The organism is Shewanella sp. SG44-2 (genome assembly GCF_014164215.1).
In the GTDB taxonomy this organism is placed as follows: domain Bacteria; phylum Pseudomonadota; class Gammaproteobacteria; order Enterobacterales; family Shewanellaceae; genus Shewanella; species Shewanella frigidimarina.
On the sequence record NZ_JACJEU010000004.1, the window covers coordinates 1 to 115,343 of the forward strand.

Annotated in this window: 87 protein-coding genes and 1 pseudogene (1 of these 88 running past the window's edge); 57 read left to right on the forward strand and 31 right to left on the reverse strand. The window is 41.7% G+C overall.

The window, feature by feature from the left end:
* From H5181_RS04020 to H5181_RS04115, 20 genes and pseudogenes are all read left to right on the forward strand, one after another.
* Nucleotides 1–302, forward strand: a pseudogene (locus H5181_RS04020) (hypothetical protein); the annotation flags it as partial.
* A 109-nt stretch (nucleotides 303–411) separates the two neighbouring features.
* Nucleotides 412–1,017: a prepilin-type N-terminal cleavage/methylation domain-containing protein gene (locus tag H5181_RS04025; RefSeq protein ID WP_182750281.1), complete on the forward strand. Its 606-nt coding sequence runs from the start codon at nucleotides 412–414 to the stop codon at nucleotides 1,015–1,017.
* Between the two features lie 65 nt (nucleotides 1,018–1,082).
* On the forward strand, nucleotides 1,083–1,586 hold the full coding sequence (locus tag H5181_RS04030; protein WP_182750282.1) for a type II secretion system protein: 504 nt from the start codon (nucleotides 1,083–1,085) through the stop codon (nucleotides 1,584–1,586).
* 284 nt (nucleotides 1,587–1,870) lie between these two features.
* Nucleotides 1,871–2,353 carry a type II secretion system protein gene (locus tag H5181_RS04035; RefSeq protein ID WP_182750413.1) on the forward strand — a complete coding sequence of 161 codons (483 nt, stop codon included), beginning with the start codon at nucleotides 1,871–1,873 and terminating at the stop codon, nucleotides 2,351–2,353.
* Nucleotides 2,343–2,876: a prepilin-type N-terminal cleavage/methylation domain-containing protein gene (locus H5181_RS04040; protein ID WP_182750283.1), complete on the forward strand. Its 534-nt coding sequence runs from the start codon at nucleotides 2,343–2,345 to the stop codon at nucleotides 2,874–2,876. Before H5181_RS04035 ends, H5181_RS04040 begins: the two co-directional genes overlap by 11 nt.
* Nucleotides 2,876–3,703 carry a PilW family protein gene (locus H5181_RS04045; protein WP_182750284.1) on the forward strand — a complete coding sequence of 276 codons (828 nt, stop codon included), beginning with the start codon at nucleotides 2,876–2,878 and terminating at the stop codon, nucleotides 3,701–3,703. Before H5181_RS04040 ends, H5181_RS04045 begins: the two co-directional genes overlap by 1 nt.
* Nucleotides 3,693–4,148 carry an MSHA biogenesis protein MshP gene (locus H5181_RS04050; RefSeq protein WP_182750285.1) on the forward strand — a complete coding sequence of 152 codons (456 nt, stop codon included), beginning with the start codon at nucleotides 3,693–3,695 and terminating at the stop codon, nucleotides 4,146–4,148. The genes H5181_RS04045 and H5181_RS04050 overlap by 11 nt, the downstream gene beginning before the upstream one ends.
* Nucleotides 4,138–8,469 carry a DUF6701 domain-containing protein gene (locus tag H5181_RS04055; protein WP_182750286.1) on the forward strand — a complete coding sequence of 1,444 codons (4,332 nt, stop codon included), beginning with the start codon at nucleotides 4,138–4,140 and terminating at the stop codon, nucleotides 8,467–8,469. Before H5181_RS04050 ends, H5181_RS04055 begins: the two co-directional genes overlap by 11 nt.
* Before the next feature lie 192 nt (nucleotides 8,470–8,661).
* Nucleotides 8,662–9,711: a rod shape-determining protein gene (locus H5181_RS04060; RefSeq protein WP_011639153.1), complete on the forward strand. Its 1,050-nt coding sequence runs from the start codon at nucleotides 8,662–8,664 to the stop codon at nucleotides 9,709–9,711.
* Nucleotides 9,712–9,774: 63 nt separating this feature from the next.
* Nucleotides 9,775–10,731 carry a rod shape-determining protein MreC gene (gene mreC, locus H5181_RS04065; RefSeq protein ID WP_182750287.1) on the forward strand — a complete coding sequence of 319 codons (957 nt, stop codon included), beginning with the start codon at nucleotides 9,775–9,777 and terminating at the stop codon, nucleotides 10,729–10,731.
* The gene (gene mreD, locus H5181_RS04070; RefSeq protein ID WP_011639151.1) at nucleotides 10,728–11,219 is read left to right on the forward strand and encodes a rod shape-determining protein MreD; all 492 of its coding nucleotides are present in this window, start codon (nucleotides 10,728–10,730) and stop codon (nucleotides 11,217–11,219) included. The genes mreC and mreD overlap by 4 nt, the downstream gene beginning before the upstream one ends.
* 57 nt (nucleotides 11,220–11,276) lie before the next feature.
* The gene (locus H5181_RS04075) at nucleotides 11,277–11,864 is read left to right on the forward strand and encodes a nucleoside triphosphate pyrophosphatase (protein ID WP_182750288.1); all 588 of its coding nucleotides are present in this window, start codon (nucleotides 11,277–11,279) and stop codon (nucleotides 11,862–11,864) included.
* Between the two features lie 81 nt (nucleotides 11,865–11,945).
* Nucleotides 11,946–13,436, forward strand: coding sequence for a ribonuclease G (rng, locus tag H5181_RS04080; RefSeq protein ID WP_182750289.1), 1,491 nt, complete (start codon nucleotides 11,946–11,948; stop codon nucleotides 13,434–13,436).
* On the forward strand, nucleotides 13,436–17,716 hold the full coding sequence (locus tag H5181_RS04085) for a YhdP family protein (protein ID WP_182750290.1): 4,281 nt from the start codon (nucleotides 13,436–13,438) through the stop codon (nucleotides 17,714–17,716). The genes rng and H5181_RS04085 overlap by 1 nt, the downstream gene beginning before the upstream one ends.
* Nucleotides 17,640–18,470 carry a carbon-nitrogen hydrolase family protein gene (locus H5181_RS04090; protein WP_182750291.1) on the forward strand — a complete coding sequence of 277 codons (831 nt, stop codon included), beginning with the start codon at nucleotides 17,640–17,642 and terminating at the stop codon, nucleotides 18,468–18,470. The genes H5181_RS04085 and H5181_RS04090 overlap by 77 nt, the downstream gene beginning before the upstream one ends.
* A gap of 95 nt (nucleotides 18,471–18,565) precedes the next feature.
* Nucleotides 18,566–20,014 carry a metalloprotease TldD gene (tldD, locus tag H5181_RS04095; RefSeq protein WP_059747763.1) on the forward strand — a complete coding sequence of 483 codons (1,449 nt, stop codon included), beginning with the start codon at nucleotides 18,566–18,568 and terminating at the stop codon, nucleotides 20,012–20,014.
* Between the two features lie 183 nt (nucleotides 20,015–20,197).
* Nucleotides 20,198–21,631, forward strand: coding sequence for a TolC family protein (locus H5181_RS04100; protein ID WP_259396937.1), 1,434 nt, complete (start codon nucleotides 20,198–20,200; stop codon nucleotides 21,629–21,631).
* A complete protein-coding gene (locus H5181_RS04105) occupies nucleotides 21,621–22,610 on the forward strand; it encodes an HlyD family secretion protein (protein ID WP_182750292.1) in 990 nt (329 codons plus the stop codon). Before H5181_RS04100 ends, H5181_RS04105 begins: the two co-directional genes overlap by 11 nt.
* Before the next feature lie 12 nt (nucleotides 22,611–22,622).
* A complete protein-coding gene (locus tag H5181_RS04110) occupies nucleotides 22,623–23,795 on the forward strand; it encodes an ABC transporter permease (protein ID WP_182750293.1) in 1,173 nt (390 codons plus the stop codon).
* Complete coding sequence (locus tag H5181_RS04115) at nucleotides 23,792–24,937, forward strand: ABC transporter permease (protein ID WP_182750294.1); 1,146 nt, start codon at nucleotides 23,792–23,794, stop codon at nucleotides 24,935–24,937. Before H5181_RS04110 ends, H5181_RS04115 begins: the two co-directional genes overlap by 4 nt.
* A 178-nt stretch (nucleotides 24,938–25,115) precedes the next feature.
* On the opposite strand, the gene H5181_RS04120 is transcribed toward H5181_RS04115, so the two are convergent.
* From H5181_RS04120 to yjgA, 5 genes are all read right to left on the reverse strand, one after another.
* Entirely contained in the window at nucleotides 25,116–25,628 is a 513-nt protein-coding gene (locus H5181_RS04120; protein WP_102036056.1) for a hypothetical protein, read from the reverse strand.
* Between the two features lie 394 nt (nucleotides 25,629–26,022).
* Nucleotides 26,023–26,913: a LysR family transcriptional regulator gene (locus tag H5181_RS04125; protein ID WP_207893031.1), complete on the reverse strand. Its 891-nt coding sequence runs from the start codon at nucleotides 26,911–26,913 to the stop codon at nucleotides 26,023–26,025.
* 336 nt (nucleotides 26,914–27,249) lie between these two features.
* Nucleotides 27,250–27,651 (reverse strand): hypothetical protein, encoded by a 402-nt coding sequence (locus H5181_RS04130; RefSeq protein WP_011639139.1) that lies wholly within the window; start codon nucleotides 27,649–27,651, stop codon nucleotides 27,250–27,252.
* 309 nt (nucleotides 27,652–27,960) lie between these two features.
* Nucleotides 27,961–30,441: an Ig-like domain-containing protein gene (locus tag H5181_RS04135; protein ID WP_182750295.1), complete on the reverse strand. Its 2,481-nt coding sequence runs from the start codon at nucleotides 30,439–30,441 to the stop codon at nucleotides 27,961–27,963.
* Nucleotides 30,442–30,488: 47 nt separating this feature from the next.
* The gene (gene yjgA, locus H5181_RS04140) at nucleotides 30,489–31,022 is read right to left on the reverse strand and encodes a ribosome biogenesis factor YjgA (protein ID WP_011639137.1); all 534 of its coding nucleotides are present in this window, start codon (nucleotides 31,020–31,022) and stop codon (nucleotides 30,489–30,491) included.
* A gap of 159 nt (nucleotides 31,023–31,181) precedes the next feature.
* On the opposite strand from yjgA, the gene pmbA reads away from it, so the two are divergent.
* Entirely contained in the window at nucleotides 31,182–32,561 is a 1,380-nt protein-coding gene (gene pmbA / locus H5181_RS04145) for a metalloprotease PmbA (RefSeq protein ID WP_182750296.1), read from the forward strand.
* Between the two features lie 197 nt (nucleotides 32,562–32,758).
* A complete protein-coding gene (locus H5181_RS04150; RefSeq protein WP_182750297.1) occupies nucleotides 32,759–34,126 on the forward strand; it encodes a hypothetical protein in 1,368 nt (455 codons plus the stop codon).
* Nucleotides 34,127–34,544: 418 nt separating this feature from the next.
* Here H5181_RS04150 and H5181_RS04155 read toward each other — a convergent pair whose 3' ends face one another.
* The 9 genes from H5181_RS04155 to H5181_RS04195 all read right to left on the reverse strand — a co-directional run bounded on the left by H5181_RS04155 (nucleotide 34,545) and on the right by H5181_RS04195 (nucleotide 49,175).
* Nucleotides 34,545–36,374, reverse strand: a complete 1,830-nt coding sequence (locus tag H5181_RS04155) for a S8 family serine peptidase (protein ID WP_182750298.1) — start codon at nucleotides 36,372–36,374, stop codon at nucleotides 34,545–34,547.
* An 80-nt stretch (nucleotides 36,375–36,454) separates the two neighbouring features.
* Nucleotides 36,455–38,386, reverse strand: a complete 1,932-nt coding sequence (locus H5181_RS04160; protein WP_220491652.1) for a hypothetical protein — start codon at nucleotides 38,384–38,386, stop codon at nucleotides 36,455–36,457.
* 56 nt (nucleotides 38,387–38,442) lie between these two features.
* Nucleotides 38,443–39,438, reverse strand: a complete 996-nt coding sequence (locus H5181_RS04165) for a hypothetical protein (protein WP_182750300.1) — start codon at nucleotides 39,436–39,438, stop codon at nucleotides 38,443–38,445.
* Between the two features lie 78 nt (nucleotides 39,439–39,516).
* Nucleotides 39,517–40,632, reverse strand: a complete 1,116-nt coding sequence (locus H5181_RS04170) for a hypothetical protein (protein ID WP_182750301.1) — start codon at nucleotides 40,630–40,632, stop codon at nucleotides 39,517–39,519.
* Between the two features lie 243 nt (nucleotides 40,633–40,875).
* Nucleotides 40,876–42,570, reverse strand: a complete 1,695-nt coding sequence (locus H5181_RS04175) for a hypothetical protein (RefSeq protein WP_182750302.1) — start codon at nucleotides 42,568–42,570, stop codon at nucleotides 40,876–40,878.
* A 533-nt stretch (nucleotides 42,571–43,103) separates the two neighbouring features.
* Nucleotides 43,104–46,064 carry a serine/threonine-protein kinase gene (locus tag H5181_RS04180; RefSeq protein ID WP_182750303.1) on the reverse strand — a complete coding sequence of 987 codons (2,961 nt, stop codon included), beginning with the start codon at nucleotides 46,062–46,064 and terminating at the stop codon, nucleotides 43,104–43,106.
* Nucleotides 46,065–46,190: 126 nt separating this feature from the next.
* Complete coding sequence (locus H5181_RS04185) at nucleotides 46,191–46,514, reverse strand: hypothetical protein (protein WP_182750304.1); 324 nt, start codon at nucleotides 46,512–46,514, stop codon at nucleotides 46,191–46,193.
* Entirely contained in the window at nucleotides 46,511–47,095 is a 585-nt protein-coding gene (locus H5181_RS04190; protein ID WP_182750305.1) for an ECF-type sigma factor, read from the reverse strand. The genes H5181_RS04185 and H5181_RS04190 overlap by 4 nt, the downstream gene beginning before the upstream one ends.
* A gap of 532 nt (nucleotides 47,096–47,627) precedes the next feature.
* On the reverse strand, nucleotides 47,628–49,175 hold the full coding sequence (locus tag H5181_RS04195; protein WP_310734264.1) for a methyl-accepting chemotaxis protein: 1,548 nt from the start codon (nucleotides 49,173–49,175) through the stop codon (nucleotides 47,628–47,630).
* A 470-nt stretch (nucleotides 49,176–49,645) separates the two neighbouring features.
* On the opposite strand from H5181_RS04195, the gene exeM reads away from it, so the two are divergent.
* Nucleotides 49,646–52,258 (forward strand): extracellular exonuclease ExeM, encoded by a 2,613-nt coding sequence (gene exeM / locus H5181_RS04200; RefSeq protein ID WP_182750306.1) that lies wholly within the window; start codon nucleotides 49,646–49,648, stop codon nucleotides 52,256–52,258.
* Nucleotides 52,259–52,379: 121 nt separating this feature from the next.
* Here the strand turns inward: exeM and H5181_RS04205 are convergent, their stop codons facing one another.
* Entirely contained in the window at nucleotides 52,380–54,524 is a 2,145-nt protein-coding gene (locus H5181_RS04205; protein WP_259396938.1) for a TonB-dependent siderophore receptor, read from the reverse strand.
* A 373-nt stretch (nucleotides 54,525–54,897) separates the two neighbouring features.
* Nucleotides 54,898–56,001 (reverse strand): phosphoribosylaminoimidazolesuccinocarboxamide synthase, encoded by a 1,104-nt coding sequence (locus H5181_RS04210; protein WP_182750308.1) that lies wholly within the window; start codon nucleotides 55,999–56,001, stop codon nucleotides 54,898–54,900.
* A gap of 208 nt (nucleotides 56,002–56,209) precedes the next feature.
* Between H5181_RS04210 and H5181_RS04215 the strand changes: the two genes are divergently transcribed.
* The gene (locus tag H5181_RS04215) at nucleotides 56,210–57,178 is read left to right on the forward strand and encodes a DMT family transporter (RefSeq protein WP_182750309.1); all 969 of its coding nucleotides are present in this window, start codon (nucleotides 56,210–56,212) and stop codon (nucleotides 57,176–57,178) included.
* An 85-nt stretch (nucleotides 57,179–57,263) separates the two neighbouring features.
* Here the strand turns inward: H5181_RS04215 and H5181_RS04220 are convergent, their stop codons facing one another.
* The 4 genes from H5181_RS04220 to uvrA all read right to left on the reverse strand — a co-directional run bounded on the left by H5181_RS04220 (nucleotide 57,264) and on the right by uvrA (nucleotide 63,627).
* Complete coding sequence (locus H5181_RS04220) at nucleotides 57,264–57,425, reverse strand: hypothetical protein (protein WP_165870987.1); 162 nt, start codon at nucleotides 57,423–57,425, stop codon at nucleotides 57,264–57,266.
* 183 nt (nucleotides 57,426–57,608) lie between these two features.
* Nucleotides 57,609–59,489, reverse strand: coding sequence for a DEAD/DEAH box helicase (locus H5181_RS04225; protein WP_182750310.1), 1,881 nt, complete (start codon nucleotides 59,487–59,489; stop codon nucleotides 57,609–57,611).
* Between the two features lie 254 nt (nucleotides 59,490–59,743).
* Nucleotides 59,744–60,715, reverse strand: coding sequence for a M20/M25/M40 family metallo-hydrolase (locus tag H5181_RS04230; RefSeq protein ID WP_182750311.1), 972 nt, complete (start codon nucleotides 60,713–60,715; stop codon nucleotides 59,744–59,746).
* A gap of 50 nt (nucleotides 60,716–60,765) precedes the next feature.
* Nucleotides 60,766–63,627 (reverse strand): excinuclease ABC subunit UvrA, encoded by a 2,862-nt coding sequence (gene uvrA, locus H5181_RS04235; protein ID WP_182750312.1) that lies wholly within the window; start codon nucleotides 63,625–63,627, stop codon nucleotides 60,766–60,768.
* A 244-nt stretch (nucleotides 63,628–63,871) separates the two neighbouring features.
* Between uvrA and H5181_RS04240 the strand changes: the two genes are divergently transcribed.
* Nucleotides 63,872–65,239 carry an MFS transporter gene (locus tag H5181_RS04240; RefSeq protein ID WP_011639126.1) on the forward strand — a complete coding sequence of 456 codons (1,368 nt, stop codon included), beginning with the start codon at nucleotides 63,872–63,874 and terminating at the stop codon, nucleotides 65,237–65,239.
* A 65-nt stretch (nucleotides 65,240–65,304) separates the two neighbouring features.
* A complete protein-coding gene (locus H5181_RS04245; protein ID WP_011639125.1) occupies nucleotides 65,305–66,033 on the forward strand; it encodes a single-stranded DNA-binding protein in 729 nt (242 codons plus the stop codon).
* Nucleotides 66,034–66,203: 170 nt separating this feature from the next.
* Here the strand turns inward: H5181_RS04245 and H5181_RS04250 are convergent, their stop codons facing one another.
* Entirely contained in the window at nucleotides 66,204–66,950 is a 747-nt protein-coding gene (locus H5181_RS04250) for a phosphatase (RefSeq protein ID WP_182750313.1), read from the reverse strand.
* 330 nt (nucleotides 66,951–67,280) lie between these two features.
* On the opposite strand from H5181_RS04250, the gene H5181_RS04255 reads away from it, so the two are divergent.
* From H5181_RS04255 to H5181_RS04295, 9 genes are all read left to right on the forward strand, one after another.
* Nucleotides 67,281–67,499, forward strand: coding sequence for a DUF6500 family protein (locus H5181_RS04255; RefSeq protein WP_011639123.1), 219 nt, complete (start codon nucleotides 67,281–67,283; stop codon nucleotides 67,497–67,499).
* A gap of 275 nt (nucleotides 67,500–67,774) precedes the next feature.
* The gene (locus tag H5181_RS04260) at nucleotides 67,775–68,572 is read left to right on the forward strand and encodes a VacJ family lipoprotein (protein ID WP_182750314.1); all 798 of its coding nucleotides are present in this window, start codon (nucleotides 67,775–67,777) and stop codon (nucleotides 68,570–68,572) included.
* Between the two features lie 3 nt (nucleotides 68,573–68,575).
* On the forward strand, nucleotides 68,576–68,977 hold the full coding sequence (locus H5181_RS04265) for an ATP-binding protein (RefSeq protein WP_102036555.1): 402 nt from the start codon (nucleotides 68,576–68,578) through the stop codon (nucleotides 68,975–68,977).
* 6 nt (nucleotides 68,978–68,983) lie between these two features.
* Nucleotides 68,984–69,313 (forward strand): STAS domain-containing protein, encoded by a 330-nt coding sequence (locus H5181_RS04270; protein ID WP_011639120.1) that lies wholly within the window; start codon nucleotides 68,984–68,986, stop codon nucleotides 69,311–69,313.
* Nucleotides 69,306–70,103: an ABC transporter ATP-binding protein gene (locus tag H5181_RS04275; RefSeq protein ID WP_182750315.1), complete on the forward strand. Its 798-nt coding sequence runs from the start codon at nucleotides 69,306–69,308 to the stop codon at nucleotides 70,101–70,103. Before H5181_RS04270 ends, H5181_RS04275 begins: the two co-directional genes overlap by 8 nt.
* The gene (locus H5181_RS04280) at nucleotides 70,103–70,897 is read left to right on the forward strand and encodes an ABC transporter permease (RefSeq protein ID WP_011639118.1); all 795 of its coding nucleotides are present in this window, start codon (nucleotides 70,103–70,105) and stop codon (nucleotides 70,895–70,897) included. Before H5181_RS04275 ends, H5181_RS04280 begins: the two co-directional genes overlap by 1 nt.
* 12 nt (nucleotides 70,898–70,909) lie before the next feature.
* A complete protein-coding gene (gene mlaD, locus H5181_RS04285) occupies nucleotides 70,910–71,359 on the forward strand; it encodes an outer membrane lipid asymmetry maintenance protein MlaD (RefSeq protein WP_102036554.1) in 450 nt (149 codons plus the stop codon).
* Nucleotides 71,359–71,934, forward strand: a complete 576-nt coding sequence (locus H5181_RS04290; RefSeq protein ID WP_011639116.1) for a phospholipid-binding protein MlaC — start codon at nucleotides 71,359–71,361, stop codon at nucleotides 71,932–71,934. Before mlaD ends, H5181_RS04290 begins: the two co-directional genes overlap by 1 nt.
* A 9-nt stretch (nucleotides 71,935–71,943) precedes the next feature.
* Nucleotides 71,944–73,101 (forward strand): PP2C family protein-serine/threonine phosphatase, encoded by a 1,158-nt coding sequence (locus H5181_RS04295; RefSeq protein ID WP_059747785.1) that lies wholly within the window; start codon nucleotides 71,944–71,946, stop codon nucleotides 73,099–73,101.
* Nucleotides 73,102–73,246: 145 nt separating this feature from the next.
* Here H5181_RS04295 and hmpA read toward each other — a convergent pair whose 3' ends face one another.
* Nucleotides 73,247–74,428 (reverse strand): NO-inducible flavohemoprotein, encoded by a 1,182-nt coding sequence (hmpA, locus tag H5181_RS04300; RefSeq protein ID WP_182750316.1) that lies wholly within the window; start codon nucleotides 74,426–74,428, stop codon nucleotides 73,247–73,249.
* 186 nt (nucleotides 74,429–74,614) lie between these two features.
* Here hmpA and norR point away from each other — a divergent pair, with 186 nt between their 5' ends.
* Both norR and H5181_RS04310 read left to right on the forward strand, forming a co-directional pair.
* Nucleotides 74,615–76,195: a nitric oxide reductase transcriptional regulator NorR gene (norR, locus tag H5181_RS04305; protein WP_182750317.1), complete on the forward strand. Its 1,581-nt coding sequence runs from the start codon at nucleotides 74,615–74,617 to the stop codon at nucleotides 76,193–76,195.
* 137 nt (nucleotides 76,196–76,332) lie between these two features.
* Nucleotides 76,333–77,082: a DUF1499 domain-containing protein gene (locus tag H5181_RS04310; protein WP_259396939.1), complete on the forward strand. Its 750-nt coding sequence runs from the start codon at nucleotides 76,333–76,335 to the stop codon at nucleotides 77,080–77,082.
* A 196-nt stretch (nucleotides 77,083–77,278) separates the two neighbouring features.
* On the opposite strand, the gene H5181_RS04315 is transcribed toward H5181_RS04310, so the two are convergent.
* Together H5181_RS04315 and H5181_RS04320 are read right to left on the reverse strand one after the other, a co-directional pair.
* Nucleotides 77,279–79,009, reverse strand: coding sequence for a tannase/feruloyl esterase family alpha/beta hydrolase (locus H5181_RS04315; RefSeq protein WP_182750319.1), 1,731 nt, complete (start codon nucleotides 79,007–79,009; stop codon nucleotides 77,279–77,281).
* Nucleotides 79,010–79,356: 347 nt separating this feature from the next.
* On the reverse strand, nucleotides 79,357–80,082 hold the full coding sequence (locus tag H5181_RS04320; RefSeq protein ID WP_011639110.1) for a FadR/GntR family transcriptional regulator: 726 nt from the start codon (nucleotides 80,080–80,082) through the stop codon (nucleotides 79,357–79,359).
* 475 nt (nucleotides 80,083–80,557) lie between these two features.
* Here H5181_RS04320 and H5181_RS04325 point away from each other — a divergent pair, with 475 nt between their 5' ends.
* From H5181_RS04325 to H5181_RS04335, 3 genes are all read left to right on the forward strand, one after another.
* Nucleotides 80,558–82,237, forward strand: a complete 1,680-nt coding sequence (locus H5181_RS04325) for an FAD-binding protein (RefSeq protein ID WP_182750320.1) — start codon at nucleotides 80,558–80,560, stop codon at nucleotides 82,235–82,237.
* A 67-nt stretch (nucleotides 82,238–82,304) separates the two neighbouring features.
* Nucleotides 82,305–82,661 carry a cytochrome c3 family protein gene (locus H5181_RS04330; protein WP_011639108.1) on the forward strand — a complete coding sequence of 119 codons (357 nt, stop codon included), beginning with the start codon at nucleotides 82,305–82,307 and terminating at the stop codon, nucleotides 82,659–82,661.
* Nucleotides 82,662–82,726: 65 nt separating this feature from the next.
* Entirely contained in the window at nucleotides 82,727–83,980 is a 1,254-nt protein-coding gene (locus H5181_RS04335) for an OprD family outer membrane porin (RefSeq protein ID WP_182750321.1), read from the forward strand.
* A 202-nt stretch (nucleotides 83,981–84,182) separates the two neighbouring features.
* Here H5181_RS04335 and H5181_RS04340 read toward each other — a convergent pair whose 3' ends face one another.
* Nucleotides 84,183–84,590 carry a VOC family protein gene (locus tag H5181_RS04340; protein ID WP_182750322.1) on the reverse strand — a complete coding sequence of 136 codons (408 nt, stop codon included), beginning with the start codon at nucleotides 84,588–84,590 and terminating at the stop codon, nucleotides 84,183–84,185.
* A 403-nt stretch (nucleotides 84,591–84,993) separates the two neighbouring features.
* Nucleotides 84,994–86,784, reverse strand: a complete 1,791-nt coding sequence (locus H5181_RS04345) for a flavocytochrome c (protein ID WP_182750323.1) — start codon at nucleotides 86,782–86,784, stop codon at nucleotides 84,994–84,996.
* Between the two features lie 405 nt (nucleotides 86,785–87,189).
* Between H5181_RS04345 and H5181_RS04350 the strand changes: the two genes are divergently transcribed.
* A complete protein-coding gene (locus H5181_RS04350) occupies nucleotides 87,190–89,157 on the forward strand; it encodes an ATP-binding protein (RefSeq protein WP_182750324.1) in 1,968 nt (655 codons plus the stop codon).
* Nucleotides 89,158–89,160: 3 nt separating this feature from the next.
* Complete coding sequence (locus tag H5181_RS04355) at nucleotides 89,161–90,585, forward strand: sigma-54 dependent transcriptional regulator (protein ID WP_182750325.1); 1,425 nt, start codon at nucleotides 89,161–89,163, stop codon at nucleotides 90,583–90,585.
* A 147-nt stretch (nucleotides 90,586–90,732) separates the two neighbouring features.
* Here H5181_RS04355 and H5181_RS04360 read toward each other — a convergent pair whose 3' ends face one another.
* Nucleotides 90,733–91,527 carry a Crp/Fnr family transcriptional regulator gene (locus H5181_RS04360; RefSeq protein ID WP_182750326.1) on the reverse strand — a complete coding sequence of 265 codons (795 nt, stop codon included), beginning with the start codon at nucleotides 91,525–91,527 and terminating at the stop codon, nucleotides 90,733–90,735.
* Between the two features lie 501 nt (nucleotides 91,528–92,028).
* Between H5181_RS04360 and H5181_RS04365 the strand changes: the two genes are divergently transcribed.
* The 13 genes from H5181_RS04365 (at nucleotide 92,029) to dauA (ending at nucleotide 110,677) form a co-directional block, all read left to right on the forward strand.
* The gene (locus tag H5181_RS04365; RefSeq protein ID WP_182750416.1) at nucleotides 92,029–92,922 is read left to right on the forward strand and encodes a DmsE family decaheme c-type cytochrome; all 894 of its coding nucleotides are present in this window, start codon (nucleotides 92,029–92,031) and stop codon (nucleotides 92,920–92,922) included.
* Nucleotides 92,923–92,936: 14 nt separating this feature from the next.
* On the forward strand, nucleotides 92,937–94,946 hold the full coding sequence (locus tag H5181_RS04370; RefSeq protein ID WP_182750327.1) for an MtrB/PioB family decaheme-associated outer membrane protein: 2,010 nt from the start codon (nucleotides 92,937–92,939) through the stop codon (nucleotides 94,944–94,946).
* A 33-nt stretch (nucleotides 94,947–94,979) separates the two neighbouring features.
* Nucleotides 94,980–97,496 (forward strand): DMSO/selenate family reductase complex A subunit, encoded by a 2,517-nt coding sequence (locus H5181_RS04375; protein ID WP_182750328.1) that lies wholly within the window; start codon nucleotides 94,980–94,982, stop codon nucleotides 97,494–97,496.
* Between the two features lie 14 nt (nucleotides 97,497–97,510).
* Nucleotides 97,511–98,173 carry a DMSO/selenate family reductase complex B subunit gene (locus H5181_RS04380; protein WP_011639098.1) on the forward strand — a complete coding sequence of 221 codons (663 nt, stop codon included), beginning with the start codon at nucleotides 97,511–97,513 and terminating at the stop codon, nucleotides 98,171–98,173.
* A gap of 57 nt (nucleotides 98,174–98,230) precedes the next feature.
* A complete protein-coding gene (locus H5181_RS04385) occupies nucleotides 98,231–98,890 on the forward strand; it encodes a molecular chaperone (RefSeq protein ID WP_182750329.1) in 660 nt (219 codons plus the stop codon).
* Between the two features lie 17 nt (nucleotides 98,891–98,907).
* Nucleotides 98,908–99,360 (forward strand): hypothetical protein, encoded by a 453-nt coding sequence (locus tag H5181_RS04390; protein ID WP_182750330.1) that lies wholly within the window; start codon nucleotides 98,908–98,910, stop codon nucleotides 99,358–99,360.
* Nucleotides 99,361–99,672: 312 nt separating this feature from the next.
* Complete coding sequence (locus H5181_RS04395; protein WP_182750331.1) at nucleotides 99,673–100,581, forward strand: haloalkane dehalogenase; 909 nt, start codon at nucleotides 99,673–99,675, stop codon at nucleotides 100,579–100,581.
* Nucleotides 100,582–100,856: 275 nt separating this feature from the next.
* Nucleotides 100,857–102,260, forward strand: coding sequence for a TolC family protein (locus H5181_RS04400; protein WP_182750332.1), 1,404 nt, complete (start codon nucleotides 100,857–100,859; stop codon nucleotides 102,258–102,260).
* Nucleotides 102,250–103,470: an efflux RND transporter periplasmic adaptor subunit gene (locus H5181_RS04405; protein ID WP_182750333.1), complete on the forward strand. Its 1,221-nt coding sequence runs from the start codon at nucleotides 102,250–102,252 to the stop codon at nucleotides 103,468–103,470. The genes H5181_RS04400 and H5181_RS04405 overlap by 11 nt, the downstream gene beginning before the upstream one ends.
* Before the next feature lie 2 nt (nucleotides 103,471–103,472).
* Complete coding sequence (locus tag H5181_RS04410; protein ID WP_182750334.1) at nucleotides 103,473–106,634, forward strand: efflux RND transporter permease subunit; 3,162 nt, start codon at nucleotides 103,473–103,475, stop codon at nucleotides 106,632–106,634.
* Between the two features lie 20 nt (nucleotides 106,635–106,654).
* Nucleotides 106,655–107,347, forward strand: coding sequence for a response regulator transcription factor (locus tag H5181_RS04415; RefSeq protein ID WP_011639091.1), 693 nt, complete (start codon nucleotides 106,655–106,657; stop codon nucleotides 107,345–107,347).
* A gap of 58 nt (nucleotides 107,348–107,405) precedes the next feature.
* Nucleotides 107,406–108,662 (forward strand): HAMP domain-containing sensor histidine kinase, encoded by a 1,257-nt coding sequence (locus H5181_RS04420; protein WP_102036365.1) that lies wholly within the window; start codon nucleotides 107,406–107,408, stop codon nucleotides 108,660–108,662.
* A gap of 287 nt (nucleotides 108,663–108,949) precedes the next feature.
* Entirely contained in the window at nucleotides 108,950–110,677 is a 1,728-nt protein-coding gene (gene dauA, locus H5181_RS04425; protein ID WP_182750335.1) for a C4-dicarboxylic acid transporter DauA, read from the forward strand.
* Between the two features lie 168 nt (nucleotides 110,678–110,845).
* Here dauA and H5181_RS04430 read toward each other — a convergent pair whose 3' ends face one another.
* Nucleotides 110,846–111,637: an ABC transporter substrate-binding protein gene (locus H5181_RS04430; RefSeq protein ID WP_165872334.1), complete on the reverse strand. Its 792-nt coding sequence runs from the start codon at nucleotides 111,635–111,637 to the stop codon at nucleotides 110,846–110,848.
* 195 nt (nucleotides 111,638–111,832) lie between these two features.
* Here H5181_RS04430 and H5181_RS04435 point away from each other — a divergent pair, with 195 nt between their 5' ends.
* Both H5181_RS04435 and H5181_RS04440 read left to right on the forward strand, forming a co-directional pair.
* The gene (locus H5181_RS04435) at nucleotides 111,833–112,846 is read left to right on the forward strand and encodes an NAD(P)H-quinone oxidoreductase (protein WP_182750336.1); all 1,014 of its coding nucleotides are present in this window, start codon (nucleotides 111,833–111,835) and stop codon (nucleotides 112,844–112,846) included.
* Between the two features lie 376 nt (nucleotides 112,847–113,222).
* Nucleotides 113,223–113,660, forward strand: a complete 438-nt coding sequence (locus H5181_RS04440) for a hypothetical protein (RefSeq protein ID WP_011639086.1) — start codon at nucleotides 113,223–113,225, stop codon at nucleotides 113,658–113,660.
* Nucleotides 113,661–113,778: 118 nt separating this feature from the next.
* Here H5181_RS04440 and H5181_RS04445 read toward each other — a convergent pair whose 3' ends face one another.
* The 3 genes in view from H5181_RS04445 to galK are tightly spaced (at most 25 nt apart) and all read right to left on the reverse strand, a layout consistent with a single transcriptional unit that may run on beyond the window.
* Entirely contained in the window at nucleotides 113,779–114,192 is a 414-nt protein-coding gene (locus H5181_RS04445) for a DUF2391 family protein (RefSeq protein ID WP_011639085.1), read from the reverse strand.
* On the reverse strand, nucleotides 114,182–115,216 hold the full coding sequence (locus H5181_RS04450; RefSeq protein WP_182750337.1) for an aldose epimerase family protein: 1,035 nt from the start codon (nucleotides 115,214–115,216) through the stop codon (nucleotides 114,182–114,184). Before H5181_RS04450 ends, H5181_RS04445 begins: the two co-directional genes overlap by 11 nt.
* Nucleotides 115,217–115,241: 25 nt before the next feature.
* Nucleotides 115,242–115,343, reverse strand: the 3' end of a protein-coding gene (gene galK, locus H5181_RS04455; RefSeq protein WP_182750338.1) for a galactokinase. Its footprint extends 1,041 nt past the window's final position; the window shows 102 of its 1,143 coding nt (coding positions 1,042–1,143); its start codon lies beyond the right edge, outside the window; its stop codon occupies nucleotides 115,242–115,244.

The following is a 115,343-nucleotide window of genomic DNA, read 5'->3' on the forward strand; positions in this document are numbered from 1 at the left end:
ACAATGCTGTATTACAAGACGCTGCGAGTAAAATAGATGCTATAGATACTGATACCGATTTGGTTGGCACCGATAATTGGATTTCTATGTCTGATCAAGGTTGGCCAACCATTGATACTAATGATGTCCAAGGTTGTGAGCAACTGTGGGGCCATTTATTAGCAACTAATGTTCAAGAGTTAAATATAGCGGTAGATTATCAGTCTGATGAGAACATTTGTCGCTACCATTCAGGTAATGAAGCCAGTTTAAGTTATCAACTACAAACAGGAAGAGTTATTTTTTTGATGAGTGACCGATAAAGTTTGTGCCATTAGTGTTAAATTTTTAATAAGCTGCTAATATTAGTGAAGTTATAGCTGAATCAGTATTATTTCCTGTTGTAGGCGCTATAGATAAGAGTGAGTTATTATGAAATTGAAACAACAAGGTTTTTCATTGATCGAGTTGGTCATTGTTATTGTCATCCTCGGTTTATTAGCCGCTACAGCGATCCCGCGTTTTTTAAATGTAACCGATGATGCTGAAGACGCCAGCGTTGATGGTGTTGCTGGTGGTTTAGCCACAGCAGTGAGCTTTGTACGTGCACAATGGGAAGTTGATGGTCGTCGTAACAACAGCGTTATTTTAGATGGTACTAGCGTATCACTCGATACACGTTTTGGTTTTCCAACCGGCACAACCAATACTGATGTTACCTCAATGACAAACGAAACATGTCAGGAAGTATTTGATTCAGTTTTACAAAATGCTCCAAGAAATGTACTGTTCGATCAAGACGCCCGTAATAATCGTTATACCGTAAGAATGCAAAATGGTGTCGGCGGTTCGTCTACCAGTATTGATGGCCAAACAGTTACAGGTCTAGATTTGTGTGTTTATCATCAAGTAGCTACTTTAGCGCTAAATCAGACTTCGGGTGTCGCAGATCCTGCGCCTGATTTAGACACGGTTGGTGCTAACGGTGTAACATATAATGCAGGTACAGGTCAGGTAGTATCATTTACTAACAACTAATTTGGTTTATCACTGTTTGCAGTGATGTTGGTTTACCCATTTATTTTCTATAGAGGTTATTTAATATGCAAAAACAACAAGGTTTTACATTAATCGAATTAGTGGTTGTGATCATTATTCTTGGTATTTTAGCGGTAACGGCAGCGCCTAAGTTTATTAACTTGCAAGGTGATGCTTATGAATCTACGTTAAGTGGTTTAAAAGCATCCTTGCAAGGTGCAAATACTTTAGTTTATTCAAAAGCCGCCATTGCTGGCGATGAGAAGACTGCAGACACAACTGTTCAAATTGGTTCAAGTACTGCTGACACGGTAAAGATTGCATATGGCTATTTACAAAATGATGCAACATCTTTAGAAGATGCTTTACAAATAGACATTGCGTCAGATTGGACTATTACAGCTGGAGCTAATTTAACAACAGCAACAATAATTTACCAATCACGTTCACCATATGCTGCAGCAGGTACAGGCGCAACAGCAACTGCAGCTGTTGATTGTCATTTAGAGTACACTCCTGCGACATCGACTACGTTACCTAAATATGAATTAAAGACTACTGGTTGTTAATTATTCAAATGAAAAAAAACCTGCATTTTGCAGGTTTTTTTTTGAAATTTCATTATTCAAAGTATTAGTTTGGATGGTAATAAAAGACTTTGTTTAGATATCATTTATTTATAATGTTAGAAATATCTTAGTCATTCTAACGGATGATATTACTTAATAAATAAACAGACAATATTGCCTATTTTTGCCATACTGAATAAGTTCGTATAAGTCACTGACACTGTTATGGTTTAATGAGTATTTTGATGTTGTTAATGTTCATCAAGTGAAATGAGGGCATCGTTATAATCAATCGACAACATAGTATTCAAGCTGGGTTTACCTTAGTTGAATTGGTTACCACTATAATTTTGCTTGGTATTCTTGCCGTGGCGGTGTTGCCGCGTTTGATGTCTGATTCATCTTTTAGTGCCTACAGTTTACGCAGTGAATTTATTAGTGAGTTACGCCACGTCCAGCTTAAAGCCATTCAAAATACCGATCAGTGTTATCAAATTGATGTGACATCAAGCGGTTATACGTTACGCCATTTTAGCGGAAGAGCCGTCAACGTATGTATAAACCAGGTACGTATTGAGCAGCAACAATCCTTCAGTGGCAATGCCCATATAGCCTTAACCAGTAATGCTAGCCAAGCGTTTTCGATTACCTTTGACAGCTTAGGTCGCATGTTATCTCCAGCGTGTTCAGGTCATTGCTTTAATGCTGTAGCAGATGAAACCTTAGCCATTGCGGTTGAGTCTGAGGGGTATATTTATGCGCCGTAACATTCAACTTCATCGTCTATCACAATCTGCTGGTGGTTTTACTTTAATCGAACTTGTCATTGGCATGATGGTGATCGGCATTGCGATAGTGATGCTCACTAGCATGCTATTTCCCCAAGCAGATAGAGCCGCAGCAACTCTACATAGGGTTCGATCTGCTGAGTTAGCCCATTCGGTAATGAATGAGATTTGGGGCAAGCGATATGATCAAAGTACCAATCCTAATGGTGGTGTACCAGCGTGTAATGTGTCTGGTGGTATTACTTGTACTTCAGCGGGTTTACTTGGCCCTGAAGAAACCCGCAATATGTTCAACGACGTTGATGATTATAATGGTTTGGATGAAGACGATAACATGCTCGACTCAAGCCAAGCGTATACCCAAGCTTATCCTCGCTATCAGTTGCAAGTGTCAGTTGAGTATCTTGACGCTGCTACTCAAGGACAGAAATTAATTACCGTAGCAGTAACAACGCCTGCCAATGAAGTGATCACTTACCAAGCGGTAAGGAGTAATTACTAATGTCACTTAGCAACCAAGGTAAATCTGCGGGTTTCACTTTAATTGAAATGGTTACGGTTATTTTAATTTTAGGCATTGTTGTAGTTGGGTTGAGTAGTTTTGTGATTTTTGGCACCCGAATTTTTGTCGAATCGAGTGCTGTGGATCAAGTACTCAGTCAAAGCCGTTTTGGCATTGAACGGATGACACGGGATATTCGACGTGCGGTGCCCAACAGTATGCGAACGTTAGACGCAGTTGATGGTAGTTTTCAATGTTTGGAGTTGTTGCCTATTGCAGCCAGTACGTCTTATATTAATGCACCGTTTGCGCCGCAAGCGGCGCAAAACAATTTAACAGCAATTAAAAGTATTCGTCCAATAGTTAACAATCAGTCAGTGCTGATATATCCACTTACCACAGCAGAAATTTATAACCCTCAAGGGACAACGGCGAAACGATTTATTGTGCAAAGTGTCACTGAATTAGGTGACCAGCTTACCATTACCTTAACCCAAAGTGTCCGCTTTACAGAGGCCTCTGCATTAAAACGCTTATACGTTGCCGACAGTCCATTGAGCTACTGTTTTGTTAACAATGCCAGTAATGTTGAGCTGCGTCTATACCAAAACTATGGTTATAAGGTCAATCAGCCTGCACCCGCTGCGATGGGTAATGGGGTGTTAATGGCTCAAAATGTCGCTAATGTTTTAGCGGTTAATCCCGCGGTGATTCTAACGCCATCTACACTAATGACCAATGCTATAGTGCATTTACAGCCACTATTTAGCGTTAATGGCGAAACATTTCAATATCAACATCAAGTGCAGGTGATGAATGTTCCCTAAGCTGAAATTAACCCAACATTCACAACAAGGTAGCGCACTCATCATTGGGGTGTTTGTGCTAACGGTGATGTTTTTACTTGCCGCGAGTTTAATTCGTATTGTTGGTGATGCTGATGAGTCCGTGAACATGGAAGTGTGGGGCACTCGAGCTTTATTTAGTGCCAATAGTGGTGCAGATGCCGCGCTGGCTGAGTTATTTCCGGTTGATGGCACTGTGGCAACTTGTACTAGTATTAGCTCTACATGGACTCCGCCAAATAACAACGTTGGATTCCATAATTGTAGTGTCACCGTTAGTTGTAACACCGCCAACGTTGGCAGTGTTGTTCAATATCGAATTAATAGTTTAGCAGTATGCGAAACGGGTAACTGTGCAGGAAACTCAAACAGTTCAACGTGTTTACGAGTCAGTCGCCAAGTGGAGGTAGAAGCTCGTGCGCAATAATCTTGGTTTTATTTTATTGGTTTGTTGGCTGTTATTGCCTTGGCAAGTTTTTGCAGCACCTCAATGTGATAGCATATTTACCGACCCACCTTCAGGTGACCATTTTCCTTTTGGATTAGTTTTGCCGTCAGGCATTCTAGTCCCTCCATTATCAGATTTAAGCTGTGATTCAAAGACTTGTAATCGAGATGGTGGAAATCAATTCCAGCCTGGGGACTATGATTATAATAATGGTAATTTTGAAAATAAAGCTGTGATTAAAACCTCGGGGGCAACAGCGCGTTTATATTTTAATAACCTAAATTTGCATAACGCAAATATCAATTTAGATGGAAGCTCGGGAAACCTGATTATTTATGTGGCAGGGTCATTAAATATATCTGGTAACAATAACATCAATGCTATCGTGTATGTGGCAGGCTCTGTTTCTATGTCGGGAAATAGTAAAATTACTGGAGCTCTCGGGGCTGGTGGAGCCTTGATTCTTTCAGGCAATAGTAGCGTTGATTCTCAGTCTATTAATAATGCAAATTTTAATGGTATGTGTGATACGGATGTAGCGGAATTTCATATTCAATATGGTAAATCTACTGTATCTGGCAGCGGCTCAACATATGTAACATTTGACGCAGCATTTCCCACTGCCGTCACACCATTAATTTTCTTAATGCCAACCACCGAAGAAAGTAACAACGATGGTCCTGCATCGGTATTCCTTGGCAGTGTTTCTAATCAAGGTTTTACTTGGTCTAAAAAAGAACCTAGTTCAACCACAAACCGTTATGTGAAATCGACTGAAATGCCTGAAGTACACTGGATAGCCGTCACAGCTGGCACTTATGAACTCCCAGACGACGTAACACTAATTGCAGGTTCAGTTGATTATGATCAGGCTATATTTGGTTCCAGTGCCCCTTATACCTCTGTTACTTTACCTGCTACCCAAGATGTGGTGTTGAATCAGATTCAAACTCAGAATAATGACTGTTGGTTAACGAGTACCTCCGAGTTTACGGGCACAGGAATTCAACTTGCATTAGATGCGTCAGAGGTTTATAGCAATAGTCGATGTCAACCAGATAATTTAAATAACAATTCAATTCAAAATGAAACCATTGGTTATTTATCGTTGAGCACCCCTAGCGGTACAACGGCTAGCGGTACCATGACCTTAAATGGTGTAGAAACCAATTACCACTTTGGTCAAGCGCAAACGTTTACGGATAACGGCACTAAGGATATTACAGATCAATGTGCTGTAACGACCGAATTAAAGGGGTTTACTAATGCTCCTATGTTGGTGGCGGGTAAAAATAGCCGCTTAGGTGGCGATGGCGGCTGGCTTCGTCGTTGTCAGTTGACTAACGACAAAGTGAGTATGGTCGTTGACGAAGATACTTTTAGAGATAACGACCGCAAACATCGTTGGGAGAATTACAGTTTTGTGGCTTTTGAGAAAAAAGTAGACACCTTAGTTTGTTTTCGTGACGAATTTACGCGTTCTGATGTTGGTGATGATTGGGCGCTCAAGGTCTTAGGCTCTTCATTACCGCCCTCAATAAAAGAAGGGCGTCTGCGTTTTACCTCTGCTAGCGGTAATCAAGCGACATCCAGTACTTATCAGCGATTATTCCCTGCTGCGAATAATTTAGTTGAGCTGGAGTTTGACTATTATGCTTGGTCGAGTCTAAGTGGCACAGGGGCTGACGGCATTGCAATTATCTTGTCCGATGCCAGTATTACTCCTCAGCCTGGCAGTTTTGGTGGTGCCTTAGGATATGCCCAGCGTAACAACGGCACTCCCGGTTTTGCTGGTGGTTGGTTAGGTATCGCACTGGATGAGTATGGTAATTTTTCTAGCCCCAATGAAGGTAAAGTGGGTGGACCAGGCTTTAGAAGTCAGGCGGTGGCTATCCGTGGTTCCTCAGGCACAAATTACCAATATCTAACAGGTACTAATGCCAACATTTCCCCCAGAATTGATGTGCGCAATACGGCCAGTGCTCAGCCAAACCATAAATATAAAATCATCATCGATTCGCGAACACCAGGCAAAGCGATGGTGTCTGTGCTGCGTGATACGTTAAATAGAGATAATCCAGCTGACTTCGTGACTTTAATCGCTCCTTTTGATGCATTAAGTTTCTCGGGGCAAGCTCCTGTCCCTAAAGATTTTTACCTATCTATAACTGGCTCTACGGGTGGCTCTAACAATAATCATGAGATGGATAACTTTAAGGTTTGTGCCCTTAAATCCAATCCAGTCGGTCAACAAATTCATCATTTTGAGTTTGACTATACCAGCTCGCCGTTTACCTGTAAGGCCGAAACCATGACGGTCAGAGCCTGTAAAGATGCGGTATGTAATTTGTTTACTGATCCCGTAGAGGCTAATTTGTCGCTTGCTCCTAATTCCAATGGTGCTTGGTATGTCGACGGTAGTAAAACAAATGTAGTGAGGTTTGAAAATGGCAGTGCAACGGTCGCTTTACGCAACAATGTGACTACGCCAACCACTATTGGGGTAACATCTTCCATTCCTTCAACCATAGCAGGCAGTAACACCTTGTGCCGCCGTGGTTCGGGAGGGCTAACTACAGCAAGTTGTACCTTAAGCTTTGCCGAGAGCGGTTTTATTTTTGTTGTGCCAGATAAGCTGGCAAACAAGCCAACTGACAACATTACTATTAGTGCAGTGAAAACCTCAGATATCACTCAACAGTGCGTACCTCTGTTTTCCAAAACCACTAAAAATGTCAATTTTTGGAGCTCTTATATCGACCCCATCAATCCAATTAATGGCCAGTCATTAACAGTAAATAGTACCGTGGTGGGTAAACAGAGTAGTGCAGCAACCACGCTTGCGTTGGCATTTGATGCAGAAGGTAAAGCAGATATTATTGTTAACTATCCAGATGCAGGAAAAATGCAGCTAGATGCAAAGTTTACTGGCACAGGTGATGAACAAGGCTTGGTGATGGTTGGTTCAGATCAGTTTGTGAGCTTTCCGGTAGGTTTATGCGTTACCCCCAAAGATAATGCTGCACAGTGGTCTAAAAATAACGGTATTTATAATCCATATAAAAAAGCAGGCGAGTCATTTGATCTAATTATTCAAGGCAAAGCATGGCAAGTGGATGGTGACACAAATTACTGTGATAATTTAAATACCCCTAATTACGCCCATGAAAAAATTGAGTTAGGCCATCAATTGATTGATCCGCTCGGAGGAGTGTTGGGTGCTGTGGGCTCATCGCGATACAATCATGTTGCGCAAACCACTAACAGTAATACCGTGTCTCAGTCGGTAACCGAAGTTGGTGTGTTTCAGTTTACAGCTAACCCACCACTTGGCTATTTGGGTTCGAATTTTCATGATATTCCACTCGCTGTATCACCTACCATGGGTCGCTTTGTGCCAGACCGATTTGTTGTGAGTAGTTCAAGTGTGTTGCCATCTTGCGGTAACTTTACTTACATGGATCAACCTTTTGGCCTGACGTTGACTTTGAGCGCATTTAATACCGGTACTTATATCACCAAAAATTATCAAGGTGCTTTTGCTAAAGGTACTGCAAACCTTGTGGGTGAAAACATTAACAATGGTGTAGATTTGAGTGGCAGATTAAGCACTCTACCTATTAATGCTGGGTCTTGGGCGTTGGGTGAAGCAAACGTAGGATTATCTTATCAAGCTAATTTTAGTCGTACAGTGTCCCCAAGTGTTGATGGACCATTTAGTCAGTTAGCTATTGGTGTGCAAGCTTTTGATAATGATGGTGACTGGTCGTTTATTGCATCACCAGATATGCGAGCCAACAGCAGTGCTATTTGTGCTGATAATAGTAACTGCAACGCGAAACTGTTGTCGACTCAGGATTTTCGTCATGGCAGAGTGGTGATGGACAATACTTATGGCCCTGAAAATGAAATTTTACGCATGCCAACGTATGCCCAATATTGGAATGGTAGTACTTGGGTAACGAACATTAGTGATAGCTGTACTCAAGTTATCGATCCGCTTGATGGCAGCGAAATATACACACCATTATTAACTTCTGGCCAAACGGTTACCCGCAGTGATGGCAACAGTACCGTGAACATTCCGATGACCAGTGGTCAGCTCCCTTTATTATGGCAAAACACCGGTTCTGCAGCATATCGGGGTCAAGTGACTGCACCGCTACAAGTGGAGGATTGGCTTAAATGGTATTGGGACCAAGCAAGTCCGACTCAACTCTATGATCCAAGAGCAAGTGCGTACTTTGGTCGCTACCGAGGACATGATAAGATCATTTATTGGCGTGAGGTGAATCAATAATCCGAATAAAAAAGCATCTCTTTTACGCTTTTTAGGATTAAATTTGACCGATTAGCATTTTTTTAGATACTTTTATAAAAAAAAACGTCAGATTAGCAATTGTTAACCTGTTCGGTCTTGTAGAATGGGGGTGTCATTGATAAAGTTAGCTGATTTTTCTTCTTCTGATTTCACAGAATACAGGCCTGATACATGTTCAAAAAGCTGCGCGGCATTTTTTCTAACGACCTATCCATCGATTTAGGTACGGCAAACACTCTTATTTATGTTCGCGATGAAGGCATCGTGTTGAACGAACCCTCAGTGGTTGCCATTCGCGGCGAACGCAATAGCAATGGGCCAAAGTCAGTTGCTGCAGTCGGTAGAGAGGCAAAACAAATGCTAGGCAGAACGCCTGGTAATATTCAAGCTATTCGTCCAATGAAAGACGGCGTAATTGCCGATTTTTATGTTACCGAGAAAATGCTTCAGCACTTTATCAAACAAGTGCACAACAACAGTTTCTTCCGTCCTAGTCCTCGTGTACTCGTGTGTGTTCCGGTAGGCGCGACTCAAGTTGAACGCCGAGCTATTCGTGAATCAGCGATGGGCGCGGGTGCTCGTGAGGTTTACCTAATTGAAGAGCCAATGGCTGCGGCGATTGGTGCCGGTTTGCCCGTATCTGAAGCGACCGGTTCTATGGTTGTCGATATTGGTGGTGGTACTACCGAGGTCGCGATTATTTCATTGAATGGCGTGGTGTATTCTTCATCAGTGCGTATCGGTGGAGATAAGTTTGACGATGCTATTATCAATTATGTGCGCCGTAACTACGGTAGTTTAATTGGTGAAGCAACCGCTGAACGTATTAAGCATACTATTGGTACCGCATACCCTGGTGACGAAGTACTTGAAATTGAAGTGCGCGGTCGTAACCTTGCTGAAGGTGTGCCAAGAAGTTTCACCTTAAACAGCAACGAAATCCTAGAAGCATTACAAGAGCCGTTATCTGGCATTGTGAGCGCGGTAATGGTTGCCCTTGAGCAATCACCTCCAGAACTAGCTTCAGATATTTCTGAACGTGGCATGGTATTAACTGGTGGTGGAGCGTTATTACGTGACCTGGACCGTTTATTAATGCAAGAAACGGGTATTCCCGTTATGGTTGCTGACGATCCACTGACTTGTGTTGCTCGTGGTGGTGGTAAAGCCCTTGAAATGATTGATATGCACGGTGGTGATTTGTTCTCTGAAGAGAACTAATTATCAACTGCTGAGCGGCTTTGTTAATGACGTTTTATGGGTTAACAAAGTTGCGAACAATTTATGAAACCAATTTTCGTTCGTGGCGTATCGAGTCAATTTAGATTGACACTGGCAATTATATTGTCGGTGGCATTACTTATGACCAATAATCGCCTAGACCCAATACGCCAATCTTTATCTTCAATATTAAGTCCTCTACAGTATTTAGCCAATGTGCCAGGGGTGATGCTCGACTGGTCGGCCGAGGCATTTGCCACCCGCAATATGCTTGAACTGCAAAACAAAGAATTATTACGCCAACAACTGGTTATGTCAGAACGTTTACAACGTTTTGAGCATGTTCGTCAAGAAAATGAGCGTTTACGCGCATTACTCGGTTCGCCCGTGCACATGGATTCTCGTAAAATGGTGGCTGAGGTCATGGAAGTTGCCAGTGACCCATTTCGTCAATTTGTGGTGTTAAATCATGGTTCGCAAACCGGCATTTATGTTGGTCAACCTGTAGTTGATGCCCAAGGTGTTGTGGGGCAGGTGGTTGAAGTGAGTGAGTTTACCAGTCGAGTATTGATGGTGTCAGATACCACGCATGGTATTCCGGTACGCGTTACCCGTAACGATGTGCGTGCAATAGCGAATGGCATGGGTGATATTGATCAAATTGAACTGCGTCATGTGGCTAAAAGTACTGACATTATAGTGGGTGATTTATTAGTTACTTCAGGCTTGGGTAATCGTTTTCCTGAAGGGTATCCCGTCGCGCGTGTTATCAGTGTGTCGCGTGATGATGGCCAGAGTTATGCCGTGATTTATGCTCAACCTTTGGCTGCGCTAGATCGTATTCGATACGTGTTGCTTATTTGGCCTGATGAAACCAAACCGTTTACGCTGCCTAATGACGTAAAAGAATTAATAAAAGAAGCGGCAGATAAAGCAGCTGCCACTGCAAATTCTTCAGATCCCCAACCTCAACCCGTAGAAACAACCACTACACCAGTAACAAGCGAGGTAAACCAATGAGCGCACATATTGCAAATGGTCGCTTAGTGGTATGGCTGACCTTATTCATCGGGATGATGTTTCAGATTATGCCGTTGCCAAAAATGGTAGAAGCCTGGCGACCTGATTGGCTATTGATGGTGATGATGTATTGGGCCATGGCGCTACCGCATCGTTACAGTATTCTCACTGCGTGGTTGTTAGGGGTGATGCTTGATGTGTTGTTGGGAGCTCATCTAGGGATCCGTTCATTAGCATTATCATTAGTGATTTATATTGTGGTGTTGTTGTGCCAACAGTTACGTAACTATCCTCGCTGGCAACAGTCGTTACTAGTTGCTTGTTTTATTTGTATTTATCATGCAGTGATATTTTGGGTGCAGTTTGTTGTTGTAGGCGCAGCCCCATTTAATGTGGACATGTTTTTACCCGCTATTTCGAGTTTATTTATTTGGTGGTGGGTGTTTTGGGTGTTACGCAATATGCGCCGCCATTATAAAGTACGTTAATCCTTACGCACTAAAGTGAGTATGATTTTAATGTACACTAATTAGAGTAAATGACCGATGGCATGGGTACTGGCTTCAACATCACCAAGAAGAAAAGAATTATTGGCACAAGCAGGATTTAGTCATCTCGACTTTTCATTTCAGCTCGTCGCACCCAATATTGATGAAACACCTTTGTCGACTGAAACCGCAGAGCAGTATGTTTGTCGCCTCGCACTTGAAAAAGCCCAAGCGGGTCTAGCGCTTAGCGGTCATGTGGTTAAGCCTCAAGTTCTGGGGTCTGATACGATAGTGGTGTTAAATGGTCTGATATTAGGCAAACCAATAGATCAAAATGATGCCAAGCGTATGCTGGCATTATTATCCGGTCAAACTCACGAAGTGATGACCGCGGTAGCATTAACAGACGGTGAACATACCTTTAATCGACTATGTCGTACCCAAGTGAGCTTTTGTGAATTATCTGCGGCAGACATAGATGCTTATGTTGGCTCGGGTGAACCAATGGACAAGGCTGGTGCTTACGGCATACAAGCACTGGGTGGTTGTTTTGTTAAATCAATTACTGGCAGTTACTCTGCTGTGGTCGGTCTACCGTTAGTTGAAACACGTGAATTATTAGCCTGCATGATGCAGCAAACTTAACCTTTGCTTTAATCGGTCATCTACGGTGGTGCAACTGCTGTCAATATTACGATTGGAGCATGACCCGAATACTGGTGGCTTATGAACATAAAAGCACAACGTAAAAAAGGCACAGAATTACTTATCAATGTCACGCCAACTGAAGCGCGTGTAGCATTAGTCGAGCATGGTGTTTTACAAGAAGTGCATATCGAACGTCGTATGAAACGGGGTTTGGTCGGCAATATATATAAAGGTAAAATTAGCCGTGTTCTCCCAGGTATGCAAGCCGCGTTTGTGGATATTGGCTTAGATAAAGCCGCTTTCTTACATGCCTCAGATATTGTTCCTCATACTGAATGCGTTGCTGATGTCGAAAAAGGCAACTTTGTGGTACGAGATATTGCTGAGCTCGTGCGTCAAGGGCAAGACATTATGGTGCAAGTGGTCAAAGACCCACTCGGTACCAAAGGCGCCCGCCTCACTACTGACATTACCTTACCCTCACGTTATTTAGTCTTTATGCCTGGTTCTAGCCATGTAGGCGTATCACAACGTATTGAGCTTGAAGACGAACGGCAACGCCTTAAAAATATTACTCTCCCTTATGTTGATGATGACGGCGGCTTTATTATTCGTACCGCTGCGGAAAATGTGGGTGAAGATGAGCTTGCTCAAGATGCGGCTTTTTTACGCCGGGTGTGGGCTAAAGTCAGCGAACGTCGTAAGCGTAAAGGCGTCACATTACTGTATCAAGACTTAGCCTTACCAGTGCGGATCATTCGTGATTTTGTCGGAACCGATCTTGACCATATTCAAGTCGATTCGCGCCGAACTTATGCCGAACTTCAACAGTTTGTGCAAGAGTTTATGCCTGAAATTGCAGATAAAATTGAGCATTATGCTGGCCCTGCACCTATCTTTGAATTGTACGATGTTGAAAACGAAGTTCAACGGGCTTTGGGCCGTAAAGTTGAACTCAAGTCTGGCGGTTATTTAATTATTGACCAAACTGAAGCCATGACTACCGTCGACATTAATACCGGCGCATTTGTTGGCCATCGAAATTTAGAAGAAACCATTTTCAATACTAATCTTGAAGCCACTCAAGCAATTGCAAGACAACTACGATTACGTAATTTGGGTGGGATTATCATTATCGACTTTATCGATATGTTAAGTAAGGAACACCAAGCGCGGGTGCTAGAAAGTTTAAATGCAGCATTGGCGTTAGATCGCGTCAAAACAAGTGTCAGTGGTTTTTCGGGCTTAGGTTTAGTGGAAATGACCCGTAAACGTACTCGCGAAAGTTTAGAACATGTCGTGTGTGGTGAATGCCCTTCCTGTAAAGGCACCGGCACCATGAAAACGATTGAAACCGTGTCTTATGAAATTTTTCGAGAGATTATCCGTTTAGACCGAGCATATAAAGCCGATGAATTTTTGCTTTATTGCTCGCCGGCGGTGTATATGAGCTTTAGTGGTGATGAATCGCATTTGCTGGCAGAATTAGAAGTCTACATTGGTAAGCGTATTCGTTTGCAAAATGAACCGTTATACATTCAAAGTAAATATGATGTGGTGATGATGTAGTGTCGACAACTCAGGCAGTAACTATCAACAGATTATGTTGGCAAATTTTGGCTATCGCGCTAGTGCTTTTTGCACTGGTAGTGAGCCTTATTCGTGGTTTATTGCCTCATATTCCTGAAGTCCGTACTGAGTTAATTCATTATCTTGAAAGCGAATACCAACTGCATGTGCAGATGGATAAACTGAGTGCAGAGTGGCAAGCTTTTGGGCCAGCACTTACCGTTAATCATTTAGTCTTACCACCACAAGATAATCTACCGATTACCGTAATTAGCGACAACGTGCATATCAAACTCGATTTTTGGCAGTCGCTTTTCACCTTAAGCCCACAGATTGAAACTGTGGTATTTGATGGCGTTAAAGTGGCGTTAAACCTTGATGAGTTAACCGCTAGTGAGGACCAGCCTACAGTGGGCGATAAAGCTAATCTTGATTGGTTATATGGTTTGTTATTAGAACAGCTGGGGCATTTTTCAATTACCGACGCGTCCCTACAACTGGTGAGTAAGCAACATGCTTATCAACCGATCTTTATCGATAATCTGCTATGGCAAAACACCGCTAATCGTCACCAAGCACAAGGTATGATCCACGTAGATCAACTTAAGTCGCAGCAAGAGCAATTAACATTACGCATTGACCTTACTGGTGATGGTTATCAACCCGATACTGTAGCAGGCCAGCTTTATGTTACCGCAGACTCATTAGACTTAGGTGAATGGGCTTCTAGGCAGCATACCGCTCAAACAAACACCGACAATATTGAATTTCAAGGTGTGATAAACCTCGATGCGTGGATGACATTCGCCAATCGTCAAATTCGTGATGGTATATTGGTTTTTAAACCGAGTTGGCTACAATGGCACGATGCCGACACTCAGCAAAAGTTTGCAATTAACTCTGGTTCATTGCAATGGACACCACAACCGGATGGCTGGAAAATCGACAGTCACGATTTAGATTTATCGACTAACGATCAAACTTGGCCATCATTGACGTTGGCCATAGGTAGTCGCGAGGGGGATTTTTTTGGTTATGCTAACCAGATTGTTCCTGCAAACTTAACTCCAATGTTACCGTTAGTGCCCGATTTGGGTAAGCAGCAAGTGAACATTTGGCAACAACTCAATCCTCAAGGGCTAATTGGGCCGATGAGGCTGTATAAATCGGCCGACAAACCTATTATCGCCAAAGTCGAGTTACAGCAGTTACAGTGGCAACCTTATCAATCAATACCTGGTATTAGCCCTATTGATGCTCAATTAACCTGGGCCAATAATCAACTTGAATTTGCATTACCAGAGCAGGAATATTCGCTCGATTTTAGCGGTGATTTTAGTCAACCTATTGCACTGCGCGGCAGCCCAATTACGGGGCGTTATAATCTCGACGAGCAACGCTTAACAGTACCTAATATTGAATTTATTAATGATGATATTGCCCTGCAAGCCGGTTTGAATCTGGAGTTTTCCCAGCAAACACATATGGGCTTAGCGGCCCATATCACTATAAATGATGTTTCCCATCTTGGGCGTTATTTTCCATTAATGGCGATGAGCCCTAATTTAATCACCTACCTTAATGATGGTTTAGTGGCAGGGCAGATTAACGATGCGCAAGTCGTTTGGCATGGTGCATTAGGCGATTACCCTTATCAAGACAGCAGTGGCGTATTTCAAGCCGACTTTACCCTTGATAAAGGCATCTTTAAATTCCAACCAGATTGGCCTGCCGTTAGTTCGCTAACGCTTTCTGCATTGTTTGAAAATGACATGATGGATTTGCATATTGACCAGGGCAAACTCGATAACGTGGTGGTGGATGGTGCACGAGTTTCTATTCCACATCTTGGTAAAGAATCTTTATTAAGAGTTGAAGCAGATATCACTACCGATGCGCAAGCCGCCACCAAGGTGATTAATGCTTCTTCATTGCAGGATTCTGTCGGGGCAACGTTAGACGTGGTGCAGATCCAAAAGCAAATTAATACCACATTAGATCTTTCCATTCCCTTATATGAAGGGGGTGAACAATTAATTAAAGGCCAAGTTACCCTTAATAATAATCCAGTGTTTATTAGCACACCCGGCTTAGATTTACAGGGTGTATCTGGTCAAGTGAGCTTTGTGAATCAATTGATTGAAGGTAAAAATATTAAGGCTCGATTATTTCAGCAACCGTTAACGTTTAGCGTAAAAACCGGAAAATACAACAGCAATTTAGCATTGAATGTCGATATGCGTGGTAAATGGGATCTTGATGCTCTGCCTGCCAGTTTAGATAACCCACTGACAGAAACGTATCATGGACAACTAGACTGGAATGGCGGGTTAACCATGATTTTTGACCCAAGTGGTTATAGTTTACAAGTCTCCGCTAATTCTGATCTTATCGGTACGTCATTGGATTTACCTATGCCTTATCAAAAATTGGCAGACGAGCCGAGAAAACTGAGCGCAGATCTTATTGGCGATAACAAACAGTCATCATTGAGCATTAAACTGGGTAATGATGTGGAGTTTTGGGGTGGATTTAATGCTGATAGTGGCAGTCAGCTTGCCTTTTATGATGTCATGATTGGTCGTCACTTTAGACTAGGTGATAACTTAAATAAGCAACAAGGGCATCTACATTTAGATATGCCAAAAGTAGATTTAGCGCAATGGCTTCCGCTTATTAATCGCTTTAGTGCTACCGCAGAACCTGAAGTGATCACCTCATCAGTACGCGACCGTATATTATCGGCTGCAGAGCTACCTGATGCTGCGGCACAACAAAATACCACCTCATCGATTGACGCTAAAGCACCTGCATTTCCCACATTAGCCGGTATTCATGCCAACATCGCCCAATTAAATGTATTGGGACAATCATTTGATAAACTGCATTTTGATGCTCAACCCACTGAACATGTGTGGCGTGTTGATGCTGATTCACAACAGTTTGAAGGGCGTATTGATTTTTATCCTAACTGGCGCGATCAAGGCATCAAAGTGGTTGCGAAAAAGCTGCATTTTTCCCCAGTCGTGAGTGGTACTGAAACCGTTGCGTTAGCACCAACTTCGATGCTAGAACATCTGCCTACTTTAGCCGTAGATGTGGATGACTTTAGCGTTAATGATTTATCTCTAGGCCACTTAGTGTTGCAAGGTTTACCACATAAGCAAGGCTACCAATTTCAAACTATTTCCATCACAAAGCCGACGGTAGCATTACAGGCCAATGGCTTATGGTCTGTCGAAAATGGAACCGATAAAACCCTATTTGAGGTTGATTTACAGGCTGACAAGTTTGATGACCTATCGACGATGTTAAAAATTAACCCTGGGCTACAAGATGCACCACTGGATCTCTCTGGTCAGTTATCTTGGCAAGGTGCGCCTTATCACTTCACCCTAGATACTTTAAATGGCCAACTTAAGTTTGATTTGGGCAAAGGTCATTTATCAGAAATTAGTGATAAAGGCGCCCGAGTGTTTTCGTTATTTAGTTTAGATTCGTTATTACGTAAATTATCGTTAGATTTTTCGGATGTGTTCGGCGAAGGTTTATATTTCAATACCTTTAACGGTAATCTGACGATTGATAATGGTGTGGTTAAAACCACCGACACTGAAATGGATGCCATTGCAGGTAATATGCGAGTAAGAGGTTATACCGACCTAACTACCCAAAGCTTGAATTATGATATTCGTTTTGTACCACAACTTGCGTCAAGTGTGCCAACCGTGGTGTTATTGAGTACGAGTGCATGGACCTTGGGCTTAGGGGCGTTTGCCCTAACGAAAGTGTTAGAGCCGGTTATTGAAATTATCTCTGAAATTCGTTTCCGAGTCACTGGTACCATGGACAACCCACAGCTTGAAGAGCTTGAGCGTAAGAGTAAAGAAATCGAAATACCTAAAGCTATTTTGCCGCAGGCGGATGAGACCAGTGTAGAGACGATTATTGGAACTAAAGCCAAGGTTAACATAGACAGTAAAGCAGAAAATAACGTTGATGCAGATGTTCAGCGTGGCGATAACAGTCGTGAAGCGGAAGATAAATCGCTACCAAGAAGTTCGCCATCCACGCAACTTATGCCAGATATCGATAATTCATCTGATGCAAATCAACCGTCAGCGACCGACACTGAAGTTGATCGAATACGCAAAACTTTAGCCGAGCCAGCAACTAATGTCGTTATGCTACCAGGAGTGAGAAATGCAAATCAGCTTATTACAATGTCAAAGCAGTCGCGATGTCAAAGCCAATCTCGCGTTTGTCGACTCGCAGCTTAAAGACTTACCTAGGGTTGCCAATGAACCACAATTAGTGGTGTTACCTGAGTGTTGTTTATTGTTTGGTGGCCATGAAAGCCAGCAACTTGAACATGCTGGCAGCGAGCATCAAAGTGAGCTCAAAGACGCATTAGCGGCAATGGCGAAACAATACCAAGTTTACTTTATTGCAGGCACCATTCCGATGTGCGCTGATGATGGTAGAGTCTTTAGTCGCTGTTATTTTTTTGATGATCATGGCGTCACCCTAGGTCATTACGATAAACTGCATTTATTCGATGTTGAGGTGGCTGATGGCACCAAGACTTACCGCGAAAGTGATACTTTTCATCCCGGTGATCGTATTTGTGTCATAGACACCCCTTTTGGCAAGGTCGGCTTAGCTGTTTGTTACGACATCCGCTTTGGCGATATGTTTCGAGCGTTGCGCTTAGCCGGAGCAGACTACATTGCGTTACCTTCTGCTTTTACCAAAGTCACTGGCGAAGCGCATTGGCAGGTGTTATTACAAGCCCGAGCCATTGAAACTCAATGTTATTTGCTGGGAGCGGGCCAATGGGGACAACATAATCAAGGCAGTCGAGAAACATGGGGTCACAGTATGATCGTCGACCCATGGGGCCGAGTGATTGCAGAGCAAGCTACTGAATGCGGCTGGGTACAAGCTAAAGTCGATTTAACGGAACTACGGCGTATTCGTCAACAAATGCCGGTGATAGGCCATAATCGATTTTTAGAGCCGCAGCTGAAATAACACTGATTTAAATAATACTGGTTGAAATAACACTGAACGAGCCTGACAGAAACTAAATTCGCAGTACGCGTTACCAATTAAAAAAGAGAGTTTTAATGCCATTTTTAACCCAAGTAGAGCAGAGTTTATTGCAAGATGGATTAACCTTAGATGGACTGCAAGGTTACTTAAATACCATTCATCAACACAATATCGATTTTTCAGACCTGTATTTCCAAGCTTGTCGCCATGAGTCTTGGGTATTAGAAGATGGCATTGTAAAAGAAGGCAGCTTTCATATTGAGCGCGGAGTCGGTGTGCGTGCCATTACCGGTGAAAAAACTGGTTTTGCTTATGCTGACGAAATTACCCCAGCAGCTTTAGATGCAGCAGCAAAAGCGGCTCGCGGTATCGCCAGTGCTGGTGAGCAACATAAAGTACAAGCTTTTAAACGTCAAACAGCCCATAAATTGTATGACAGTGCCGATCCCATTGCTGCTATGGACGAAGTGAAGAAAATCGATTTGTTAAAGCAAGCCGATGCTTATATTCGTAGCCTCGACAGCCGAATTATTCAGGTAGTCGTGAGTTTATCTGGCGTACATGAAGAAATATTGATTGCCGCCAGTGACGGAACATTAGCAGCTGATATTCGTCCATTAGTGCGCTTTAACTGTAGTGTTATCTTAGAAGACAAGGGTAAGCGCGAACGTGGTAGTGCTGGTGGTGGCGGTCGTCATGATTACAGCGCCTTTTTGGCCACCGATGAAGCTGGCTTACCGCAGAGTTTTGAGTTTGCCCGCGAAGCAGTGCGCCAAGCACAAGTTAATGTCAATGCTATTGATGCACCCGCCGGTGAAATGACCGTGGTGTTAGGTAATGGTTGGCCTGGTGTTTTACTGCATGAAGCTGTTGGCCATGGTTTAGAAGGTGACTTTAACCGTAAAGGCAGCAGTGCATTTAGCGGTAAAATGGGCCAGCAAGTGGCGTCGACTTTAGTGACCATCGTGGATGACGGTACCTTAGAAAATCGTCGCGGTTCATTAAGCATCGATGATGAAGGCGTGCCAAGTCAAAAAACCACCTTAATTGAAAATGGTATATTAAAAGGTTACATGCAAGATAAGTTAAATGCCCGCTTAATGGGGCAAGAGCCTACAGGTAACGGTCGCCGTGAATCTTATGCACATTTACCAATGCCGCGCATGACCAACACTTATATGAATGCAGGTGAGTCAAACCCTGCCGACATTATTAAGTCCGTTAAAAAAGGCATTTATGCGCCTAACTTTGGTGGCGGACAGGTCGATATTACCTCTGGTAAGTTTGTGTTCTCTGCTTCCGAAGCCTATTTGATTGAAGACGGTGAAGTGACTCAGGCAATTAAAGGCGCGACCTTAATTGGTAATGGCCCTGAAGCCATGGGACTCATTTCAATGGTCGGTAATGACTTAGCCTTAGATAAAGGCGTTGGCGTGTGCGGTAAAGACGGACAAAGCGTGCCCGTTGGTGTTGGCCAGCCTACTCTAAAAATTGATCGTCTAACGGTTGGTGGCACCGCTTAACACCCCCCTTCATTGTGTTGGCAACTCACTGAGTGTTTATGCTCAGTGAGTTATTGTGATCTAAACTGCATTCACAAGCTTATGTAAGTAAGTGAATATTCACTTTATGATCTAGCGACTGTGATAATAACGGAACTACGTTATTATCCATCAAAAATTAGAGTGTTAACCCTAGGGGTGTTTATGTTTGCACAACATCATATCAGTACATATTGTCGCAAACGAGTGAACTTTGCGCTGTGTTTCAGTGTTTTATTTGTCCATCTTAGTGTCTTTGCTGAACCCGTTACCTTTAGTCATGCTTGGCAGCAATTGGCGCAAGTGAGTGATCAGCTTCAAGCTAAAGCTCAGCTAGTCAACCGCGCCAAAGCGGAAGAAGATGCAGGCGATGCGTTAAATTACCCATCACTTAATATTGCTGGCAGCTATACTCGCCTCGAAAAACCTATCGAACTAGATTTACGAGATTTAAACCCACTTGCGGTGCTTGATAGCAGTACATTGCCACCGGCGCTTGGCAGTGCTCTAGCGAGTATTCCGGGTTCTCTTTTTGTCACTCCTTTTACCGAACAAGATGTGTTTCGTGCCAGCTTACAAGCCATGTGGCCCATTTATACCGGCGGTAAAATTACTGCAGCCCAAGGAATACATGCTGCCCAAGTTTCAGAGAGAGAACAAGAATTTGCCCTAGCTCGGCGTGAGTTGTTTCTTCTGCTAGTTGATCGCTACTATGCCGTGTCGGTGACAAAAACTTTAGTCGATACCCAAAAGCAGCTGGTGGACTCGTTAACCTTGCATGTCAATCATGCGCAAAAATTAGAGCAACAAGGGCAAATCGCCAAAGTTGAACGCTTAAATGCCCAAGTCGCGTTAGAAAATGCCAAAGTAAACTGGGGTAAAACCAAGCGTCAATACGAAATGACCGAAATTGCTTTAGCAAGGATGTTACACATACCGTCGGTCGATCCTATTTCGGCACTGTTTTTACTTGAACAACAACCTTCATTGCCACGCCTTAGCCAGCTGACATTAACTCAGCATCCGGCGTTAAAACTACTCGAAGCTAAAGAAGCCCAAGCCAATGGTTTAGTCGACTTAGAAAAGGGTAGTTATTATCCCACGGTGTATTTATACGGTAACTACACCTTGTATGAAGATGACAGTTTATTTTCCCAAGTGGAGCCCGACTGGATGGTGGGAGTTGGGATGAGCATACCGCTGATTAGCCGTGATGGTCGCAGTGGAAAAGTGCAAGCGGCGAAAAGTGCTTTGCTGCAAGCGCGTTATACTAAAGCACAAACCAAACAAGATTTAAGTTTGCTGATTGATCAGAGTTATCGGCAGATGCTGCAAGCTAAAGAAGAAGCGGATGCGCTGGATGTGTCATTAGCATTAGCGACCGAGAATTTACGTTTGCGAGAATTGTCCTTTAACCAAGGATTATCCACTTCAATTGATAGAATCGATGCTGAGTTAAGCTTAACTGCGGTTAAAACTCAGCAGTTAGGCGCTAAATATCGTTATATGCAAGCCTACGCCAAAGTGATGGCCATTAGTGGTCAAGTAGAAGAATTTATTAACCGAACTCAATTTCAAGGGGCTGCTAATGCGGGCTAACAAGATCATCGCGGTGGTCGCATTCGTGCTGCTTATATTATTGTTAGGATACGGCGTAAAGCTGGCTTTTACGCCTCAACCGACAGTGTTACAAGGGCAAATCGAAGCTCGTGAATATAATATCTCGTCTAAAGTTCCGGGGCGAGTTGAGCAAGTTTTAGTTCGCAAAGGCGATCAAGTCGATGTGGATGATATTTTGTTTGCTATCAGCAGCCCAGAATTAGATGCCAAGCTACTACAGGCTCAAGGCGGTCTTGAAGCTGCAACCGCTATGCAACAACAAGCTAATAACGGTGCAAGGCAGCAACAAGTTACCGCGGCTAAAGAGCAATGGTTAAAAGCGAAAGCTGCGACCGAACTCAGCCTAAAAACGTATCAACGAATCGAAAACTTATTTGATGAAGGTGTTGTTGCACGGCAAAAGCGCGATGAAGCTTATACCCAATGGCAAGCCGCTAAATATACCGAGCAAGCAGCTTATGCTATGTATCAAATGACTAATGAAGGCGCCCGGGTTGAAACTAAAGCCGCAGCAGCAGGTAAAACTCGTATGGCAGAAGGCGCGGTTAACGAGGTGAATGCCATTTTAGCCGACAGCCAAATGCGCTCACCTAAAAAAGCTGAGGTGAGTGAAGTATTATTACAAGCTGGTGAGCTTGCGCCGAGTGGTTTTCCGGTGGTGAGCATTATTGATATGAGTGATGCGTGGGCTGTGTTGCAAGTTCGAGAAGATCAATTGTTGCAATTTAAGCAAGATCAAACCGTCATGTTAGATATTCCAGCATTACAGCAGCAAGTCGAATTTACCGTGTCACACGTGAGTGTCATGGGTAACTTTGCAACTTGGCGCTCGACCGAGAGCGGCCACGACTTTGATATGCGTACCTTCGAAGTTGAACTTACACCTAAGCAAAAAATTGCCGACTTGCGAGTTGGAATGTCGGTGTTGTTTCGTGCCGATAAGCTTGCCGAACATTAATAAGGCTTGCTGATGAGGCATTTATTCAGGCGTGAATGTAAAGCGTTGTGGCATTCGCCATGGCAACTGGCTTTGGTTAGCTATATTCCGCTAATTGGCGTGATCGCACTTTGGTGGTTATTCAGTGCGGGCTTGCCAAGGCAGCTCCCCGTTGCCGTAGTTGATTTAGATAACAGTCAAATTAGCCGCATGCTAACAAGGCAATTATCGGCTAATGCCGTGATTGCCCCCCGCTCATTTGCCAATGAAGCCGCGGCGATTGAAGCTATGCGTCAAGCGCAAGTATACGGGCTAGTTATTTTACCTTACCAGCTCAGAAAAGATTTACTCACATCAAAACAACCTACTATTGATATTCGCTATAACAGCCAATTTTTGTTAGTGGGAAAGTTATTATCCAGCCAGCTACAACTCAGCCTTGCAGAGGGGTTAACGCAAATTGGCGAGGTGAGCCTATTACTTAAAGGCGCAAATAAAGCCACTGTTGATGTGAGCTTAACGCCTATTAGTAACCAAACGACGGCGTTATTTAACCGAAATAATAACTATGTTGGTTTTTTAGTCCCGCCGATATTGATTGCATTATGGCAATTACTGTCGATGTTGGTTTTTGTTAATAGTGTTAATGTTGAGCTTATTCCTCAAGGTGAACGCTATTATTTAGCCCGAAACATTTGGCCAAAAGTGTGGGTTAAAGTGTTATTTTATAGTCCGATAATGCTCGTGCATAGTGGCTTTATTTTAGTGTGGTTATACCACTATTTAGCTTTGCCCGTGTCGGGTTCATTATGGTTATTGCTATTGGCTCAGGCATTCATGCTCATGGCATTGTGGTTGTTAGTGTTGGTTATTTTTATGATTATGCGTGACAGTGCTCGCACGGTCAGTTTCTGTACCGCATTATTTGCTCCAGCATTTGCGTTTATGGGGATAACCTTCCCGGTAAACGATATGCCCATATTGGCTAAATGGTGGCGGTTGGTGATGCCATCGAGTCACTATATCGACTCTCATGTCAGCGTCGTCAGCTATGGTGTTGGCTTGCCGCAAGTATTGACTCAAATCAGTTCTTATTGGGGCTTTTTACTGTTATTGCCTTTGCTTTATGTGCTGGGCCGTCAGGCGCAGAAAATACCGCCACAGGGTCAAGTTAGTCTCCCGGTTAATCTGGAGGTCAACCGATGAACTTCTGGCAATTAATCGTAGCAGAATGCAAAGCTATATTGGCTGACAAAGCGATTGTGATGACGCTATTTGGTGGAGTGTTATTTTACTCGGTTCTGTATCCGTTACCGTATTTGAATCAGGTGCCGACAGAGCAACAGGTCGTGGTGGTTGATCATGATAATTCGTCACTCAGTAGGCTGGTGACTCGCCACGCAGATGCCAGTGCTAAGATAAAAATACTCGCTAATGTAAACAGTATTGATCAAGCACAAACGTGGATCGATCAAGGTAAAGCACATGGGTTATTGGTTATTCCGGCTAACTTTAGACGCGATTTATTGCTAGGTAAGGGCGCAACATTAAGTTACGGCGGCGATGCGAGCTACTTTCTGATTTATTCTGCCGTAGCTGAAGGCCTAGTGTCAGCAGGCATAGATGCAAGTAAACAAGTGCAGTTAATTGGTTTGTTGGCTCGCGGTCAAAATCCCCAACTTGCCCTGCAAGCGGTTAATTCTGTCAATATTAATTCAGTTCCAGCGTTTAACCCCAGTTTAGGCTACACACCGTATGTGGTGCCGGGATTATTCTTATTAATTCTGCATCAAACGTTATTAATTGGCACCGGTATCTTGGGCGCAGGCCAATGGCGCAAATCCGGTTATTGGCAGCAAGTACGTCCAGTAACCTTGGTGCTTGCACGGTTAAGTGTGTTTATGATGATTTACGCACTATTTAGTAGTTTTTATTTAGGCTTTTGTTTCTATTGGTACAAAGTGAGCGTGGTTGCAACGGTGGTTGAGGTCGGATTATTTATGTTGCCCTTTTTATTAGCCACAGGATCGCTAGGTATTTATCTCAGTAGTTTATTTAATCGTCGGGAATTACCTACCCAATTGTATTTACTGGTGTCTATGCCGATTTTATTTGTGTCAGGTTTTGTGTGGCCGATTGCATTAATTCCAGAACCATTAGTATTAGCATCTCAAGTTATCCCAGCTGTTCCAGCGATTATGGGGATGCTCGAGTTAAATCAATTAGGAGCAGGTTGGTCGGCGGTAATGCCTAAATGGTTACAATTATGGGGCTTGTTTGCAGTCTTCGTCACGATGGCCATAGTCGCTATAGCACGTAAACAGAAAAGCGTTAGTGTTACATCATAGAAGACCTACAGATGCTAGGTTGGTTCTATCATATCGACATTGCCTTATCGCTAGATTTGTCACTTGGCAAACAAAAATAGACAGCTATCATCTGGATAGACCTGTCTATTTCATTTTTTATGAGGTTTATTGCGGACTGATAAAGAGTAACCGTAAGGTTTTTTTGGTCTAGATCCAATTACATCATTCCGTTTTGGGCATTGTTTAAAGCTGCCTCTAAACGTTCAACGTTATGTTGGTATATAGCGCTGTGATCGACTTTTGCTGCATACTTAAAATCAGCTAATGCGCCTATATTGTCATTATTCATTAATTTCATTACACCACGATTATTATAAGCATAAGCCCGAACCGTCATTGAAGGAATAGCCACTTGGGTACGAGCACTTTTCACGGCCGCGCTACAGGCTTTTTGGGCTTTTTCCATATCCGCTAGTTGCACATATCCAGCACACAAGTTCACGTTACGAGAATAGTCATCCACGGCGAACTTACTTGCAGATAAAGTAGCGGTTAAGCCAGCTTCGACATCACCTGATTGCAATGCATTAACACCAGGCACATCTTCCACTAATACCATTTTGTAGGCATTACTCTTGATATGCTGACCTTGCTCGTCAGCCATAACATTTGCCGATGCTGCTAGTACTAATGTGGCACAAATTAGGCCATTAACGATGCTCTTTTTCATGATGTCGCTCCTTTAAACGTTTGTGTAGCGCCGCGCTACAGGTGAACTTTAGTCAAAACGACTAGCGTCGACAAACGATAAAAAACGCATTAATGGGTTAAAAAAATTCACTTATGATGATGAAATAATTAATTGGTTTAAATTGTGAATCAGCAGATATAGTAGTCATTACAGTTTTACTTAAGTCTACATGGATGCACCTACGGCGTTTGTTTCCTTATCATTACTCAGTCGCTCACGATGTTGCGATATGCTCTACGTCCTGTCGATCTAGGTAATGGATATTAAGAACGACATGGTTTAAGAGAAATTTTTTAAATAACAATTAAGTTCATCTAATCAGCTCCCCGCTTTGTCAAATCTTTGCTACAAAGTCTACCTTGAAGTTTGATACCTAATGACTTTCATCATGGAAACTTTTGAGGATCCAATCGATCAGCAATTGCACTTCTGGCCGCTGCTGTTCATTAGTATGACGGATGAGGTAATAGCGATCATGGCTAAAAAGTGGATGAGGAAATAATGACAGAAGGGTGCCGTTATCGAACCATGCTTGGCTGATGGGTAATGGAATGAGAGCAATACCTAATCCTTGTTCTGCGGCACGGGCGACACTGAACATACTGTCTAGTTGAATTATCTGCTTAGGCTGAAATGCATCAAAGCCAACATTTTCGGCCCATTGATGCCAAGCGTAAGGTCGAGCTTTATGCAATATTAATGGCACCTGAGTTAATGCTTTAAAACCTTGTGAAGACAATTCAGCATGCAATTGTGCATTACACGCAGGGATATAAGTGATTGGAAATAAATCATACACATCGGCATTAGTTTGTTGTTTACCAGAGAGCATAATGGATGCATCAGTGTGCTTAATCGTATCGCTGCGCGACTTAATGGTTTCGAGCTTAAGATTGATGTTGGGATATTTAGATGACCAACCAATGAGTTTAGGCATAAACAGTTCACTGGCAAAGAATTCTGGCATTGAAATACTGACTTCGAGCATTCTGTCTGATTGGTTAAATTCACTGACTGTGTTGACTAATTGCTGCATTACCGGCTCGATGGCCTGGTAAAAGCGTGCGCCAACTTCGGTCAATGTCACCGCGCGGGTTTGACGAATAAACAAGCTCTGGTTTAGAGATTCTTCTAACTGTTTAATCTGATGACTTACCGCCGAAGGGGTTAGATACAGTCTTTTAGCGGTTTCTTTAAAACTTAAGCATTCAGCAGCGACGCAAAAACAACGTAGGCCGCGCATGGAGGTGTGTAAAGGGATCATTCAATTCTCAACAAGGACAGTTTATCAACTCACTTCCCCTTGATGATAATCAATTGTGATGACATCTGTAATGTGTTCGGGTCGACTACTGAGTAATCGTTTAGTGAGACTAGGGTTATTCTTGAAGAGAAAGCAAGGATTAGACCAGTAGTTAAAGTCTATTATAAACATATGTTTAACTAGTTGTATAAAAATTGATTGAGTTGCTCTGGTGCTGAATGTACCTTGTTCGCACCAACTTGGTGCTAACTGACTTTACGTTATCTCTGCTGAAATAACGAAATAGATTAATAGATAGGTGGGTAAGCAGGGCTAGCGCTTAATTAATATGTCTAATTAGAAGTACAGTGTTTCTTGCTTAGTGCCATCGATAAAGATGTCGCATTTATCTGCAGTGCTCGATTTTGCCGATTGAACAATGCTAGCAACAATACCAAAGCTTCCACCTTGATCTCCTAGTACCGAACCAAAGTAACAATCACCTTTAAATTTCATATCTTTAAAGTTTGCATTAAGATTTTGAGTAGGCGTCATTGGCGGGAATCGACCCTGCATGATCGGGTCACCATTAGCGGTCAATAGCAGTTTATTTTTTGCTTTATCATACGAGCCACCAAGTACGAAAGTTTGGTCATTGACGACAACCGTTTTGTTTTGAGCCACAATGGGTGGTTTAGCTGCACAAGCGGTGAGTAGTACGCCTGCTGTAATGGTAAGAAGTAGAGAAATTTTGCGCATTAGTATTCCTTAGTATGCGTCGAGAGTCGTAAATCGGTCCCTCGGAGTAGTAAACTAGCCCTGTTTACAGATGCTATTGATGGTATCGAAACGAGAGGTGTTGTGCGCTATTTACTCGCTGAACAATTTGTTAGCTGAACATAAATTCAGTTAGAAAAATAGTTCTTAATTTCAACAAAGTATCGATCTAATACCGTATAGCATGTCTTATTGTATCAACATATTTGTTAATGCCAAGTATAAAAAAAGCCTGCTTAAGTAGCAGGCATTAATGATCGGTAAATATTATAGGACGTGAGAATATTGAGCTTATGACAAGGTCACATAAAATATCAATTCAGTGACCACACCTTTAGGCGTAGTTGCTGTCAGTGTGACTTGGCTTGTGCCGGGTGTACCATTATTTTTCAAGGTAAATGAGGTTGATGTTCCTCCTGCTGAACTCTTGTTAGGTACGGTATAACCAGTGAACTGCAATTCACCTTCGGTGCTAGTAACCGTTAAAATTGTACCTGAAGGCAATATCTGATTGGCGCTATCAGTGAGTACCACATCAAACTTTGCCGTTGCATCTAGTGTAATAGGCTGAACATCAGTGTCGTAATTATTAATCAAGCTGCCATCTTGGCTAACCACGAAATTAGCATCAGAGCCTGACATTGTTAATACTAATGCTTTACGGATATAAGTGCTCATAGCCGTGCTGTCACATAATGTACCTTGGCATTGTGGGCCGTTAAATTTACCGTCAGCTAATTGATATGTGTTACTCGCTTGAATATTAAAGTAAGGTTCACCTGAATCATGGACGCGAGATTCGTTGTCATCTCTAAAGGCGTCAGGCAAGTCAACAAAACCACCGTCATGGTAAGTTTCTACATCCATGCCATTACCACTACATGCTACTGACGTTGTACCACTTAAACAGCCGTTAACTACGCCGCCATCAGCATCGTCAAATACATTGTTGCCATTGATATCGAAGAAGGTTTCGTGCCCTAGCGCATAAGCCATAATTGTTACGCGATGGTCACTGACTCGTGGTGATGCTGATGTCCAAATGACGGAACACCTGCCATTTGCAATGGTACATGATGGTTGGATTTGACCACCTTCAGCGGTAAAGTTGATGGTAGTGTCGTCTGGTGCAGGGTTTGCAAAACTATCAGAGGCATACACTGTAATGGTAACTTCTTCACCATTGTAGTCGCCCGCTTCAGGGTTGCCATTTGATCTTGAAATACTAAAACCAAGCTGTTGTGGCAAACCGGTATTGACGGTCAGCTGTTCTGATTGGCTGGTAATGGTTTGGTTAGTGTCGGCGTCTGTGGTTGATGCCACCACTCTTACAGGGGTTGGAATGGTGCCAGCTTGCACTCGCACACTGACTAATCCCTGGGAATTGGTAATACTGTTGTCCGTCACTTTACCATTAGCAAATTGTAAACCGCCCACACTGGTGTCTAAGCTAAAATTAACCGTTTGTTGTGCTGCTGGTTGGCCATTTGCACTAGTCACTAAGAAGGTCACTAACGATGATTCAGTTGAACCGGTGCCGCCTGAACCTTTGATGCGGATTTGGCTTGGGTCAGCTGACACAAAGCTCACATTAGATAACGTTTGACGGGCTAAGGTAAAAGGTAAACTTGCGTTTAAGCTACTGCCATTAACCGTTGCTGTCGCAATGATGGTGTCATTACGTTCACTATTGCCACTACAACTGATATCTGAAAAAGTTGAGCTAGCGGAGCCTGATAAGCTAGTGACAGGTGAATCAAGTGTGGCGTTGTCATTGGTAGAGCAGTCAGAACTAAAGCTGATGCTGGTTGGACTTTGCAAGCGTGTTAATGTGCCATCGGTGTTTTCGGTAACTAACGTAGCTGTAATTCCAAATGTGCCACCGGCGCTAATGTTATAACTGCCATCGGTTGTAGCGACTAGCGTTGTCGCCAATTCACTTTCAACAAACTCACCATTAGCATTATACGAGCCCATCTTAACATTACCATTCGTAGCAATATCGTCGGACGCTAACACTTCAAAAGCGCTGCTGCTGGTGAGAGTACTACCTTGATATTCTGTGGTGACGGTTAACAGACTGGCACCTAACTCTGCCTCGGACGGCGTATAGTTGAGCGTAGCAATGCCTGAAGATTTTGTTAGTGCAGTTGCTGGCGCTAACGAAGCACTACCAGCATTGAATGTCACAATTTGGTTAGCAATAGCTTGATTATTACTGTCAGTAAGCAAGGCATTGAGTTGAACTGTTTTATCAATATTAAAGCGAGTAATCGGACCGGTTGCATCACTTATAGAAGCGGTTAATTTAATTGCTTCGACAGGAACACTGGTGTCATATTCTTTAAATTGATAATTGCGAGTCGCACTAACTGCATCAGCATCACTTGGAGAGTAACTCACGCTAAGCGTGCCGGCGTCGGTGCTGCTTGATGTGACAACTGTTGTCGCAAGACCAGAAGACAAGGTTAACACCGTTGTAGGCGTTATTGCTGCATTGGTGGTACTAAAAGTAATGAGTGCGCCACTGACGTTGGCATTACCTAACTTAAGGTGTGCAACGGCACAGAAGCTACTATCAAGATCAAAAATCAGTGAGTCAGTACTCGTATCACATTGGCCATTAACGACATTTTGATAGCTGACGGTAATACTATAACTATCATTCGATGTGTCAGTATCGGTGCCGTCCGCGGCACCGTTACAACCTGTAAATAACAACACTGAAGTTAATAATAACAATAGTGTGCGAGTCATCATTTTTAGCCGCATTAGCAACATCCTTATTCTATTAAACAGACTATTTTTAGAGATGGACCCTAGTCTTTTATTTCAGATCTTAAATACTTATATAACTCTTTAGACGATTTTGACTCTGGGCCTTTAGCCAGTTCTTTATTCGCTTGGCGGATCAGTTGACGCATTTTTTGACGATCAAGTTGTGGATGCAAATCCAGTAATACTTGGACCTCATCATCGCCATTAGCTAATAAACGCTCACGCATTTTTTCAAAAATCTGTATTTGAGCAGCTTCATTATTGTTTTTGTTCAACACTTTATCCAGTGCTGCTTCAATAGGCTCATGCTCAAAGCCACGCATTAATTTACCAATGTATTGTAAATGGCGGCGATAGGCTTCAGTTTTTTGTTTAATCAGTTTTGTTTTTAGAATCGCATCATATAGAAATTCATCTAAACCCATTTTGTCTAATTGAGTTTTGCTCAGGGCCACTAAACGCATGCCAAGTGCTTGAGCATCCTCACTTTCTTTTTTAACGCCTGTTCTGCTGACATAGTTGTCATCATTATCATAGGGCTGCTGAAATAGCTCAGAATCGCCAACAATTTTCATAGTCATAAACCTCAAGTAAATATGCGTTAATGATAGCATTTATTTGGCCTAGAATATGCAGAATTTATTGATGATCAACTGCGATATAAATGCGCGGTTATCAATCGCCAATTGAATTTGATATGCTAGCGTCAATTAGACTAATCAAAGAGTAAATTTGTGGCTTCTCATCCTTCTTCAGCGCCTCGCGCAACTGAACCAACACCTAGAATTGATTCTGAATTATCGGCGTTAAAAGACGCTGTATCTGTCGCATTAGAATATGCGAAAGAGTTAGGCACTTCGGCCGCTGAAGTGGCTATCAGTAAGCAGCAAGGTTTGTCGGTTTCAACCCGTGAAAAAGAAGTTGAAACCGTTGAGTTTAATAAAGACGGTGCGTTAGGCATTACCATTTACCGTGATGGTCGCAAAGGCAGCTCATCAACCTCAGACTTAAGCCCAGAGGCTATTCGCCAAGCGGTAAAAGCGGCTGATGGTATTGCAAAATATACTTCAGAAGATCCTTTCAGCGGTTTGGCTGATCCCGCTTTGATGGCGCAAGATATTCGCGACTTAGAGTTATATCATCCACAAGATATCGATGCAGAAGAGCTCGCTCAGTTGGCTATTCGTGCTGAAGAAGCCAGTTTGTCGGTTGATAGCCGTATCCGTAATTCAGATGGTGCGAGTGCCAATGCCCATACTGCCGCCAGAGTTTATGGTAATAGCCATGGGTTTCTTAACGGCTATTGCAGCTCTCGCTACAGTTTAAGTTGTGTGGTCATAGGCGAAGAGTCTGATGGCAATATGCAGCGCGACTATGACTATACCGTTGCCCGTAAATATCATGATTTACTGTCACCTGAAGCGGTAGGTTTACAAGCGGCAAACAAAACCTTAAGCCGTTTGGATGCCCGTAAAATTGCGACTGCAAAAATGCCAGTGTTGTTTGCGCCAGAAATTGCCACTGGCTTAATGGGGCATTTAATCGGCGCAATTAGTGGCAGCAGTATTTATCGTAAGTCGAGCTTCTTAATGGAAGCATTGAATACTCAAATATTCCCAGACTGGTTTAGTATTGAAGAACAACCGCATTTAATTGGTGCTCTGGCCAGTGCTAATTACGACAGTGAAGGTGTCGCTACCCAAGATCGTCGTATTATTGATCGTGGCCAGCTAGAAACTTACTTATTAACCAGTTATTCGGCGCGTAAATTATCGATGACCAACACGGGTCATTCTGGTGGCATATATAACTGGACCCTAAGCCATTCAAACCAAACATTTGATGACTTGGTTAAAGCCATGAATACCGGCTTAATTGTTACGGAAGTGATGGGCCAGGGCGTTAATGGTGTTACTGGTGATTATTCTCGCGGCGCAGCAGGTTTTTATGTTGAAAATGGTGAAGTGTTGTATCCAGTAGAAGAAATTACTATCGCGGGTAATTTAAAAGACATGTTTATGGGAATACAAGGCGTAGGTAAAGATCGCGATTTACGTTCATCAATCCGCACTGGTGGTATTTTACTGAGCGAGATGAAAATCGCGGGTAATTAACCCTTTCGCGGAAAAACGCATTTATGGTTAAATACCAAATAATTAAAGCCTCTTATCTAATTGATTAAGAGGCTTTTTTTTAACTTCAACTTGGCTCTTGACGCTTTATATCTTTACTTTACCTTTCTTGACAGTCGTTTACAGGCAAGGGTTGTCATAACTCTTGCAAATGTAACTAGATGGTTAATGGAGTAAATATGTTTAACAAAAAAATAAGTCGATTGATGATGGTGTCTGCAATGGGAGCCTTGTTACTAGGGTGTGGCTCAGACAGTGAAGAAAGCAGTGATGATGTCGCTTATGTGCAGTTTTATAATGCATCACCGAATAGCACATCAACTTCGTTAGTGCTGGATGACTATTCATATACAGCGGTTGATTTTGCTGATGCAATGCCGCGCTATGCTTATAGTACGGGGAGTACAGAGCTGGAAATTTATGGTCAAGATGAGGATAGTGAAACGGTAACCGTTTACAGCGACACCGTTGATTTAGCGAGCGACTCGAACCATTTGTATGTTTTGTATGGTGACTATCATGATCCCGAACTACTGGATATTAACTATTCACGCGATGAAATGGACGAGTTAAATGCCGACGATGATAATGACTACAGCAAAATGGAAGTGTTGGTGGCTAACGTAGCCACTGATGAAGGTGCGTTTGATACCTATATTTCACTCGATACCCAAACCATTGACGAAGCGGTGATGCTGGGTAATGTGCCATACAGTAATTACACGAGCGAACAGATATTCGATACAGATGATTATATTGTCTATCTTACCGAAACAGGTACAAAAAATGTGCTCTACACGACAGGTAGCATGAGTTTAACCTCCGAAACTGCTTATAAATTGATTATTCGTAATAGCTTTGGTGCGGGTGATATTAACGTCACTATCGACAGTATTGACTCAACCACAACGCCAGTCACTTACGCCGCGTTAGAGGCAACAGCTGATTACCGGGTGTTTAATGGTTTAGAAACTCAAAGCATTGATGTTGATGTGGCCAGTAAGCAAGAAACACAGTACTTGTATGGTATTTCACCCTTCACAGTAACGGCTTACCAATCAACATCGTTTAATGATTATGGTATCACCACTAAAGATGCGACAAGTAAAGCTAAGTTGTTCGATAACTTGTTGGTAACGTTTAACCAAGATGAAGTGAAGTCTTTACTGATTTATCAGCAAGAAGACAGTTCTGTAAAAGGTATGGTGATCGAGCAAGACTTACGACCTCGAGCTTTTGAATATAAAGTCGATGTGGTGAATTTAGCTTATGATTATGATGACTTAACCGTGTATTTTGTCCGTGCTTCAGAAACCATTGAAACCGCCGAATACACCTTAACTGATTTAGATTTTGTGGAAAAACTCAGTCTGACATTGCCCGAAGATGATTATGAAATTAACATTGTTTACGAAGCCGATAATGGCACGCAAACCTTAGTTTATCAGTCTGATTCAATCAGCTTTGATGGCGACAGTAACTATACTTTTGTGCTGACTCCAGACAGTACAAGCGCTTTAGGCCATAGACTTACGTCATTACAATAAAAAAGTACACTCACGGTGAAATCGTTCACTTATTGTGAGGCATAAAAAAGCCGATATCGTAGATATCGGCTTTTTCCTTAAGCACTTAATTTACCAAAATGTTAATGCAAATTACTTGGCAATTATTTGATAATCATCAAGGTTGTTCAAGCGATATAACGACCTTGACAGATAAGGTATAACCTTATTACTGACGTTACGAAGTCATAAAACCGTGAAATCAGAATGACGCTCCAGAAGTGCAAGCTGTCTTTTATTGATCACTCAGCGAATAAAATCATTTAGCTCGTGTTTATAGCAATCTCAAAAATAAACAATGCCGATTACAAAGTGAAAATCGGCACTGAATTATTTTTTAATCTGGATAATGGCATGCAGATTATATAAATTTAGAATTACACAGAATCTGTTATAACGCCTACAAACAAGACGAAGGGCTAGTAATATTACCTCTCATTTGCACCACACTACCGCAAGTTCCATTTTTACAAGTTTGAACACCCACTAAAGTATCTTTGTCGTGGGATAATACTTTCTGTGGTGTCGATATTGTTTCGGTATAAACCAGTTCATCATTGGAACCTACATAGAGCTTATATTCAACACCGCTCAGTTCAGTCCCAAGATTACCCCAAGTGTATTTCACCATATTACAAACACTCGCATAATGGTTCATCTTATCTAACCAGACCTTTTGCTCTGGTGAGTTATAACCCTCATAACGATGCTTTTTTTCATATTTTATAGAAGTTAACAAATTTGGAATGGCATCCATTACATTAGAAACATTAACACTGCCTTTACCACAGCCTAATTGAGCGCAGAGTGAACCAGGTTTAGAGCCTTGACCATTAGCAGATAAAATCCCTTCAATTTGATCCGGTGTCAGAGTTGGATGTGTTAATAATAAATTTGCTGCAGCAGCTGTAATCAAAGGCGCTGACATTGAAGTACCAGAACCACTAAAATATAACTCTTGAGTCTTATATTCATTACTTGCAATCATCCATAGGCTCGAACCCGCCGCCATCACATCAATATTGTCACCATAATTTGAAAATGATGCTTTGTCGCCCTTACGTGAAATGGCACCCACGGTAATCACATCGTTGCATGAAGCTGGTGCAAATGTTTTTGCATCATCATTAGAGTTACCCGCAGCAACCACAACAACTATTCCTTTATCTCTTGCTTTTGTATATACAGCTTGCTCATAAGTAGCACAGCCAGCAATTCTATAACCACCTAATGATAAATTCATAATATCTACAGGTGCTGCAATGGTAGGCACTTCAGGTACCTCTTCTTGCATCATCCATGCAACTGCATCTAAAATGTCAGAACTTGCACCATCGCCAAAACAGTTTAGCACTCTGGCATATACCAAATCGGCTTCTTCAGAATCAACAGCGCCAGCAACACCTAAACCATTATTACTGGTTGCACCAATTAAACCCGCAACAGACAAGCCGTGGCCGTCATGACAAGACAGACCATCGGCTAAAATAGATAAATCGGTAGGGTCAGCATCTCTTGTTTTGGCCTCTAAGTATTTGTCGTTTGCTTCTTGAGTAAAATCGTAGCCTTCAACTAAAGGATTAATATCTTCATGGGGAGCATAACCAGAGTCAACAACACCAATTCGAACCTTACGACCTAGGTTATTGACGACTTTATTTCTCATTGCTTCAAAATTTTGTCCATCACCCGTAGATGGGCTCGGTTGTTTAAATTGAGGCTGCTGATTATATAAGGTGTCATTGAAGTTCATTTTTTTTACAACATCGTCCACCATGACACTGTCAAAATCACCAGAATTTATTAATTCAACGATTAGATTTTGCAATGCAATAGGGCTATCAGAAGTCACTTTTACAACATCCGCCCCCATAGACATAGAACGAACATGTTCAAATTGAATACTGTTTTTTTCACTTAAACTTTTTAAGCTAGACATACCATATTCGTAGGCCACATTACTTTGAACATTGTATGTTTTTTTAAGGCTGATTAAGCTTACATTGTCTGCTTTTGCTTTGCGTTCTAGCTTTGCAAGTGTTTTGGGATTGGCCAATAATGCTTTATGAATATTTTTATCTTTAAATTGTACAATTAAATTAACTGTTTTAGATAAATCAGCTTCTTTATTGACCACACTAACCTTAGTGTCTACTTCAATTGATGCCATGACCGATGGGGATAACATAACTAAAACTGATATGGTTGATAATATGATTGTTCTTTTCATTTTTAACATCCTGTGTAACTAAAAGTATCATTTACTAAAAACGTTAATTAAGAATAGGGCTCTTAATCATCCATGATTATTTACTTATAAGAAAAAGCCTGTCTTTCTGCAGCTAATGCCTTTGCCAAAATAGCATTAAGAAAATCAAATTCTTGATTAAATATAAATGCTCCATTTTCATAAGTGCCATAATCAGTATTACCAGCAAACTTACTGTACTTTTTATTTATAGTGTCATATTCAAAGGTGGTAGAAACATAACCGATATGAGGTAACAAGCCTTGTGAAATATCTGACATATCATTAATTAAATTATAATTTTGCTTGCCATAGTCTGATTGCGACAGCCCAAATTGGTGGTCGATCGCCCCTTTATAATCATTAATCCATACAGGGTCCTGTCCATCGCCGGTGCCAAAAACAACTTGGGATTCCAGCGTTGACACCAGCACTCTTAATGTTGAAAAACTAGTTGAGTCATCTATTTTGCTTTTTTGAATAAATTCATTTTTCTGCGATTCAGAAATATAATTTAAATTTTCTAATACTTCGGCGTAAAAATTGGCTAAATATTTATATTCATTTAACGCTTCCATTTTGCTATACATTTCTTGTACATATTGCAAAGTCTCAACTTGCAAGTCTCCAAAAACAACACTGCCCCTAACATTTATACCCGTCAGGCCTTTGTTGAATTTGTCTGTATAGCTAAGCAATAAACCAAAATCTTCACCAAGTTCTAAGCCCAAATCAGTTATCGTGATGGTTTTATTTTCATGATTAAAGGTTGCAGTAAATTTTGTTTCATCGCCGAACCATAGTTTAATATCATCGACAACAACATCCTCTGGGTGGTCATCTATAATGGTATAAGAAAATGTTTTTGTTTCACCCATAGGTATAGGTACAAAACCCGCTACACGAGCTTGAACTGTAAATAAAGGATCTGAATTAGATAAGTTGACCATTTTTAGCGTAAATTCTTGGTCTATAATACTATTCCCATCTGTTACGCTTAACACTAGTCTGAAATCTATTTGGGTATTTTCAGGGAGTTGTTTTGCATTAAAAATAATATTATCACCGCTTTGTGTAATACTTTCTATATAATCAATAACAGCATCATCAGACTCTTTTCCTTCAATACTGTTAATCGACCATGTTACATTTGCACTGTCAGCATCGGTAATAACCACAGGAATAATATTTTCAGTGCGTTCAAAAATATAAATGGAGTTGTTTTCGTCCATATTGGCTAATGCAATTGTTGGCTGTAAATTGTTTGCATCAATATAATTTGTGACTGTCACCAAAACAGTTTTTGTTACGCTTAAACCCTCACTGTCGGTAACCGAAACCGAAATATTAACATTAGTGTCTTCGGTCACTTCTTTTGCATCAACTGAAATAGATGAACCTTGTTTTGTCAGTGTCAGCAATGATGGGTTTGAAGAGGAGACAGTGATGTTTTCGCTTAAATCACCATCTTCAATATCAGTTGCAGTAACATTAAATGCTAATTTAGTTTTCTCTTTAATGACTAGCTCAGTTATTGACAATGTCATCACAGGAGCATTATTAATCACAACGGGAGGTTCTACATTGAGTATTGTTACAACAGTCGTTAACGCTTTTGTTAAACCACCACTATCGGTGACTTTCGATGTCACCTTAACAACGGTTTGTGTGGATACTTCTCCAGCAAGTAATGTAACAACATCGCCATTATGCAAAACGGTTAAAGAAGGATTATCAGATACCACACTTAATGTGAAGTTAGCGTCTTCTTTATCAGACGCAACCACAGTGAATGTTGCCGACTCTGTCTCGTTCATAGTGATTGCAGCTGTAGAGACTGCAAGATTGGGTGCAGTATTTGTGACAGTGCCGGGATTATTGCCAGTGTTATTGTCAGTATTATTAGTTGCTTTCTCATCCCCACCGCCGCCACAAGCGGATATAAAAAATGAAAAGACGATCATTATCAAAATTTTTTGCATGGTTAACATCATTTTATTCCTTTAAAAATATGGGCGATTTGTAGCCGTTATGTGTTATATCGAGACTTTTATTTCCCTATAGATAACCTTTTATGAGCACCAAACATTTTGAGCACTCCGTAAATCATTAAAGCCATTAAGTAATGAATAAATAGCACCACAGAGATAAAAAAGTCAGATCCACCAGAGTCACCTTTTCTTGCGTAGGTATAATTCATAGTATGCTCATAATATAGAATACTTTCGCGATACTCTTCACCACCACGACCCACTTTTATTATTGGATTATTATTGAGCTTATTGTTAGCAACCTTAAAGCTATTTTCTGCTGCGCGTGCAATACCGCTAGAAGCAACATTAAACATGGCTTTAAATAACTCAGATTTACTTGCTGAGCTATTAGTGTTTAATGTTGAAAAATTAATCAAATTACGGCCAATGACAAAAATAGCTAATGCATAAAAGATTAACGGCATAATAAAATCATAATCTATGGTGTTATTTTCACTAGCACCAAATGTTCTAATATATACATTAAGAAGTAAACCAAAAATAAGTCCGTATATTGCAATTGGTAGTGCATAACACATCGCTATTTTAATACATGAACGTGTTATAACGCTATCCAGTTGGTTCTCGTCATCTACATCGCTACCAGGTACTATTTTCTTATTAGGTATAAACTTAGTCACACAGATTTTAATTAACCACAACATTGAAAAGTGTATCGCCAAAGGTAGCAATGCATAAACTTTGTCAAAATTTTGGTCTGGTGATATCACATGAAGAAAAGTGAGGTATGAAGATCCATTCCAAAAGCCAATACTATACAAAGCAGCGACATAATTTGACAATAAATCAAATAAATCGTTGCCGTAGCCATAATAAAATGCATTTATTGTCGCACTTAAAGCACCTTCAAATGAAGGGTAATTTAAAGTGTAGAATTTAAATACAAAAATGATTGAAAAATCTAACATGATTTTGTATATCAATATAGAAATGACAGTATTTAATGACATAAAGCTTTTCTTTGAATGTTTTTTTAGTTTGTCTGCGGTCATAATTTAATACCTATACACTTAATTAACAAAAACACGTTACACCGGGATCACCCGGTGTGGGTTATGTGTAAATATTAATTATTCTCCTGCAAACCAGCCGTCAGTCCCATGAACTAAAATAAACTCGTCACTAAACGATTCGCTTGCCTTAGATGAACCACCAAACAATGAGCCCAAAGCCCCCATATCAAGACTGATAGTTCCTTCAACCGTACAATTGAATGTGGGTAATTTTCTACCAGATATTTCTTCGCAGTGCTTCACATCAACATCTGAAACTTGGCCATTAAAAAAACCGCTATCTCTAGCCACTTCTTGCGCGAATACCTTTTCTATATCACTAGTTGATGGCGCTGTGTTGCCGGAAAACATCATCGGGATAAACACGACAATCCCTATAGCCGCAATGCCAATTAATGATTTTTTTTGCATGCTCAAGGTTTGTAGTTTTGCCAGTTTTTCCTGGTTTGATGGCGTGTTCATTTGTTCTATTGATTGATGGCCTTTTTTCACTGCAGATTGAATATTGTCATTTACTCTGCCTGTAAATTCTTTCACGTTTACTGTGCTCGTTGATTGAGTGTTAAATATTTCAACTAACGTTGGCCATAGCTGGGTATTGGTTGTATAAAAAGGCAATACCGATAAAATCATAATACTCACCAAGCTAATCAGCCAAATCACTAAACCGTAGCGCATCGATTCTAAAATCATGTTTAGAGTATTTTCATTAAGAAAAGATCGATTGCTGCCAACAAAGCTTGCAGCCATTTCGTGTGCTTCATTAATGTTATAAAAAATAATCAGTACTAATATAATGGATGCGACTTTACTAATAGAGCGTTTAACGCCCATTGCATACAATGCCGCAACTAAAAGAATCATAATTTGAAAGTTAGAGGCTTCGATTAATTCGTATAATGATTGCGATTCAGAAAATAGTTTTATTGCCGGTAAAAAACCTGCTACAAAAAAAAGCAACAATGTAATCACTGAAAACTTATTATTAAACGTTAATGTTGGTAGCGCTTTATGCCATGGTTTACTCGCAAAATTAAGAATAGATAATAATACGTTATCCATAGCTGATTTTGCATCTACGCTAGAGTTTACCGGTGTTTCAGTTTCTTCAAATATGCCATCTTTTAAGTTGATTTCTTGCTGTTTAATGACTTTATCTGCTTGCTCTTTCATAATCACATTCCTTCGATAATATTGGTTATCAAGTAGTTTAATCAAATACCAAAAAAGCAACATCTACGCAGTTAGTCATAAAACCCGTAAAAATTTATTAACAATTTAGTTAATGGTCATTATTTGCCCTATTCACTAAAAGTTGGCTATAAAAAAGCCACTAGAAACCAGTAGCTTTAGTTTACGTATTATAAGACTGCACCAGTGTTAACATTGAGCGATACATAAATACAACCTGTTATATTAACTCAGCTTTAGTAATTTTCTTCTAAGTTCGGCTTCATCTTCAGATAAATCAATCCTGATTTGTTTGTTTTTTTCACCAGCATTATCGATCGCACTACAGGATTTTAGGACTAGTGAACGTGATTTAATTTCTGCTATTACAGTCATAAAAATTAACATAATAGAGGGCGATATAAACAGAAAAAAGTCATTGAGCGGCGCACCCAATTTGCCATTAATAAACTCTAACAAAGGGTAAGTGCCCGCGGCATAAAAGCCCAAACACGAGAAAAATGCCAAGGTGTACATTAATCCTATCATGCCCCCTTCCTTTGCGTTAAATTCGCTTATTTGGATACTTGGTACATCATAATGCAGTTTTTTAGTTACATTATAAAAGAATATTTGAAACCGGTTTTGTTTGCCGCAATCAGTGGTTATATTACAATCTTGATATAAAAACCAATCACCCACATCAGTCGCTATCATCTGCTTTTCAGGCAATGATAACGTTAAAAACCCATCTGCGGTTGATAGTACTATTTGACCTTGCAGATCAGATTGTCTTAAACGATGCCTTGACTCACTCGAATCAGCTTTATAGCCACTGCTATTATAGGCCGTTGTTGTGCTGGTTGTGGTGACGTCCGACGTACTAGCACTCGCATTTTTGCTGACGACTTTACCTAAAATAGATTCAAAATTCATTGTGCCAGTAAAGCTTTTAGACACCAGGTTATTGAAGATAAAAGGCGTTTGATATACCGACGAGTAGGTTGCTTTTATCGATTGTTCAATCTCGGCAATCGACGTTGCGGTTATGGCTTTGTCTTGTGGTGTTGTCAATAATGACACATTGTCATTGGGCGGTGTAATGGCATTTTTTTGTGCGATACCACAACAAAAGCAGTAATCACTGTCTATTGATATTCGTTGTTGGCAACTGACACAAATAACATCATCGTCTTGTTTTACACGTTGTAAATTTTCATAACCTAATTCGGAAATTGAGATCTGCGACAGCGCGTCGAAAGTCTTACTTAATGCCTCATAATCTAAAAGATGCTTTTTATATTTATTATTTTTTATTGTCCATTCAATAATAAAGGTAATAACCATAGCGGCAATGGTTAAGTTAATCACTGTGTCTATCGAATAGTTAAGTGTTATAAAGCTAAAGAGAGCAACAAAATAAGTCACAAAAAAGGTGTATATGGGCTTAGATTGACGACTAACATCATAATCATTGCCTTTTATTTTGTATTGCTTGTCTTGAGCATGAATCACAATGTAATCAGCATAATCATTATTGTTAATTATTGTCTTAAATGCTTTAGATTCCAATTTATGGTTTAAACTTAACAAGGTTGGTTGAAGCAATGAAATGACATCACCTTTATTAAGGTTTGCCCCTAAAGTCGTTTCTGCATCTACACTGAGCTCAAGGGGTTCACCCTGGTTAGTGACCAGTGTTAAATACCAGAATGAAAATATTAAATGACTTTCTTTAGTGACATACTTGCGCTTATATAAATATAAATTGGTAATCATCCCCGTCACAATAGACGATCTGGGATAGCGCACTTTTAACTCCGTTAGAATATCGGGTGAGATTTCTTCAACGGTTGATCGCTGGTTTTTTACTGCCACTTCTTTACCACAATCTTCGCAGAATTTGTCTGAGGCAAAAATAGGTTTAGTACAGTGTTGCATGTATTACCTCTTAGTTATTGATGGTATCAATGAAGATTAAGTAAAAATAGACTGCCGAACCGCAGTAATTTATTAAACTCGTTAATTCAAAATAAAGATGTTGAGTTGGATATGGTAAGTATTTATCCCGAGCTTTGGTTATTAAACATAGTTTTTTAATGCTAAAACTAATAGCTACGTAATAACCAATAAAAACAGTAAAACTATTTTATAAAATTTTTTAATCAGAGGGTTTAAAAAGATAGTTGAAAAAGAAGGTTTAATCGGATATTTATTCGAATGGTTTAACTTAGCTTGAACTTAAGCTAGTGAGATGATCTGTGGTAGAAAGGGTGACTCAAATGAGTTGTTTGTTCGATATCATGGTAAGTCATTACAATTAGGCATAACTGTTAGCCTTCAAAGTAAGTCATCACCGTTCGTTACCATTGTCCGACTGATAAGGTTATTATTCTGGATGAAAAAGATCGCAAGTTTAATATGCATTTACTATCACGATCTGAGGTAACAGAGCATTTTACAACAGTCTGTCATTAGTCCGTCTCTGCCATTAACTCGTGCTCAGTTGATGCGGTATTTATCTCAACGGCATAACGTTTAGCGTCGCGTAAAATGCGTTGTAACCAGTAATTGTCAGCGGCGGGATTTAACTTAGCATTGTAATCGTACATTTCTTGTAAGGTGCGTTTGGCATTATTGTTATCGCCACTTTTGCCATAGGCTTTGGCTAGGTCAAAGCCAACTTGTTGATAATAATAGGTCGGATATAAAAAGGCATAACCGCTTAATACAATGCGCTTAATGCGTTCAGCCAGTGTAATAGCCCGTTGATATTGCTCGGTGTTAACGTAGGCAGTAATTAAATATGATGCAGTATCTAATAGCTTGTCTTCTTGTGGGGCCAATTGCTTGATGATGTTGGTATAGTCTTTATTAATCAGCATCATCGCCAGCGGCTGGAACTCCTTATAAATGTTAAGATTAAGTGATACGGTTGCATTATTGTGTGTCAGCAGGCTGTGCAATTCATCGACATAGGGTTTGGTCGCTTGAACTCGCTCGGTGTTGGCATAGTGATAAATCATGTAGAGCACAAAGTTAATGTAATTATCCATGTACTCGATGTTGATTGCGCCTGCCTGATAAAATTGCTGTTTAGCAATGTGATAGCCTTGCAATAATAATTTATCAGCCTGCGCCATTTCACCGCCAAGCTCGTAAACAAAGCTCAGTGACTCCAGCTTTTCTCCATAGTTAAAGCTGTCAGCACCGTGATGTAATGTGATTAAATCAAGCTGCCTATTACGGTATATCTTGGCCGAGGCCAGGTTGCCTTCATGTTCAAATGCCCTCGACAACCCATTATAAACCGTTGCGATATAAGGGTGCTGCGCACCGTAAAAATGGATAATATCGGGCAACGCCTGCATGAGTATCTCGCTGGTCAGCTGTGCCTCGGTCATATGACTGGATGTTATTGCTCGTGTATACCACTTTAAAACTTCAATATATTGCTTGTCGTGAACCGGAATGAGTGGCAGCAGCTCTTGTGCTATCAGCACAATATTACTTAGAGTGTCGTGGTGATGTTGTTCGTCAATGGCCTCAGGCTCTTGCGATGCTGTCAATAGAGATGCATCTAATAAACTAATTTTTTGCGAAAGAAAGCTTATGCGCTCCTTGGTTGTTAATCTTAGCGTGTTGCGCGCCAGTGCCTTGTCGATGTTGTCGATAATCTGCTTGGCTCGGGTGAGGCCTTCCGCGCCTTGAGTCCACCTCAAAGAGTAGATAGAGGCCAGCTCTGCCATTAAGGTCAGTTTGTTGATGTGGTCGCTGCCAGCCTGTGCGCTAATGTGTTGCTTGAGTGTGTCGACAAAGGCGAGGGCTTTCACGTTTTGTTTCGTTCGTTGATAACTGTCAATGAGTTGCAGCGATAAGCGCAGTTGGTGCTGAATATCGTACAACAGGTATTCAGGCGTGTTGATAATGCCTGTGAGCACTGTGATGGCATCTTGATGCTGGCCTTGTCCGGTGTAGCTTTCGGCAATGACTTGCAATAAGGCTAATTTGGCACTGCTGCTTAAGGTAGTTGAGGCCAGAATGCTTTCATAACCTTGTGCCAGCATGTCTTTGGCGGTCAGCTCTTTAGCCTGGGTTTGGGTCGGGTCAGCTTGTTTGAATATGTTGGCTAATTGATTGGCGACCTCAGTGGCATTCACTTGCTCTTGTTCTGCTTTTTGTTGCGCAGCAATGGCGCGATTTCGCTCTTGTAATACTTGCTCATTTTGCAGCTTAAAGGATATTCCCGCACCGATGACCATGACATACACCGCGGCCAGCAGCGGTTTTCTCACTAACCATTTTTTACCGCGTTGCAGCGGTGAAAAATTCACAGAGCTGGCAAAGTGCTTTAAGGTTTTATGAATGTCAGACTTAAAGGCGGCCACCGTAGAATAACGCTCACTTGCTTGAGCTGACATGGCTTTGGCAATAATGCGCCGTAGGTCATCGACCATCGCCCATTGTTGTAAGCGGGTAATGCTTACCACATTAGGGTTTATCGACAGCGGCGTTGCGGCCCCTGCTTGAATGTCGCAGACCAGTTGACCAATGTGTTTATGTTCAATATCAAACGGCAGTTGTTCGCTGAGTAACATATACAGCAATACGGCTAACGAATATTGGTCGGTGGCTAAGGTTAATGTTTGCCCGGTTAATTGTTCAGGCGAGGCGTAGGCCAGACTCAGCGCCCGTAAGTAACGTTTTACGCTGTCTTGCTGTGACTCTTGCTCGTTGTGTTGCAAGGTTTTGGCAATATCAAAGTCGAGTATTTTTACCACGCCGTCTTTATTCACCAAAATATTAGCCGGTTTAATGTCGCTGTGGGCGATATTAATTAAGTGGGTTTTACTGATGGCGTCACACACGTCTAAAAATAGATAAATGCGTTCAATAAAGTTGAGTTGGTGCGCTCGGCAATATGCATCAATGGGCAGACCAGCAACATATTCCATGACCACATAATGCAAGCCAGACTCAGTGGTGCCGGCATCGTACACCTGAGTAATATTAGGGTGATTTAATCGGGCGAGTATTTGGGCCTGGTTATGCACCAGTTGAGAGCCCACCACATGAACAATAGAGGGAAACAAAAACTTAATCGCCACTTGCTGCTGCATCATGCCATCGTTACGCTCTGCCAGAAACACAATCCCCATGCCGCCTTCGCCAATGATTTGGCTTAAGGTGTATACGCCCAGGTGGGTGCCAAGCAAGCGTTCCAGTTGTTCATCACCGGTAATGTGTTGTGCTTGTTGAGCGATCAGCTCATGCCATTGGGTTTTATCATTGGCACTAAAATGGCTCGCTAACATCGGCGTGAGTTTATTGGCTAGCGACCCATCAGTAATATGCTCGGCAAAGTAGGCCGCATGTTGACTTTGGGGTAAGTCGATAAGACGTGAGAAGTGATCAAATAAGGCGGTTGAATCCATTTATCTGCCTACTACTTTAAAAAATAAATTACTGATATTTTATTTTTATAATCAGCAGCTTGAATTTACCTTTTTATAACAATTAATCGATTTAGGCAAGGTTAACAGTATTTAATGTTTATTAACTTAACCAATTAATTGATGATACTTAATTGAAGACATCGCAATTTTACCGCCAGTGCCGATTTCTATTGCCTGGGCTTTTAAGATAACACCTTGGATTTTTAGCATGATGATGGCAATTTTTTCTTTGGCAAGTTTTCTAAAATGTACTTCTACCATGAGGTTAGTATCTAATTTTGTTGTTTTGATTCGACTAATAAAGCCATAACCGGTAAAAATTTTTATGCTTTTACTCGCGGCATTAAATTCAATGCTTTTAGTGAGCGAGTTCCAATAACAAGAGAGTTGTTGGCCTTGGTAATTGGTGGATAAGATGATTGTTTTCATGATAGTAATCTTACTTTTAACCAAGACTTTGCAAAGGCGATATCTTTTTCTGCACTTGAAATGCTAATCGATAAAATATCGGAGATCTCTTTGGTGAGTAGGCCGCCAAAATATTTAAGCTGCATGCTTTGTGCTTGCCTTGGGTGCTCTGTTTCCATTTGCTGTAATGCGTTGCCTAAATCCAGCATCTTTTGGTCTTGTTCTGAAAACTCAAACGCGGCCTCTTCCTGTATATTATCAAATGTGGTTAATTCGACTTGTCGTTTTTGGGCTGCATTTTTCCTAGCTTGATCGACTAAGATATTATGAACAGTACGTGCAACCATCAAAAAAAACTCTTTACGATTACTAAAGTATTCACCGTTACCATTTTCAAGTTTTATATACACTTCATGGACTATGGCGGTAGTGGAATTTATGTGTTCTTCAATACTGTGTTGACCAAATTTATTCGAGACCTTCATCCTTTGTCGCGATGCTAATTTGCGAAGGTGATCATAAATAAGCACATACAAATTGTCTTTTGATTTAGGGTTACCTTCAGTCCAATCTATTATCGCCTTGGTAATGTCTTCCTGCATAAGTACCTCGTAGAGTCATTGTTTAAATATGCTTCATAAAGAGTACTTTATGACTTTTGAATCATATAATCAGACCAAGCAAATAAACAGTTACGTTTTTTTCAACGAAAACCGTAATACAGAGTGTAAATACTTTTATCAATAAGAGCTTGTCGTTTTTAACAACACTTACTGTGTTATTGCGGGTCTTGAAAAGCTTCGTCTGAAAGTGACATTTCACGAGTTGTGCTATGAAATATTAAAATACTTAAGCGAGAGCAAGTCATAATGGCTCACGGGTATCTTTTATGTAATATTAATTTTATCAAACGTGATGGACAATAATTACGCAACATTTTACTCAATAGCCTGAAAGCGATAAGTCTGTTTAGATTGAATGTTATATGGTCAAAAATGATAAAATATCAATGAAATTGAGGGTTGAAGGTTACGAAATGAAAAAGCGACACAACATTATGATAATTCGTGTCGCTTTTCGTTTAGGGCTTATATGCACATGAACATATAGGTGACTTAATAATCTGAGCTGAGATTAATTAGTACGGTATCGACTTAGAATTTTACCCAAATCAGCTGATGCTTTTGCAAGATCTTTAACACCACTTGAAGACTGTTGCGATAAACCTCTTATAATATTTGATTTCTGTCTTATGTCAGTCAGCTCTTTTGCAATGTCATTGGCCACTGCGCTTTGTTCTTCTGACGATGTAGAAATTTGGAAACTCATGTCCATAATTGAATTTGCTGATTCAGAAATGGCATTAATATCGGTTCCAATATTAGTGATTAGGTCGCTACTGGTTTGTGCTTGCTTGACAGTATCTTGAGTTATGCTGTCAATATTGAGCGTTTCACTTTGCAGTAATTCAATCATTTTATGAATTTCGACCGTCGCAGCTTGTGTACGACCCGCAAGGGTTCTTACTTCGTCTGCAACCACCGCAAAACCACGACCCATTTCACCTGCACGTGCCGCTTCAATTGCTGCGTTTAATGCCAGTAAGTTGGTTTGATCTGAAATAGCATTAATGGTGGTGATCACTTCATTAATATTGGTCGCATTAATTTTTAGGGTATTGACCGAGTTTGATGTTTGTTCAATGTAGGTCGATAACTGCTTAATTTCATTAATGGCAAGTTTAGCACGGTCATAACTCTGACGAGTGTACTCTGAATCTTGTTCAACGCGTTGAGTTGAATTTCGAGCGATATTAGATACTTCGGCAGCTGATGCCGTCATTTCTTCCATTGCTGTAGCAACTGAGTCAAGTGAAGCATATTGTAAATCAATTTGTTCCGCGCTTTGCACTGCGTCATTGGCAAATGAACTAGAGGTTGTTTGCAAGGTATCGGCACTTTTTTTCACTGCAACCACGAGCTCAGTCAATGTGTCCATGGCTTTATCGAGTGCGCAACCAATGGTGCCGAATTCATCTCGGCCAGGATGGAAACCTAAACGAGAGGTTAAATCTCCTTTAGCAATTTTTTCCGTGGTATCCCATAGCACCCAAAGTGCTCCACCAAGAAAAGTTGCCGTCCAGTAAATCACCACTATAAAAGGTAACACCCATAAGAATGACATTAGCAGTGACATAAATGCAGCTTGTTTAGCATTGGCTTCTTGTCCAGAAACTGATTCGCTTAATGTATAATATTGGCCATCTAATGCATACACAGCGGTAATAGTATCTTGTTGGCGTGAACTGGTTTGCGAACGACCTGAGACTTGCAAACCTAAGTTTGAAGCTTGGTCTAGCTGACTTGTCGCCTCAAGTGCTTGGACCGTAGCAGCGGTTTTTTGTTCTAAAACATGTAACGATTGCTGTTCAATATTTTCAATTTTACTAAAGTAACTACTAATCGATACACTTGATAAAATGATCAGGAACAGTCCAAAAATAGCCCAAAATTTATCGTTAATGGACATTTTGATGAAAAGTTTATCGATAGTTCTGAAATCAACTTGTTTCATGGTTTGAGCACCTAAACCGGTAAAGACAATAAATTCAAATATTAGATGAGCTATTAGCATTTGGATACTAAAATAGTCAGCTTGATAATATTCTTCTGTGACCAACATAATATTGAGTCATGATCAATATCGACAATAAATCATATACCTTAAGTGATTTATTGGTTTATATGCATGGCGTACTTAACATTCGAACAGTGTAGATGATCAATGTTAATGTAATGATCGGGTAAAAATCCTAAATGTTCAATATTATTTATGACATGAGATAAAATATTAAACCGTATGTCGTTAATTTTATAGTTTTTTGTATATAAGTGTTACAGAATTTATATTTTTTAACAACCGATTATCCTCCTCCTGTTCTTGTGCTAGCTACTGTTTTAGTTGAAGTATTTTTAACTTTATCTATTACCGTTTTCTAATAAAAACAAAATTACTTGGTAATCAATCAGATAGCAAATTTGTTTACCTCATTAATGTGATCAATGTTCTTTTTTCTGTAAACAAACTTTGGGACAATCGCCCCGCATATTACAAAAAAATAGCATTTATATTACAAAATATGGGGTTTAAAAATGAAAGGACTGACTAAACTAACGGCGGTTTCACTCGCAGTTGCAGCAGCATTGCCGATAATGGCAAATGCAGAAGTGTTAATTAGTGAATACGTTGAAGGTAGTTCGTACAACAAAGCGATAGAACTGTATAACAACAGTAACGTTGCAATTGATTTAACAGGTTACAAATTAGTACGTTACAAAGACGGTGCTACTGTTGCGGAAGATATGGTAGTGCTTACTAACTCTATTGCGGCTAAAAGTGTCAAAGTGATTTTGCACTCAAGTGCTGCGATTACTGTTCCGGCTGCTACAGATTTTATTACAGACAATGTAAATTTTAATGGCGGCGATGCTGTCGGTCTATTAAAAGACGGTGTGTTGGTTGATGTGATTGGTGAGATCCCAACACCTACCGATTGGGGGAAAGATACTACATTTCAGCGTAATTTAGATGCCTTAACGGCGAGCTCTACTTATGATGCTAGCCAATGGGCCACATTAGATAAAGACACCTTTAGTGGTTTAGGCTCGCTTGATGCCGCAGTTACACCAGAACCCAGTACATTTACTTGTAATGGTGCAACACTAACGAACATTTATGATGTGCAAGGCGCTGGTGATTCAAGCCCATTAATTGCCGATGGTAGTTATGAGTCGGCCAATGAAGTGACCGTAAAAGGCATTGTTACTTCTAGAAGCGACAGTTTATACAAAGGTTTCTTTATTCAAGATATGCAAGGTGACAACTCACCTTATACGTCAGACGGTATTTTTGTCTTCTTGAACGAAGCAGCTCCAGACACTATTCAGCCTGGCACTGAAGTGTGTGTGCAAGGTAAAGTAAACGAGTATTACGGCTCGACTCAGATTGACCTTAAAGACGAACAAAAATTTGAAGTTGGCGCATTAGGCGAAGTGCCTGTAGCCAGTGCATTTTATGTTGCAGATGGCGAAACCCTAACGCAAGCACTAGAGCGTGTTGAAGGCATGAAAGTGGTATTAGATGCGGGTAGTGAGATGAAAATCACCCGTACTTTTAGCTACGATTATGGCGGACGTCGTAACAATATGGTGCTGTCACATAAAGCACCGTTAATGAAACCTACTCAAGTATTTGAGCCAAATTCTGCAGATTCGATTGCACTGGCTAAAGCTAACGCAGTAAATCAGTTATTTGTTGAATCTGATTTCAAAGCGAAAAATGGCGAAGTGCCTTACTTCCCAGATTTTAACGCTGAAACAGGTTATATCCGTGTAGGTGACCAATTAACTAACCTTGAAGGTGTGATCGGTTATAGCTACAACGCATATCGCATTTTACCGACCAACATGATTACTGCTGGCGATTTTATCCGTGTAAATGATCGTACCGATGCGCCTACAGTGGCAGATATGGGTGACATTCGCGTGGCGAGCTTTAACGTGTTGAACTTCTTCAATGACGTCGTTGGCGGTGATGCTAATCCATCGGGTAGCAATCGTGGTGCATTAATTGAAGAAGAAATGGTGTTACAGCGTACTAAAATTGTAAATGCGCTTGTCGCCATGAATGCTGATGTTGTTGGTTTAATGGAAATCGCTAACAATGGCTTTGGCGAGTTAAGTGCTATTCAAAACCTTGTAGATGCATTGAACGCAGAATTAACTGATGATCAAGCGTATCGTTTTGTTGAAATTGAAGATGCTGATAAGTATGAAGACAAGTTTATCGGCAGTGATGCGATTACGGTTGGCATGTTATATCGCCCAGCCCGTATTACATTAGACGGTGCGGCAAAAGTGATTGCGACGCCAGAACAACATGCCGCAGAAGGTGCCCAAAACCGCGAGAAAGATGGCGTGGTTGAGCAAAGCCCTAGCTATGACAAGTTCCAACGTCATAGCTTAGTGCAAACCTTTAGCATTAATGATGAAAAACTGACGATTGTGGTTAACCACTTAAAATCGAAAGGTTCAGGTTGTATTGAAGATTGGGCTGACTTTAACGAAAACGGTGAGCCAGCGGATTTACAAGGAAAGTGTAATTCTTTCCGTGTATCGGCAGCTAAAGTACTCGGTGAGTCGCTAAAAGATGTTGAAGGTGATGTACTGGTTATTGGTGATTTAAATGCCTATGGCAAAGAAGATCCGGTTGCAGTACTTACAGATTATGATGCCTCAACCACTGACCATGTTATCCGCACCGCATCGTGGACTACCTTAAACGGTAAAGTGTACGAGCGTGAAGGCAGCGTGATTGATAAAGGTTATGGTTTAATTAACTTAAACACTCAAGCACATGGTGCAGATACTTACTCATATAGCTATAACGGCGAATTAGGTAATTTAGATCATGCGTTGGCCAATGAAAGTTTAGCGGCTAAGTTAGTGGGTATTGACGACTGGCACATTAACTCAGTTGAATCTAACCTGTTTGAATATGGTAGCAAGTACACCGGAGAGCTGGTTAAAACTGAAAGTCCATTCTCAGCTTCAGACCATGATCCAGTGATTATTGCATTAAGCTATCCAGCGCCAGTAACGCCAGTAACACCAACACCAGAGCCTGTTAAAGACAGTGATGGTGGTAGCTTAGGTTACTTTGCGTTAATGTTATTAGGTGCACTAGGCTTACGCCGTCGCAGTTAATTTTTACTGACTGTTTAAGCACTAATAAAAAAGGATGACCATTGAGTCATCCTTTTTTATGTAAGTGATGAATACCATTAGTAGGTAATATCACTTATTCTTTAATTGATGAGGTTTAACCTTACATTTTCCAGGTTAAGGTCGCGCTATAATTGGCAGGTGCGCCGTAATACCCTTGAGCCCAATATAAGCTATTGATGTATTTCTCATCGCCGACATTATTGGCATTAACCGCTAAACCTAAGTTTTCGGTGATTTGATATTTAGCCATGAGATCAATAACCGTGTAAGAGTCTTGCTTAGTGACAATGTCAGCACCGGCATTATCAAACCCTGCGGCAACTACGCCTTGGTTGCGAGAGATGTCGTCTTGCCAACGCATGTTCATGCCGACAGAAAATCCTTCAATGGTTTCAAAGTCATAAGTGGCTGCTAGTTTGAATAACTTGCTCGGTGTGTAAGCTGCAACGATATCATCACCTTCGATATCAAAATCGGTATAACCAATACTGACATTAAGGCCTGAATAAATTTCACCAGCAATATCGATTTCATACCCTGTGCTGCTGATACCGTCGGAACCATAATACTTCTGTAAGTCTATTGGTAACCCTTCAGTGGCAGGGTCAAGTACTGCGATATTAGTTTGAACCACATCAAAGTACGCTAGGCTGGCAATTAAACGTCCATTAAACAATTCACTTTTTAAACCAATTTCGCGGCTTTCACCGGTAATGGGATCAAGGAATCGATTGTCAACGTCCACTTTATCCTGCTGTACAAAGGTTTCGGTGTAGCTTGCATAAGCCACTAACTCTGGCATAAAGCGATAAACGGCGCCTAAATAAGGGATAAACTTTTGGTAGTCAGCTTCTTGGTCTACTTCATAAGACACACCTTCTGCCTGCCAGTCGTTGTAGCGACCACCAACGATAACGTGCAAATCATCAACGATGTTAAATCGTCCGGTGAAATAGGCGGCTTGCTGTTCACGCGAGACATCACTGCCACGTAAGCTATCTTTGAAGGTCGGCTTTGGTGTATTGCCGTCCCAGGTGTTGAGATCTGGCATCTTGGGGAAGCCGTTGCCGGTAGTGTAATCGTAAAGTGAGCTGTCGGTGTAGCTCATTTTAGAGTAATTCACCCCCGCTACAATCTGATGATCTCGGCCGAACAAGCTGAAGTTACCATCAACATACATATCGATTAGGTCATGCTTATCATCTAAATCATATTCGCTACCATAACCGGTTAAGCCTAATTCGGTATCCTTGTCTGGCGTACCGAAAACATAAAATAGCTCAGTATCTTCATCGGTTGTTTTATGTGAATAAGTTGCCCGTAAACGCCAATCATCATTAAAATGATGGCTAAGCTCTAACACAGTATTATTTTTAACAACTTGCCAGTTTGACCAGTCGGCAGAGGTATTGGTCGATCGGTCGTAATTAGTCGAACTGCCGTCAGTATAATATAACGGTAACGCGCCCCAGTTATTGCCGGTAGCATCGTTATTCATGTAACTGTGGCTTAGTGACAAACTAGTGTCGTCAGATAAGTTGGCTTCTAAAAACACATAAAAGACATTTTTGTCTGTTTGGTAGCGATCTAAGTAAGAATCTTTGCTTTGGGTAACGGCAACTGCACGAGCGGCAAAGGTGTCATTTATTCTGACAGTTCCGTCTGCTTCTAAGCGGGTGTTATTAAAGCTGCCATAAGTACCATTAACCGTAAGTTGATTGTCTGCTGTTGGGCGTTTACGAATGAAGTTAATGGTTGCCGATGGATTACCTACGCCAGTCATTAAACCGTTGGCTCCACGGATGACCTCAATACGGTCGTAAATAGCTGTGTCTTCGTCGGCATGGTTGTTACCAGATGTTAGCGGTAAACCAATGCCATCGATTTGGAAGTTCGTAATGTCAAAACCACGAGCGGTATAATACGTACGGTCAGTCTCAATACGTTCAACATTGACGCCGGTAGCGGTATCGAGTGCCGCGTTAATGTCATGCAACTGAAAATCTTGCAATTGGGCATCGGTAATGACTGAAACAGATTGGGGAATATCGGTAATGGCTAAATCTAAGCGTGATGCGCCGCTGGCTGAGTGGGCGTTATAGCCGGCAATGTAACTGCCTTTTACTTCAATTGTTTCGATATTTTCTTTTTTAGTGTTTTCATCAGGCACTGTGTCGGCGGCAATGGCCTGTTGACTGAGGCTGATGGCACATAATACAGCTAAACTAATGTTATTTAATTTCATGGTGTTATCATCTTTTACTGCTATGAACGAATCCATGTTCTGAGTGTTTACCAAGTCGGTTTTTGTAGCGTAATTATTCAACCGCCATGATGATACATAAACATTAAATGGAAATCATTATCATTTACAATTGTAAGTATTGTAAATTTTGGTTAGCGCGGGGAATTTTTTGCTAGGTGATGCTGTCGTTGAGCTTGTTAAGCAGCGAAAGGTTTTAAGTGGTGAAAAGGTACTAAGCGAACATAAACATACAGCGTGAGTTACTGGCAATGGTTTTAGGAAGGAGATAATCTTTTTTGATAGGCATTAATTGGGTCAGCTAATAATAAACAAGGCGCTATTAGCGCCTTGTTTATTATACCGTTAAATTAATTTACACAATTAAATCATACTGTTCACGTAACACTTTAATAATGTCAGCTTTTGGGTTGGCTGGTAATGGAATGCTTGAACCTGTGACTTTTTCTGCAACACCTATATAAGTGCGCGATACATTCATCATTGCGTCTAATGGTAAGTCATTGTCACGAGCAAGCGCTTCACGTTCTGGCATTCTGTCTTTGTTTAGCAAAATGTCGGCATCGTCAAAATGATTCAGTAAGAACTGGCGGAAGCCTTCTTTTGAGTTTTCAACAATCTTGCCCTCACGATAAGCGGCTCCGTCCCAAATACGTGATGAATCAGGCGTACCGACTTCATCCATGTAAATCAGTTTTGATTGGCCATTTTTGTCATTGACGTAGCCAAACTCAAACTTAGTATCGACAAACACTTGATCAAGCTTTGCTAGCGCATCTGAAATTACTTTAAAGCCTTGCTTTAGCAAGGTTTCATACAAGTCGATATCTTGTGGTTTTTCAAATCCAAAGGCTTGGTAGTTGGCTTCAATATCACTACGGCTAATGTTAACGTCATCTTGCGCTGGCACACCTGGGATACCGGTTAAGATACCTTTGGTTGATGGAGTGATCAGTAACTCTGGCAGTTTTTGATCTTTGCTTAACCCTTCTGGCAAGGTGATACCACAAAATACCCGTTCGCCTTTTGAATAAGCACGCCACATTGAGCCGGTAATGTATTGACGGCAAATAGCTTCAACTTTAATAGTGCGAGCTTTTTGCACTATCCATACAAAAGGGTGTGGAATATCTAGAATGTGGCTGTCGGCTAAACCATTTTCGGCGAACAAACCAAACCAATGATTTGAAATCGCATTCAGTGCAGCGCCTTTACCTGGAATACCTTGCAAGTCACCTTCGCCATGAAAAATACAATCGAACGCCGAGATCCTGTCGCTGATCACCATAATCGCTAGCGGAGTATCTTCAGGTACATCGTAACCTTTGTCGCGAATTAAGCGACGGCTGTCGGTGTCGGTTAACCAGTAAACACTGCGTACTTTGCCACTGTGGACAGGCTTGTCGGTACGGATAGGTAAATCATTGTTCACGGCAAGAACGGAATCGGCAAGACTCATGCGAGTGTTCCTTAGGTAGTAGGGTACAAAGGGTTTTTATGGCGGCTATTTTACCTGCATTCAATGCGTTTGCACGATAAAAGGAGGTGTTGAAATAGGCTTTTTTGTTATGCGAACAATCAAGGGTAAGGTTAGCCTTTCTTGATAAAGACTTTATTGGGTTAATCAGGCAGAATTCACGCCTTAATGATGTGATGGATAAACCAACGTGAACAGTGAACAAGCAAGCGCGAATACCCGTTTAGGACTGATATTTGTTTCTATAGCAGTATTTTTCTGGGGTATTTTGCCTATAGCATTAAAGCTATCAGGTGGATTTATTACACCAGTTACTCTGACCTGGTTTCGGTTTGTCATGGCGTTAGTCGTGACCTTGTTAATTCAATGGCGCTTAGGTGCATTACGTCAATTTGTCGGTTTACCTTCATTAGTATGGTTGAAATTGCTGCTCGCTGGCGTGCTGTTGATGTGCAATTACGTGTCGTTTGTTTATTCGTTAGGATATTTAGCCCCAGGTACTGCCCAGCTTAACTTCCAAACTGCGCCTTTTTTCTTGGCATTTGGTGGGGTGTTGTTCTTCAAAGAGCGTTTTAATGCATTTCAGCTCAGTTGTTTTGCCACGCTTGGATTAGGCATGTTGATGTTTTTCCATCCACAGCTCGATTTGAATCAAGCTCGTGATGAGCAAGTGCTTATCGGCATTATGATTGTGCAGTTTTCGGTAATGTCGTGGACCAGTTACGCGCTATTACAAAAGTCGGTGAGTCAGCAATTATCGCCCAGTAATGTGCTGTTATTTATCTATGCATTAGGTATTGTGCTTATGGCGCCATTGAGTGACTTTAGTCAGTTTGAAGCGATGACGCTCGATCAATGGTGGATAGTACTTTTTTGCGGCGCCAATACTTTGATTGCGTACGGCTGTTTTGGTCAAGCTTTACATTATTGGCCCACTGCGCAAGTGAGTGCGATGTTATCGTTAACGCCGGTATTGAGTTTTAGTGCTACTGAATTGGTGGTCAGTTTTGGCTGGTGGAGCGGAGTGTTTACCAGCGCCAATATTGATGGCTTGTCATTTATGGGAATCGTGCTGATTGTGTGTGCGGTATTTGTGGTGCAAATTGTGCCTTTGTATCAAAAGCGTAAACAGGCAAAAGCGTTCAGGACTGTATTGTAGTTAAATTGACTGTAAGTCAATGCAGTTTAGGTTAAGTTCGTGCTGTTGCAGTATGAGTGTTATTTAATGAGTACTGTTGATGGGATTAACTATGCTTAGCAAGGTAATAGAGCGTTAAGCCAAATGCGCTAAATAGTGTGCCGCCAATTATCATCATCCACAATAAAGTTTTATCTTGTTTAGCTGATTTTGTAGCGTCAAGGAATGGCGAGCCAAATATTTGTGCAACGACGACTAAAAAATCCATGTAGATTACCTATCGGGTTAATTCATTCGAGAATGATAATATTACCTACATTCTTGCAGTAACCAAATTAATTAGTGTTAATTGGTTTTATCATTTTTAGCTTATAAAGAATGGGTTTAACCAAATGCAGAAAACAAAAATGGAGCCCTTAGGCTCCATTTTTTGTGTCATTCAACTGAATGATTAACCGTTGTCACGTGGCTTACGTGGACGACGCTCTGCACTTGCAGGGCGGTCACTAGCCGGACGATCACCCGCTGGGCGGTCGGTACGTGGACGGTCACTACGAGCACGATCACTACGTGGGCGACGTGGAGCGCCTGCGCCGCGAGTCGTGTCAGCAAACACTTCATCACCCGCTTCACGAATGTTTAAAGGACGACCACACACACGAACTTTTCTTAGGTGTGAAAGGATGTCTTTAGGCATTCCGTCTGGTAAATCAACCGTTGTGACTTGATCAAACAATTGGATTTGACCAATGAAACGGCTATCGATGTTTGCTTCGTTAGCGATAGCGCCAACGATGTTACCTACACCAACACCATTTTCACGACCTACATCGATAACATAACGATTCATTTTAACGTCTGGGTTATCTTTTAAGCCTTCAGCATCACCAAAGCTATTTGGTGCTGGACGGCTACTACGCTCGCCACGGTCACTGCGTTCACGACGTGGACGGTCGCTGCTACTATTGCGGTCACCACGGTCACTACGTTCGTCACGTGAATCACGTTGACGCTCGGTAATAGTTGGTAACTGTAATGGACGCTCTTGCTGTACTTGTTGTAACAACGCAGCTGCCAGTAAATCGGTATCAACTTCAAGCTGTTGACATAATTCAGCTACAGCGTTTTTCATGAAATCTAAGTCGCCGTTAATGGTTTCTTGGATTTGCTCGCCTAAACGAGATAAACGACGCTCTGCAACTGATTCAGGGCTAGGCACTTTCATTGGCGAAATACGGCTGTTTGTAGCGCGTTCGATAGTGCGTAACATGCGCATTTCACGATTGGTTACAAATAGGATTGCCATACCAGTACGACCAGCACGACCTGTACGACCGATGCGGTGAACATAGGCTTCTGAATCATAAGGAATATCGTAGTTTACTACGTGTCCAATACGTTCAACGTCAAGACCACGTGCAGCAACGTCAGTCGCGATTAAAATGTCTAACTTGCCGCGCTTAAGCTGCTCAACAGCACGCTCACGTGCTTGTTGATTCATGTCACCATGTAATGGAGATGAAGCATAACCACGGGCTTCTAATTTTTCTGCTAATTCAACACAGCTGTTACGGGTACGAACGAAGATGATAATACCTTCAGTATTTTCAACTTCTAAAACACGTACTAACGCTTCTAGTTTATTGTGTTGTGATACTTGCACATAACGTTGGTCGATAGACTCAACAGTTGTCTGGCTAGACGCTATGCTGATGTTCACTGGGTTTGTTAAGTGCTTAGCTGCAACGCGCTTAATTTGCTCAGGCATAGTGGCAGAGAATAATGCAAGTTGGCTGTCAGCAGGCTTGTGCTCTAATACCCATTCGATATCATCGATGAAGCCCATTTTTAGCATTTCATCGGCTTCGTCTAATACTAAGGCTTTTAGATTATCTAGCTTTAATGTGCCACGACGCATGTGATCCATTACACGACCAGGAGTACCAACAATGACTTGTGGTCCACGCTTAAGGGCGTTTAATTGTTGTTGCATGCTTTGACCACCGTAAATCGGTAGTACGTGGAAGCCTTTCATGAATTTGGCATAACTACCAAATGCTTCGGCAACTTGAACCGCTAATTCGCGGGTTGGTGCTAACACTAAAATCTGTGGAGCATTGATTTTCATGTCGATTTTGTTTAGTAAAGGCAGGGCAAACGCGCCTGTTTTACCGGTACCGGTTTGTGCTTGACCGATAATATCTTTACCAGCCATAAGCGGGTCGATACTAGCAGCTTGAATAGGAGTTGGGTTTTCATAACCTAACTCGTCAAGCGAACGCAACAAAGACTCAGACAGGCCGAGTTCGCGGAAAGTTCTTTCAGATGACATTGAGTTGTAGCCTTGTGGATGCGCACGAAGTTCGGAAGCTCGTGCTAAAGTTTCACAGACAGAAAATCAACCCCGTGTCGATTTCCCGCGCCGATAAGGGGGCGTATTATAGCAGCAACAAAGCGTGTTGACCACGTAAAAACTGAAAATAAACATTAAATTGCCTATTCTAGTTTAAGATTGGCCTGATTCTTGATTTTTAAGATTTGTTAATTGGTTGAAAAATGAACATTTGTTGGCGTGAATTAGGCTGTTTATGGGGCCTTGGTCAGCTTATCGATGCTGAGCATTTGATATACTGTTTCAGCAACCGCCACAATAAAGTCGATGTCTAACGTGGCTATTGTGTCGTCGGCCGTGTGATATTGCGCGTGGGGTGGCACGCCAAAATACACCCAGGAGTAGCCAGCTTTATGAAATGGATAATGGTCTGACGCCCTGAGCCAGTCACTTTTTTTCATCCGGCCACTTAGTAAATTTGTGTGATGAGTTCGAATACATAATTGGGTCTGTTGCATCAACAATGGTTTGATAGACTCAAAATTTGACAGATTTTTTTGCCCTTCCATGTAGATTGCTCTACGACGATCTGGATGACCTATCATGTCCAAGTTTACGCTTAGCTCAATGTCCATAAGTGGGTATTGCTGCAATAACGTCACTAATGCATAGCTACCATATAAGCCGGGTTCTTCAGCGTCGGTTGCGACAATCATCAAATTAACATCATCTAACGGTGGATTTTCCTGCCATTGGGCTGCAATTGCCATCATTCCGGCAATGCCTGAGGCATTATCATCAGCACCTGGATACATTTTACTGGCCGTTTGACCTAAGTGATCATAATGAGCGGTAATCACTCGCCATCGGTTTGAGCTATTTTTTACCGCAATAGTGGCAATAATATTGACTCCAGAGACTGTTGAAAATTGATGTTGAAAGCTAAACGGGACGGCAAAAGTTGGCTGCCAGGGTTGTAATCCCATTTCTGTAAATCGTTTGATTAAATACTCTTGAGTCAGGCGGGCACCTTCAGAGTCAGTCTTGCGGCCTTGAAATTCAGTGGAACTCAGTGTGGTGATATCTTCAGTAATTTGCTGATGGGCGCTAGACCAAGTGGTGATAATAGCTGACGAGCATTGTTGAGGTGTTTGGCTGCAGGCATTGAGTAAGCCGCACAATAACATCATAGCCAATACCTTAAGGTGAATTTGAGTCGTAAACATAGTGTGTTCTCCTCTTATTCACCTAAGGTTTGGTATTTGATCTCAGCGTGTTATTTGGCTTTTTTAGCCTTTATACGTTTGCTGTGAAGCGCCAACATCGGCTTTAAGAATCTCGCGGTATGAGACTCTGGGTGCTCTGCTACTTCTTCTGGGCTGCCTGCGGCTAAAATCATGCCGCCGCCAGCACCACCTTCAGGGCCTAAATCGATAATCCAGTCTGCGGTTTTAATCACATCTAGATTATGCTCAATCACCACAACAGTGTTGCCATGAGACTTTAAGCGATGCAGTACTTCTAACAATAGTTGAATATCGGCAAAGTGAAGCCCTGTAGTGGGTTCATCTAAAATGTATAAGGTTTTACCTGTATCACGTTTAGACAACTCTTTGGCCAGTTTAACGCGCTGAGCTTCACCGCCAGATAAGGTGGTCGCGCTTTGTCCTAAGCGAATGTACGACAAGCCGACATCCATTAAGGTTTGCAATTTACGTGAAATAGATGGAATCGCATCAAAATAGCCACGAGCATCTTCAACCGTCATTTGCAGCACTTCGTGAATGTTTTTGCCTTTGTATTTTACTTCTAAGGTTTCGCGGTTATAACGCTTACCTTTACACGAATCACAAGGCACATAAACATCAGGTAAAAAGTGCATTTCCACTTTAATTAACCCATCACCTTGGCAGGCTTCACAACGACCGCCCTTGACGTTAAACGAGAAGCGACCCACCTGATAACCACGAGTGCGCGATTCTTGTGTGCCAGCAAACAGTTCACGTATTGGGGTGAAAATACCCGTATAAGTGGCAGGATTAGAGCGTGGCGTACGGCCAATAGGGCTTTGATCAATATCGACTACTTTGTCGCAATGATCCATGCCTTCAATACTTCTGTAGGGCGCAGGTTCATCAACGGTAGCGCCATTGAGCATCCGATGGGCAATTTTAAAGAAGGTGTCGTTAATCAGTGTTGATTTACCTGAACCCGATACGCCAGTAACACAGGTAAACAATCCAACAGGAATGGTTAAATCAACATCTCTTAGGTTATTACCCGATGCGCCAAATAACTCAATCACCTTTTTCGGATCGATAGGGGTGCGCTGGTCACTAATGTGTATTTGCTTTTTACCGGAAATATATTGGCCCGTAACGGACTCTTCACAGTTAAGAATATCTTCTAGGGTACCGTCACAAATCACTTCACCACCATGTACACCAGCACCAGGGCCAATATCAATAATGTGATCCGCTAAGCGAATCGCGTCTTCATCGTGTTCAACCACAATCACGGTATTGCCTAAATCACGCAGGTGGATCAGGGTTTGTAATAAACGTTCGTTATCGCGTTGATGCAAACCAATTGAAGGCTCATCAAGCACGTACATTACGCCCACTAAACCCGCACCAATTTGGCTGGCTAAGCGAATACGTTGCGCCTCGCCACCGGATAAGGTTTCAGCTGAGCGCGATAAGCTTAAATAGTTAAGTCCCACATTGACCAAGAAGCCAAGGCGTTGACTGATCTCTTTTAATATTTTCTCGGCAATTTGTGCGCGTTGTCCTTCAAACACTACCGTGTCGAAGTATTCTTTAGCTTCGCCAATCGACCACATTGTCAGTTGCGGTAGGTTTAACTCACCAATAAATACGTTACGGGCTTCTTCACGTAAGCGCGAACCACCACAGCTGTTACAGGGTTGCATATTAATAAATTTAGACAGCTCATCGCGTACCGAGTTACTTTCGGTTTCACGGTAACGGCGATCCATATTATTTAAAATGCCCTCAAACGGATGATTACGGATCACTACGTCGCCGCGGTCATTAATGTATTTAAAGGCAATATTTTGTTTGCCTGAACCATATAAGACAATCTTTTTAACTTTGTCACTTAGTTCGGCATATGGCTTCTCAACATCAAACTTATAATGTTCGGCTAGCGAGCTGAGCATTTGGAAATAGTAAAAGTTGCGTCGGTCCCAGCCTCTAATCGCGCCGCCAGCTAATGAGAGTTCATCATTAGCAATTACTCGCTCAGGGTCAAAAAACTGCTGCACACCTAAACCATCACAAGTTTGGCAAGCTCCGGCCGGATTGTTAAACGAGAAAATACGCGGCTCAAGTTCGGCCATCGAATAGCCACAATGCGGACACGCGAAATTAGCTGAAAATATCAGCTCTTCGGCTTTGCTATCATCCATACTGGCAATTTTTGCAATGCCACCCGACAATTCTAAAGCTGTTTCAAACGACTCTGCCAAACGCTGTTTCATGTCTTCGCGTACTTTGAAGCGATCGACAACCACTTCAATAGTATGTTTGATGTGTAAATCTAATGTTGGAGGATCCGTTAAGTCACATACTTCACCGTCAATACGGGCGCGGATGTAGCCTTGTGCCGATAAGCTTTCAAGCAATTTAACGTGTTCACCTTTACGGTCGTTAACCACTGGAGCAAGCAGCATTTGACGGCTGTCTGCTGGCATCGCCAATACTTTATCAACCATCTGGCTGACTGTTTGCGCCGACAAGGGTTGATTATGCGTTGGGCAGCGAGGCTCACCCACACGGGCAAACAACAAGCGTAAATAGTCATAGATTTCGGTAATGGTACCGACCGTAGATCGTGGATTGTGCGAGGTTGATTTTTGCTCAATTGAAATGGCAGGGCTTAAGCCTTCAATATGATCAACATCGGGTTTTTCCATTAAGCTCAAGAATTGACGTGCATACGCCGACAGCGATTCGACATAACGACGTTGGCCTTCTGCATACAAAGTATCGAAGGCTAATGATGATTTTCCTGAACCGGATAACCCAGTTATCACAATGAGTTTGTCACGGGGAATGGTTAGATTGATGTTCTTAAGATTGTGGGTTCTGGCACCGCGTATTTCAATTTTATCCATCTATATCACTCTATGACTTATGTAAAACAAAACAGCGATCAGTATCGCATAGTTTGTTGGGGGACTTCATATCAATTTTGACTATGGTGGTTTTATGGTACGCATCAAACTCCGCTAAAGTTTAACATGTGCAGATAAAACACCTTATATCAAAAACTGTGATTTCCTTTTGAGCTAATTTATGGCGCTGTGATAATATGCGCACCTTATAATATTGTTGAATTACTTATCAAAGGGCAACAGCATGGCCAGTAATGGACTGTCGGGTATGGAGAAAAAGGTCGCATTTTCGTTAGCCAGCGTGTTTGGTTTACGAATGATGGGATTGTTTATGATTATGCCTGTCTTCGCGCTGTATGGTCAGCACCTCGAAGGCTTTTCGCCGCTATGGGTGGGTATTGCCATTGGTGCGTACGGATTAACTCAAGCTTTTTTACAAATACCAATGGGCATTTTGTCCGACAAATACGGACGTAAGCCGATTATTCTAGGTGGCTTGGTATTGTTTGCCATTGGTAGTTTAATTGCCGCATCATCTGATCACATTTACGGGGTGGTGTTTGGTCGTGCAGTACAAGGTATGGGCGCAATAGCTGCCGCAGTATTAGCACTTGCCGCCGATTTAACCCGAGACGAGCAACGCACTAAAGTCATGGCGATTATCGGCATGTGTATTGGTTTTTCATTTGCCTTGTCATTATTGGTCGGGCCTATTGTGGCGCAATACATGGGCTTAACGGGGCTGTTTTTATTAACCGCAGTATTAGCTGTGTTGGGCATGTTAATTGTGCAGTTTTTTGTTCCCAATCCTATTAGCCAAGCACCTAAAGGCGATACGGTCGCCACTCCGACAAAATTAAAGCGTATGTTGTTAGACCCGCAATTATTTCGCCTAGATGCTGGCATTTTTATTCTGCATTTAGTGCTCACTGCGGTGTTTGTGGCATTGCCGCTCGATTTAGTGGATGCCGGTTTAGTCAAAGAAAAGCATTGGATGTTGTACTTCCCTGCTTTTGTTGGCGCATTTTTCTTAATGGTGCCGTTAATTATCATTGGGGTGAAACGTAACAACACCAAAACCATGTTCCAATTGTCGTTAATGATCATGATGGTGTCACTTGCCGCGATGGGGTTTTATGCCGATAACCTTTGGGTGTTAAGTGGTGCGGTAGTGTTATTTTTCACCGGCTTTAATTACCTTGAAGCGTCACTGCCGAGTTTGATTGCTAAGTTTTGTCCTGTTGGCGATAAAGGTTCAGCAATGGGCGTGTATTCAACTAGCCAGTTTTTAGGGGCTTTTTGTGGCGGCATGTTAGGCGGTGGAGCTTATCAACTTGTAGGCGCATCTGGGGTGTTTTTTGTTGCGCTAGGGCTAATGTGTGTGTGGTTATTTTTGACCATTGGCATGCAAAAGCCTGTGTTATTGAAAAGCTATACGCTTGAAGCTACAGTAAAAGATAGAAGCGATGCACAAGATATGGCCAGTAAACTGTCACAGTTAATCGGCGTTGTAGAAGCCATTGTCGTACTCGAAGAGAAAGTGGCTTATTTAAAGGTCGATGATAAATTCAATTTAAGCGAAGCGCGAGCTGTGTTAGGCTCTGTGAATTAGATCGTGTAGATCATTAAGCTTAGTATTCAGTTAAAGTAAACAGATAAAAATCTCAGGAGATTTCGATGGCTAGTCGTGGTGTGAATAAAGTGATTTTGGTCGGTAACTTAGGTAAAGATCCTGAGGTTCGTTACATGCCAAACGGCAATGCTGTTGCCAACTTTACTATAGCGACAAGTGAGTCGTGGAAAGACCAACAAGGTCAAATGCAAGAACGTACCGAGTGGCACAACATTGTTATGTATCGTCGTCTTGCGGAAATTGCTGGTGAGTACTTAAAGAAAGGCTCTAAAGTATATTTAGAAGGCAAATTGCAAACCAGTAAGTGGCAGGATCAGACTACCGGTCAAGACCGTTATAAGACTGAAATCAACGCTATGGAAATGCAAATGTTAGACAGCCGCAACTCAGGTGATAATGCCGGTGGTGGTCAATATCAAGGGCAAGGCCAAAGCTCTGGTCAAAACGCCGGACAAAATATGGGACAGCAACAGTCTCGTCCTGCACCAGCGCCTCAAGCTCGTCCGCCACAAGCGCAATACAATCAAACTGCGCCAGCCGCAGGTAATGCCGCTTACCAAGCTCAGCCTAATGCTGGCCAGCAAGGTGGTGGTTACCAGCAACAATCTGCGCCAGCGCAACAAGCTGCACCTGCTTATGCACCAAAGCCAGCAGCTGCACCTCAGGGGAATTTCCAACAACAAAATGCTCCTGCACAGCGTCCAGCACCACAGCCACAACAGAACTTCACTCCAGATTTAGATGAAGGCTGGGATGACGATATTCCGTTCTAATTCACACTTGATATTACACAATATAATGTGTTGATTAAAACCTTTAAGGCCTGCGTTTGCAGGCCTTTTTGTTTTTCTATACTAGGGACGTTAGGATAATAATTCAGCTGTCTGCCAGCCGTATTTTTATGCTCCAAATTTCACGGTGGCAGTTTTGAGATATAAAATGTTTATTCGATTAAAGCTGAATATTCATCAAGTGACTTATGACCTCTTGCCGTCAGAAAGCTCAACAACGCTTCAGGGCTTCGGTTCAGTAAGCGTTCAATTGGAAACCCTACTGTTTCAATCACCTCAATGGCTTTTTCAAATTCGCCTAAGCTAAAAGCAACATGCGAGTCAGAACCCATCACGAGCAATCCACCTGCTGCTTTTACTGCATTGGCGATTTCAATACAGTTACATGTACTGCCTTTTCTCGACGTCAAAAAAGAGGAGTTATTTATCTCTAGCGCCACGTTATGTTTGGCAGCGGCAGCGGCGACGCGCTTAATATCGATTGGATAAGCAGGGTTGCCTGGGTGAGTAATAATGTCGACATTACCACTTTCAATACAGTTAATAAGTGCTGTAGTGTGAGCCTCTTTAGTCGATGGTGGGAAAACGGGTTCATGGAAACCTGCCAACACAATATCGAGCTCTTTTAAATAATCACCAAAAAAATCAATCTCGCCATGTGCATTTTTGATATTCGCTTCAATGCCGCGCAGCACGCCGACACCGTCAACAATTCTAGGTAACACTCTCATATTTACAAAGTGCCAAAAATGGGGCGCATCAGCCATATCTGGGCCATGATCGGTAATGGCGAATAACTTGATACCTTTGGCTTTCGCAACACCAAGGTAATCATGGAAGGTACTATAAGCGTGAGTTGACGCTATAGTATGCGCGTGAATATCAACAAGGAATTTCATGGCAAGTCTCGTTCTCTGAATCAAAAACAGTAGGCATCAAGTCTACTCCGTTACTAGAGTGTTCTCTATGATCTCTCCAGCTAAAACAGTAAAGTTCTTCACTAAGTGACACGTTATTTTAATGTTTAGCTGACAAGTATAACGATGCTTTAACGGTTTTTTATTGTTCAGAGGCGATGACTTTTTAGCATAGTATTTATGGTTAATATTTGTGGCTAGTGTTTTGGTTGTTATTGAATGATGTGTTAAACGTAACGCTATCTACACATCAAAAAACTAACAAGATGCAGGCCATTTTAAGTAAATTAATTTCGAGTGATTGAGGATATAATGAGAGCGGAACTAAGATCGAAAATTATTGAAGTGTGTGACAAAAAAATCGCGGCTAAAGGTGATAACGTCGGTTTGTCATTTTATGCATTTTTTGCCAACAAAAATGATAATCCTCAATTATTGATGGAAGCAGCGACATGGTGGATTCAAACACACCAATTGGATCATTTTGTGAAGGCTCACAAAATTAAACAAATGATTCAAAATGGCTTGTAACAGCCGGATGAAATTATTCGCAACAGAGCAATTTTGACCAATATTCAATAAGTAACCGATACATAGGTTAAACGATTCCTAGCGATATAAAATAGTCCATTTGGTCGATGGAGTGATGGTATAATTCATTTTTGAACGATCAATCAAAATTGTGCTAATAGTTTTGACCGTTTTAATGTTATATTTTCACTCTTGAGTGATGTTAACGATACTAAATGTCGTGTTTAATACCGATATTTTTAGCATATATTTTTTGAAAAAAGCCGGAGGAATGAGTGGGAATAATTGGTCGATTGTTAGTTATTGGTGCCACTTTACTTTTTTTTAGCGGCTGTGCTAGCACCTCAACACCGGGTGATCCTTTCGAAGCGGTTAATCGAAAAAGCTGGGACTTTAATTACCAGGTTATGGACAAATATGCTTTAAAACCAGCAGCTGAAGGCTATGAAACCATCCCTCAGCCGATCCGACATGGTGTGACAAATCTGCTATCCAATCTAAGTGAACCTCTTTACGCAGTAAATAACCTCTTACAATGGAAAGTTACCGACAGCGGTAGCAGTGTTTTACGTTTTGTGGTCAACACGACAATCGGCCTTGTGGGGCTTTTTGATCCAGCTACCGATATGGGATTAATGAAAAAAGAAGAAACATTTGCGCAAACCTTTGGTGTTTGGGGTGTTGGCAACGGACCTTTCATTATGTGGCCTGTTTATGGTGCCAGTACTGCACGTAATACCGTTGGCGATTTTGTTGATGTGTTTGTTTATCCTTTATCTATTCTGTCGTTTGAACAAAGGGCCGGAAAGTTTGTGCTGGAAGGTTTAGACAGTCGGATTGAATTTAAGCAATATGAACCTATATTAGACGGGTCGTTAGATCCTTATGGCTATGTTAAAGATGTCTATTTGCAGCGAGATGCTCACTTGGTTAATGACGGTAAAGTCGATGAGACTGAATCTGACGAATTTGATCTAGAGTTTGATGACGAACTATTAGATGATGAGCTATTAAATGACGCACCTGCAGGCGACAAATTAGACCACAACACTGATTTGGAGATAACGGACTAGCCAATGTCAAACATCAAAACGTTTTCATCTTGTACGAGTGAATTAAAAAATATTCGCGAATTTGTGGTAGATGCATGCTGCGATTTTCCTTTTAGCGAAGGTAAAGTCAATCAAATCGTATTAGCCGTTGATGAGGCTTGCGCCAATGTTATTCGTCATGGTTATCACATGTCGAAAAAGGGCTGTATCGAAATCGTGGTCAGCAGTGATGATGAGCATGCGCTATTTGTGATTAAAGATGTGTGTTCGCAGATTACTGACAAGCAATTAACACCGGCAGAAAATAATTTATGTAAACCAGGTGGGTTAGGCCTTTGTCTTATTCATTATGTGGCTGAAAAAGTAAGACTTATCCCACATAAAGGCAAAGGTAACTGGCTAGAACTGACGGTTAAATTTGAGTGATATTAAATGAATATTGAAATTGAAACACATAACAATTACCAAGTAGTTAAGCTTTATGGCGAGGTCGATCTGAGCAACTCTCGCAGTATCAAACTCGACATCATAAAATTAATTAAGAGTAAAAATAATATCATTGTCGACTTCACCCACCTGCAATATATTGATAGTTCAGGCATGGCTTCACTGGTTGAAGCTTTCAATGAAGCCAGAGAAAATGACACTGAATTTCATATCGTTGGTGCCAACGGTTCACCGCTTCAAGTACTGCAACTAACCCGTTTAAACACGGTGTTTAACTTAGCTGATTCAGTAAGTGCTGTGAGTAACAATGGTTAAGCCTATTATTACAGTAGAGCATTTGTTTGCCCAATATGGCGACACTCATGTACTCAAAGACGTCAATTTAGAGGTCAACCCCGGAGAAATTCTGGTGGTGATGGGCGGTTCTGGTTCTGGAAAAAGTACCTTGCTTAACCATATGCTTGGGCTTAAAACCCCTACATCAGGCACTATCACGATTGATGGTGTTAATATTTTTACGGCCAAAAATAAGCAATTACGTAACTTACGCAAAAAAATGGGTGTGGCTTTTCAAGGTGGCGCACTACTGAGTTCACTGACGGTGGCAGACAATGTCAGGCTACCTTTAGAGCACAACACTTCGTTGGATACCCAAACCATTGATATTATGGTGCGGATGAAGCTTGAATTAATGAACATGGCTGGAACAGGCCATCTTATGCCTTCGGAATTATCAGGTGGTATGCTCAAACGAGCTGGACTGGCTAGGGCCGTTATTATGGACCCTAAATTACTGTTTTTTGATGAACCTTCAGCAGGGCTTGATCCCACTACCGCCGTTGAACTTGATGAGCTTATTCTCACCTTAAGAGATGCCATGAACATGACCATAGTGGTGGTGACTCATGAGCTTGAAAGTGTATTTAAAATTGCCGATCGCGTGGTGGTATTGTTTGCTGGTGAAGTGGTAGCTAATGGCACCGTAGATGAGATTAGAAACTCGCCAGATGAACGGATTCAAAACATGATCAACCGTCAACCTAATACACAAAGAGATGATGGCGAGGTTTATTTTAATCGTTTATTAAATAAGGATAAAAACTAATGAATGCCTTATTTAATTCAGTCAGTAATTTGGGCGCTGCAACGCGTAAAAATATTGATAGTATCGGTTTAGCTACATTGTTTTTACTGCGTATCGTCAGCAGCTTATTCACTGGGCTGGTGTCATTTAAGCAAGTGATTAAGCAGATATACTTTATTGGTAATCGGTCTTTAATTGTCATTATTGTTGCCGCACTTTTTACCGGTATGGTCGTAGCACTGCAGTTTTACGATACCTTAGTGCGCTTCGGTTCAGTGGATTTATTGGGTTCGGCAGTTGCCTTGAGCTTGATTAAAGAATTAGGCCCGGTGATGACGGCATTGATGGTGATCGCACGAGTTGGCTCTGCCACCTGTTCAGAAATTGGTATTATGCGTAACGAGCAACAATTTGATGCGCTTGATTGCATGGCGATTAACAGTTACCGCTATGTGATGTTGCCAAGGCTATTAGCGGCGTTGTTTTGTGTGCCTATGCTAACGGCCGTGTTTGACTTGGTGGGCATTGGCGGTGGTTATATCGTTGGAGTTCACATTCAAGGAGAAAGTCCTGGTGCATATATTCAAGGTGTAATGGATACGATTAGCTTTAAAGATGTGCTGGTTGGTCAAATAAAGTCACTAGTATTTGGTTTGTTTATTATGTGGATACCTTTGTATTACGGCTTTTATTTACACCTAAATCAAAAAAACATGGGCGCAGAAGGCGTCAGCAATGGCACCACTCAGGCGGTGGTAATGAGTGCAATTATTATGTTGTTTAGTGACTATATCGTTAGCTCGTTAGCGCTATAACTAGAGGTATCAATGAAAAACAATTACGTCAATTTTCTCGTCGGCCTGTTTGTGTTATTCGGGATTGGGGCCTTGGTATTTATGTCAATTACCATTGGTGGAGCATCGGTTTCTAATAGTGGTAACTACACCTTAGTCGCTAAATTTGAAAATTCTTCAGGTTTAAAAGAAGGTGCTTTTGTCGAAATGTCCGGTGTACGCGTTGGATTAATTCAATCGATTAATTACGACCCTCAAGCGTATGAATCAGTGGTTAAAATATCATTAGATAATGAGATTACTGTGCCTGATGATTCGATAGCCTCCATTCGGACATCTGGCATTATCGGCGACAGATTTGTTAAAATATCTACCGGTGGCTCAGAAGTAAACATGGCAGATGGTGAAGAGTTTATAGAAACAGAATCATCAATCAGCATAGAAGAGTTAATAAGCAAATATATGTTTAGTCAGGATAAATAATGAAATCAATAATTTTTTTAATCATGATGTTAGTGATGCCGTCTGTAGCTTTTGCGGTACAAGAACCGACAGAACGCGTTAAATTAGGTGTGACAGATATCATTAGTATCGCATCAGATAGTACCTTGTCAGTTGAACAGAAAAAGCAATCACTCAGTGATGTGATTGAAAAGCACGTCGACATACAAGCCTCTGCACAACGGGTGTTAGGTAAGTATTGGAGACAGGCAAGTGATACTGAAAAACGCCAATTTATGGTGTTATTAAAAGGCGTATTAGTTGATACCTATATTGTGCTACTAGAACAATATGATAATCAAACGGTTGATTACACCAATGAAACCATTAAGAAAAAGGTTTATGCATCGGTAGATACCGAAATTCATACCAAAGAAAATATTATTCCGGTTTCGTATCAGCTTTATCAGCGTAATAATGAGTGGAAAATTTACGATTTTGTTGCTGAAGGTTTATCGATGATCCGTACTTTTAGTAACGACTATAAAAGTACTTTGAAAAAAAGCGGTGTCTCTGGTTTGAATGAAGCCCTTGCTGCTAAATTAGCCCAAACGTAAGGTTTTCCCTTGAACATAGACAGAGCGCTAGCTAACAGCATTATTGATGAAACATTATGGTTTAAAACCAATTTGGCGGTCACATTAAGTGAGTTCCATTATTACTTAATTAAAAAAAACGGCCAAGTTAGTTGTAATTTTTCATCCTTGTGCGATGAGCATTACAGTAGGCTCTATCAACAGTTTCAAGCATTGTCGTTTCAACACAGTATTGCAGAAATTTTGCCATTAAATGACGATGGTAAAGTGTGTTGGGCATTGCCTTTTGGTAAAGAATCGAGCTTGTTTGACTGTATCATTCTGCTCGATTTACCTGAAGGAACTGAATCTCAGCATGTTAGCTCGTTGTATTTTAAGCTTTTGTATCAGTTAAAAAGTTTTCAGTTTTCCGAAGCCTCATCGCAACTTAATGCTGCCCAAGTGTGGATCCGCGACGAGATAGAGGAAATTTCACGCTTACAACAGTTGATGTTGCCAGACAAGAATATCGAACTCAGTTCTGTCAAAATGGCTTACACCTATAAAGCGATGAAAGGTGCTGGCGGCGATTATTTAGACATTGTCGATCTTGGCAAAACTCGCCCTGAAGCCCAAGGCGATATCGGAATGATTATTGCCGACGTATCGGGCCATGGCCCTGCTGCTGCTGTAGAAACGGCAATGATAGATGCTATCTTACGCACCTTTGAACCGAAAGATTTAAGCAGTAGTTCTTCTGAAGTACTTAATTATATCAATCAGCATTTCTTCACTAAAAAGCCACGCGGCAGTTTTTTAACCGCCACAGTATTACGTTATAATTTCAACGAAAAAGAACTGGTTTATGCTAATGCAGGTCATCCTCATGCCTATTTGAAAAAAGCCAACAGGCTGGTTGCCCTAGATCAAGGCGGTATTCCTATTGGGGTGCTGCGTGAGCAAAACTGGGATACTTACCGGGTCAGTGTTGATGTGGGTGATATCTTATTTGTGTATACCGATGTGGTCATCGAAACACAAAATGCTCACAAAGAATTATTTGGTTTCGATCGCTTAGAAAAAGCCATCAGCGCAGCACCCGACGAACCCGAGGCGATGCTGGAATATCTTGAGCAAAAAATGAAAAAGTTTTGTGGTTTTTCTGAATTTCAGGATGATTTGACCATGTGCGCAATCCAGTTTATTTAAGCTAATTGAGTATTAAATTATTGAGAAGAGAAGATTAGGATGACGATATCCCGTTCTAATTCAAAGGTTTAATCGTTTTTATCAAAAACTAAAAAGCCCTGAGTTAACGCTCAGGGCTTTTTTATCTCACTGGTTTGTTGGGCTATTAAGCTGTTAACGATTCAGCTGGACCGAAGAATTCATAATGAATTTGGCTTGCTGGTACACCTAAGCTGGTGGCAATGGCCAATGCTGCTTTCATAAAACCAGTAGGGCCAAGCAGATAGAATTCTACATCGCGGTCTGCTGGTAGCTGCTCTGCAATCAATGATGCGTCAATGAACCCAGTGGCATGAGGCTGGCAATGTTGTTCTGGCTGGCTGTAAACATACAAAGGCTTTATGTGGTCATGTGTTGAGGCAAGTTGATCTACATGGTGTTTAAACGCATGGACATCACTATTAATGGCCGCATGAATAAAGCGAATATCACGTCCTGAACCTGCTTCAGTATTGAGCATACTAATCGCAGGAGTAATGCCGACACCGCCAGTGAGTAAAATTAGCGGTTTGGTATTTTTGCGTAAAGTGAAATCGCCACTTGGGGCACGTAGTTTCACTTTATCACCTAGCTGAATGTTGTTATGTAAGTGATTTGATACCACACCATTAGGTTCACGCTTGACGCTAATTCTTAAATAATCTTTGCCTGTAGAGTCAGATAAGCTGTAATTACGGCGCATTGATACACCGTCGATATCATCAAATACCAAGGTCAGAAATTGCCCAGCTTCAAAGCTCGGTAACCCTTGATTATCAAATGGTTGAAAGTAGAATGAGGTAATTACTGAGCTTTCATCTACACGTTTGACTAAAATAAAGTCACGTTCGCCACGCCAGCCACCTTGTTGTTGCTCTTTCGCTGTATAAATTGATTCTTCCGCCGCAATCAATATGTTGGCTAATTGGCCGTAAGCCTTGGTCCAAGCATCAATCACTTCGTCTGTTGCAGCATCACCGAGCACGGCTTTAATAGCTTGTATTAAACAACTGCCAACAGCGTCATATTGTTCAGGTAAAATGCCTAATGCAACATGCTTTTGAACGATTTTACTGACGGCTTCGCTTAGGTTACCGAGCGCATCAATATTGGCACCATAAGCAATCACAGCGTTAGCAAGTGCTTTAGGTTGAGTACCTTTACCTTGGTTAGTTTGATTGAAATAAGGCAATACTTCAGGATGCTGTGCAAACAGTAATGGATAGAAATGGCTGGTAATGTCATTGGCGTACAGTTGTAACGCGGGAACAGTGGCCTTAATTATTTGAACAGTTGCAGTGTCTAACATTCGTGATTCCTCTTAGGGAGTAAAATAGCGATAAGCTTCAATCAATTACCTTGTATATGCAGACATTACACATAACGTGCCAATGTTTATCAAACTGATTTATAAAGGATAAATTATATAAAGGTTAATTTGACCTAGATCAATATATATGTCAAATTAACCTAAATTGGGTTAATTTGACTTGTTATGAATATTGTTCCCTTTATCGACATTGTAGAAGACTTAAATCGTGACCTGATAAAATCGGAGCGTTACTTACGGCTGATTTTAGCGATTCAGCGCGCTATCCCATGCGACGTAGTGGCCTTGTTGAAACTTAAACATGATCATTTAGTGCCAGTAGCCGTTGTAGGGCTAAAGCAGCAAGCCCTCGCCAGACAGTTTTCGATTAACCACCATCCACGCTTACAGCAAATTTTAGCTAACCCACATATTACCCGCTTTGATGCCGACTCAACGCTGCCCGATCCCTACGACGGTTTAGTCGATGATGGCAGTGAACAATTACACGTGCATGATTGCATGGGCAGTACTATTTATATCGATGGTAAAGCGTGGGGCGTTTTAACCTTAGACGCCATGAAAGCCGGTAGCTTTGATTCGCTTAACCCAACCGAAACCCGTGCTTATATTGCCGCTGTGGCCGCTGCGATTAGTACCAGTGAACATATTGAAGCGTTAGAAGTGCAAGTGGAACGTAATCATCAAGTGGCACAGTGCATGTTAGCGACAGCTGGCCCGTCGAGTATTATTGGTAACAGTGTCGCAATTACGGATTTATTGTCAGAGATAAATACCGTTGCCGCCAGCGATCTATCCGTATTAATCACTGGCGAAACGGGTGTGGGTAAAGAGCTGGTTGCCAAAAGTATTCATCAGCAATCACGTCGTAGTAAGCAACCGTTAGTGCAAATTAACTGTGCTGCATTGCCAGAAAGCATTGTTGAAAGTGAACTCTTTGGTCATGTAAAAGGCGCATATTCTGGTGCGGTTAGTGATCGCCGTGGCCGCTTTGAATTAGCCGATGGTGGTACGCTATTTTTAGACGAAGTGGGTGAGCTTCCGCTTGCCGTGCAAGCTAAGTTGTTACGTGCGTTGCAAAATGGTGAAATTCAACGTGTCGGCAGCGATAACATCATCGTAGTGGATGTCAGAATTGTTGCCGCAACTAACCGTAATTTACAGTTAGAAGTCAAAGAAGGTCGCTTTAGGGCTGACTTATATCATCGCTTGAGTGTGTATCCTTTACCTGTGCCACCATTACGCGAGCGTGGTAAAGACGTTATTTTACTAGCAGGCTATTTTTTAGAAAAAAGCCAACATCAGCTTGGCGTCGCGAAACTAAGATTGCAACAAACAGCGATTGAGCAGTTAACCCAATACCATTGGCCAGGCAATGTGCGCGAGTTAGAACACTTACTCAGCCGTGCTGCGTTAAGGGCTATTAGCGAGCAAGGGCGTCATGCCAGCATTATTAGCATTAGCCGTGTTCATCTCGGTTCCGAGTTTGTTGTGAACCATTCTGTCGCACCAGCAATAGCCGAGGTTGATATTATCAACGACAGTAATGCCGCAGCCGCATTATCGCAGGTGTTAACCCTTGGACTACGCGATTCTACCGATGAGTACCAACGACAAACAATACAAACGGTATTAGCGACGGAACGAGGTAATTTAGCCGCTGTCGCCAGAAGTTTACAGCTGGATAGAAGCAATTTAATTCGCACAATGCGTCGTTTAGGACTTGATCCAAATGCGGCATATTAATCGTAAGGTATAAACCTAAAATAGGTTGTGTGAATAGCCTGTAATCGAAAATATATTATCGATGAACAGAAATTTATTCCCACAAAAACAGGTCAATATAAGTTGGGTTAATTAGGGTCTTCTAAAGGATGGATGTTATGCAAAAACGTAATATAGGCAATATCGCATTGATCGTTGCCATCGTCTCTGTCGCGATTGCGGCTTTGATGGTGTTTGGCTCGTCGTTGGGATTGTGGGACCCAATTGTCGGCTTTATGGCCAGCCGTAATTACAATAACCTGTTGGGTTATTTAGTGGTGGTGGTTGCGGTGCTGGCATTAGGTACCAGCTTTACTATTAAGCAAGACAGTAACGCTAAAGGCAAAGGCATATTAACCTCTACAATAGCGTTATTACTGGGCTTAGCTATATTGTCGCCAAGCATTATGGCGTTGGTTATCAAGCCAGTGAAATACCCACCTATTCACGATATTACTACCAACACTCAATCACCACCGCAGTTTGAGTTTTTAACTGACAGCCGAATTGGCGCTAAAAATAGTTTGGTTTATGGCGGAGAAGAGATTGCCGCACAACAACGACAAGCCTTCCCTAATATCCAGCCTATAGCGTCAGACTTATCGGTAGAAGCGGCTTATCAAAAAGCATTAACGGTCGCTAAAACCATGGGCTGGACCATTGTAGCTCAAGACCAAAAAGCACTGCGCTTTGAAAGTACAGCTACAACGCCTTTTTTCAATTTTGCAGATGATGTCATTATCGTTGTTTCTTCGCTAGAGCAGGGCAGTCGTATTGATTTACGCAGCGTGTCGCGGATTGGCATTGGCGATGCAGGTGTGAACGCAAAACGTATTCAAGAATTTAGTCAGCGGTTCTCTGAGTCTTGAATAAATTAAGTGGTGGGTTTTAGCCAATAAAAAGGAGCATAAAATGCTCCTTTTTTGTTTACCTCTAAATGAAGCTGTGCCCAAAACGTACTCCAGTGATGGACATCTAGCGCCACAATCTAGCTCAACAATCTAGGTGCGCCATGATGTGGCCCTGTTGTCATTATTACTGCGGGGCTTATTACTCAGCTGCTCATTATTTAGGCGTCACGCAGGTAAAGTTAATCGCCTCTTCCATGTCGCCTGTGCCGCTATAGGTTGCCACTTGTGGGAAAGGACATAGTGGCCTAGTGCGTGTCTTCGACCAGTTAGCAGGCAACTCAGTATTTTCAGAACGAACAGCAGCCTTTATGCTCTCAGGTGCTTGGCCTTGCTCAACCCACTCAACAAGCGAATCAAGCATGTCAAAGCGGTCTGTTGCTAGTCCGTTACCGCAATGGTTCATACCTGGGACTAAGTATAAGCGAGCAAACTCGTCGGCTTGATTTTCATTAACGTCCTGTAACCCTTTGTACCAATTAACCGTATCGTTAGGCGAAAATACCGCGTCAGAAGTCCCATGAACGACCATCATTTTTGCACCACGATCGCGCAATATCGTCAGATCTGTTGGGTTTGGTGGTGTCATGAACTCCATGCCAGACTCGGTGTAAGTGTCATTAATGTTATAAATACGCTCAATATCGGTATCCATATCGAGACTCATCACATATTCATATGAGCCGAGTTCCGATGAATCGTACGGGGTTGGTGCGGTTGAGAATATAAATGCCAATGCGCCAGGGTCTCTCATCATTGCCATGAAAAACTCCCAGCCATAATAGTCACTGGTTCCCATACCAGCGTCATAAGGGAAGTCTGAATAAATGGCTTCATCTGTATTGCTATTATGTGGCCCAGACATAATGTTGGTCATTACTGACTTCTGCGCCGCAGTTAAACATGTGCCATCTCGGTCAGCAGAACAGGTTGGCACATCTCGAGCTAAATCAAATGCATCTTGGCAACCGTAAGTATCTTGTACCATTCCGTCGCTTGCACCATCTAATGCGTCACATTGCTGAGCGACTTTATTTGAAACGAGTGCAAACTCTTCTTGGGTGAAGCTACTTTGTAAAGAGGTGAGTACATTGTCGGCATCAACATTCACTAGGCTTGAGTATTGCTGAATACCATAAACTTGCGAAACAGCAGCTTTGGGTAGGTTGAAACCAGGATTACCCACTAAGAAACCATCATATAAATCGGCATAACGTGTAGCGGCAACCATGGTATGGCGTCCACCGTTTGAGCAACCACCAAAGTAGGAGCGGTCAGGCTGTTTTCCATAGGCTGTTTCAATCAGAGATTTGGCCATTGGTGTGAGTTCGGCAACTGCATTGTAGCCATAATCTAAACGTGCTTGAGGATCCATCCCGAATAAGGGCGCAGGTGATGCGTGTCCGGTATCGGAACTGATGACCGCAAATCCTTTGTTTAGTGCGCCAGAATCTTTGCTTTCAGAAATAAGGAAGCGACCCACCGCTTTTTGCACAGAACCATCTAAGCCGCCATTGGCTTGATAATAAAAACGGCCATTCCAGTCAGAAGGTAAACGCATTTCAAAACCAATGGCATAGTCGGCATCTCCGCCCATTCCTATGCCAGTTCTTTCGTTCATTAGCCCTTTGATTAAACAATGTGAAGGAGATGGGTAGATTTCGCCTGCGGCATATTCTACGTCACCCGCAGGGATAAGTTCTGCACTAGTGATTGTAGTATCGGCATAATTAAACTCAGTTGTTAATGTGGCACAGCTAATAATACTCGCAGGTGTTGCGGCCTCAAGCTGTGGAACCGTTTTTGTGGGTGAGTCACTGTTGCAGCCGTAAAGGGCAATACACAAAGGTGCCAAAGCTAGGGGAACCCATAGATTTTCCGTTTTCATACTAATCCTTATTGTTTATACTCAAATGGTGATACGTCAAACGTATAACATATGATTTATTAGGTAAATACTGATAAGAATTTAATGAAGAAGAGGTCTCAGTTTCGAAATTGTTGGGAAATGGATCGCAGTCGGGGTTAAAAAACAGAAATTTACGCGGTTTGTGGCGAGAATAAATAGGCTGTTAGCAATGTGATAAGGTCATTTAGCTGACTAAGTTATATTGTTCGTGGGTTAAGTCATCATGTTGAAAACCTTGGTAGGATTGTGTTTGACTGTGGATATAAAAACAGGCTCATGAATAAACATGAACCTGCATATAATCAAGACTGTATGATATAAAAAAGCTATTTTTCAGTGTCTCTATAATCTTTTTCTACAACGTTAAGTCTTAGGGTAAATGCTTGTAAGTGTTCGCGCATTTCTGCCTCTGCTTGTTGGCCGTCTTGTGCAATAACGGCTTCAATAATACCGTCATGCAGGCCCGCAGGATGGACTTTGTCATGGCTAGGTTCAAATTTTGTAGTCGCATTACTGATAACTTGTAGCAATGATTTGACGATAGCAGCTAAAAAACGATTCCCTGACATGTCAGCTAAAATATAATGCACTTTTTGACGTAAATAAACGGTATCAGGATAGTCTAATATGTGTTCTTCATTGCGTGAGGCTTCACGCAATTTTTCTGCCATTTCTGGTGTGCAGTTTTGCGCTGCTAATTTTGCGACCATAGGTTCAATTTGTAATCGTGCCTCGCAGACTTCGGCGAATGACATTTTTTCCATGATGAACAATTCCTGACACACATTAGTCAGTCGTTCAAATGTCATCAGTTTTACGAAAGCACCACCCATCGCACCTTGTTTAATTTCTACAAGGCCACTCGCTTCAAGTCCTTTAATTGCTTCTCGCACAACTGTGCGGCTTATTTGAAATAGCTCAATAAGTTCTCGTTCGGATGGTAGTTTATCGCCAGCTACATATTTACCTTCAAAAATAGCATTCTTTAGCTGGTTTCCAATTTCATCGGAAGCTTTCATGTGTTTGACAGGAGTAAAGTTAACCAAGTTCATTGTCCTACGTTTGTTCTTGCCTATATTCTATCATGCTCATACATATGCTTAATAGTTTTGCTGATGAAATATCCATGTTTCTACGCCCCTATTTATGCGTCACGATGACTTCTAAGTGTGTGACTTAACTCCGATTATTCGCTTTTCTGTTGATATTCATCCTGAATTTACGTCACCGTCGATGCGATTTGTAATGTTTTTGTTAGAAAGTCACAAAATTCATTTTTTTTGAGATCTACTCCATAGATGTAATAACTATCCCTTTATGAGTAATGTCATATGTCATACATTTAACGTATCGAATTTGGGGTTAATATTTAACCATTATCATATTAAGACTTTTCCCCACTTTCTGAGCGAGCCCTACTTTTGATGCAAGTAGAACACAGTAGCTCTATACGGTTATGAGCGGGTCCAATATCGCAGTAAATGATGTTGTATCCATTGTGACGGTGGGGGCAAAAGGAGTATGACAATGAGTAATAATGATTCAAACAAGCCGGAAGCAATCGATCAATACACCGCGAATGTCCTGCAAAATGGTATTTCACGACGTAGCTTTTTAACTCGTGCTGCAGTGGGTACTGGCGCAGTTGCATTTACCGGCCTAAGTGGCGGAATGGCTTCTGCTACAACAGATGAAGCTTGCCAAAACGCAGCTAAAAGTTCAGATGGCGGCGCAACGTTAGAGTTTATGCCTAAGCCGAAACCGATTTCTGACAGACTGATCGCATCGACACAAACGTTCGATGTGGTTGTGGTTGGTGCTGGTGCTTCTGGTGTTCCTGCTGCGTTATCTGCGGCAGAAAACGGCGCTAAAGTTGCAGTATTGCAAAAACAAGCGATTGTCGTGTCTCAAGGTAACACGGGTTCTGGTATTGATTTGGCCAACAGCGACAAGGCTGCCGTAGAAGCAATGGTAAACCGTCTTATGGGTGACAGCGCTCACCGTTGTCACCCAGAACTTGTAAGAGAATGGGCGTATAACTCTGGTGAGGCGGTTTCTTGGGTGATTGATCGTGCTAAAAAAGGTGGCGCGCAAATCGTAGACCAAGGCACAAAAGTGCAACATGGTATTCATGGTGTCACTGAACATAAACTCAACTTTGTTACCTCATTTTGTGGCCCTAAGCCATATACCACCGGTGACGGCATGCGTGATTTGGCTAAAGTGGCTGAAAAAGCGGGTGTTAAATTCTTCTTCAACATGCCTGCACAGCAACTTATCCAAGATGTATCTGGCAAAGTTATCGGTGTTATTGCCAAAGACCGTGATGGTAAGTATCACAAATACCTAGCCAAAAAAGGTGTGATTTTATCGTCTGGTGATTACCAGAATAACGAAGCGATGTGTAATTTTTTCATTCCTGATTTAAAGCATTTCGAACGCAAGCAAATGGATCGTACTGGCGATGGTTTCTCTATGGCGTACTGGGCGGGTGGCGTAATTGAACCTATTGGCCATACCAAAATGTTACACGATTTTGATGCAGGTCCTGCTTCAATGTGTGATATGCCATTCCTTGCTGTTAACCGTAAAGGTAATCGTTTCGTCAATGAAACTGTTGAAATGTCATTGATGAATAACTACCTACGTGATGCAGAAAATGCGGGTAATTACTCTCAGGTCTTCGATTCAAATTACATGACTCAAGCTAAAGACTGGCCTGGAAAACTGTACTCACCTGAAGAAATGAAAATCTATATGCCTGAAGATCCAGCGCCTAAGATCGGCGTGTATGCATCTCAGACAAATACCTACTCAGCCAATACTTTGGAAGAGCTTGCAGTAAAACTTGAATGTGACCCTAAAACCTTCGTTGCCAATATTAAGCGTTATAACGAGCTTTGCAAAACAGGTAAAGATGACGATTTTGGTAAGCCTTCAGCAAAAATGCTTCCCATTGTTAAAGCTCCTTTCTATGGCATTCATCGCCGCATGCGTATCTCAACCCTTTGTTCAGGAATGCTAGTCGATAAAAATCATCAAGCACTTGATGCTGATGGCAAAAAAATTGGTGGCTTATTCGTTATCGGTAACTTAGGTGGCGGCTTCTATGGTGGCGTTGATTACCCACTGACTGTATTCGGATTGTCACTAGGGCGTTGTTATACGTTTGGCTATTTAGCCGGTAAGTACGTGGCCAAGCTATAGGGCGTAAAGACAGTTAAATGGATGCCCGACGTTTGGCACCTTCCCCAATGAATAATGGAATAACACAATGAAGAAATTAACACTGCGCAACACCTTGCTTTGTCTTGCATTGAGCTTTTTCGCAAGTACTGCAATGGCTGACAATACTACCTTATTGGATCAAACTCATGCGGCTAAAGGACTTAAATGTGCTAGCTGCCATGGTAAAGCTGAAACGCGTGAGCCTGTGACTATGTCTAAGTGCGTGACATGCCACAACACTAAAAAGCTAGCCGCTAAAACCAAGGATGTTAAGCCAACAAACCCACATGAAAATCGCCATTTTGGCACCGAAACCGACTGCGTTAAATGTCACAACGTACACCAAAAGTCAGAAAACTACTGTGGTAGCTGCCACCTTCGTTTTGACTTTGTTGTGCCATAAGTCGGCCATTTGGCACCTTAATATCTCGACCACAAGAAAAGTTAACAATAATTAGGATGAGAAAAATGATGATGAAAACAAAACTACTGCCTTTGGTTGTTGCATGTCTCGCTGCAAGTCCAGCTTTTGCGGCTGACCCAATGGGCAATTTATTTAATGATGGTACTGTAAATGGTCAATTTCAATTATTTGACTTCCAACGTAATTTTGATGGAGATAGCACAGACAGACGCGATACCTCATTCGGTGGACTTTTTTACCTGCGCTCTGGTGAGGCTAACGGCATAAGCTTTGGCAGTTCATTTGCTTCAGCTAACCCAATTTGGGATGCAAACGATGATGGTCTGTACGGACTTGTTGGTGGAGGAGCACCAGGCTCTGTGGTAGAACGTACATCAGTTAACCGTTTACAAGAATACTTTGTTAGCGGTAATTGGTATGACACCAAAATAGTGGTTGGTGCTCAAGAGTTACGTACACCTATGATGAACCCGTTTCCATTAAGATCAATCCCGTTCACGTATCGTGGTGCCAGTATTAAAAATACCTCAATTGAGAACTTGGGCGTATCAGCACTGTATATCACTGACTACATGGGTTGGACTAACGAAGAGTTTGCTAGTGTGGCTGATGGTATCCGAGGTGAATTTGCACGTAAGGGCGTGTTCATCGATGTAGAAGACAACCCTATTTACGCTTTAGGTTTAGATTACAATCTACCGTTAGAGTCGGTAAAAGCTAAAACTAGCTTGTGGTACTACTCAATGGAAGATGTGTACAACCAGTATCATGTTAAATTAGATATGAGCGGTGAAATGGGTGCCGCCAACTGGTATTTCATTCCGTCTTATTTAAAACAAGACTCTACAGGTCTACTAGACCAAAGCGCTGCACAATTCGACACTTACCAAGCAGGCTTCCATTTAGGGATGAAATGGAACGGATTTGATGCCACATTTAAGTATGTGACCACTGGCGATGGCGACGTAGTGGCTCCATTTGGCGATGAAAAAGTGATTATTCAACAAGTGGTTCAGTCATCACGTGCTAACGAAGACGGCTACGGTGCTCAACTCGCTTATAATTTTTCACCCGACTCAGCACTAAGCGGCGTTAGCACATATCTTAACTGGGCTAGCTATGAAATTGATGGCGACTCAAGCAAAGACATCGACGAAACCGACTTTTCAGTGGTGTACGACCTGGCTAAATATGTCGACGGCCTGAGTGTACGCGCGCGTCACGCCATAGTTAACTACTCAACTGGCGACGACTTAACTGACACTCGTTTTTACGTCTATTATAAATTTGCTTTGTAATAGTGCTAAAGCACATATACCTACTCTGAAATAGAGTGACGGTTTTGATTAAGCCAGTTGGATATTCCAACTGGCTTTTTTATGTTAGTTAGCTTGCAGTATGTGTGGTTTAGTTAGTCAGCATAAAATGAAAAACGCTTTTTCCCTATGTGTCGGAATCAAATGTTTGGTTAGAATTTGGCTAGTTTTGTGGATTAATTATCTATATTGGTTGCTTATCGTTTAACTGCAGTAAGTCCCAAAGATTGCCGTATAGATCTTCAAAAACTGCCACTGTGCCGTAGTCTTGCTCTTGAGGCGGACGCACAAACTTAATCCCATCGAGTTGCATGCGGTTATAGTCGCGCCAAAAATCGTCGGTATTCAAAAAAAGAAATACCCGTCCGCCAGCTTGGTTACCAATAAAATCATACTGTTCTGGTTTAGATGCCCGAGCTAACAACAACGAGACTCCATTTGACCCCGGAGGCGACACCACAACCCAGCGTTTGTCTTGTTCTGCTTGATAGGTGTCTTCAATTAAATCAAACTTCAATTTATTGACATAAAAATCGATGGCTTCATCGTAATCATTCACCACTAGCGCGATGTGAACTATAGACTGTTTCATTATTATCCTTTGATAGCTTTGTCAATTAGCCAGTGAATGAGCGTTGTAAATTAACTAGTGAGTTAATGCAAGATTATCTGTGCCGTCGATTATGCATTAATTAACCAGAATTCGGGATAACAAACGCCTCGCAAACTGCCTTTTGCCTTGCTAACTGCGTTATTTTTTACATGAGAAGACTTGCAATAGACCAGCTATTGACGTGTTAATTCGCCTTGTTAGTAAAACAAATGACAAGTTTGAGAGCGGTTAATGGCTAAGCTTAATATCTTTATAATTCTATTCTCATCTCTACCTCTAGTTGAGGTTAATTCGATAGGTATGGAGATATTGACGCATAAAAAAAGCCACAGCAATGAACTGTGGCTTACTGATACTAGCGAGTCAGTGAATTCTAAATCGATTAGTTCTTTTTAGAATATTTTGCAGCTTCTTCACCCGCTAAGCGACCGAAGGTGATGATGTCTGAAATAGCATTACCACCTAAGCGGTTAGCACCATGAACACCGCCAGTAACCTCACCAGCACCATACAAGCCAGGGATAACCTGCTTCTTAGCATTCATGACTTCAGCTTTAGTGTCGATCATCACGCCACCCATAGTGTGGTGAACACCAGGTGTAACTTCAATTGCATAGTAGTTACCTTCGTTAAGTGCGCGCGGTAGGTTTGGACGCTCAAAATCAGTGTCTTTACCGCTACTCACTAAGCTGTTGTAACGCGCGACAGTTTCAGTAAGTGCTTTGCCGTCAATACCTTCCATTTTACCTAATTTAACTAGGCTATCTGCCGTTGGTGCAACACCTAAACCAATGTACTTATCAATTTTTGACAGTGACTTACGCACAGAATCATCAAAAATCAAATAAGCTGATTTACCGGTTTGCGCTAAGATAGCGGCAGATGCTTTATCACGAGTAGTAATTTCGTTAACGAAACGCTTACCTTCACGGTTAACCAAAATCGCACCATTACCACGTACCGCTTCAGTGACCATTACGCCACCTTTTACAGATAGTGTTGGGTGAGCTTGGATATACTGCATGTCTTTCAATGCGCCACCCGCATTTTCAGCTACATCCAGTCCATCACCTACTGCACCAGGTTGGTTAGTAGAGATAAAGCCTTTTAGTGAAGGATCAAGTTTAGCGACACGCTCGTTATTTTTAGCGAAACCACCCGTTGCTAAGATTACCGCATCGGCTTTCACCCAGTAGTAACCTTTGTACATACCCTTAACCAGAATACCTTTAACAGTGCCTTTATCATCTTTAAGCACTTCAATGCCGCGAGTGTTCATGCGTAAGTCGATATTGCGTTTAACTGCATTATCATAAAGTACTTGAACAACATGAGCACCAACACCAGCACCACCAGTTGGACGATGCGCACGATTAACAGATGCGCCACCCATCATGCCAACATCAGTTAAATCGGCACCCATAGCGGTCATCCAATCAACAGAGTCTTTAGAGTGTGAGCTTAATACTTTAACTAATGCAGGGTCATTTATGTTTTGGCCACCTTTCATGGTGTCTTCGAACATTAACTCTGGGCTGTCAGTAATTTTTTTGGCTTTTTGTTGATCAGTCCAAGCAGCGTTCATGCCACCCGCAGCTAACTTAGCATTACCGCCAATAACAGGCTCTTTTTCAATAAGAATGACTTTAGCACCACTGTCTGTTGCTGATATTGCCGCTGAGAAACCTGCGCCGCCAGAACCGACAACCACTACGTCAACAGTATCGTGAGGTGCGCTAGCAAGAGCAGCCTGACGTTCTGATTTATCTTTGGCCAGTTCAGCAATAGTAGGCTCGTCACGTTGCCATTTTTTAGCATAAGGCATGTTGAAATCGAAGCTATGGCAAGAGTCACAATACACCATCGATTTTTCGTGTGCGCTGTGGCATGAGGTACAAGCTACTTCGCCTGGGAAGTGGGAAGCATGCGCATTATAGTGTTCATGTTTTGTCGTTTCAGCGACTTCCTCTAGTGTGCCATGGCAAGATACACATTGTGTATTTTCATAAGTTAAGCTGTCATTTGACAGTTCACCGTCTGGTGTATGGCAACTATCACACTCTTGGTTTTGTACATGGAATTCAGCTAAGTTATCAGCCGCAACAGCATTGCCCATTAGGCCTGCTGTGCCCATTAATGTAGCAATACAGACTGCAAGATTCATCTTTTTCATTTTTGCTCCCCCTTCTATACGTAATGACGGTTTATTCATTAACTATAGAAGCCTCTTATTGTTTTAGTTAGGCTGAAGTGAAACTGACTTCACTTCACTTTAAAAATACGGTCCAAATTAGCATCGAGTTGATCAGCTATTATTTTCGCTCAATGTAATCTTTGCCTAAGGGGGCGCAATCAACAACCAGATAACCAGAATAGAGGGCAGAAATGACAACTCAATCACAAGCCTAAAAATGCGCTATGCAAACATGCATAGTTATAAAGAGGTATATGCAATTTTGCATAGTATATGTGGAGATAGATCACATCGAGTTAACATCATAAGAAAACGTACATAATGATTTGCTAATTCGGGTAATGCTGCACAGTTTCAAGTGGAAAAAATGGGTAATATCGCGGCATGAAAACTCTATTGTTATTACTTATCATCATCACTATGCCGGTGCTCGCACAAGACAGCATTGTCTTTGGCGTACACTCAAAAACAGCGCCATTAGAGTGGCGTAATAACGGCGTTGACCAAGGCTTTAATATCGAGTTGATGGATAGAATTGGCCAGCTGACCAATAAGCGCATTATTGTACGTCGAAAGAGTTTTCAACAATTGGTAAAAGATGTTCACGATCCTGACAGTGATATCGATGTGATTGCTGTGGTTAGCCCGGTGAACATGGATCGTAAGTTAGCGCAATCTGATCCTATATATGCAACCCACGCTAAAGCTTATACCTTGCAGGGTAAGGCGTTAATAAACAATTGGGCAGATCTTGTTGGTAAGCGGGTTGCTATTAAAAATGGTGCCTTTGTTGATGTGTTTTTATCTGACCATCTGCAAAATTTCGACCGCGTGGATGTTGATTTGTATGAAACCGGTTTTCAATTACTGATAAAAAACCAAGTCGACGTGGTTATTGCCGAGAGTTTTGTTGCGCGGCGTTTACTTCCGCTATATCCATCGGTGCGAAGTTCCAGTGATGCGTTAATTTACGGGGCATTTAATTTTGTCGCGAATGAGACAAAAACTGAACTGATGTACCAAATTAACGAGGCGCTTAGGCAGTTAAAATTATCGGGTGAATACGACAAACTGGTTAATAAATGGTTTGGCACCGGGCGTGAAAAAGTTGATTTAACCTCTTCCGAAAAGCGCATGTTTGCCCTCGCAATTTTAGTAGCGATTATGTCTGCTATTGGGATGATTTTCACCGGGTTTATAAGCGCTAGTTTACGCCGCCATACTAAAGCACTCGATGCCGAATTAATTCAACGAAAGCGGATTGAAGTTGAAATATCTGAATTGTCACAACAGTTCCAATCTGTTCTCGACGGGCTTCCTAATGGCGTGACCATAGTAAACCAGGAACTCCAGCATTTATGGAGTAACGATAACAATATTCACCTGTTAGATTCAGATGAATTTTACTATGTCGACAACAATGTTTTTAAGCTTAAAGCCGCAGTATTGGAGGTGTTGTCGACTCAAAAGTCGTTTACTGCCGATATGCGGTATCAGCAACAATTTTGGCAATTACAAATTCATCCCATTGCCAACAATCAGGTGGTGATTCTACTTGAAGAATCAACCGAGCAGCATCGATTACGCCAAGCTAATGAAGAAGCCAGTCGTTTAGCTTCATTGGGAGAGTTGTCTGCGGGAATTGCCCATGAAATTAATAATCCAACCGGCCTTATTGTACATGCTGTATCACTATTTACCGCAGCCATGAAAGATTTAACCCCAGCAGCAAGGCATTATCAGAAACAAAATCCTTTCTGGTTAATTGCAGGGCTAAACCCAGACATTGCTATTGAAGAGTTACAGTATAGTTGTGGCTCTATAGAAGAGGGTGCTAAACGTATCAGTCGAATTGTTAATGACCTAAAGCGTTACGCCATGCCGCATATTGCCGACCAATATACCCGAGTGAGCTTAAATGATGTGGTTCAAGTGGCCCAGCGTCTCACCGCGAATCAAACAAAATCTCACCAGATCAGCACCATGCTATGTGACCCTAGCCCTTGCATTACAGGCGATGCTCAACAGTTACATCAGGTGTTAATTAACCTCATTCAAAATGCGTGTAATGCTTGCTCAGCTCAGCCTGGGATAATAGTGATAGACACACATGCTGCAAACAACATGGCCATACTCAGTATCAAAGACAATGGCTGTGGGATGGACAGCGCCACATTAAAACGTATTACCGAACCCTTTTTCACCACTAGGCGCAACGAAGGTGGTAGCGGCTTAGGGTTATCGGTGTGCAGTAAAATAATTAAAGAACATCAAGGCGAAATGCAGATTCAGTCTACCTTAGGCAAATGCACGCAAATTCGACTTATTTTTGCATTAGCACAACAGGATTAGCCCATGAAACTAGCCAGAAATATTCTGTTAATCGACGACGAAGCTGCATGGTTACGAACACTCGCGATAACCCTGAACCGCCTAGTTCCAGAAGCTGAAATTGACACTTGTGTCGACAGTCGCCAGGTGAGTAGTCGCTTACAGGTTGGCGACTATGCGCTAGTGTTAGTCGATCTCACTATGCCATTTCACTCTGGTGAAGAATTATTAGCGATGATCCGCAGCGATTTCCCTAACACTCGAGTCATTATAGTGACTGGGGTAAATGAGGTTGATACTGCAGTTCGTTGTATTAAGAATGGTGCTTATGACTACTTTATTAAAACAGACAATGTCGATGAACTTGCACGAACAGTTCGCCGTGCACTTGAAGTGGTCGGACTTGAAAGAAACTACCTTTATATCAAAGAGAAATTTTTAAGCCGAACCTTAGATAACCCGCAAGCATTCAATAACATGTTAACTTGCGAGCCACAGCTATTAGATCAGTTTCGTTATCTTGAAGCCGTATCATGTAGCCCTGAGCCCTTGTTAATTTATGGCGCTAGCGGAACTGGTAAAAGCGAGTTCGCTAAATCTTGCCATGCACTTTATAGCCCAAATGAACCCTTCGTTAGCATTAATCTTGCGGGTATTAGTTGTGAGTCATTTGAGCAAAAAATGTGTGGTCAACTGTATCATCACAATAATGGCGAGCTAGAAGCAGTTGCAGGTTTATTGCATCAAGTGGGCAGTGGAGTACTCTATCTTAATGAAATTGGCACGCTACCATTGGATGCCCAAATTAAGCTATTAGCGCTGTTAGAAAGCAAACAATATTACCCTTTAGGTAGCGACACCGCCTATCCGGTAAAATGTAAGTTTGTGGTATCAACTCAAGATGATTTACTCAAACTTCATCAAGCAGGTAAGTTTAGGAGCGATCTACTCTACCGTTTACGGGCACATAAAATTAAATTACCGCCATTAGCTGAAAGGCAGTTAGATATTGCTATGTTGATCAATCATTTCATCGCCCTAGCCGCAACAGAAATGAATTTACCAGCGCCGATTCAACCTGCAGATTTAGCCTCTAGACTAGCCAGTTATGATTTCCCCGGTAATCTACACGAGCTCAAAGGCATGGTATTTGATGCCGTTAGTCGCAGTGATGGCATAGCGCTTAACACCTCTGCTTTTATGGAAGCCATTAATGAGCACAAGTCATTAACGGCAGCGCCGCAAGACCGAATTATCTTTCCTAAACAACTGCCTACCATTGCCCAAATGAACCAAGCGCTTTTAGATGAAGCCATGAGCCGAACAGCTAATAATCAAACAGCGGCAGCACAAATATTGGGTATTAGTCAAAGTGCATTAAGCAGGCGGTTGAAAGGGGTAGCGACGCTGGAACCATCTGTCGATTTTACAGTTCCACATACAGACTAACATAATGATTGAACGTTTTATTAAGAGTAAACTCGATGGTTGACAGAGTATTTAATGCCCATAGGTTACTGCTGTGACAGTCAAGGAAATTACTTATTTATAGGTCACAATTATACGGATATCTAGTTTTACACATTTAAATCTTTACTATTGATTATTAAAGTTAATCATATTTTTAACTTTAAATTTTAGCATATTATTTGATTTACATCCTTGTGCATCTTCTCGACCTAAAGGGCACGGGGACAGTTCAGTAAATAATGCAGTATTAACACTAAATAAGCCTTTGTTTTTTGTTAACAAGCCTTTTTTCTTTAAGCTTCCAAGCATTAAATCTAATTTTATTACACTAATATGTAATATGTCTGCAATTTCTTCTCTAGTTAGTTTTATATTAATAGTAAGCCATTGTGATGAAAATGCTGTTTTAAAAACGACTAAAGTATCAAATAGGAATTTAATTAGTTTATCTTCTGGAGATGATGTCAATAAGAAAATGGCAAGCGCTGTTTGTCTTTCGGTAAAATAGTTAGCATCAAACATAAATCGAGTAAAAAGATTAATGTTATTTTTCATCAAATTTCTAATCAATGATTTTTCAATAATCGTTATTTCACTTTCTCGGGCTACTTTAATATTTTTGCAACAAGTACAATTATTTTCTAAAAGTAAATGATAATCAGTCAATCTATTTTTAACGATAACATTAACAAATTTTGGTTTGGTAAAGTTATTAGTTCTTTTTATATAGAATAACAATCCAGAATTTAAGTAAATGAAATTGTTGAGTAAAATGCTTTTAGGTATTACTTCACCTTTTTTTAAGGTTATTTTTTTTCCATTGCCTTTAATAAAGTCAATCAGATCTTCTGATACTTTATCTGGAAAGAATATAGTGGATTTCTCTTTCATTTCAGCACTTAAAGACATAACTAGAGCCATATTAATATACCTTAAATGTTAATTTTTATTAAATAATCCACAAGCTGGATATTCGATATTATAAACCCAAACTGTATTTAAGTGTTTTCATCTCAATGCATATTTATGTTATGAGACATTCGTCGCATATTTTTGCTTGTTGTGATGGGTCGTGTATTTTTGGTTTTGTTTTACTTTCTGTTAAGTCAGTCACATGTTATTTACGATTGTTTATACCTATATGTAGGTATTCTGCTGTTTGATTTGGTTAAATAGATTCATGGATTTTTAGATGTTAATAAATAATAAAATTGTGTTTCCGAGTTGTTAAATAGTTTCGTGGGAATATGAAAATAAAAAATAAGTTTATGATTTTATGTTTTGAAATAGATATAGAAGCTTCCTTAAAAGTAATTATTTACGGGTAATGAAATGAAAGTAAAAAACTCAGATTTAAAGAGGTATATAACAATGAGATCTCTCTATCAACTAGCCATACTCATTGGTTGCGGATTATTAGTCATGCAAAGTTCTCACGCGCTACCTTGGGACGACTTAACAGCAGACAAATTAGAAGTAACGCTACAACAAAAGTTTGAAGAGGGAAAATACTCCCCCAAAGGAGCTGACTCTTGTCTTATGTGTCATAAAAAAAATGAAAAGGTGATGGATTTATTTAAGGGAACTCACGGAAAGGTCATTTCAGAGGCATCTCCAATGGCGGGCTTACAGTGTGAGGCATGTCATGGCCCACAAGGTAATCATAATCGCGGTGGTAAAGAGCCGATGATAGCTTTTGGTAAAGACAGCAAGCTATCTGCTCCAGCCCAAAATACTGTTTGCCAAGGTTGTCATAATGACCCTAAACAAATGGCGTGGCATACCAGCACTCATAACTTAGAAGAAATTGCTTGTAGTGATTGCCATACCATTCATACAGCGAAAGACCCCGCACTAGATAAATTGAGTGTGAATAACACATGTACCTCATGTCATACCCAACAAAAAGCGGATATGAACAAGCGCTCATCGCATCCAATGAAGTGGGATCAAATGACCTGTATTGATTGTCATTCTCCTCATGGCTCAATGAGCGAAAGCGCACTCAATAAACCAACGGTAAATGACACTTGTTATAGCTGTCATGCTGAAAAACGTGGACCTTTCTTATGGGAGCATGCGCCAGTCACAGAGAACTGCATCTCTTGTCATAACCCTCATGGCAGTGTGAATGACAATATGCTTGATAGTCGCGCTCCACAATTATGTCAGCAATGTCATGCCAATGACGGTCATGCTAGCCGTGTTGTCCCAGAACCTGGTATTGATTCATTTGGTGGCGGCAAAAGTTGTTTGAATTGTCATAGCAAAATTCATGGTTCTAATCATCCTGCTGGCAGTTTGCTACAACGTTAATGGAGAGCAAGTTTATGTCATTTAAATTGAATCTGATCACCATATCCATGATAGCCATGTCATCACCTGTTATGGCTGCTAATTTTGCAGTTGGTAACGCAAACATGGATTCGGTGAATACAAAAAATTATGAGTGTAATCGTTGTATAAGTTCTGCGGGGTACCAAGGTGAGGTAACGCTTGCTGCGGGTTATAACGATATTAATGATATCCATGCGGCTAATGCTTTAGGTAGTGATAATAATGGCGGCATTGCCGCTGTGAGCGGAGATATAAAATACCAAGCAGAGTCAGGCTATGAAGCTAAGATTCAAGCTTATCAGTTAGGTATGGATAATGGTTTTGCTCATCTATCTGGCGGTCAAGCTGGCTTGTATGAATTTAACTTAGATATTGATTCTATCAAAACCTATCAAGCTGGCGATGTTCAAAGTTCGCTTTGGCATAACAACGGTATGTTGACGCCTAGTGACAGTCTTAATGAATTTGACCTAAATCAACAACGTGAAAAAGTCGGTTTAGGGTTTGAATTTGATCAAGATTTCTATGGTGTATTTGTTAAATATAGCCAAGAAGATAAAACGGGTTACAAGTCTAGTAGTCTCGTATCACCCAGCCCAATAAATTTTGGTTTACCGACAGATTCTACCACTCAACAATTGGATGCTGGCATCCACTTGTCGGGTGATAACTGGTTAACTGAACTGAGCTACTTTGGCAGCTATTATGAAAACAACATCGACAATCTAAGCCTTCCATACGTTAATGACGTGTATTCGGCGACACCAGATAATCAAGCTCATCAAGTGTCGTTATCAGGTCAATATCAGCTCCACCGCACTGTGATGAATGGACGTATTGTCGCAGGACGTATGATCCAAGATGAAGATCTTATCCAAATGGCGGGTAATCCACTGCAAAATTGGGACGGTCAAATCGATACGCTAGATGGTCGTTTCGCTCTGACCTCAATGATAACTAATCGATTACGTTTAGGTGGCAGTATTGATTACACCAAGCGAGATAATCAAAGCTCTACCGCCGAGTTTGCTCAATATAACTTTAATAGTTTAACCGGCGCTTTTAGACAAAATACCCCTCGTGATTTGGAACGTAATACTTATAAAGTCAACGCAAGCTATCGCATCGCCAGCGGTTATCGCTTGCAAGCTGGTTATGATCGCAAAGACGTTGATCGTACTTTTAGTGACAGAGAACAAACCAATGACGATAACTTATGGATGAAGTTCAATGTTCGCGCATTAGATAACATTAACGTTAATCTTAAAGTTGAGCATGCCAATCGCAGTGGATCTGAGTATGAAGCAAGCGACCTAACCTCATCTGAAAACAACAGCTTATTGCGTAAATACTACTTAGCAGATCGTGACCGCAATGCACTCGAATTCAAGATTGTGCATAACCCAACTGATTGGATGAATCTAGGTATCACAACTCGTTATGCCAAAGACGAATATGACGATACTAAAATTGGATTAACTGAATCAGAAGATTACGGATATGACGTTAATGTAAATATTCAATTTAATCAGTATATAGATGGTTATGTGTTTGGGAGTCAGCAATGGATTAACTCTAATCAAGCAGGCAGTCAAAGCTTTAGTTCATCTGATTGGCAAGACGATATTGAAGATGAATTTATCAATATAGGTACGGGTTTAAGCTACAGCGGTTTAATGCAAGACCGTCTGATAGTAGGGATCGATTATCTATTCAGTAATTCCATTAGTGACACCCTAGTTCACAGCTACGTTGGCTCTACAGATACGCGTAGCACTTACGGCGATTATTATTCATATAGTCACAGTGCCAGCATGTATGCAGATTATGCCCTAAGTGAGCAAATGGCACTTAAATTAACTTACCGCTATGAACGCTATTTCGATACTGATGCAGCCAACGTAGGGGTCAATGATATTGCAGGGATGATTACCTTGGGTGATATCAATCATAACTACAACGCACACCAGGTGATGTTGGCGTTTACCTACAAATTGCGCTAAGACGCATCGTTCATGCTACGAGAGGATATATCTATGGAACGTAGAAGTTTTTTAAAAGCAAGTGCCGCACTGAGCTGTGTTGCAACTGTTACTGGTTGTAACACAAGTTCTGATGATGCCAATGTCATACCTCCGACACCGCCAGTCAGTGATGAAACCATTACTTGGTCTGCGTGTTTAGTTAACTGTGGTTCAAATTGTCCTGTTAAGGTATTTAGCAGCGATGGGATTATCACGCGTGTTGAAGCTGATAACGAAACGACTGACGAATATGGTGTTAATCATCAAATTCGCGCTTGTGCACGTGGCCGCTCTTTACGTCAACGTACTTATGCAGCTGATCGTCTAAAAACGCCGATGAAACGTGTTGGCAAACGTGGTGAAGGAAAGTTTGTTCCCATCAGTTGGGATGAAGCCGCATCTACGATTGCTAGTGAAATACAACGTATTGCGAATGAATACACTAATAAGTCTATATTAAAGATATATGGCACTGGCGCTTACTATGGATTCTCAAGCTCTAGTTGTTTTAATCGTGTATTAAATCTTAATGGTGGTTTCCTGAATATTTATGGTAACTATTCATGGGCTCAACAAACTGAAGCTGCAGCAGCAACTGGGTTTAGTAGTACTTCTGGTTCTAACTTACTTGCATTAAATGATAGTGATTTATTTATTGGCTTAGGCTACAACCCAAGTGAAATGCGTCAATCTGGGTCTGGTGAAGGCTATGACTTCTTAAATGCATTGCAAAAGAACAACGGTTTAGAAGTGATCATGATTGATCCACGTTATACCGATTCAATGGCAGGAAAAGAAGATAATTGGTTCCCGATTCGTCCAGGTACTGATGCTGCGTTATGTGAAGGTATTGCCTATGAAATGATTAATTCAGGCTGGGTAGATATCAATTCTAAAAACTTCTTAGATAAATTCTGTGTTGGTTACGACAAAGAATCTCTAATTAATTTAAAAGCTGAATTTGAAGCCTCTGAAGATCCGGATAAAACAGCATATGTCCCATACATTAATCCTAATGAGAATTACAAAGACTATATTCTAGGTGAGGGTTTGTTTGTTTCAACAGGCCCTAAAACCCCGAGTTGGGCGGCTAAAATCTGTGGTATTTCTGAAGCACATATTAAGTCAATTGCCACAAAACTAATGAATGCGCGTGCACCATTTATTGTTGCTGGTGCGGGTATAAACCGGCATGCGAATGGCGAACAAGCTATGCGTTCTTGCTACATGTTATCTTTCTTAACGGGTAAGGTTGGTCAGCCAGGTGTCAGTAATGGTGCACTTCCAAGCCAAGGAAGTCTCAGCCGAAGCGGAATGTCTGGATTATCTAATCCAATCAAAGAATCTATTTCTTGCTTCACTTTTCCTGATGCAATAGAACGTGGTCATGAAATGACGACACGAAAAGATGGGATCAGAGGAACCGCTGATTTAGATACGCCATTGGGTGCTGATACAAAAGCGCTTTTCGTTATCAATTCTAATGCACTAATTAATCAACATTCTGATTCTAATGGTATTGCTAAAATCCTAGAAGATGATACTAAATGCGAACTTATCGTTGTATGTGATTGCTGGATGACATCATCAGCCAAGTTTGCAGACATTTTACTTCCAGATACCTCTTGGTTAGAGTCAAACGATCTAGTTAATGATAGTTATGCTTCAGGCATCATGGGGTATTTAGTTGCGATGAAAGCAGCTGTTGAACCGTTATGGGAATGCAAATCTATGTACGATATGTGTGCACTGATTGCCGACAAAATGGGTAAACTTGGTGAATATACAGAAGGCAAAGATGAAGCTGGTTGGTTAACTGAACTTTACGAAAAAACTCGTACAAATAGTAATAATGCCAATGCAATTCCTCCACTTCCAAATACATATGAAGAAGCGCAAACACAGGGTGTATTCCGTGCATTTGACGGTAAAACTGTCGTTGCGTTAGAAGGATATGTGAATGGAACTGATACGCTCAATACTCCATCCGGAAAAATCGAAATATTCTCACTTGAGTTAGCTCAAAAAGGTACTGACTGGGAGTTTGATAGCACAGTTAAAGGTGATTACATTACGAGCATACCTATGTACCAAGCAACTTGGGAAGGTTATGAAGACAGTGAGACTTCTGAAGATTATCCATTCCAGTTAGTGGGTTATCATACAAAAGGCCGAACTCATTCTAGTTATCATAATGTTCCTTGGTTACGTGAAGCTGTGGAAGATGCCGTCTGGATGAATCCTACAGATGCCTATAAAAAAGGGCTGACCCAAGGATCAAAAGCACTTATTTGGAGTCAACGCGGTACTATCGAACTTCCCGTCAGAGTCACACCACGTGTGGCACCTGGTGTGTTAGCTCTTGGTCAAGGTGCTTGGTATAACCCAGATCCGACGGGCAGAGTAGGACCATCAGGGCATATTATCGACATTGGTGGATGCATTAATACACTGACCCGTTACCAACCTAGCCCTTTGGCAAAAGGTAATCCACAGCATACAAATCGCGTACAAATTGCTAGCGCTTGATGGAGTAATTAAAAATGACAGAACAAACTCAATATGGTTTTTATTTAGATACCACCAAGTGCACAGGTTGTAAAGCGTGTCACATATCTTGTAAAGATAGACAAGGTGATATTATTCGCAAAACTAATCCAATTGAACAAGGTGTACCGGCATTAGAAGGTATTAACTGGCGCCGAGTATATGAATATGGTGGTGGTGATTGGTCTACTAATGCTGACGGTAGTTTCGAGCAAAATGTTTTCTCTTATTACACCTCTATTAGCTGTAATCATTGTAACGAGCCTGTATGTGTAAAAGCATGTCCTACTGGTGCCATGCATAAGCGTCGTGAGGATGGGTTAGTTCTTGTTCATACAGACTTATGTATTGGTTGTAATAGTTGCGCTGAGGCTTGCCCATATGACGCTCCACAATTAGATCCCCAACGGAAAGTAATGACTAAGTGTGATGGTTGTTACGATAGATTAGCACAAGGAAAGCAGCCCATTTGTGTTGGTTCATGCCCATTACGTGCATTGGATTTTGATACGATGGAAAACTTACGTGCTAAGTATGGTAATGGCGACGGACATATAGCACCACTACCACCACAAAGTATTACCTCACCAAACTTGATCATAAAAGCAAACAAGAACGGTGGCCGCCAAGGTGAAGTGTTGAACTACTCTGAAGTTTAATACTAATCATTAAGTATGATGCCCCCATGGGCATCATACTATATAAAGGAAGGCATAATGACCGACACAACAACGAATATATATCTTGAACTTCATGCTATTGCTCGCTTATTACATAATGTGTTTTTAGATTATCCGACTGTAGATTCTATCCAGTATTTCAATGATAACCAGCTTGATCAAAACTGGCCAGTATTGATAGGATCTGAAGCGAACCAAAAAGGTAAGGTTTTATTAAGTCAATTTATATCGCAATGGCAACCAGACCAAATTAACGAAGTGAAACTGGATTATGGCCAATTATATTTTGGACCCGGAGAACCTAATGCAATGCCATGGGGCTCTGTATATTTGGGAGAACAACAAATTCTGAATGATCAATCTACAGTTCAATTAATGCGTTTTTATAAGCAGTTTGGAATTAGCTTCAATTTAAAATATAACCAACCAGTCGATCATATTGCTTTGTTTTACTCAGTAATAGACCAGCTACTACAAAAGTTATTAGATGAACCTACTAATAAATTGGCTAAAGATGCTCTTGTTGTATTATTACAACAACATATGTTGCCATGGTCTTGGCGTTTTCATGAGCTAGCCAGTGAGCATGCAAATACACAATTTTATAAAGCCATTGCATTGCTTGCCCAAGACTTTGAATCAGTACTTGCTCATACTATGAATATAGTACCTATGCCAATGCGCCTATTTCGTTAAAATAATGAGGTGTTAATATGAGTGTAATTCGGTCAGTTGCAACGCAATGGAAAAAAGCAGAATTGGCTCACCAATTACATATTTATTTAAGTCAAGATCAAGTTATTAATGAGCTATTCGTAGGTGCAACAAGTAAGAATACTATATGTAATCTTATCGTTGCCATGATTGAACCACCTATAGAACCAGTAAGTGATAATTTTAATGTAAATCAAGATTTAATATTAGATTATTTTTTTCAATGCTTTCATTTGCTTTTTATTAAAGAAATTGAGCACCATAATTTAACTCAAGCTGAACAATTGATTGTATCAATTTCAGTTTATTTAGCCAATGTAGTGAATGAGCGGCCAGAATGTGTAGCGGAAAATACTCTTCAGAAGAGCACTTATATTATCACTGCTATGTCGCGTCTTAAATTTATCCGCAAGCAACACCGTAAATTACGGTGCAATATGATAAGTAAATAATTTTTTAAATTTAACGAATATGCTTGATGTAAATAGCTATTAAATTAGGTGGTGAAGCATTGTTACTCTTACGTTGAAAATGTTATGTACATGTTTAATAGATTTTTTATGTGATTCATATAAGGTATGATTTTTAAAACAACCTAGATTAGTTTTAACGTTATTGTTATTTTAAATATAACTTTAATTTAGTGCAATGAACTAGCTTTTAACACGTTAAAGGTCTTAATTGCTTAGTAATTTATTTTATGAATGTTTAATTAATGTTAATGGTTTTAAGTCACTTTTTATAAAAAAGGAAAGTAGATAGTTATGGAATTTTTACGAACAGATGATAGTTATTTTGTTAACTTACCAGGATATCCGTTTACACCTAATTACCTATTAGTGGACGATACTGAAGGAGGCCAGTTACGGATTCATTATCTTGATGAAGGAGATAAAAATGCTGAGCCAATATTATTACTGCATGGAGAGCCTTCATGGAGTTTTTTATATCGTAAAATGATCCCGATCCTTGTTGAAGCTGGTTATCGCGTTATTGTTCCTGACATTATTGGATTTGGCCGTTCAGATAAGCCAAGTAAACGTTCTGATTATACTTATCAACGTCATGTTGATTGGATGAAATCATTCGTTTTACAACTTGAATTAACCAACATTACTTTGGTATGCCAAGACTGGGGCGGCTTAATCGGGCTGCGTATGGCAGCTGAAGATATTCCACGCTATACTGGTATTGTTGCAGCAAACACCATGTTACCCACGGGTGATGAAGAAACTAATGATGCATTTATGAAGTGGTTTAACAACTCGCAAGAATCGGTTGATTTCCCTGCAGGACAAATGATAAATGGTGCATCTGTTTCTGATTTATCAGATGACGTTATTGCAGCATATGACGCCCCATTCCCTGATGAAACATACAAAACTGGTGCACGTGAATTTCCTTTGTTAGTGCCTATTACGCCTGATGATCCAGCAACACTTAAAAACCGTGCAGCATGGAAAGTTTTATCTCAGTGGAACAAGCCATTTTTGACCGCATTTAGTGACTCTGATCCTATCACTGCCGGTGGTGATAAAATGATGCAAGAAATAATACCGGGCACAAAAGGGCAAAAACACACCACTATTGTGAATGCTGGCCATTATTTACAAGAAGAGCAGGGTGAAGTATTAGCTAAAGTAATCGTTAATTTTATTGCTGATAATCGTTAACGCGTCCTGTAGCCAAGTTCGATAATTGCTTAACAATAATAATTGTATCCATTATTAACATGCTTATCTTGGTGGCTATATGTTCTGTAGAGGGCATATAGCTGCTATTTATCATGATTAACTTATGGTTTTATTGAACTATATTGATGTTTAATGCTAACGTTTTATCTCGATATTCAATTTCACTATTTATCCCCACCTTAACCTCTCCTTAACCCGCCCATCGGTATGCTTGCTCCATTATTGTGTAATACACAAGTTGGGAGAAGCAGTTGATGATGGTAAAACCGGCGCGACGACACGCAATGCTGGCACTGATTGTAGTGAGCTTGTTGGGCTGCAGTACTGTCGATAATAGCAATTACATCGACCAAGCTAGCCAAGCACAAGCAAAAACAAGCCAGCAGTTAATTGAGCAATTATTAGTAGCCTCAAACACGCAAGGTGTGCCGTCGCAATCGTTAGCGCGACTCACTGACTTAATCAATGTGCCTGAACTGCAAACCTTCATATCAGCCGCATTGCAAAATAATCCCAGCCTACAACAAAGTATAGTGGCGTTAAATATGGCCTATGCTCAGCACGGTATTACCTCTGCAAGCCGCTTACCATCTGTGGATGCCAGTTTTAGCGGTACTTCAACCGAAGATAGTGATGACAGTTACACTACTGATATTACCGTGAGTTGGGAGCTGGATTTATGGCAAAAAATAGCTGACAGCAGTAATGCAGCGCTAAAAGACATTGCCAGCACACAAGCCAGTTTACAGAGCGCGCAAGATTTAGTGGTGGCCAACGTAATGCGCAGTTGGTTAGACATTAGCCTTAAGCAACAACTCGTGGCGATTGAGACTCAGCGCTTAGCGGTATTAGATAACAACCAAGCCCTGATTTTAGCGCGCTATCGCGTTGGTTTAGGCAGTTTAGAAGATCTAGATAATGCCACGACCAGCGTCGCCAGTACGCAAGCAACATTAGTGGATTATCAAGAACAGCTCGCACAAAGTCGCCGTAACTTAACCTTGCTAACAGGGCAGTGGACTGGCAGTGATGTCAGTGTCGATATTAGCACCCAGTTCCCTACGGTTCTCAATCCAATAGATTCACTCGGTCAGCAAAACCTTGGGCGTCGTCCAGACATAAAAGCCGCATTTTACAATATCGAAGCAGAATCATTACGTACCGATGCCGCCTATAAAGCCATGTTGCCATCCATTAGTTTGTCGGCCAGTTTGAGTGATATGGCGCAGTCGCCAAGTGATGCACTACTCACTGGACCATTATGGAGCGTACTTGGACAGTTATCTGCACCTTTGTTTCAAGGGGTAAAGTTAACATCACAAGCGGAGTTGGCACGTTTAACGACTGAGCAGCGCTATTGGGTCTACCAAGAAACCTTATTAAATGCGGTTAACGAGGTCGAAAATACGGTTGGCCAAGAGTATTCCCTCGCCAAACAACAACAGCACTTAACCGACGCGCAGCTTAGTGCCCAACGTAGTTTTGTCAGTTATGAACAAAAGTATCGCCAAGGCTTAGTCGATATTTTTGATTTACTGACCGTGCAACAACAAACCTTTGATGTTGAAGCGCAACTTGTTACTACCATTTACAACCGTCTCATAAACCGAATTGATTTAGGCTTAGCGCTAGGTCTAGGAGTCTCGCATGAAGCTTAACCGTGTAAACGTCATCGTCACTGTATTGTCACTGGGCAGTATTGCCGTTGCGTTAGGCTATACCGCAGCGCAGTTACCACCTCCAGCGAATAAAAAAGCGCCTACTGCTGAACAGTCTGTCAAAGCTGTCGCTACTAGCGCGGCTGTATCACTATTGCCGCAAGTGGGCGTTGTTGTGGTTAATGGCCAAGAATATCAAGCAGAAGTGGTTGGGTTTGGTGAAGCAAGGCCGCGTTATGAGCTAACGCTTAGCGCCGAAGTCAGTGGCAAAATCACGCAGGTTAATCGTCAATTTGAGTCAGGACAGGTAATCAAAAAAGGGGCTTTGTTAGGCAAAATTAACGACACCAGCTATCAACAAGCGTTAACCCAAGCACAAACCGATGTCGCTCAAGCGGAACTCGATTTATTAGAAGAACAACGCCAAGGTGAGCAAGCTAAAGCTGAATGGTTACGTTCAGGTTTGTCTGGCGAGCCAGCCTCACCCTTAGTGCTGCGCACCCCGCAATTAGCCCAAGCAACTGCGGCGCTAGATAACGCCAAACAAGCGCTTAAAAAAGCACAACAAGACGTAAGTTATACCCACATTACCGCACCGTTTGATGCGCTGGTGGTGAGCCGAGATATTCAGCCTGGTAGCTACGTGCAAACCGGCAGCCAACTTGGCACCTTATACAGCGTGGCTGAAGTTGAAATCAGCGTACCGTTGTCTGAACTGCAATGGCAAAACCTACCTGCATTTGATAATGCACAGCTGGTTAAAGCGCCGTGGGATGTGACTTTGTTCAGCGCCGATGGTCTACATCAATGGCAAGGTTACATTGAACGTGTCGAGCAACATTTAACTCAAACTAGCCGCCAACGTTCATTAATTGTGGTGGTCGATAACCCACTGCTACAAACAACGGATCTGTATCCTGGCACCTTTGTTAAAGCACGCATTAACGGTAAATCATTAAGCAATTTATGGCAGTTACCTTCATCTGCTATTTCACAACAAGGTGATATCTGGTTTGTTGACGCCCAAGGGTTATTGGCTAAAGCACCTGCGAAAGTCGCCTTTGAAAAAGACGGTTTTGTATATGTGTCGTCCATTGTCACTGAGCAAACTAATGAGCAAAAAAATCAGCCTAGTGTCATGCAAATTGTTAAACGTCCTTTAAGCAGCTTTAAAGTGGGTACTAAGGTGCTTGCTAAGGTAGAGGTGTAGCCATGTCGGGATCTCAATCTACACACAAAGGGGCAATAGCCTGGTTTGCCAGAAACTCAGTAGCGGCTAACTTATTGCTCATTGGCATGATCATCGTTGGGCTTTTTTCATTAGGCAGCTTACGCAAAGAGGCTTTTCCGAGTTTAGAGCCCGACCGCGTGACCGTGTCAGTCACTTACGACAGTGGCGACCCAGTGTTAGCAGAAGAAGGCATCGCGATTAAAATCGAAGATGCCTTAGAAACGGTGCCGGGCATAAAGCGGATTACCTCAACATCCAATGCTAATGGCAGCAGTGTGATGATTGAGAAAACCAGCTCTTATGATTTAGACACCTTGCTCACTGACATTAAAACCAATGTTGATGCAATTTATAACTTTCCTAGCGAAGCTGAAAACCCTGTTATCGATAAAATGCGCATGCAAGACCATGCCTTATGGATTGAGATTTATGGCGATGCCGACCGCGCGACGTTACAAGCGTTAGCGGAACAACTTAAATCGGATTTGCTCAGCCAAGATGCCATTCATGATCTGGAAATTAAAGCCAAAGCCGAGCCAATGATTTCTATCGAAGTAGACGAAGCCAAGCTGCAAGCTTACGGATTGACGTTAGCGTCAGTCGCCAGTGCGGTGAACGCCGAGTCATCAGCGTCTATTTCGACCAGCTTATACAACGATGATAAAACCGTGCGTTTGAAAGTGGCTCAACAAGCTTATCAACTGCAAGATTTTATGGCGATTCCAGTTATCACCACTAGCCAGGGCTCGATGATTACACTGGGCGATATTGCCACGGTGAAAGACGGCTATGCCGACGACACCTTTGTGTTGTCGCGTTACAACCAAGCAAACTCAAGCGCAATTGAAATTGTGATGGATGAAAATGGCGATATCGTTAATATTGTCGAGCAAGCTAAGCAAGTCGTTGATAAATGGCGTAATGCTAATGCGTTGCCCGATGGTGTAAATATTGCCACTTGGCATGACAAAAGTACTCTGATTACCGAACGCTTAAGCTTGCTAGTTAAAAATGCCATCAGTGGTATCGCATTAGTGTTTATTATTTTGGCGTTGTTTTTAAACTTGCGCGTGGCGTTTTGGGTTGCCGCAGGTTTGCCGTTTGTGTTCTTCGGCACCTTGTTTTTTATGAGCAATACTTTTGCTGGTTTAACCCTAAATGAAATGACCACCTTTGGCTTTATTATGGCGCTGGGGATTGTGGTCGATGACGCCGTGGTGGTGGGTGAGAGTGTTTATACCACTCGGCAAAAATACGGCGACAACATCGACAACACCATCAAAGGTACCTTAAAAGTCGCGACCCCAACCATATTTGGTGTGTTAACGACCGTGGTTGCCTTTGTCGCTTTGGCCAACGTAGAAGGCCGTTTAGGACAAATTTATGCCCAGTTTGGTACGGTTGTTGCCATCTGTTTGATGCTGTCATTATTTGAATCTAAGTTTATTTTACCGTCGCATTTAGCCCATATTAATACTCAAAAAAGTGCCAAAAAGTCATGGTTTAACCATATTCAACATGCCGCAGATAGTGGCTTGAAGTGGTTTAGCCGCGTAATTTACCAACCCGTTATTGAGTTTGCCCTGCGGTTTCGTTATGCCGTGGTATTGATGTTTATTGCGGTGTTTATTTTGGTTGCCGGAATGCCGTTAACGGGTAGCGTGCGAGTGGCGTTTTTCCCTGATATTGCTGGCGACACAGTCGTAGCTGACTTTTCAATGCAAAACGACGCCAGTTTTGGCCAAACCTATAAAAATTTAATGACCTTAGAAAGCGCTGCTAAACGAGTGGATGCAGAGCTGGTGGCGCAACAACAAGACAGTGAAAATGACCAAGACAGCTATTTAACCAGCTTGCACGTTATGGCAAGCAGCAGTGACACTGGCCAAGTGCAGGTCGAGTTGGCAACCAACAGCCCTTATACCCTTAAAGAGTTTACTCAAAAGTGGACTGAACAAGTTGGCCAAATGGAAGGCATTAAAAAGCTTAAAGTATTATCGAAAAAAGAAATGCTCGATAACTTTAAAGTAGAGATTAAAGCCAGTGATACAGAGTCTGTATTCGCTGCTGGCCAAGCACTAAAAGCCGCAATAGAAGTGATGGACGGTGTGAGTGGCATTGACCACAACCTAGATGCAGGCGACCCACAATATCGCTTTGAATTAACAGCGCAAGGGCGCGCATTAGGATTTGATACCGAAACCTTGTCGAGTCAGATATTGCAGTCATTTGGCGGCGGAGTGGTACAACGTTTTCAGCGTGGTAAAGACGAAGTGAAAGTGCGCGTTCGTTACCCCGATGAAGATCGTCAAACCTTTGAAGATATTCAGCTTGCCAATGTGAGAACCAGCGACGGGACTATTGTGCCGTTGAGTCACGTAGCTCAAATCTTTAATGATTATCAACCGTCGAATATTACCCGTATCGACAGCCAGCGGGCGGTATACATCAGTGCGGTATTAGACAAAGATAAAATTGCTTCAAATGAGTTGGTTAGCCAGCTTAAGCAAACATTGGTATCGCAGTTAGAAGTACAGTACCCAGGTGTGAGTTTCAATTTTGCTGGCGAAGCTGAACAGCAAACAGAAACCACAAGCTCGATAGAATCAATGTTTGTGCTGGCGCTGATTGCCATTTATGCCTTGTTAGCCATTCCGTTAAAGTCGTATATACAGCCAGTGATAATCATGACTGCAATTCCGTTTGGTATTGTGGGCGCAATTTTAGGTCATTGGTTGAATGACTTAACCATTAGTATTTTGTCGTTAAACGGTATTTTGGCCTTAAGTGGCGTGGTGGTAAACGACAGCTTGTTACTGGTGTCGCGATATAACGAATTAATTAACGAAGAAGGCATGTCGGTACACGATGCAATTGTTGAGTCATGCACCGGAAGACTTCGAGCGGTATTGCTTACCTCGGTGACCACCTTTGCGGGCTTAGCGCCATTATTAGGTGAAACCTCGTTACAAGCACAGTTTTTAATTCCTGCCGCAGCGGCGCTAGGGTATGGTATTTTATTTGCTACCTTTATCACCTTGATTTTGACGCCATCTTTGCTGTTAATTCAATGCGAGTCGAAGGCTTTTATGCATAACCTGATGACCAAACTGCGCCCAAATCGTGACGTGGCAACGTCGTGATCAACCAAGGAATGAGTGACATGAACACCGACAAACTGCAATTGTTACTGGTTGAAGATGACCTCGACTTAGCTACGGCGGTGATCGAGTATTTAGAGCTAGAAGATATTCTTTGTGACCATGCCGCCAATGGGCAAGTTGGGCTTAATTTAAGTTTGCAGAATCAATACGATGTGGTGATTTTAGATTTAAACTTACCCAAAATGAATGGGTTGCAAGTGTGCGAGTCGTTGCGCATGCAAGGTATGGATGTGCCAGTGTTAATGCTGACAGCCCAAGACACGTTAGACGATAAGCTAACTGGCTTTGCTAAAGGGGCGGATGATTATTTGGTGAAACCCTTTGCCATGGAAGAACTCATTGTGCGGACGCGAGTGTTAGCGCGTCGGCGCAGTGGCCAAGTCATGCGCTTATCTGTCGGTGACTTAACCTTAGATTTACAACAAAAGCAGGCGTATCGCGCCAATGAGTTAGTAAAGTTATCGCCGACCGCGTTTAAGATTTTAGACGTGCTAATGCGAACAAGCCCTAATCCGGTGTCGCGTGAAAAGCTCATGCAAAGTGTGTGGGGCGATGATCAACCTGACAGTAACAGCTTAAAAGTACATATTTTTAATTTGCGAAAACAGCTTGATGCTGAGCATGACGTAAAGTTACTGCACACGATTAGTGGCCATGGCTTTGCCATTAAAGACGCAGAGCTTTCATCATAGCGCTGACTACATAATGTTTTGATTTAAATTACGACAGCAATAGGAATACCCCTACGTCATGAAATTAAGACCGAGTCTGAGAATTTTTGTGCTGCTGGTAATGTTATTTACTGGCATTAGCACCATTTTAATTTTATCCGCATTGAGCGTGCATTATTATATCTCTGGCATGGACAAAGTCATGCTGGCGACGATGTATGCGCATGGACAAGAGCAAGTTGTAACCGACGGGCACCCTAGCAAATCACAATTGTTTACTGTCGCCAGTCGTTGGCAGGATTTACCAAAAGATATTCAACTACACATTAAGCTGGAGCCCAGCGAGTTTAATGTGTTACACAAAAATATTATTGGCGGTTCACCGTTAAAACCACCAGAAAAAGGCTTTTTTGTCATCAAAGTGCTTAAAGGTGACCAGATCCGTTATGTCTCGAGCATTTTAGATAAAAAAATGGGCAATATTCCTCCGCCCAAAGATAAACCCTTTTTTCTGGTGATTCTTGCTACCGCCATTTTTAGTATTGTGATGTTTACGCTGATATTGCTGTTAATGATGCGCAAAGTGACTTTGCCGATTGAGCGCCTAAAAAATTGGGCCAAAGAGTTAGATAGCAAACAACTAGCAGACCCTGCGCCAGATTTTCATTACAGCGAGCTAAACACATTAGCCAATATTGTTAAAACCAGTTTAGGTACTGTGCAGGAAAGCTTAGATCGCGAGCAACAATTCTTAGGTTATGCCAGCCATGAATTACGCACCCCAATAGCGGTAATCCGTACGAACACTGAATTACTGCAAAAGCTGATAAGCAAAGGCGCTAGCGCTGAAAAACAAGCTCAAGTCGTTAACCGCATCGAACGTGCTGGGCTCACCATGACCGATCTCACCGAAACCTTATTGTGGTTAACACGCCGTGAAGGTAAAAGTTTGCCGTTAAAAGAAGTTAATTTAGGTCAGCTTATTCGCCAGCTAGTGCAAGATTTAAGGTATTTAATCCACGGCAAAAATATTGAAATCAGCATCGAAACCGATGACTCTGCTCACCAACTCCCTGACACGCTATGCCGGATAATTATTACCAACCTCATCCGCAACGCTTTACAGCACACTGTTGAAGGTAGTGTGACTATTCGCCAGTCAGCCACATCGGTAAGCATCGCTAATCAGTGTAAGTCTTATGCTAATAGCTTTGAAGAGTTAGGCTTTGGCTTAGGGCTTGAGTTAACGACCAGACTTATTTCGCAATACGACTGGGATTATCAAAATATAGATACTAATCGCGGCCGCAAAGTGTCTATTGATTTTAGCCGTTAACGTTTAAGCCGTTAAGATTGGCCTTTGATTAGCGACTAAGATTAGGCAGCCAACTGTTGTGTGCATTCTTAATAAACACCACCGAAGCCACCGCAATAATCGGTGGCTTTTTTGCGCGAGTCATCAGAACCAGTGGATCTTATTACCTCTATTTAGATAAATTTTATATTATAATGTGATGATAATTATATTATCATCAGGTGTTAACTTAATTCGATTGTACTGTAAGGTAATCGGCCTATAATGAGGGGTATCTTGACGCCGTACTAGGTTATGGGATCGCCGCAATGAAATACCGCACACATTTATTTTCTCTTCGTATCGGGCATGCACTCCGAGAGTCTTTAAAAGACGCTCCCTACAATGCCAATGCATTCACTAAAGATTTATTAGCCGGCTTAACCGTTGGCATTATTGCTATTCCATTAGCAATGGCGCTTGCAATTGCCATTGGGGTCGCGCCGCAATACGGGTTATATACTGCCATTATTGGTGGGTTTATTATTCCGCTCACCGGTGGCTCGCGTTACAGTGTGTCTGGCCCTACCGCCGCTTTTGTGGTGATCCTCTATCCCATCGTGCATCAATATGGTCTGTCAGGTTTATTGCTGGCCAGCATGTTATCCGGACTAATGTTGATTATCATGGCGTTGTTTCGCTTAGGGCGTTATATCCAATATATTCCCGAATCAGTCACGTTAGGGTTTACGGGTGGTATTGCCGTGGTGATTGCAGTGCTGCAAGTTAAGGACTTTTTTGGTCTAACTATTACCGAGATGCCAGAAAGTTTTGTCGGTAAAGTAGCTACCTTAGTTCAAGAAATTCCTCGTTTTTCGGGGCCGACATTACTGGTGGGATTAAGCACATTAGTGGTGTTTATTTTGTGGCCAAAACTCAAGTTGGCTGTGCCAGCGCATCTGCCTGCTGTGGTGGCCGCAAGTATTGTGGCGTTGATGTTGAACCTCCAAGGTTTCGATGTTGCCACGATTGGATCTACGTTCAGTTTCACCCTAGCCGATGGCTCTATCGGTGCAGGTATTCCCTCTATGTTGCCCGATTTTGAATGGCCTTGGCTTCGCGCGCAAACGGGTGAAGTGCCATTGGTACTCACTTGGCAATTAGCCAGTGACCTATTGTCTGCCGCCTTTGCTATCGCCATGTTAGGTGCCATTGAATCGTTACTGTGCGCAGTGGTGCTAGACGGCATGTCAGGTAAAAAGCACAGCGCTAATAGCGAATTACTTGGTCAAGGTATCGGTAATATTATCGCGCCATTTTTTGGCGGTATTACCGCGACTGCTGCCATCGCTCGTTCGGCGGCTAACTATAAGTCCGGGGCGGTAAGCCCAATCGCGGCCATGATCCATGCGCTGGTGGTGTTAGTGTCTTTATTATCGCTCAGCACTGTTTTAGCTTATATCCCCATGGCGGGCATGTCGGCGCTGCTTATTATGGTGGCTTGGAACATGAGTGAAGCGCCTAAGATTGTCCATCTTGTTAAAAAAGCCCCTGCCAGTGAAATACTGGTGTTGATGGTGTGCTTGTTACTGACCATATTTTTTGACATGGTGATTGCGATCAGTGCTGGGATCATTTTGGCGTCGTTATTATTCATGAAACAAGTGGCCGACATGACCAAGGTGCAAGACATTAGCGAGCAGAAAAAGCACATTCATGTTGAGTTACCGCCACGCTGGAAAGTGTTTAAAATTAATGGGCCATTGTTTTTTGCTGCTGCCGACAGTGTGTTTGGTGAGTTGGCGCATTTGAGTGGCGACCAGGATGGGGTGGTGTTGTATTTTGACGGGGTGTCTATTTTAGACTCTGGTGGCGTTTCGGCGCTGTATAAGTTTATTGATAAATGTAAGCGTGATAATACTCGAGTCTTGTTGGCCGATTTTCAATTTCAGCCACTTAAAACCTTAGCCAAAGCAGGGTTTAAGCCAGATGGTGTGCAATGTGTGACATATTCTACGCTGGCAGATGCACTTGATGATGTGGTGGCTGGAGCTTAAACACACCATAAAAGGCTGACAAACCAGTATGGTGTTTTCGATAAACTCGCTACGATAACGCTTTGTGAGTTATAGGGCTGGTTTAGCAACTTCGATATATTGCCAAATGTCTGCAATGTGCAGCCTTGTTGATGCCAATTCCGTATGGCATCACTACAGCAAGCGAGATTAATTAAAGATAGGCAGGAATTTTTGCAGGTTTTTATGACGGGCCTCGTCAGATGTCAGAGCAGGTAATATTTTGTACTTACTCATAATCTGTTGATATTCGCCATTGGCTTTTAGCATCTCGATGCCGTTAGTAAAGGTCACTGCGTAAGCTTTATTGTGTGGATTAAAGCCAACATATAAAGGCACCGGTTTGCCTATAGTGCCAGCATAGCGAAGTTGCTGAGTTAAGTTTAATTGACTTGCGGTGTACTCAATGACATTTTTGTTGTCGATGATGACCGAATGACGTCCTTTTACTAGCCGAATAATATTCATCGCCAATGGATCTCTGCCAGAGGCAAAGTACGTATTAGGATGTGCACCAAACCAAGCGTCGAGCTCAACACCATAGTGGTAACCAGTGACTATCGCAGCCTGTTGAGTGTTATTGAGATCGGTAATCTGCTCAAATGTTTCATTACTATCAACAAGGGTATAAAAGTCGTTGCTGTTATAACCCACTATCACATCAGCATTAATCAATTTATTTTCGACAATGGCGCTAGACGTCAATGCCAGTACAGCGTCGATGTTATTTCTTTGCAGTTCAATCAGTGCGCGTTTATAAGGAAAAATCTGAAATTCAACCGGTTGACCCTGGATCTCAAAAGCGCGACGTGTGAGTTCTACAACGTAGCCGGTTTGGTTGTCGCAGATATAAGGGCACCAAATATCAGAGGCGATACGGATAGGTGCAGCATGGGCGTGAATACTGAAAATAGACAGTAAAACGAACAGGTACTTTAACAAGTATTTTGCTCCATGTTTTGAACGGGCGGGTATAGTAATGGTTTAAAGTGTATAGGCAATCATTTTTGATTAAAAAAGATACTACTTTATGTTTTGCTAACAAACATGCTGAATTTGTGAACAGGTAATCGGCGCCTGTAACAGACTATTAATCCAAGTTACTTTTTGGTAACAATTAACCAAGGTGATATTTTTATGGCGACAGTAAATAGACAATTTACCCATGTAGTGGTTGAACAGCCTGGCGAACCCAGTGTGATGACCATGACTCAATCAACGCTTGCGATGCCAACAGAAGGCCAAGTGACGATTAAGGTGTATGCTGCTGGAGTCAATGGCCCAGACATTAAACAGAGAGTTGGTGCTTATCCACCGCCAGCAGATGCCAGCCCGATTATGGGGTTAGAAGTCGCCGGTGAAATTGTTGCTGTGGCAGACGATGTTACTCAGTGGCAAGTTGGCGATAAAGTGTGTGCATTAGTGCCTGGTGGCGGCTATGCCGAGTTAGTGAATACTTACGCAGCACATTGTTTACCTATTCCTACTGGTTACAGTTTTGTGCAAGCTGCCGCGTTACCAGAAACCTTTTTTACCGTGTGGGGTAACTTGTTTATTCGCGGTGGACTTAACGCGGGTGAAACAGTGCTTATTCATGGGGGCTCTGGTGGCATCGGTACAACTGCGATCCAAATGGCGAGTCGTTTAGGTGCAACGGTATTTGCAACCTCTGGCAGTGCAGAGAAATGCCAATACTGTCTTGATCAAGGCGCTAGCGTAGCGATTAATTATAACGAGCAGCATTTTGTTGAGCCGATCTTAGAAGCGACAAATGGATTAGGCGTTAACGTGATTATGGATATTGCTGGTGGCGACTTCATTAACGAAAATCTTAAAGCTATCGCAACCGACGGACGTATGGTGTCGGTTGCCATGCAACGTGGTCCACAAGCAAACGTGGATATTTTCCGCATTATGGCTAAACGAGTCATTTGGACTGGGTCAACGTTACGACCACAAAGCGTGGCGAATAAAGCCCTGATTGCTCAAGGTTTGGCTGAGTTCGTATGGCCGCTATTAAATAGTGGCAAAATGAGTATTCCAATCGATAGTGTGTTCCCATTCTCGCAAGTGGTACAGGCACATGAACTAATGGAGTCGGGTACACACAAAGGCAAGATAGTGTTAGATCTGCAAGCCGATCCTCGTTAAGTGTATTAATCCCTTACCAATACACTTATTTATAATATGGTTTTAATCAGCAATATATTTTGATAAAAAACTTGAAGCTTGATGTTTTTAAGCTAAAGTCGTGATCACAAAGTGATTGGTCATAAGGTGGCTAATCACTTGGTGAGGCGTTTATTTTGTGAGAAAAATGACAGAAAAGTGTTAAAAATTGACTACAACCGACATTTTTATGCGATTACGCGAAAAATTCATCGTTTTAGGCATTGATTCTCAGAAATATTCTGTTTAAATACCCACACAAATACAGAACAGATAATCGTGGCGCAGTATGAAGATATTATCTTCAATAATTCTGCACCATTTTTAGAATATGTGTTGATTAAGGGCGTTAGCATATATGTATAACACTGCAAAAAAACAACTTTGGTTTGGTGAATTAAGAACATCGAAAGGTAACACTATCGTCGTTCATGATAATCAATTGCCAGAAGCGTCACCAGGGCGCATTTTCATGTACAACACTATCCGTAATACGATTGTGGAGTACGTAGAAGACATCGTTAAAGTAAACTTACACGACTTAGATGAGCAACAAACAAAAGCTGCTATGGCTGAGTTTGGCGATGCATGGAAAGCGGCGCGCAGTGAGTTTATGGCAAAGCATCAGTTACGAATTGATTTGTCAAAAGTACCCGATACAGCGCCACCGCGTAAGGCTAAACCGGCTCCAGAGCCAGATGAAGCGATTAACGCAGATGATGACATTCCAGAATTTGATGATTCAGATGATGACAATGATAGCTTTGATGATATGGGTGATAGTGTAGACGATTAACCCTGCAGATAACATTGAGTCTCTGGCTCAGAGTGTTGTTGGTTCATCGTATTATTCTGCTTATATCTGCTAAATATTACTGACCATATAAGGAATAATTCATTATTCCTTATATGGTTTATTCTTTGTCGAAACTGTCGACAATAATCGCACCCATTGATGCGGGCATCGCGATTAAAATAATCCGCTTTAACGCTAAGATTGGATCGGTTATTAATGGCAATTTATTTAACGCCAACAGTACGATACTCACCACCAATAACGTCAATATATACGCCGCAATTACCCGCAAAAAAAATGCTCGTCTGCGCTTCACAATATTTGCCTGAAACACACTCTGATAAGCAAATAAGGTAATAAATGCCAGCGACAATACCACCACCAATACCAAATTTAATGTTGGCAAACTGGCCGACAATCGCCACGCTTCTTCAGAAAATGCAATCGGCACCGACAGCGCAAAAGCCCCAACGGCAATTTGACCAATATCTTCGGCATTGAAATTGGGTTTAACAGGCTGATTATTCGGCATCAAACTGATATCGAGTTATGTGGTGATATAGCTTACCAGGTGTTATCCATACATCGCCGGGTAAGTCTGGCTGATTAGGCGAGTCGGGTAGCATTTGTGGTTCAATACACACAGCTTGATGATCGCTTAATACTCGCTGCTTTTTACCTACAGTGCCTTGCAAAAAGTTTGCTCCATAAACCTGCACCCCAGGCTGATTAGTATAAACCGTCATATTGCGGCCACTATTAGGGCTGGCTAAGCAACCAAAGCGCTGTAAATCCGCACCGGGATTATCTAACACATAACAATGGTCAAAGCCCTTGGTAGCGGCTAATGCTGGGCGCTCGGTTTGTACTGACATTGGTGTGGGTTTTGCCATGTCTACATCGCTACCTGCGGTAGGTTGTATTGAGGTAGGCACACCAACATCATTCATTGTGAGGTACTTTGTGGCATCCACTTGCAAGGTGTGCTGCTTATTAGTGTCGCTGCGATTACCGTCTAAATTAAAATAGCTGTGCTGGGTTAAACTAATAGGACAGGCTTTATCGGTACTGGCTAGCATTTCAATGTACAAGTTATTACCCACTAAACGGTAATCGAGTTGCACAGTACAATTGCCCGGAAATCCCATGTCGCCGTCTGGGCTTGTTAAGGTTAAGCGGACGCCATCACTTAAGGTACCGAGTTGCCACAATTTCCGATTAAAGCCTTCAACGCCACCGTGTAAACAATTGCTCGCTTGGTTAACGCTAAGTTGGTATTCATGGCCATTATATTGGGTTTTACCATTGGCAATACGATTGCTGTAACGTCCTGCTATCGCGCCTAAATGGGCTTGTTGAGCCAGATAATCTTCGACACTGTCGCAACCTAACACGATATTTTTACGTTCACCGTTGCGATCTGGAGTCCATAATGATCGAATGATGCCGCCTAAACTTAATACTTCAAGTGCGATGATGCCATTATCAATTCTAACCCGCTCAATCTCACCACCACGGGGATCTTGCCAAGGTTCCAGCACACTAAAACGTACCATTTATGCCTCTCTAATCTGTAAATTATTAGCCGATGCGTCCTGCACCGCCACTCGCTGAACATAAGTATATTGTTGCTTCGATACCTGTTTGCTTAAAATATTGGTTTTCAACTAGGTTAATCACCTC

What these genes read in the sequence shown, in the direction of transcription:
- exeM (WP_182750306.1), top strand. Translation starts at nt 49,646, where the DNA reads ATGAAAGGACTGACTAAACTAACGGCGGTTTCACTCGCAGTTGCAGCA.
- H5181_RS04250 (WP_182750313.1), bottom strand. Translation starts at nt 66,950, where the DNA reads ATGAAATTCCTTGTTGATATTCACGCGCATACTATAGCGTCAACTCAC.
- H5181_RS04395 (WP_182750331.1), top strand. Translation starts at nt 99,673, where the DNA reads ATGGAATTTTTACGAACAGATGATAGTTATTTTGTTAACTTACCAGGA.
- H5181_RS04355 (WP_182750325.1), top strand. Translation starts at nt 89,161, where the DNA reads ATGAAACTAGCCAGAAATATTCTGTTAATCGACGACGAAGCTGCATGG.
- H5181_RS04445 (WP_011639085.1), bottom strand. Translation starts at nt 114,192, where the DNA reads ATGCCGAATAATCAGCCTGTTAAACCCAATTTCAATGCCGAAGATATT.
- H5181_RS04440 (WP_011639086.1), top strand. Translation starts at nt 113,223, where the DNA reads ATGTATAACACTGCAAAAAAACAACTTTGGTTTGGTGAATTAAGAACA.
- H5181_RS04120 (WP_102036056.1), bottom strand. Translation starts at nt 25,628, where the DNA reads ATGAAAAAGAGCATCGTTAATGGCCTAATTTGTGCCACATTAGTACTA.
- H5181_RS04045 (WP_182750284.1), top strand. Translation starts at nt 2,876, where the DNA reads ATGTCACTTAGCAACCAAGGTAAATCTGCGGGTTTCACTTTAATTGAA.
- H5181_RS04125 (WP_207893031.1), bottom strand. Translation starts at nt 26,913, where the DNA reads ATGATCCCTTTACACACCTCCATGCGCGGCCTACGTTGTTTTTGCGTC.
- H5181_RS04345 (WP_182750323.1), bottom strand. Translation starts at nt 86,784, where the DNA reads ATGAAAAAGATGAATCTTGCAGTCTGTATTGCTACATTAATGGGCACA.
- H5181_RS04385 (WP_182750329.1), top strand. Translation starts at nt 98,231, where the DNA reads ATGACCGACACAACAACGAATATATATCTTGAACTTCATGCTATTGCT.
- H5181_RS04390 (WP_182750330.1), top strand. Translation starts at nt 98,908, where the DNA reads ATGAGTGTAATTCGGTCAGTTGCAACGCAATGGAAAAAAGCAGAATTG.
- norR (WP_182750317.1), top strand. Translation starts at nt 74,615, where the DNA reads ATGAATATTGTTCCCTTTATCGACATTGTAGAAGACTTAAATCGTGAC.
- H5181_RS04025 (WP_182750281.1), top strand. Translation starts at nt 412, where the DNA reads ATGAAATTGAAACAACAAGGTTTTTCATTGATCGAGTTGGTCATTGTT.
- H5181_RS04255 (WP_011639123.1), top strand. Translation starts at nt 67,281, where the DNA reads ATGAGAGCGGAACTAAGATCGAAAATTATTGAAGTGTGTGACAAAAAA.
- H5181_RS04265 (WP_102036555.1), top strand. Translation starts at nt 68,576, where the DNA reads ATGTCAAACATCAAAACGTTTTCATCTTGTACGAGTGAATTAAAAAAT.
- mlaD (WP_102036554.1), top strand. Translation starts at nt 70,910, where the DNA reads ATGAAAAACAATTACGTCAATTTTCTCGTCGGCCTGTTTGTGTTATTC.
- H5181_RS04290 (WP_011639116.1), top strand. Translation starts at nt 71,359, where the DNA reads ATGAAATCAATAATTTTTTTAATCATGATGTTAGTGATGCCGTCTGTA.
- H5181_RS04135 (WP_182750295.1), bottom strand. Translation starts at nt 30,441, where the DNA reads ATGCGGCTAAAAATGATGACTCGCACACTATTGTTATTATTAACTTCA.
- H5181_RS04060 (WP_011639153.1), top strand. Translation starts at nt 8,662, where the DNA reads ATGTTCAAAAAGCTGCGCGGCATTTTTTCTAACGACCTATCCATCGAT.
- uvrA (WP_182750312.1), bottom strand. Translation starts at nt 63,627, where the DNA reads ATGGATAAAATTGAAATACGCGGTGCCAGAACCCACAATCTTAAGAAC.
- H5181_RS04245 (WP_011639125.1), top strand. Translation starts at nt 65,305, where the DNA reads ATGGCTAGTCGTGGTGTGAATAAAGTGATTTTGGTCGGTAACTTAGGT.
- H5181_RS04185 (WP_182750304.1), bottom strand. Translation starts at nt 46,514, where the DNA reads ATGAAAACAATCATCTTATCCACCAATTACCAAGGCCAACAACTCTCT.
- H5181_RS04420 (WP_102036365.1), top strand. Translation starts at nt 107,406, where the DNA reads ATGAAATTAAGACCGAGTCTGAGAATTTTTGTGCTGCTGGTAATGTTA.
- H5181_RS04100 (WP_259396937.1), top strand. Translation starts at nt 20,198, where the DNA reads ATGTTTGCACAACATCATATCAGTACATATTGTCGCAAACGAGTGAAC.
- H5181_RS04450 (WP_182750337.1), bottom strand. Translation starts at nt 115,216, where the DNA reads ATGGTACGTTTTAGTGTGCTGGAACCTTGGCAAGATCCCCGTGGTGGT.
- H5181_RS04340 (WP_182750322.1), bottom strand. Translation starts at nt 84,590, where the DNA reads ATGAAACAGTCTATAGTTCACATCGCGCTAGTGGTGAATGATTACGAT.
- H5181_RS04075 (WP_182750288.1), top strand. Translation starts at nt 11,277, where the DNA reads ATGGCATGGGTACTGGCTTCAACATCACCAAGAAGAAAAGAATTATTG.
- mreC (WP_182750287.1), top strand. Translation starts at nt 9,775, where the DNA reads ATGAAACCAATTTTCGTTCGTGGCGTATCGAGTCAATTTAGATTGACA.
- H5181_RS04105 (WP_182750292.1), top strand. Translation starts at nt 21,621, where the DNA reads ATGCGGGCTAACAAGATCATCGCGGTGGTCGCATTCGTGCTGCTTATA.
- H5181_RS04310 (WP_259396939.1), top strand. Translation starts at nt 76,333, where the DNA reads ATGCAAAAACGTAATATAGGCAATATCGCATTGATCGTTGCCATCGTC.
- rng (WP_182750289.1), top strand. Translation starts at nt 11,946, where the DNA reads ATGAACATAAAAGCACAACGTAAAAAAGGCACAGAATTACTTATCAAT.
- H5181_RS04170 (WP_182750301.1), bottom strand. Translation starts at nt 40,632, where the DNA reads ATGAAAGAGCAAGCAGATAAAGTCATTAAACAGCAAGAAATCAACTTA.
- H5181_RS04240 (WP_011639126.1), top strand. Translation starts at nt 63,872, where the DNA reads ATGGCCAGTAATGGACTGTCGGGTATGGAGAAAAAGGTCGCATTTTCG.
- H5181_RS04365 (WP_182750416.1), top strand. Translation starts at nt 92,029, where the DNA reads ATGCAAAGTTCTCACGCGCTACCTTGGGACGACTTAACAGCAGACAAA.
- H5181_RS04335 (WP_182750321.1), top strand. Translation starts at nt 82,727, where the DNA reads ATGATGATGAAAACAAAACTACTGCCTTTGGTTGTTGCATGTCTCGCT.
- H5181_RS04090 (WP_182750291.1), top strand. Translation starts at nt 17,640, where the DNA reads ATGCAAATCAGCTTATTACAATGTCAAAGCAGTCGCGATGTCAAAGCC.
- H5181_RS04180 (WP_182750303.1), bottom strand. Translation starts at nt 46,064, where the DNA reads ATGGATTCAACCGCCTTATTTGATCACTTCTCACGTCTTATCGACTTA.
- H5181_RS04380 (WP_011639098.1), top strand. Translation starts at nt 97,511, where the DNA reads ATGACAGAACAAACTCAATATGGTTTTTATTTAGATACCACCAAGTGC.
- mreD (WP_011639151.1), top strand. Translation starts at nt 10,728, where the DNA reads ATGAGCGCACATATTGCAAATGGTCGCTTAGTGGTATGGCTGACCTTA.
- H5181_RS04415 (WP_011639091.1), top strand. Translation starts at nt 106,655, where the DNA reads ATGAACACCGACAAACTGCAATTGTTACTGGTTGAAGATGACCTCGAC.
- H5181_RS04030 (WP_182750282.1), top strand. Translation starts at nt 1,083, where the DNA reads ATGCAAAAACAACAAGGTTTTACATTAATCGAATTAGTGGTTGTGATC.
- H5181_RS04375 (WP_182750328.1), top strand. Translation starts at nt 94,980, where the DNA reads ATGGAACGTAGAAGTTTTTTAAAAGCAAGTGCCGCACTGAGCTGTGTT.
- H5181_RS04230 (WP_182750311.1), bottom strand. Translation starts at nt 60,715, where the DNA reads ATGTTTACGACTCAAATTCACCTTAAGGTATTGGCTATGATGTTATTG.
- hmpA (WP_182750316.1), bottom strand. Translation starts at nt 74,428, where the DNA reads ATGTTAGACACTGCAACTGTTCAAATAATTAAGGCCACTGTTCCCGCG.
- H5181_RS04330 (WP_011639108.1), top strand. Translation starts at nt 82,305, where the DNA reads ATGAAGAAATTAACACTGCGCAACACCTTGCTTTGTCTTGCATTGAGC.
- H5181_RS04220 (WP_165870987.1), bottom strand. Translation starts at nt 57,425, where the DNA reads ATGGATTTTTTAGTCGTCGTTGCACAAATATTTGGCTCGCCATTCCTT.
- H5181_RS04130 (WP_011639139.1), bottom strand. Translation starts at nt 27,651, where the DNA reads ATGCGCAAAATTTCTCTACTTCTTACCATTACAGCAGGCGTACTACTC.
- H5181_RS04400 (WP_182750332.1), top strand. Translation starts at nt 100,857, where the DNA reads ATGATGGTAAAACCGGCGCGACGACACGCAATGCTGGCACTGATTGTA.
- dauA (WP_182750335.1), top strand. Translation starts at nt 108,950, where the DNA reads ATGAAATACCGCACACATTTATTTTCTCTTCGTATCGGGCATGCACTC.
- H5181_RS04315 (WP_182750319.1), bottom strand. Translation starts at nt 79,009, where the DNA reads ATGAAAACGGAAAATCTATGGGTTCCCCTAGCTTTGGCACCTTTGTGT.
- H5181_RS04225 (WP_182750310.1), bottom strand. Translation starts at nt 59,489, where the DNA reads ATGTCATCTGAAAGAACTTTCCGCGAACTCGGCCTGTCTGAGTCTTTG.
- H5181_RS04210 (WP_182750308.1), bottom strand. Translation starts at nt 56,001, where the DNA reads ATGAGTCTTGCCGATTCCGTTCTTGCCGTGAACAATGATTTACCTATC.
- H5181_RS04320 (WP_011639110.1), bottom strand. Translation starts at nt 80,082, where the DNA reads ATGAACTTGGTTAACTTTACTCCTGTCAAACACATGAAAGCTTCCGAT.
- H5181_RS04350 (WP_182750324.1), top strand. Translation starts at nt 87,190, where the DNA reads ATGAAAACTCTATTGTTATTACTTATCATCATCACTATGCCGGTGCTC.
- H5181_RS04160 (WP_220491652.1), bottom strand. Translation starts at nt 38,386, where the DNA reads ATGATGTTAACCATGCAAAAAATTTTGATAATGATCGTCTTTTCATTT.
- H5181_RS04155 (WP_182750298.1), bottom strand. Translation starts at nt 36,374, where the DNA reads ATGAAAAGAACAATCATATTATCAACCATATCAGTTTTAGTTATGTTA.
- H5181_RS04360 (WP_182750326.1), bottom strand. Translation starts at nt 91,527, where the DNA reads ATGGCTCTAGTTATGTCTTTAAGTGCTGAAATGAAAGAGAAATCCACT.
- H5181_RS04190 (WP_182750305.1), bottom strand. Translation starts at nt 47,095, where the DNA reads ATGCAGGAAGACATTACCAAGGCGATAATAGATTGGACTGAAGGTAAC.
- H5181_RS04275 (WP_182750315.1), top strand. Translation starts at nt 69,306, where the DNA reads ATGGTTAAGCCTATTATTACAGTAGAGCATTTGTTTGCCCAATATGGC.
- H5181_RS04175 (WP_182750302.1), bottom strand. Translation starts at nt 42,570, where the DNA reads ATGCAACACTGTACTAAACCTATTTTTGCCTCAGACAAATTCTGCGAA.
- H5181_RS04435 (WP_182750336.1), top strand. Translation starts at nt 111,833, where the DNA reads ATGGCGACAGTAAATAGACAATTTACCCATGTAGTGGTTGAACAGCCT.
- H5181_RS04110 (WP_182750293.1), top strand. Translation starts at nt 22,623, where the DNA reads ATGAGGCATTTATTCAGGCGTGAATGTAAAGCGTTGTGGCATTCGCCA.
- H5181_RS04195 (WP_310734264.1), bottom strand. Translation starts at nt 49,175, where the DNA reads ATGTTGGTCACAGAAGAATATTATCAAGCTGACTATTTTAGTATCCAA.
- H5181_RS04370 (WP_182750327.1), top strand. Translation starts at nt 92,937, where the DNA reads ATGTCATTTAAATTGAATCTGATCACCATATCCATGATAGCCATGTCA.
- H5181_RS04405 (WP_182750333.1), top strand. Translation starts at nt 102,250, where the DNA reads ATGAAGCTTAACCGTGTAAACGTCATCGTCACTGTATTGTCACTGGGC.
- H5181_RS04205 (WP_259396938.1), bottom strand. Translation starts at nt 54,524, where the DNA reads ATGAAATTAAATAACATTAGTTTAGCTGTATTATGTGCCATCAGCCTC.
- H5181_RS04050 (WP_182750285.1), top strand. Translation starts at nt 3,693, where the DNA reads ATGTTCCCTAAGCTGAAATTAACCCAACATTCACAACAAGGTAGCGCA.
- H5181_RS04165 (WP_182750300.1), bottom strand. Translation starts at nt 39,438, where the DNA reads ATGACCGCAGACAAACTAAAAAAACATTCAAAGAAAAGCTTTATGTCA.
- H5181_RS04040 (WP_182750283.1), top strand. Translation starts at nt 2,343, where the DNA reads ATGCGCCGTAACATTCAACTTCATCGTCTATCACAATCTGCTGGTGGT.
- H5181_RS04115 (WP_182750294.1), top strand. Translation starts at nt 23,792, where the DNA reads ATGAACTTCTGGCAATTAATCGTAGCAGAATGCAAAGCTATATTGGCT.
- H5181_RS04150 (WP_182750297.1), top strand. Translation starts at nt 32,759, where the DNA reads ATGTTTAACAAAAAAATAAGTCGATTGATGATGGTGTCTGCAATGGGA.
- H5181_RS04280 (WP_011639118.1), top strand. Translation starts at nt 70,103, where the DNA reads ATGAATGCCTTATTTAATTCAGTCAGTAATTTGGGCGCTGCAACGCGT.
- H5181_RS04410 (WP_182750334.1), top strand. Translation starts at nt 103,473, where the DNA reads ATGTCGGGATCTCAATCTACACACAAAGGGGCAATAGCCTGGTTTGCC.
- H5181_RS04325 (WP_182750320.1), top strand. Translation starts at nt 80,558, where the DNA reads ATGAGTAATAATGATTCAAACAAGCCGGAAGCAATCGATCAATACACC.
- H5181_RS04270 (WP_011639120.1), top strand. Translation starts at nt 68,984, where the DNA reads ATGAATATTGAAATTGAAACACATAACAATTACCAAGTAGTTAAGCTT.
- yjgA (WP_011639137.1), bottom strand. Translation starts at nt 31,022, where the DNA reads ATGAAAATTGTTGGCGATTCTGAGCTATTTCAGCAGCCCTATGATAAT.
- tldD (WP_059747763.1), top strand. Translation starts at nt 18,566, where the DNA reads ATGCCATTTTTAACCCAAGTAGAGCAGAGTTTATTGCAAGATGGATTA.